110 protein-coding genes, 2 tRNA genes and 1 riboswitch (1 of these 113 only partly in view) are annotated in these 114060 nt (G+C 67.6%); of the genes, 44 read left to right on the top strand and 68 right to left on the bottom strand.

The window, feature by feature from the left end; genetic code table 11:
- Both WKF39_RS09850 and WKF39_RS09845 read right to left on the bottom strand, forming a co-directional pair.
- A protein-coding gene (locus tag WKF39_RS09850; protein WP_340387852.1) for an antibiotic biosynthesis monooxygenase crosses the window boundary here: on the bottom strand, nt 1-555 show its 5' portion. It extends 12 nt beyond the left edge of the window; the window shows 555 of its 567 coding nt (coding positions 1-555); its start codon is at nt 553-555; its stop codon lies beyond the left edge, outside the window.
- 58 nt (nt 556-613) lie between these two features.
- Nucleotides 614-1927, bottom strand: coding sequence for a DUF222 domain-containing protein (locus tag WKF39_RS09845; RefSeq protein WP_340387850.1), 1314 nt, complete (start codon nt 1925-1927; stop codon nt 614-616).
- Nucleotides 1928-2119: 192 nt separating this feature from the next.
- Here WKF39_RS09845 and WKF39_RS09840 point away from each other — a divergent pair, with 192 nt between their 5' ends.
- Nucleotides 2120-4027: an acyl-CoA dehydrogenase gene (locus WKF39_RS09840; protein WP_340387848.1), complete on the top strand. Its 1908-nt coding sequence runs from the start codon at nt 2120-2122 to the stop codon at nt 4025-4027.
- A gap of 90 nt (nt 4028-4117) precedes the next feature.
- On the top strand, nt 4118-4975 hold the full coding sequence (locus WKF39_RS09835) for a hypothetical protein (RefSeq protein ID WP_340387846.1): 858 nt from the start codon (nt 4118-4120) through the stop codon (nt 4973-4975).
- 44 nt (nt 4976-5019) lie between these two features.
- Here the strand turns inward: WKF39_RS09835 and WKF39_RS09830 are convergent, their stop codons facing one another.
- Nucleotides 5020-5523, bottom strand: a complete 504-nt coding sequence (locus WKF39_RS09830) for a MarR family transcriptional regulator (protein WP_340387844.1) — start codon at nt 5521-5523, stop codon at nt 5020-5022.
- Nucleotides 5524-5579: 56 nt separating this feature from the next.
- On the opposite strand from WKF39_RS09830, the gene icmF reads away from it, so the two are divergent.
- Nucleotides 5580-8843, top strand: coding sequence for a fused isobutyryl-CoA mutase/GTPase IcmF (icmF, locus tag WKF39_RS09825; protein WP_340387842.1), 3264 nt, complete (start codon nt 5580-5582; stop codon nt 8841-8843).
- Nucleotides 8844-8963: 120 nt separating this feature from the next.
- Here the strand turns inward: icmF and WKF39_RS09820 are convergent, their stop codons facing one another.
- Complete coding sequence (locus tag WKF39_RS09820) at nt 8964-9572, bottom strand: TetR family transcriptional regulator (protein ID WP_340387840.1); 609 nt, start codon at nt 9570-9572, stop codon at nt 8964-8966.
- Nucleotides 9573-9641: 69 nt separating this feature from the next.
- On the opposite strand from WKF39_RS09820, the gene WKF39_RS09815 reads away from it, so the two are divergent.
- Entirely contained in the window at nt 9642-10661 is a 1020-nt protein-coding gene (locus WKF39_RS09815; RefSeq protein ID WP_340387838.1) for a homocysteine S-methyltransferase family protein, read from the top strand.
- Here WKF39_RS09815 and WKF39_RS09810 read toward each other — a convergent pair.
- A complete protein-coding gene (locus WKF39_RS09810) occupies nt 10640-11512 on the bottom strand; it encodes an alpha/beta fold hydrolase (RefSeq protein ID WP_340387836.1) in 873 nt (290 codons plus the stop codon). The genes WKF39_RS09815 and WKF39_RS09810 overlap by 22 nt on opposite strands.
- A gap of 131 nt (nt 11513-11643) precedes the next feature.
- Here WKF39_RS09810 and WKF39_RS09805 point away from each other — a divergent pair, with 131 nt between their 5' ends.
- Both WKF39_RS09805 and WKF39_RS09800 read left to right on the top strand, forming a co-directional pair.
- The gene (locus WKF39_RS09805; RefSeq protein WP_340387833.1) at nt 11644-12327 is read left to right on the top strand and encodes a TetR family transcriptional regulator; all 684 of its coding nucleotides are present in this window, start codon (nt 11644-11646) and stop codon (nt 12325-12327) included.
- On the top strand, nt 12324-13943 hold the full coding sequence (locus tag WKF39_RS09800; RefSeq protein ID WP_340387831.1) for an AMP-binding protein: 1620 nt from the start codon (nt 12324-12326) through the stop codon (nt 13941-13943). Before WKF39_RS09805 ends, WKF39_RS09800 begins: the two co-directional genes overlap by 4 nt.
- Nucleotides 13944-13950: 7 nt before the next feature.
- On the opposite strand, the gene WKF39_RS09795 is transcribed toward WKF39_RS09800, so the two are convergent.
- Nucleotides 13951-15093, bottom strand: coding sequence for an acyl-CoA dehydrogenase family protein (locus WKF39_RS09795; protein WP_340387829.1), 1143 nt, complete (start codon nt 15091-15093; stop codon nt 13951-13953).
- A gap of 77 nt (nt 15094-15170) precedes the next feature.
- Here WKF39_RS09795 and WKF39_RS09790 point away from each other — a divergent pair, with 77 nt between their 5' ends.
- The 3 genes from WKF39_RS09790 to WKF39_RS09780 all read left to right on the top strand — a co-directional run bounded on the left by WKF39_RS09790 (nt 15171) and on the right by WKF39_RS09780 (nt 17108).
- Nucleotides 15171-15683: a thioesterase family protein gene (locus tag WKF39_RS09790; RefSeq protein ID WP_340387827.1), complete on the top strand. Its 513-nt coding sequence runs from the start codon at nt 15171-15173 to the stop codon at nt 15681-15683.
- Between the two features lie 86 nt (nt 15684-15769).
- Nucleotides 15770-16327: a hypothetical protein gene (locus WKF39_RS09785; protein ID WP_340387826.1), complete on the top strand. Its 558-nt coding sequence runs from the start codon at nt 15770-15772 to the stop codon at nt 16325-16327.
- 19 nt (nt 16328-16346) lie between these two features.
- Nucleotides 16347-17108, top strand: a complete 762-nt coding sequence (locus WKF39_RS09780) for a helical backbone metal receptor (RefSeq protein ID WP_340387824.1) — start codon at nt 16347-16349, stop codon at nt 17106-17108.
- On the opposite strand, the gene WKF39_RS09775 is transcribed toward WKF39_RS09780, so the two are convergent.
- The 19 genes from WKF39_RS09775 to WKF39_RS09685 all read right to left on the bottom strand — a co-directional run bounded on the left by WKF39_RS09775 (nt 17105) and on the right by WKF39_RS09685 (nt 35453).
- Nucleotides 17105-18505, bottom strand: coding sequence for an NAD(P)/FAD-dependent oxidoreductase (locus WKF39_RS09775; protein ID WP_340387822.1), 1401 nt, complete (start codon nt 18503-18505; stop codon nt 17105-17107). The genes WKF39_RS09780 and WKF39_RS09775 overlap by 4 nt on opposite strands.
- A gap of 94 nt (nt 18506-18599) precedes the next feature.
- The gene (locus WKF39_RS09770; RefSeq protein WP_340387820.1) at nt 18600-19445 is read right to left on the bottom strand and encodes a hypothetical protein; all 846 of its coding nucleotides are present in this window, start codon (nt 19443-19445) and stop codon (nt 18600-18602) included.
- 33 nt (nt 19446-19478) lie between these two features.
- Entirely contained in the window at nt 19479-22067 is a 2589-nt protein-coding gene (gene clpB, locus WKF39_RS09765) for an ATP-dependent chaperone ClpB (RefSeq protein WP_340387818.1), read from the bottom strand.
- Between the two features lie 235 nt (nt 22068-22302).
- Complete coding sequence (locus WKF39_RS09760) at nt 22303-23058, bottom strand: ABC transporter ATP-binding protein (protein ID WP_340387816.1); 756 nt, start codon at nt 23056-23058, stop codon at nt 22303-22305.
- Complete coding sequence (locus WKF39_RS09755) at nt 23051-24130, bottom strand: iron ABC transporter permease (RefSeq protein WP_340387814.1); 1080 nt, start codon at nt 24128-24130, stop codon at nt 23051-23053. The genes WKF39_RS09760 and WKF39_RS09755 overlap by 8 nt, the downstream gene beginning before the upstream one ends.
- The gene (locus WKF39_RS09750; RefSeq protein WP_340387812.1) at nt 24096-25211 is read right to left on the bottom strand and encodes an ABC transporter substrate-binding protein; all 1116 of its coding nucleotides are present in this window, start codon (nt 25209-25211) and stop codon (nt 24096-24098) included. Before WKF39_RS09750 ends, WKF39_RS09755 begins: the two co-directional genes overlap by 35 nt.
- 15 nt (nt 25212-25226) lie before the next feature.
- On the bottom strand, nt 25227-26012 hold the full coding sequence (locus tag WKF39_RS09745) for a DUF6390 family protein (protein ID WP_340387810.1): 786 nt from the start codon (nt 26010-26012) through the stop codon (nt 25227-25229).
- A 7-nt stretch (nt 26013-26019) separates the two neighbouring features.
- Entirely contained in the window at nt 26020-26295 is a 276-nt protein-coding gene (locus WKF39_RS09740; RefSeq protein ID WP_340387807.1) for a HypC/HybG/HupF family hydrogenase formation chaperone, read from the bottom strand.
- 2 nt (nt 26296-26297) lie between these two features.
- Nucleotides 26298-26765, bottom strand: coding sequence for a hydrogenase maturation protease (locus WKF39_RS09735; protein WP_340387892.1), 468 nt, complete (start codon nt 26763-26765; stop codon nt 26298-26300).
- A gap of 23 nt (nt 26766-26788) precedes the next feature.
- Entirely contained in the window at nt 26789-27103 is a 315-nt protein-coding gene (locus WKF39_RS09730; RefSeq protein ID WP_340387806.1) for a hypothetical protein, read from the bottom strand.
- 1 nt (nt 27104) lies between these two features.
- Nucleotides 27105-27311, bottom strand: coding sequence for a hypothetical protein (locus tag WKF39_RS09725; RefSeq protein ID WP_340387804.1), 207 nt, complete (start codon nt 27309-27311; stop codon nt 27105-27107).
- A gap of 142 nt (nt 27312-27453) precedes the next feature.
- Nucleotides 27454-28875, bottom strand: coding sequence for a hypothetical protein (locus WKF39_RS09720; RefSeq protein WP_340387802.1), 1422 nt, complete (start codon nt 28873-28875; stop codon nt 27454-27456).
- Nucleotides 28872-29513, bottom strand: coding sequence for a DUF6084 family protein (locus WKF39_RS09715; RefSeq protein ID WP_340387800.1), 642 nt, complete (start codon nt 29511-29513; stop codon nt 28872-28874). The genes WKF39_RS09720 and WKF39_RS09715 overlap by 4 nt, the downstream gene beginning before the upstream one ends.
- Nucleotides 29510-30175 (bottom strand): DUF5947 family protein, encoded by a 666-nt coding sequence (locus WKF39_RS09710; protein WP_340387799.1) that lies wholly within the window; start codon nt 30173-30175, stop codon nt 29510-29512. Before WKF39_RS09710 ends, WKF39_RS09715 begins: the two co-directional genes overlap by 4 nt.
- 67 nt (nt 30176-30242) lie before the next feature.
- Nucleotides 30243-31175 carry a NifU family protein gene (locus WKF39_RS09705; RefSeq protein WP_340387797.1) on the bottom strand — a complete coding sequence of 311 codons (933 nt, stop codon included), beginning with the start codon at nt 31173-31175 and terminating at the stop codon, nt 30243-30245.
- 8 nt (nt 31176-31183) lie between these two features.
- Entirely contained in the window at nt 31184-32980 is a 1797-nt protein-coding gene (locus WKF39_RS09700) for a nickel-dependent hydrogenase large subunit (protein WP_340387795.1), read from the bottom strand.
- A gap of 27 nt (nt 32981-33007) precedes the next feature.
- A complete protein-coding gene (locus WKF39_RS09695; protein ID WP_340387793.1) occupies nt 33008-34063 on the bottom strand; it encodes a hypothetical protein in 1056 nt (351 codons plus the stop codon).
- A gap of 189 nt (nt 34064-34252) precedes the next feature.
- On the bottom strand, nt 34253-35083 hold the full coding sequence (hypB, locus tag WKF39_RS09690) for a hydrogenase nickel incorporation protein HypB (protein ID WP_340387791.1): 831 nt from the start codon (nt 35081-35083) through the stop codon (nt 34253-34255).
- 40 nt (nt 35084-35123) lie between these two features.
- Complete coding sequence (locus tag WKF39_RS09685; RefSeq protein WP_340387789.1) at nt 35124-35453, bottom strand: hydrogenase maturation nickel metallochaperone HypA; 330 nt, start codon at nt 35451-35453, stop codon at nt 35124-35126.
- Nucleotides 35454-35537: 84 nt separating this feature from the next.
- Here WKF39_RS09685 and WKF39_RS09680 point away from each other — a divergent pair, with 84 nt between their 5' ends.
- Nucleotides 35538-36011, top strand: a complete 474-nt coding sequence (locus WKF39_RS09680; protein WP_340387787.1) for a Fur family transcriptional regulator — start codon at nt 35538-35540, stop codon at nt 36009-36011.
- A gap of 75 nt (nt 36012-36086) precedes the next feature.
- Nucleotides 36087-37208, top strand: coding sequence for a HoxN/HupN/NixA family nickel/cobalt transporter (locus tag WKF39_RS09675; RefSeq protein WP_340387785.1), 1122 nt, complete (start codon nt 36087-36089; stop codon nt 37206-37208).
- A 69-nt stretch (nt 37209-37277) separates the two neighbouring features.
- On the opposite strand, the gene WKF39_RS09670 is transcribed toward WKF39_RS09675, so the two are convergent.
- The 5 genes from WKF39_RS09670 to WKF39_RS09650 form a co-directional block, all read right to left on the bottom strand.
- Nucleotides 37278-38822 carry an FAD-dependent oxidoreductase gene (locus WKF39_RS09670; protein ID WP_340387783.1) on the bottom strand — a complete coding sequence of 515 codons (1545 nt, stop codon included), beginning with the start codon at nt 38820-38822 and terminating at the stop codon, nt 37278-37280.
- A complete protein-coding gene (locus WKF39_RS09665; protein WP_340387781.1) occupies nt 38819-39676 on the bottom strand; it encodes an FAD:protein FMN transferase in 858 nt (285 codons plus the stop codon). The genes WKF39_RS09670 and WKF39_RS09665 overlap by 4 nt, the downstream gene beginning before the upstream one ends.
- A gap of 1 nt (nt 39677) precedes the next feature.
- Nucleotides 39678-40136: a hypothetical protein gene (locus WKF39_RS09660; protein WP_340387779.1), complete on the bottom strand. Its 459-nt coding sequence runs from the start codon at nt 40134-40136 to the stop codon at nt 39678-39680.
- Between the two features lie 86 nt (nt 40137-40222).
- Complete coding sequence (locus tag WKF39_RS09655) at nt 40223-41623, bottom strand: NAD(P)/FAD-dependent oxidoreductase (protein ID WP_340387777.1); 1401 nt, start codon at nt 41621-41623, stop codon at nt 40223-40225.
- 19 nt (nt 41624-41642) lie between these two features.
- On the bottom strand, nt 41643-43349 hold the full coding sequence (locus tag WKF39_RS09650) for a DUF3556 domain-containing protein (RefSeq protein WP_340387775.1): 1707 nt from the start codon (nt 43347-43349) through the stop codon (nt 41643-41645).
- Nucleotides 43350-43508: 159 nt separating this feature from the next.
- Between WKF39_RS09650 and WKF39_RS09645 the strand changes: the two genes are divergently transcribed.
- On the top strand, nt 43509-44861 hold the full coding sequence (locus WKF39_RS09645; protein ID WP_340387773.1) for an FAD-dependent oxidoreductase: 1353 nt from the start codon (nt 43509-43511) through the stop codon (nt 44859-44861).
- 8 nt (nt 44862-44869) lie between these two features.
- Here WKF39_RS09645 and WKF39_RS09640 read toward each other — a convergent pair whose 3' ends face one another.
- On the bottom strand, nt 44870-45283 hold the full coding sequence (locus tag WKF39_RS09640; RefSeq protein WP_340387771.1) for a hypothetical protein: 414 nt from the start codon (nt 45281-45283) through the stop codon (nt 44870-44872).
- A 104-nt stretch (nt 45284-45387) separates the two neighbouring features.
- Between WKF39_RS09640 and WKF39_RS09635 the strand changes: the two genes are divergently transcribed.
- Nucleotides 45388-46248 carry a 3-hydroxybutyryl-CoA dehydrogenase gene (locus WKF39_RS09635; protein ID WP_340387769.1) on the top strand — a complete coding sequence of 287 codons (861 nt, stop codon included), beginning with the start codon at nt 45388-45390 and terminating at the stop codon, nt 46246-46248.
- Here the strand turns inward: WKF39_RS09635 and WKF39_RS09630 are convergent, their stop codons facing one another.
- Entirely contained in the window at nt 46249-46845 is a 597-nt protein-coding gene (locus tag WKF39_RS09630) for a gamma carbonic anhydrase family protein (protein ID WP_340387767.1), read from the bottom strand.
- 72 nt (nt 46846-46917) lie between these two features.
- Here WKF39_RS09630 and WKF39_RS09625 point away from each other — a divergent pair, with 72 nt between their 5' ends.
- Both WKF39_RS09625 and WKF39_RS09620 read left to right on the top strand, forming a co-directional pair.
- A complete protein-coding gene (locus tag WKF39_RS09625; RefSeq protein WP_340387765.1) occupies nt 46918-48492 on the top strand; it encodes an AMP-binding protein in 1575 nt (524 codons plus the stop codon).
- Between the two features lie 43 nt (nt 48493-48535).
- Nucleotides 48536-49774 (top strand): NADH:flavin oxidoreductase/NADH oxidase family protein, encoded by a 1239-nt coding sequence (locus WKF39_RS09620; protein WP_340387763.1) that lies wholly within the window; start codon nt 48536-48538, stop codon nt 49772-49774.
- A 15-nt stretch (nt 49775-49789) separates the two neighbouring features.
- Here WKF39_RS09620 and WKF39_RS09615 read toward each other — a convergent pair whose 3' ends face one another.
- Entirely contained in the window at nt 49790-50890 is a 1101-nt protein-coding gene (locus tag WKF39_RS09615; protein ID WP_340387761.1) for an acyl-CoA desaturase, read from the bottom strand.
- 208 nt (nt 50891-51098) lie between these two features.
- Here WKF39_RS09615 and WKF39_RS09610 point away from each other — a divergent pair, with 208 nt between their 5' ends.
- A complete protein-coding gene (locus WKF39_RS09610; protein ID WP_340387759.1) occupies nt 51099-51605 on the top strand; it encodes a SigE family RNA polymerase sigma factor in 507 nt (168 codons plus the stop codon).
- Nucleotides 51602-53596 carry a beta-propeller domain-containing protein gene (locus tag WKF39_RS09605; RefSeq protein WP_340387757.1) on the top strand — a complete coding sequence of 665 codons (1995 nt, stop codon included), beginning with the start codon at nt 51602-51604 and terminating at the stop codon, nt 53594-53596. The genes WKF39_RS09610 and WKF39_RS09605 overlap by 4 nt, the downstream gene beginning before the upstream one ends.
- A gap of 13 nt (nt 53597-53609) precedes the next feature.
- Here the strand turns inward: WKF39_RS09605 and WKF39_RS09600 are convergent, their stop codons facing one another.
- The 8 genes from WKF39_RS09600 to dnaK all read right to left on the bottom strand — a co-directional run bounded on the left by WKF39_RS09600 (nt 53610) and on the right by dnaK (nt 63539).
- The gene (locus tag WKF39_RS09600) at nt 53610-56990 is read right to left on the bottom strand and encodes a pyruvate carboxylase (RefSeq protein WP_340387755.1); all 3381 of its coding nucleotides are present in this window, start codon (nt 56988-56990) and stop codon (nt 53610-53612) included.
- Between the two features lie 95 nt (nt 56991-57085).
- Complete coding sequence (locus WKF39_RS09595) at nt 57086-57976, bottom strand: hypothetical protein (RefSeq protein ID WP_340387753.1); 891 nt, start codon at nt 57974-57976, stop codon at nt 57086-57088.
- A complete protein-coding gene (locus tag WKF39_RS09590; protein WP_340387751.1) occupies nt 57973-58995 on the bottom strand; it encodes an SPFH domain-containing protein in 1023 nt (340 codons plus the stop codon). Before WKF39_RS09590 ends, WKF39_RS09595 begins: the two co-directional genes overlap by 4 nt.
- A 24-nt stretch (nt 58996-59019) precedes the next feature.
- Nucleotides 59020-59487 (bottom strand): RDD family protein, encoded by a 468-nt coding sequence (locus WKF39_RS09585; RefSeq protein ID WP_340387749.1) that lies wholly within the window; start codon nt 59485-59487, stop codon nt 59020-59022.
- A gap of 74 nt (nt 59488-59561) precedes the next feature.
- Complete coding sequence (locus WKF39_RS09580) at nt 59562-59963, bottom strand: MerR family transcriptional regulator (RefSeq protein WP_340387747.1); 402 nt, start codon at nt 59961-59963, stop codon at nt 59562-59564.
- A complete protein-coding gene (gene dnaJ, locus WKF39_RS09575) occupies nt 59960-61093 on the bottom strand; it encodes a molecular chaperone DnaJ (protein WP_340387746.1) in 1134 nt (377 codons plus the stop codon). Before dnaJ ends, WKF39_RS09580 begins: the two co-directional genes overlap by 4 nt.
- A complete protein-coding gene (grpE, locus tag WKF39_RS09570; RefSeq protein WP_340387744.1) occupies nt 61090-61668 on the bottom strand; it encodes a nucleotide exchange factor GrpE in 579 nt (192 codons plus the stop codon). The genes dnaJ and grpE overlap by 4 nt, the downstream gene beginning before the upstream one ends.
- Nucleotides 61665-63539: a molecular chaperone DnaK gene (dnaK, locus tag WKF39_RS09565; RefSeq protein ID WP_340387742.1), complete on the bottom strand. Its 1875-nt coding sequence runs from the start codon at nt 63537-63539 to the stop codon at nt 61665-61667. Before dnaK ends, grpE begins: the two co-directional genes overlap by 4 nt.
- Before the next feature lie 138 nt (nt 63540-63677).
- On the opposite strand from dnaK, the gene WKF39_RS09560 reads away from it, so the two are divergent.
- Together WKF39_RS09560 and WKF39_RS09555 are read left to right on the top strand one after the other, a co-directional pair.
- A complete protein-coding gene (locus WKF39_RS09560; RefSeq protein WP_340387740.1) occupies nt 63678-64265 on the top strand; it encodes a hypothetical protein in 588 nt (195 codons plus the stop codon).
- Between the two features lie 45 nt (nt 64266-64310).
- Nucleotides 64311-64802 carry a hypothetical protein gene (locus WKF39_RS09555; protein WP_340387738.1) on the top strand — a complete coding sequence of 164 codons (492 nt, stop codon included), beginning with the start codon at nt 64311-64313 and terminating at the stop codon, nt 64800-64802.
- Nucleotides 64803-64819: 17 nt separating this feature from the next.
- Here WKF39_RS09555 and WKF39_RS09550 read toward each other — a convergent pair whose 3' ends face one another.
- From WKF39_RS09550 to WKF39_RS09540, 3 genes are all read right to left on the bottom strand, one after another.
- Nucleotides 64820-66067 carry an RNA polymerase sigma factor gene (locus tag WKF39_RS09550; protein WP_340387736.1) on the bottom strand — a complete coding sequence of 416 codons (1248 nt, stop codon included), beginning with the start codon at nt 66065-66067 and terminating at the stop codon, nt 64820-64822.
- 61 nt (nt 66068-66128) lie between these two features.
- Nucleotides 66129-66494 carry a YciI family protein gene (locus tag WKF39_RS09545; protein ID WP_340387734.1) on the bottom strand — a complete coding sequence of 122 codons (366 nt, stop codon included), beginning with the start codon at nt 66492-66494 and terminating at the stop codon, nt 66129-66131.
- 1 nt (nt 66495) lies between these two features.
- Nucleotides 66496-66825 (bottom strand): YciI family protein, encoded by a 330-nt coding sequence (locus WKF39_RS09540; protein WP_340387732.1) that lies wholly within the window; start codon nt 66823-66825, stop codon nt 66496-66498.
- 222 nt (nt 66826-67047) lie between these two features.
- Here WKF39_RS09540 and WKF39_RS09535 point away from each other — a divergent pair, with 222 nt between their 5' ends.
- Together WKF39_RS09535 and WKF39_RS09530 are read left to right on the top strand one after the other, a co-directional pair.
- The gene (locus WKF39_RS09535) at nt 67048-67473 is read left to right on the top strand and encodes a hypothetical protein (protein ID WP_340387730.1); all 426 of its coding nucleotides are present in this window, start codon (nt 67048-67050) and stop codon (nt 67471-67473) included.
- A gap of 28 nt (nt 67474-67501) precedes the next feature.
- Nucleotides 67502-68179 carry a TetR family transcriptional regulator gene (locus tag WKF39_RS09530; RefSeq protein WP_340387728.1) on the top strand — a complete coding sequence of 226 codons (678 nt, stop codon included), beginning with the start codon at nt 67502-67504 and terminating at the stop codon, nt 68177-68179.
- A 3-nt stretch (nt 68180-68182) separates the two neighbouring features.
- On the opposite strand, the gene WKF39_RS09525 is transcribed toward WKF39_RS09530, so the two are convergent.
- A complete protein-coding gene (locus WKF39_RS09525; RefSeq protein WP_340387727.1) occupies nt 68183-69076 on the bottom strand; it encodes a rhodanese-related sulfurtransferase in 894 nt (297 codons plus the stop codon).
- A gap of 32 nt (nt 69077-69108) precedes the next feature.
- Here WKF39_RS09525 and WKF39_RS09520 point away from each other — a divergent pair, with 32 nt between their 5' ends.
- Entirely contained in the window at nt 69109-70521 is a 1413-nt protein-coding gene (locus WKF39_RS09520) for an amidase (RefSeq protein ID WP_340387725.1), read from the top strand.
- 5 nt (nt 70522-70526) lie between these two features.
- Here the strand turns inward: WKF39_RS09520 and map are convergent, their stop codons facing one another.
- Together map and WKF39_RS09510 are read right to left on the bottom strand one after the other, a co-directional pair.
- Nucleotides 70527-71294 (bottom strand): type I methionyl aminopeptidase, encoded by a 768-nt coding sequence (gene map / locus WKF39_RS09515; RefSeq protein ID WP_340387723.1) that lies wholly within the window; start codon nt 71292-71294, stop codon nt 70527-70529.
- Complete coding sequence (locus tag WKF39_RS09510; RefSeq protein ID WP_340387721.1) at nt 71294-71674, bottom strand: hypothetical protein; 381 nt, start codon at nt 71672-71674, stop codon at nt 71294-71296. The genes map and WKF39_RS09510 overlap by 1 nt, the downstream gene beginning before the upstream one ends.
- Nucleotides 71675-71749: 75 nt before the next feature.
- Between WKF39_RS09510 and WKF39_RS09505 the strand changes: the two genes are divergently transcribed.
- Together WKF39_RS09505 and WKF39_RS09500 are read left to right on the top strand one after the other, a co-directional pair.
- Nucleotides 71750-72433 (top strand): SGNH/GDSL hydrolase family protein, encoded by a 684-nt coding sequence (locus tag WKF39_RS09505; protein WP_340387719.1) that lies wholly within the window; start codon nt 71750-71752, stop codon nt 72431-72433.
- A gap of 19 nt (nt 72434-72452) precedes the next feature.
- Nucleotides 72453-72617: a hypothetical protein gene (locus tag WKF39_RS09500; protein ID WP_340387717.1), complete on the top strand. Its 165-nt coding sequence runs from the start codon at nt 72453-72455 to the stop codon at nt 72615-72617.
- Here the strand turns inward: WKF39_RS09500 and WKF39_RS09495 are convergent.
- A complete protein-coding gene (locus tag WKF39_RS09495; RefSeq protein ID WP_340387715.1) occupies nt 72610-73089 on the bottom strand; it encodes a hypothetical protein in 480 nt (159 codons plus the stop codon). The two genes, WKF39_RS09500 and WKF39_RS09495, sit on opposite strands and share 8 nt — an antisense overlap.
- Nucleotides 73090-73142: 53 nt before the next feature.
- Nucleotides 73143-74420 (bottom strand): HNH endonuclease, encoded by a 1278-nt coding sequence (locus WKF39_RS09490; protein ID WP_340387713.1) that lies wholly within the window; start codon nt 74418-74420, stop codon nt 73143-73145.
- Nucleotides 74421-74560: 140 nt separating this feature from the next.
- On the opposite strand from WKF39_RS09490, the gene WKF39_RS09485 reads away from it, so the two are divergent.
- Nucleotides 74561-76033: a cryptochrome/photolyase family protein gene (locus WKF39_RS09485; protein ID WP_340387711.1), complete on the top strand. Its 1473-nt coding sequence runs from the start codon at nt 74561-74563 to the stop codon at nt 76031-76033.
- Between the two features lie 4 nt (nt 76034-76037).
- On the opposite strand, the gene WKF39_RS09480 is transcribed toward WKF39_RS09485, so the two are convergent.
- The 9 genes from WKF39_RS09480 to WKF39_RS09440 all read right to left on the bottom strand — a co-directional run bounded on the left by WKF39_RS09480 (nt 76038) and on the right by WKF39_RS09440 (nt 82886).
- On the bottom strand, nt 76038-76850 hold the full coding sequence (locus WKF39_RS09480) for an SDR family oxidoreductase (RefSeq protein WP_340387709.1): 813 nt from the start codon (nt 76848-76850) through the stop codon (nt 76038-76040).
- Nucleotides 76851-76852: 2 nt separating this feature from the next.
- Complete coding sequence (locus WKF39_RS09475) at nt 76853-78067, bottom strand: acyl-CoA dehydrogenase family protein (RefSeq protein ID WP_340387707.1); 1215 nt, start codon at nt 78065-78067, stop codon at nt 76853-76855.
- Between the two features lies 1 nt (nt 78068).
- Nucleotides 78069-78527, bottom strand: coding sequence for a MaoC family dehydratase (locus WKF39_RS09470; protein ID WP_340387706.1), 459 nt, complete (start codon nt 78525-78527; stop codon nt 78069-78071).
- Between the two features lie 73 nt (nt 78528-78600).
- Nucleotides 78601-78969, bottom strand: a complete 369-nt coding sequence (locus WKF39_RS09465) for a hypothetical protein (protein WP_340387704.1) — start codon at nt 78967-78969, stop codon at nt 78601-78603.
- Nucleotides 78970-79015: 46 nt separating this feature from the next.
- Entirely contained in the window at nt 79016-79702 is a 687-nt protein-coding gene (locus tag WKF39_RS09460; RefSeq protein ID WP_340387702.1) for an energy-coupling factor transporter transmembrane component T, read from the bottom strand.
- An 8-nt stretch (nt 79703-79710) separates the two neighbouring features.
- The gene (locus WKF39_RS09455; protein WP_340387700.1) at nt 79711-81108 is read right to left on the bottom strand and encodes an ATP-binding cassette domain-containing protein; all 1398 of its coding nucleotides are present in this window, start codon (nt 81106-81108) and stop codon (nt 79711-79713) included.
- A complete protein-coding gene (locus WKF39_RS09450) occupies nt 81109-81735 on the bottom strand; it encodes an ECF transporter S component (protein ID WP_340387698.1) in 627 nt (208 codons plus the stop codon).
- Nucleotides 81725-81834, bottom strand: a riboswitch (TPP riboswitch). It overlaps the preceding gene by 11 nt.
- 13 nt (nt 81835-81847) lie before the next feature.
- Nucleotides 81848-82411, bottom strand: coding sequence for a cysteine hydrolase family protein (locus tag WKF39_RS09445; RefSeq protein WP_340387696.1), 564 nt, complete (start codon nt 82409-82411; stop codon nt 81848-81850).
- An 88-nt stretch (nt 82412-82499) separates the two neighbouring features.
- Nucleotides 82500-82886, bottom strand: coding sequence for an ankyrin repeat domain-containing protein (locus WKF39_RS09440; protein ID WP_340387694.1), 387 nt, complete (start codon nt 82884-82886; stop codon nt 82500-82502).
- Nucleotides 82887-83110: 224 nt separating this feature from the next.
- Between WKF39_RS09440 and WKF39_RS09435 the strand changes: the two genes are divergently transcribed.
- A complete protein-coding gene (locus WKF39_RS09435) occupies nt 83111-83779 on the top strand; it encodes a GPP34 family phosphoprotein (RefSeq protein ID WP_340387693.1) in 669 nt (222 codons plus the stop codon).
- Here WKF39_RS09435 and WKF39_RS09430 read toward each other — a convergent pair.
- A complete protein-coding gene (locus tag WKF39_RS09430; protein WP_340387691.1) occupies nt 83776-84078 on the bottom strand; it encodes a zinc ribbon domain-containing protein in 303 nt (100 codons plus the stop codon). The genes WKF39_RS09435 and WKF39_RS09430 overlap by 4 nt on opposite strands.
- Before the next feature lie 74 nt (nt 84079-84152).
- Between WKF39_RS09430 and WKF39_RS09425 the strand changes: the two genes are divergently transcribed.
- The 6 genes from WKF39_RS09425 (at nt 84153) to WKF39_RS09400 (ending at nt 90737) form a co-directional block, all read left to right on the top strand.
- Complete coding sequence (locus WKF39_RS09425; RefSeq protein WP_340387689.1) at nt 84153-84698, top strand: NUDIX hydrolase family protein; 546 nt, start codon at nt 84153-84155, stop codon at nt 84696-84698.
- A complete protein-coding gene (locus WKF39_RS09420) occupies nt 84695-85147 on the top strand; it encodes a GNAT family N-acetyltransferase (RefSeq protein ID WP_340387687.1) in 453 nt (150 codons plus the stop codon). The genes WKF39_RS09425 and WKF39_RS09420 overlap by 4 nt, the downstream gene beginning before the upstream one ends.
- Nucleotides 85148-85203: 56 nt before the next feature.
- On the top strand, nt 85204-86394 hold the full coding sequence (locus WKF39_RS09415; RefSeq protein ID WP_340387686.1) for an MFS transporter: 1191 nt from the start codon (nt 85204-85206) through the stop codon (nt 86392-86394).
- A 110-nt stretch (nt 86395-86504) separates the two neighbouring features.
- Nucleotides 86505-90218, top strand: coding sequence for a heterodisulfide reductase-related iron-sulfur binding cluster (locus WKF39_RS09410; RefSeq protein WP_340387684.1), 3714 nt, complete (start codon nt 86505-86507; stop codon nt 90216-90218).
- 18 nt (nt 90219-90236) lie between these two features.
- On the top strand, nt 90237-90611 hold the full coding sequence (locus tag WKF39_RS09405) for a YchJ family protein (RefSeq protein ID WP_340387682.1): 375 nt from the start codon (nt 90237-90239) through the stop codon (nt 90609-90611).
- A 55-nt stretch (nt 90612-90666) separates the two neighbouring features.
- Nucleotides 90667-90737: transfer RNA gene (locus tag WKF39_RS09400), tRNA-Gly, on the top strand.
- 29 nt (nt 90738-90766) lie between these two features.
- Here WKF39_RS09400 and WKF39_RS09395 read toward each other — a convergent pair.
- From WKF39_RS09395 to hutH, 6 genes are all read right to left on the bottom strand, one after another.
- The gene (locus WKF39_RS09395; protein WP_340387680.1) at nt 90767-92068 is read right to left on the bottom strand and encodes a DUF222 domain-containing protein; all 1302 of its coding nucleotides are present in this window, start codon (nt 92066-92068) and stop codon (nt 90767-90769) included.
- A gap of 124 nt (nt 92069-92192) precedes the next feature.
- On the bottom strand, nt 92193-93320 hold the full coding sequence (hutI, locus tag WKF39_RS09390; protein ID WP_340387678.1) for an imidazolonepropionase: 1128 nt from the start codon (nt 93318-93320) through the stop codon (nt 92193-92195).
- Nucleotides 93317-94426 carry a formimidoylglutamate deiminase gene (locus WKF39_RS09385; protein WP_340387676.1) on the bottom strand — a complete coding sequence of 370 codons (1110 nt, stop codon included), beginning with the start codon at nt 94424-94426 and terminating at the stop codon, nt 93317-93319. The genes hutI and WKF39_RS09385 overlap by 4 nt, the downstream gene beginning before the upstream one ends.
- Complete coding sequence (locus WKF39_RS09380; RefSeq protein ID WP_340387674.1) at nt 94423-95607, bottom strand: allantoate amidohydrolase; 1185 nt, start codon at nt 95605-95607, stop codon at nt 94423-94425. Before WKF39_RS09380 ends, WKF39_RS09385 begins: the two co-directional genes overlap by 4 nt.
- Nucleotides 95607-97253 carry a urocanate hydratase gene (hutU, locus tag WKF39_RS09375; protein WP_340387672.1) on the bottom strand — a complete coding sequence of 549 codons (1647 nt, stop codon included), beginning with the start codon at nt 97251-97253 and terminating at the stop codon, nt 95607-95609. Before hutU ends, WKF39_RS09380 begins: the two co-directional genes overlap by 1 nt.
- Before the next feature lie 43 nt (nt 97254-97296).
- Nucleotides 97297-98847: a histidine ammonia-lyase gene (gene hutH, locus WKF39_RS09370; RefSeq protein ID WP_340387670.1), complete on the bottom strand. Its 1551-nt coding sequence runs from the start codon at nt 98845-98847 to the stop codon at nt 97297-97299.
- 79 nt (nt 98848-98926) lie between these two features.
- Here hutH and WKF39_RS09365 point away from each other — a divergent pair, with 79 nt between their 5' ends.
- The 3 genes from WKF39_RS09365 (at nt 98927) to WKF39_RS09355 (ending at nt 102878) form a co-directional block, all read left to right on the top strand.
- On the top strand, nt 98927-99667 hold the full coding sequence (locus WKF39_RS09365) for an IclR family transcriptional regulator (protein WP_340387668.1): 741 nt from the start codon (nt 98927-98929) through the stop codon (nt 99665-99667).
- A gap of 52 nt (nt 99668-99719) precedes the next feature.
- On the top strand, nt 99720-100967 hold the full coding sequence (locus tag WKF39_RS09360) for a solute carrier family 23 protein (protein ID WP_340387666.1): 1248 nt from the start codon (nt 99720-99722) through the stop codon (nt 100965-100967).
- Between the two features lie 102 nt (nt 100968-101069).
- Nucleotides 101070-102878 (top strand): alpha/beta fold hydrolase, encoded by a 1809-nt coding sequence (locus WKF39_RS09355; RefSeq protein WP_340387664.1) that lies wholly within the window; start codon nt 101070-101072, stop codon nt 102876-102878.
- Between the two features lie 75 nt (nt 102879-102953).
- On the opposite strand, the gene WKF39_RS09350 is transcribed toward WKF39_RS09355, so the two are convergent.
- Both WKF39_RS09350 and WKF39_RS09345 read right to left on the bottom strand, forming a co-directional pair.
- Nucleotides 102954-103769 (bottom strand): ABC transporter permease, encoded by an 816-nt coding sequence (locus WKF39_RS09350; protein ID WP_340387662.1) that lies wholly within the window; start codon nt 103767-103769, stop codon nt 102954-102956.
- Entirely contained in the window at nt 103766-104698 is a 933-nt protein-coding gene (locus WKF39_RS09345; protein WP_340387660.1) for an ATP-binding cassette domain-containing protein, read from the bottom strand. Before WKF39_RS09345 ends, WKF39_RS09350 begins: the two co-directional genes overlap by 4 nt.
- A gap of 125 nt (nt 104699-104823) precedes the next feature.
- Between WKF39_RS09345 and WKF39_RS09340 the strand changes: the two genes are divergently transcribed.
- Nucleotides 104824-106035 carry an AGE family epimerase/isomerase gene (locus tag WKF39_RS09340; RefSeq protein ID WP_340387657.1) on the top strand — a complete coding sequence of 404 codons (1212 nt, stop codon included), beginning with the start codon at nt 104824-104826 and terminating at the stop codon, nt 106033-106035.
- Entirely contained in the window at nt 106032-106916 is an 885-nt protein-coding gene (locus tag WKF39_RS09335; protein ID WP_340387654.1) for a carbohydrate kinase, read from the top strand. Before WKF39_RS09340 ends, WKF39_RS09335 begins: the two co-directional genes overlap by 4 nt.
- A gap of 45 nt (nt 106917-106961) precedes the next feature.
- Here WKF39_RS09335 and dcd read toward each other — a convergent pair whose 3' ends face one another.
- Nucleotides 106962-107537, bottom strand: a complete 576-nt coding sequence (gene dcd / locus WKF39_RS09330) for a dCTP deaminase (RefSeq protein WP_340387652.1) — start codon at nt 107535-107537, stop codon at nt 106962-106964.
- A gap of 58 nt (nt 107538-107595) precedes the next feature.
- On the opposite strand from dcd, the gene WKF39_RS09325 reads away from it, so the two are divergent.
- The 7 genes from WKF39_RS09325 (at nt 107596) to WKF39_RS09295 (ending at nt 113286) form a co-directional block, all read left to right on the top strand.
- Nucleotides 107596-107666 (top strand) — tRNA-Gly (locus tag WKF39_RS09325).
- 284 nt (nt 107667-107950) lie between these two features.
- Nucleotides 107951-109354 (top strand): site-specific integrase, encoded by a 1404-nt coding sequence (locus WKF39_RS09320; RefSeq protein WP_340387650.1) that lies wholly within the window; start codon nt 107951-107953, stop codon nt 109352-109354.
- A 147-nt stretch (nt 109355-109501) separates the two neighbouring features.
- The gene (locus WKF39_RS09315) at nt 109502-109858 is read left to right on the top strand and encodes a hypothetical protein (RefSeq protein ID WP_340387649.1); all 357 of its coding nucleotides are present in this window, start codon (nt 109502-109504) and stop codon (nt 109856-109858) included.
- A gap of 10 nt (nt 109859-109868) precedes the next feature.
- The gene (locus WKF39_RS09310) at nt 109869-110306 is read left to right on the top strand and encodes a hypothetical protein (protein ID WP_340387647.1); all 438 of its coding nucleotides are present in this window, start codon (nt 109869-109871) and stop codon (nt 110304-110306) included.
- Nucleotides 110307-111662: 1356 nt separating this feature from the next.
- Entirely contained in the window at nt 111663-111851 is a 189-nt protein-coding gene (locus tag WKF39_RS09305) for a helix-turn-helix domain-containing protein (RefSeq protein ID WP_340387645.1), read from the top strand.
- Between the two features lie 35 nt (nt 111852-111886).
- The gene (locus tag WKF39_RS09300; protein WP_340387643.1) at nt 111887-112276 is read left to right on the top strand and encodes a hypothetical protein; all 390 of its coding nucleotides are present in this window, start codon (nt 111887-111889) and stop codon (nt 112274-112276) included.
- A gap of 647 nt (nt 112277-112923) precedes the next feature.
- A complete protein-coding gene (locus WKF39_RS09295; RefSeq protein ID WP_340387642.1) occupies nt 112924-113286 on the top strand; it encodes a hypothetical protein in 363 nt (120 codons plus the stop codon).
- The last annotated feature ends 774 nt before the right edge of the window (nt 113287-114060 follow it).

Raw genomic sequence — 114060 nt, 5'->3', positions numbered from 1 at the left:
CGCCGAGTTGAGCCACGGAGCCAGGAGCCTCGTGATCCACGGGAGTGCGAGATAGGTCATGACCGGAGTCATCACACCGACTGTCAGGAGCACCCGCAGCGGCAGCCACCACCCATTCGCGAAGTCCTTGGCGAGGTAGTTGGCGAGCACGCTGAGGGGGAAGAACACCAGGAAGATCGCGCACATCTGCTTCCAGCGTGGGGGCGCGGGTGCAGCGGTGCGCAGGTCCTGGACGTCGACGCTGGACGGCTCGTCGAACCATCCCTCGATGCCGGTCCGGTGCTCGCGCGACGCCTCGTCGACGAAGCCCCGCGCCGAGTCGAGCCACCAGCGGCGCTGGGCCGAGAGCTCCCATGCCTGCAGGGCCTCCTGGGAGGCAAATCGATAGAGCATGTGCCATTCGCTGGAGCCGGGAGTCGGTCGGACCCACCCCGAGCCGAGGAACCCCTCGAACCGCTCGGCCAGCTCGAATCCCGCCCGCAGCCACGCGAGCATCTGATCCTCCTGAGCGGGATCGACCCGGCGGGTGATCGAGACGGTCACGGGGATGCTCATGTAACCAGCGTAGAGCCGGCCGGGACGGTCTCCACGAGCCGTGCCTGCCGCCACTCGCTCAGGGCCGCCATCGCTCATTTCGTCGCCACGTGTCGGATCCGGGTGACCGGAACTCAGCATGACCGTCGGCCGGCGACATCCGGACGGCCCAGTCGTCCTGGTGGATCGTGCGGTGATGAAAGGGACAGATCAGGACGGCGTCGGTGAGTCTGGTCTCGCCACCATTGGCCCACGGGACGTTCCAGTGGTGGGCCTCGCACCACTCGGGCGGTCTGTCGCACCCCGGGAAGGTGCATCCCCCATCCCGGTTGTCCATCGCCCGACGTTGCTCGCGAGTGAACACGCGTTGCTCATGGCCGTGATCCAAGGGAAGGGACTTGCCGTTGAAGACCTGAGGGATCAGACCAAGATTGCAGGCCATCTGACGGGCCTGCCCTGCTGAGATGCGGGTGCCGGTGGACAGCGTCGCGGGCTTGATGCCGCGAATGAGCGTCTCGTGGTCGAAGCGCACCATCAATGTGGCGCCGAGACCCCCGCGGCCCGGGAGCTTGTCAGTCGGCAGATGACCGGCGAGCTCGGCGAACCCCATGCCGAGGCGAGTGCGGTGCTGCAGGTCGCGGTCGTAGACCGAGTCATCGGCAGCGGGGTGGTCGCGCAGGTGGTCACGGCGTGGTGCGGAGATCTTCTGGATCGCGGCGAGCAGCATGTCGCCCTGGGCCTCGGGCATGCGGAATCCACCGCGTACGGTCCCGTCGCCGTCGTTGACGAGCCAGAACTCCGACCGCTTCCACGCGGTCTTCTCCCGTTCACGGAGTGTCTGATTCTCGATCTGGTCGACATCGGGGGTGGGCTTGAACTGATCGGTGATCCGCATGGCCCGGTTGCGCAGATCCTTCAGCGTGAACCGCCCGGCGTCGCCGATCAGCGTGTCCTCGCAGTCCTGCTTTTGCTGCGCAGTGGTGTCGGCGGGCAGATCGTTGACGGCGCCGGCAATGATGCCGGCCTGCGCAGCACCGATGTCGCCCCGCGCCAGCGCATCACCCGTCCGCGTGGCGGACTGCAGTGTGTTGCCCATCCGGACCATCTGATCACCGGCTCTGCGGTCACCACCGAACGCACCCGCGAGCATCGCGCCGGTCGAGGTCGCGCCCTGGCTCCTGGCAAGACCCGACTCATCCAGCACCCGCGCGCCGGCCAGCTGATGTGCCTTGACCCTCGCCTCGACTCGCATCAGCCGCTCGACCAGGTCGCGCACCTGCGCCGGGATCAGGTCGTCCCACCCGGACAGCGGCATCCGGTCCAGCGCAGCCTCGATCTGCTCGACCGCAACACCCAAGGGATGCGGGAGCGGAACCAATCGGGTAACCGACACAACGAGTCCTCAAAACCATGATCGTGCTGGCGCTGAAAGGTTTGAGGACGCGGGTGCGGATTGAAACCCAACCACCGTGGTTGGCGCTGATCTCAGCATAAGCCACATTCTCCGGAGAGTCGAACATGTGTTCGAATGGTGAGACGACGAACTTCCCGTGCTGAGCCCCTGCAGGGCGAGTACCTTTTGACCATGCCCCTCAGCGACGACGTCCGCATCGCCCTCGACGGCAAATGGCGCCACGTGCGCGAGCAGTCCCGCAAGGAGCTGGCCGAGCTCGACCTGGCGTACGACCATGACCTGACGCTCGACCAGGCCCGCGCCCGGGTGCTCGAGCAGATGAAGAAGCTCGTCCCGACCGGCATCCCGGCAGCCGGGTTCCGCGTCGAGAGCGGCGGCACCGGCGACCCTGGAATGGCAGTGACCGGCATCGAGATGCTCGCGCAGTTCGACCTCTCGTTGATGGTCAAGGCCGGCGTCCAATGGGGTCTGTTCGGCGGAGCGATCGAGAACCTCGGCACCGAGCGGCACCACAAGGCGTACATCCCCGGCCTCATCAACCTCGACATCCTCGGCTGCTTCGCCATGAGCGAGACCGGGCACGGCAGCGATGTGCAGAGCCTCGAGACCACCGCGACGTTCGATCCCGCGACCGAGGAGTTCGTGATCCACTCACCGACGCCGTCGTCGCGCAAGGACTACATCGGCGGGGCCGCGACACATGCCCAGGTGGCGGCGGTGTTCGCGCAGCTCATCACCAAGGGTGAGAGCCACGGTGTGCACTGCTTCGTGGTGCCGCTGCGAGACGACGAAGGCAACGACCTGCCCGGCATCACGACGTCGGACGACTTCCACAAGGGCGGTCTTGGCGCCGTCGACAACGGCCGCATCGAGTTCGACCAGGTGCGCATCCCGCGCGAGAACCTGCTCAACAAGTACGGGCAGGTCGACCACGGCGGGACCTACTCCTCCCCGATCGAGAGCACCAACGCGCGATTCTTCACGATGCTCGGCACCTTGATCCGCGGGCGAATCAGTGTCGGCGGAGCGGCCAGCGCTGCGACCGAGGTCGCGCTCAGCATCGCCGGCCGCTACGTACTCAAGCGGCGCCAGTTCGGCCCCGAACCGGGCGATGAGATCCTCCTGATGGACTACCGGATGCACCAGCGTCGGTTGCTGCCGCTGATCGCCCGCTCGTATGCCTATCGATTCGCGCAGAACCAGCTCGTCGCCCGGATGGACCGCATCCAGGCCGCCGATGAACCGCCCCCGCCGCACCAGCAACGCGAGCTCGAGGGCCGCGCGGCCGGACTCAAGGCCGCGCAGACCTGGCACGCGACCAAGGCCATCCAGGAGGCCCGCGAGGCATGCGGCGGAGCGGGCTATCTCGCCGAGAACCGGCTCACCACTCTCAAGGGAGACACCGACGTCTTCACGACGTTCGAGGGTGACAACCATGTGCTGTTCCAGCTCGTCGCCAAGGAGCTGCTGACGTCCTACGCCCAGGAGGTCGGCGGGCTCGACCCGGTCGGGCTCGTACGCTTCGCAGCTGGCACGGTCGCCGACGTGGTCAAGGAGCGCACCGCGGCCTCGCAGCTCATCCAGCGCCTGATCGACTCGCGGCCGGGCCGGAGCGACGACGATCACGACCTGCTGGACCGCGGCACCCAGCTCAACCTCTTCGAGGACCGTGAGGAGCACGTGCTGGAGACAGCCGCACGACGCCTGCGCCGGGCGGGCGGCGCAGACCAGGCCGAGGCGTTCGCGGTCTTCAACGCGGCGCAGGACCACGTGATCCGCGCCGGGCGGGTCCACATCGAGCGCGTCGTGCTGGAGGCCTTCACGGCCGGTATCGCCCGTTGCGAAAGCCCGGAGGCCCAGGAGCTTCTGCGCGATGTGTGCTCGCTCTATGCCCTGACCTCGATCGAGGAGGACCTCGCCTGGTTCATGGGTCACAACAGGTTGGCCGACACCCGCGCCAAGACCGTCACGGCGCTGGTCAACGAGCTGCTCGAGAAGCTCCGGCCCCACACCCTGACCCTGATCGAGGGCTTCGGTGTCCCCGAGGAGTCCCTCGGCGCGGAGATGCTGGATAGTTGAGGGCCCAACTTTCATAAAACGCCCCACAGTCGCGTCTTGCCCGTGCAAGACTTCCCCGGTCGAGCAGCACCAATCGGGGGAGAATCCCACATGCGTTCCACCATCGTCAGGCGCTTCGGCGCGGCCATTTCCGTATCAGCGCTCGCTCTGAGCCTGGGGACCGTACCGTCGTCGGCCGCCGAGTCACCGCAACCATTCGGCGCAGCGTCCAAGGCCACTGAAGGCCCCCGCGACGGACGCCTCGCCACCGGCGCCGACCTGCAGGGAGCGACCAGCACGACGTCCCGCTCGAGCTCGTCCGCTGAAATCATGGCAACCGCAGCCAATGTGGTCGAGATCCCCGCGCACTCCGCCGTGGTCAACAATCCTCTATACAACTACATCGACATCGACGAGATCTGGGTGAGCGCGTCCACCAACACAGAAGTCATCGACGGATTCGAATTGAAGCTCTCGGTCGACGGCGTGAGCAGGGGGTACTTCCCGGTCTACTACGACGACATTGAGGATGTCTTGTTCGTCGAGATCCCCGACACCATCGGCCTGGGCAAGTCCCTGTTCACCGCAACCCGCGTTAACTACACCGAGGAGTCGGGACAGACACCGACCATCGATGGGACGAACAGCAACTACTTCTACGTCCGTCGCGACATCGACGAGCGTGCGACCGCCGAGTACAGCCTGTCGCCCTCTGGCTACACCAAGACGTTCAACATCAGCTCGATGGGGATCTACTCACCGTCAATCGACAGCTTCCGGGCGCTGTCCTCAATCAAGCTGCAGTACAAGACCAGCGACGGGTGGAAGACCAAGAAGACGCTCTACCCCGACGCAGATACCGGCAGCGCGTCCTACTCGTTCGGGAGGACGACCAAGTTCTACTACCGGATCATCTCGAGTCGGACCTCCACGTGGGTTGGTTTCACGAAGACGTTCCCGAAGATCTAGCACCTCAGTTCGCGATGACCCCGTCTCCTCTTGGAGGCGGGGTCTCAGGCAAAGTCGCCGGCTGACGAGCGGAGCGTGCGCAGCAGCGCGTACGTCTTGTCCTGGTCCTTGTCGCTGAGCCCGTCGATCGCGAAGTCGATAGCCATCAAGGCCTTGGTGGCCTGCTCCAACACGTCCTTGCCCTTGGCGGTCAGCTCGGCGAGCGTACGGCGACGATCGGCCGCGTCCGGCAGGCGTTTGACCAGGCCCTGAGCCTCGAGGCGATCAATCGCGTTGGTGACCGAAGTCGGGTGCACCATGAGCCGCTCGCCGATCTTGCTGAGCGGGAGCGACCCCTCGGCACTGAACGAGATCAGCACCAGCACCTCGTAGCGAGCAAACGTGATGCCGTACGGCTTCAGGGCGCCATCGAGCTCCGCCAGAACCAGTTGCTGGACCCGCATGATGGAGGTTGCGAGCTTCATCGACCTGGAGTCGCCGATGCGGTCGGACCAGATGTCACCAGCCCGCTCGATCGGGTCGAAAGGCAGCTTCGGATCCGTGCTCACGAATTCATTCTAGGCCAGGTTCGCATTTAGTAGGACGACCGACTATTTTAATACCTATGGTTTTGCACCAGCCGAAGCATCCCGTACGTTTCGTCACCGCCTCCGCACTGTTCGACGGCCACGACGCATCGATCAACATCATGCGCCGCATCCTGCAGTCGCAGGGCGCCGAGGTCATCCATCTCGGACACAACCGGTCCGTGCAGGAAGTCGTCGACGCGGCGATCGAGGAGGACGTCCAAGGTGTCGCGGTGAGCTCCTACCAGGGCGGCCACGTCGAGTACTTCGAATATCTCGTCGAGTCACTGCGTGAGCGGGGGGCGGCGCACGTCAAGGTCTACGGCGGCGGCGGCGGCGTCATCGTCCCTGAGGAGATCGAACGGCTCCGCAACGCAGGGGTCACGATCTTCTCCCCCGAGGACGGCCAGCGCCTCGGCCTCGCCGGCATGATCAACACGATGATCGAGGCCTGCGACGTCGACCTCTGGGAAAACGGGCCGTCCGCCGCCGATGCTGTCAGGTCCGGCGAGCGTGGCGCCCTGGCCCGCGCCATCACCGGCGCCGAGCTGGGCCGGCTCGACCCCGAGTTCGTCGACTCGATCCGTACAGCGTCCGAGGCTTCCGGCACCCCGGTGCTCGGCATCACCGGCACGGGCGGCTCCGGCAAGTCCTCGCTGACCGATGAGATCGTGCGGCGGTTCCGGCTCGACCAGCAGGACAAGCTGCGCATCGGTGTCATCGCGGTCGACCCCACCCGCCGTCGCGGCGGCGGGGCGTTGCTCGGCGATCGCATCCGGATGAACTCCCTCGACGGGGACCGGATCTACTTCCGCTCGCTCGCGACCCGCGGAAGCCATGAGCTGCCGGACTGCCTGCCCGACGTTGTCGACCTGTTCAAGGCAGCCGGCTACGACCTGCTGATCGTCGAGACCCCCGGCATCGGTCAGGGCGGCGCGCCGTTCATCATGCCCGGCGAGGCGCCCCTGTCCGGAGGGAGGCAACGGATCGTCGACACCGCGATGTATGTCATGACGCCGGAGTTCGGCGCGGCCTCGCAGCTCGAGAAGATCGACATGCTCGACTTCGCGGACGTCGTCGCGATCAACAAGTTCGAGCGGCGCGGAGCCAAGGACGCCCTGCGGGACGTGGGCCGCCAGCTCGTGCGCAACCGTGAGGCGTTCGGCAAGAAGCCCGAAGACATGCCTGTCTTCGGCACCTCCGCAGCGACGTTCAACGATGACGGCGTGACATCGCTGTTCCACCACCTGATCTCCATCCTCGAACCCCAGGGCCTGGCGGTCTCGGAGGGGATCCTGCCTTCGACCGGCGTCAAGTTTTCCAGCGGCATCGATCAGGTCGTCCCGCCCGAGCGCACCCGCTATCTCACCGAGATCACCGAGACGGTGCGGGCTCACCACGCCACCACCGCCGAGCTGGTCGACAAGGCCCGCCGGCTCCAGCGCCTCGAAGCGGTCGCCGCCGAGCTCCGTTCGGCCGGCTCGACCGGCGAGGAGGTCGGCGCGCTCCTCGAGGACGCTCGACAGCAGCTTCCGGCGGAGGTCGCGGCCCAGATCGAGGGCTGGCCGGCCATCGTCCAGACCTATGCCGGCGACGAGCTCATCGTGCGGGTCCGCGACACCGAGATCCATACGGCGCTGACCCGCGAGTCATTGTCTGGCACCAAGGTCCGCCGCGTCAGCCTGCCGCGGCACACCGACCACGGCGATCTCGTGGCCTACTGGCGCGGAGAGAACCTGCCAGGGCACTTCCCGTTCACTGCAGGCGTGTTCCCGTTCAAGCGTGACGGGGAGGACCCCGCGAGGATGTTCGCCGGCGAGGGTGACCCGTTCCGCACCAACCGGCGCTTCAAGCTGCTCTCGGCCGACGGAGACGCGACTCGCCTGTCGACGGCCTTCGACTCGGTCACGCTCTATGGCCGCGACCCAGATCTCCGCCCAGACATCTATGGCAAGGTCGGCACCTCAGGCGTATCGGTCGCGACGCTGGACGACATGAAGGCGCTCTACGACGGCTTCGACCTGGTCTCGCCCTCGACGTCAGTGTCGATGACGATCAACGGACCCGCGCCGACCGTGCTCGCGTTCTTCCTCAACACCGTGATCGACCAGCAGGTCGACACGTTCCGCGATGAGCATGATCGCGAGCCCGACGCCGAGGAATTCGCGGTGCTGCGGTCATACGCACTGACGAACGTCCGGGGCACGGTCCAGGCCGACATCCTCAAGGAAGACCAGGGGCAGAACACCTGCCTGTTCTCCACCGAGTTCAGCCTGCGGATGATGGCCGACATCCAGGAGTGGTTCATCGCCGAGCAGGTGCGCAACTTCTACTCGGTCAGCATCTCGGGGTATCACATCGCCGAGGCCGGGGCGAACCCCATCAGTCAGCTGGCCTTCACGCTCGCCAACGGCTTCACCTACGTCGAGGCCTATCTCGCCCGCGGGATGGACATCGACGACTTCGCACCCAATCTGTCCTTCTTCTTCTCCAACGGCATGGACGTCGAGTACTCCGTGCTCGGCCGCGTCGCCCGCCGCATCTGGGCCATCACGATGCGGGACAAGTACGGCGCCAACGAGCGCTCGCAGAAGCTCAAGTACCACGTGCAGACGTCTGGTCGCTCCCTGCACGCACAGGAGATGAGCTTCAACGACATCCGCACGACGCTGCAGGCGCTCATCGCGATCTATGACAACGCCAACAGCCTGCACACCAACGCCTATGACGAGGCCGTCACCACGCCGTCGGAGGAGTCGGTCCGCCGCGCGCTCGCGATCCAGCTCGTCATCAACCGCGAGTGGGGTCTGGCGATGAACGAGAACCCGACTCAGGGCGCATACGTCATCGACGAGCTGACCGACCTGCTCGAGGAGGCCGTGCTGGCCGAGTTCGACAGCATCAACGAGCGCGGCGGTGTGCTCGGCGCGATGGAGACCGGCTACCAGCGCGGGCGCATCCAGGACGAGTCGATGATCTACGAGCAGCGCAAGCACGACGGCTCTTTGCCGATCGTCGGCGTCAACACGTTCCGCAATCCCCATGCCGAGGACCTCGAGCCGCCCACCGTCGAGCTGGCCCGGGCCACCGAAGCGGAGAAGTCCTCCCAGCTCGAGCGTGTGCAGGCATTCCACGAGAGCAACCGCGAAGCCGCAGCCGAGGCCATCGACCGGCTCAAGCTCGCCGCGATCAACCATGAGAATGTCTTCGTCGAGCTCATGGCGGCGGCGCGGGTGTGCTCGTTGCAGCAGGTGACCGAGGCATTCTTCGAAGTTGGTGGGCAGTACCGCCGGAATGTCTAGCCCGTTCGGCACATCCGACTCGGTCCGGACGCCTTCTGGCCTGCCCCGCATCCCCCCCCCCCCCCCGTGTTCAGCGTCGTGAGTGGCGAGGTGGGTCACGACGTCGGTGGTCGAGCGCTGCTACGTGTCCAGCAAGGACGTCAGGAGCTGGCGGAAGACCCGGAGCTGGGCGCGCATGGGCTCGGCAGTCCGCAGGGTCCGACACAGCAGGAACGATCCCTCGAAGGTTGCGAAGAGGTGATCGGCCAACTCGTCGGGGTCGGGCGCGTTGGCCACGTCAGCGTGGGCGTACGCGTCTCGCAGCAGCGCGGACACTGCTTGGCGCCAGCCGCGAACCCCCCGCTCCACCTCGTACACCGTCTCGGAATTGAGCAGGTCGCGCTCAGACAGCGCGGCGATGTAGAGGCACGAGGTGTCCTCGGCGACCAGGCTCTCGGCCCATTTCTCGAAGTGGCTGACGAAGGACAGCAATCGGTCGATCGGATTCTCGATGTCGCGGACAGCAGTGAGCCCGGCCTGCATGGTGGCGAGGTCGCTGTCCACCCACCTCTCGACCAGTGCGTGAGCCAGTGCCTGCTTGGAGGCAAAGTGGTGGAAGAACGCTCCCTTGGAGCTGCTCGCGTCCTCCAGGATCTGGTCCACCGAGGTCGCCGAGAAACCCTTGGCCAGCACTAGTCGCTCGGCTGAGTCAAGCAGGCGATCCCGGGTGGCTGCTCCATCGCGAGGCATCTGCCTATTGTTTCAGACCGCTTGGTCTGATACAAACAGACTACTCAGTCTGATACCCGAGGAGACGCCATGATCGACGAGAATCCCCGCAGCAGCGGCCGACGTAGGTTCCCAGCCCAAGAGCCGGGTCGGTTCTTCCTCACTGAGGGCGGGATCGAGACCGAGATCATGTACAAGTGGGGACACGAGCTCCCGGAGTTCGCGATGTACCCGCTGCTCGAGAGGCCCGCTGCCATGGCGGACGTGCGCAGGATGTATCGGGCCTTCCTGGACACCGCAGCCCAGCACGACACAGCGGTCCTCATGGGCGGGCTCGACTACCGTGCCAGCCCAGACTGGGGCAGCCTGCTGGGCTACTCGGCCGCTGGTCTGGCTGAAGCGAACCTGGCCTCGATCCAGTTCTTGCGCGAACTCGCAGCCGAGTACCGCGACGACATCGAGACGATCCTGATCCAGGGGTTCGTCGGTCCTCGCGGTGATGCCTACCAGCGCAACGTGGTGATGGGCCGTGACGAGGCGCAGGAGTACCACTCGGTGCAGCTGGCCACCCTGGCCGAGGCCGACGTCGATCTCGCATGGGCCTTCACATTCAACGACGAGGATGAGGCGATCGGTGTCGCTCGAGCCGCCCGAGCCCTGGATGTCCCCATCGCTGTGTCCTTCACGCTGACCTCCGAGGCGAAGGTGCACTCAGGGTCCACTCTCGAGGCCGCGATCACGACAGTCGATGCAGCAACGGACTCCTCCGTGGAATTCTTCGGCATCAACTGCTCCCACCCCTCGGAGTTCTCACCGGCCCTCACGCCCGGCGACTGGAGCGATCGGATCCGCTCGTTGCGTCCCAACGCCTCGAAGATGGAGAAGATCGCGCTCTGTCAGCTCGGACACCTCGAGGAGGGCGACCCCGTCGAGCTTGCGGAACTGATGGGCGGGCTGGCCCGCCGCTATCCGCTGATCGACATATGGGGCGGGTGTTGCGGAACCGGGGCCGAACATCTGGACCTGATCGCGAGCACAGTTGGCCCTGCCCGCGAGGGTGCCGACCCGTCGGCCAGCATCCTCACGAATCAGCGCAGGTCAGCCCGGTGAGCCGAATGTGCAGATGAACCGGCGCGCGTTGGCCGGGTCCAAAGCGTTGGACACCATGTGCCACACGTTGAGGTCGTATGCCTCACCGATGTGCCCAACCGGGTCGAGCGGGCAGATGTCCTGCACATAGAGATTCTTGACGCCGGGCTCGCGGACGAACGACGTCTCGGTCGGGTCACCAGCTCGTCATAGCGCGACGTGATGATCGTGTAGTCGACACCCGGCTGCGCGATCGGACCGTCGGTCAGCACCTTGACCGCGTCACCGTCAGGGCCGAGATCGGTGCACGCCGGGCAGCCGAACCTCTTGAGGACCGTGTCGACGGTTCCCCGGCCTCCGAACAAGTAGGCGAGGTTGTAGAGCCCGGCGAAGCTCGTCCCGTGCGTCGGCGGAGCGATCGCGACGACCTTGTCGATCCGCGAGGAGATCCCCTGGGTCTTGGTGACGTACAGCGTCTGGAATCCACCCTCGGAGTGACCCACCAGGTCGACCTTGGCCGCACCGGTCTCGGCGAGCACCCGCTGGGTGAACTCCTTGATCTCGACGGACGACTCCGAGATCGCCTTGAGCCCCCCGACGAAGGGGAATCCGTCATAGTCTCCGTACGTCAGGCTGAAGGTGCAATAGCCCTTGCGAGCGAGGTCGGCCTGAAGGAAGTTGAGATCTTCGTAGTAGGTGGCCCCCAGCCCATGCAGGACCACGACCGGCTCGGGGTGGGCTGCGCTGGGCTTGCAGTTCCAGTCGTTGTTACCCCCGGCAGCTGCGGCCTCGGCTGGAGCCGCGACAAACATCGCTGAGGCAACCAGGCCCAGCAATCCGGCTGTGAGGGTATGGACGATCCGTGACCGCATGGGACTCTCCGCTTCTGCGTGAAACTCGATACCGACCGGTATTGAATACCCACGAGTATGCGAATGCCCTATGCTGGTGTCAAGGCCCCGACGTGATCTGGGACACAGACTGCCGACATCAGGAGCAAGCGATGCCCGACTCCCCTACTGCCGTCGCGAACCCGCCCAAGACCCCCGCCTCCCGTGTTCGCCCCACGCGACGAGAGACCCGCCAGAGCGTCCTCGACGCCGCGCTCGAGGTCTTCGGCGAGCACGGGATCGCGGCCAGCTCGCTGACCGATGTCGCGGCTGCGGCCGGCTTGACCAAGGGTGCGGTCTATTCCAGCTTTGCGTCCAAGGACGATCTGGTGCTGGCGCTCATGGAGGACCACGCGATGCAGCGCATCACAGCGAGCCTGGCCGGCGTGGCCGCCGCCGTCGACCCGCACGAAATCGTGAACAATGTCGCGGCGGTGCTCGTTCGGGAGATGCGCACCGATGCCGCGTGGCACCGCCTGCTGGCCGAATACTTCGCCATGGCGCACCGCGACCCCCGGCTCAAGGAGGCACTGCGCGAGCGGCGAGCAGAAGCGAGGGCCGCTGTCGTACGGGCGCTCGACACGCTGACCGAGGTCCACGGGATCGAGTTCCCGCTGCCGATCGAGGAGATGGCTGTCTTGCTGTTCGCACTCAGCAACGGTTTGGCGGTCGAGTCGGGAATCGACCCCGACGCGGTGCCGGACGATCTGCTCGGCAAGGTCTTGACCCTGCTCGCGCCCGAAGCCATCACGCTGTTGAACCAAGCGGGCCAGGATCCGACAGGCGGCGCAGCGTGAATCCCGGTCGCGGCGTCACGGTCGTCACCGACACGCTGCACGCCCTCAGCGTCCTGCGGCAGGCCGGCCTCGTCGAGCCGACCCGTCCACTCCTGATGGCCCGGTCCATCATCGCCCCCCGACGGCTGGGCCCGATCGCGGGTGCAGTGGCGATGTCCGCACGGCGCAGCGGCAGCAATGTCGCGGTCATCGACGAGCGGGGCTCATTGACGTACGCCGAGCTGGAGGCCCGCGCCAATGCTCTGGCAAGGGCCTGGACCGATCTGGGGGTCAAGCCCGGCGACGTCGTGGCTGCTCTGTGCCGTGACCACCGCGGACTGATCGACGTCATGGTCGCGGCCGGCAAGTCCGGGGCGCGGCTGGTGCTGCTCAACACGGGGTTCGCCAAACCCCAGCTCGCCGATGTGGCGACCCGCGAAGGCGTACGCCTGCTGGTCGCCGACGAGGAGTTCGTCGACCTCCTGAGCGCCGTGGGTGAGGACGTCATCACCGTGATCGGCTGGTCCGATGGGGGCGACCCCACTCGTCCCACCCTCGACGCGCTGATCGACGCCTACGACTCCGCCCCGGTCCCGGCACCCCCGTCGCAGGGCGGGATGGTCCTGCTGACCGGCGGGACCACGGGCACACCCAAGGGCGCACCCCGGCAGATCAGCAACTCGCTGGTCGCCGCACAGTTCCTCGAGCGCGTGCCTCAACGGCGTGGGGACGTCGTCGTGGTAGCCGCCCCGATCTTCCACGGCACAGGTCTGTCGCAGTTCATCATGGCGCTCGTGCTGGGATCGACGACGGTCCTGCGCAGGCGGTTCGATCCCGAGGCGGTGATCCGCGATGTCGCCGACAACCGCGGCACGGTGCTGGTCGTCGTGCCCACGATGCTCCAGCGCATCCTCGCCCTGGGGGACGAGACCCTGTCGACCCTGGACACCTCGTCGCTGCGGATCATCATGACTGCGGGAGCGGCGCTGCCACCTGACCTCGGCGACCGGGTGACCGAGGCATTCGGGCCCGTGGTGCACAACCTCTACGGCTGCACCGAGGTGGCCCTGGCGACCGTGGCGATGCCTGAGGACTGGGCCATCGCACCGGGGACGGTCGGCCGCGCACCTCGGGGGATCTCGGTCAAGCTGTTCGACGACGAGGACCAGGAGATCACGTCCCCCGGCACCTCTGGTCGCATCTTCGTCAACAACGGGCTCACGTTCGAGGGCTACACAGGTGGCGGCACCAAGCCGGTCATCGGCGCGCACATGGGGACCGGCGACACCGGCCACTGGGACGAGCACGGCTTGCTCTTCGTCGACGGCCGGGACGACGACATGATCGTCTCCGGCGGCGAGAACGTCTTCCCCGCGGAGATCGAGGCACTCGTCGAGGCCATGCCCGGGATCGAGGATGTCGCGACCATGCCGGTCGACGATGCCGACTTCGGCACCAGGCTGCGACTGTTCGTGGTCGCCGGCGACGGTGCCCCGAGTGAGAGCGAGATCAAGGACCACATCCGGGCCAACCTCGCCCGGTTCAAGGTCCCGCGAGATGTGCTCTTCGTCGACGAGATCCCCCACACCGCCGTGGGCAAGGTCGATCGCCGCGGATTGTCCGCACTCGCGACCTAGGACGAGCTCAGCGGGCGAGGTCGCGCGAGATCACGAGGCGCTGGATCTGGTTGGTGCCCTCGAAGATCTGCATGACCTTGGCCTCACGCATATGGCGCTCGACCGGGAAGTCACGGGTGTAGCCGGCTCCACCGAGGACCTGGACGGCATCGGTGGTGACCTTCATGGCGTTGTCGGTGCAGACCAGCTTGGCGATCGAGGCCTGCCGGGAGAATGGCTCGCCGGCATCCTTGCGCCGGGCGGCGGACAGGTAAGTCGCCCGGGCCGACTCCACGGCTGCGGCCATGTCGGCCAGCACGAACCCCAGGCCCTGGTGGTCGATGATCGCCTTGCCGAACGCCTGCCGCTCCTTGGCATACGCCACCGCGGCATCCAGCGCGCCCTGCGCCAAGCCCGTGGCGACCGCGGCGATGCCGAGGCGCCCCGAGTCCAAACCGGCCAGCGCGATCGGAAGCCCCTGACCCTCATCACCGAGGCGACGACCGACCGGGATCCGTACGTCGTTGAAGATCATCGTGGCCGTGGTCGAACCCATCAGCCCCATCTTCTGCTCCGGATTGTCCGCCGACAGCCCGTTCGCATCGGCGGGGACCAGGAAGCAGGAGATCCCGCGTCCACCGTCGTCTGACGTGCGAGCCATGACCTTGTAGAAGTCAGCCTGGCCGCCATGCGTGGTCCACGCCTTCGCGCCGTTGATGACATAGGAGTCGCCCTCCCGCACGGCCTTGGTGCGCATCGCTGCCGGATCGGAGCCCGCGTGCGCCTCAGACAGGCAATAGGCCCCCAGCTGCTCCCCGGACAACATCTCCGGCAGCCACTGCTCGCGCTGCTCGTCGGTGCCCGCGGTGAACAAGCCGAAGCACGACAGCGCGTGGACGCTGACCCCCACGCCGACCGAAGCCGACACCGACGCGATCTCCTCGAGCACCTGGAGATAGACCTCGTACGACTGACCGCCCCCGCCGAGCTCCTCGGGATAGGGCAGCGACAACAACCCCGCCCGTCCCAACGTGCGGAACACCTCGCGAGGGAACTCCCCCGACGCCTCGAACCCGGCGACCTTCGGCGCCAGCTCCCTGGCCACGATGTCGCGGGTCAACCCGATCAGGTCCGAGGACTCCTCGGTCGGCATCAGGCGGGAGGCAGGCATGACCACAGCCTACGGCGACGCGTGGCGACCAGGACTCCCTCGGGTGGGTGCGCGAGGGGGCACGTATCGTCGCGGGAGTGACCACCCTCCCCACGTACGCCCAAGTCCTCGAGCTGCCCGAGACCATCCGCAGGACCGTCCCGGTCGAATATCTCGACGAGAACGACCACATGAACATCGGTCGCTATCTCGAGGTCGCGGCCGAGGCCGTCTGGTTCCGCTACACCGCGATCGGCATGGGCCAGGCCTACATCGACGAGCGACGGTTGACGACGTTCACGGTCGAGCACCACCTGCGCTATCTGTCCGAGCTCCGCCTCGGCGATGACTTCTCGGTGCACGTTCGTCCGATCGAGCGCTCGGCCAAGGCGCTCCACAGCATGGCGTTCGTGCTGGACCGTACGCGTGAGCGGCTCGCATTCACCTTCGAGGACATGCTCGTCCATGTCGGCATGGACACCCGCCGCACGCAGGACTTCCCCGACGACATCGCCACGGCTCTCGACGGCACCATCGCAGCAGCCGCCGGGCTCGACTGGCATGCACCGGTCTGCGGCGTGATGGGCATACGCCGGCGCGAACGGGTGTGACGGGCCGACATGTGGGTATCCCTCGTGGTGGACAGCTAGATCGCCCCCATCCGGGGTCGCACTGTCCCGAGAAGAGGTAGATCGACATGGACGACAACAAGTGGTGGATCTGGCTGATCATCGCCATAGCCCTCCTTGCCCTCATCGCCTTCCTGGCGACCGCCGCCAAGCGCAAGGCCGCGGCCCAAAAGGCCGAGCGCGATCGGCACCGGGCAGGTGAGCTCCGCGAGGAAGCTCAGGCGACCGGCATCGAGGTCAGCCGTCGCGAGGCTGACGCAGCGACCGCCCGCGCGGACGCCGAGCAGGCGAGGGTGGCTGCCGAGCAGCTCGAGCGCGAAGCGCATCAGCACGAGAACCAGGCCGCGCACGTACGCAGCGATGTCGACGAACGTCTGGCCGAGGCCGACCGGATCGACCCGGACGCAGGCCGCGACACGGTCGGCCACGAAGGCGATCGGGAGCATACGCTCAACGATCCTGATCGGGGCCAGACACTCAACGACCCGGACCGGGATCGAACGCTCAACGATCCTGATCGGGGCCAGACACTCAACGACCCGGACCGGGTCACCGACGACCGGGGACCCGCTGACGGCACCCGCCACGTCGAACGGCCGCGCGACGACCGCCGGGACACGCTCTAACGGTCTCTAGGGTGAGGGCATGAGCGCCTCGACAACGGACGACCTCGGCCACCCGGTCGATCTCGGCCGTCCCGCCTGCCGGGTCGTGTCGCTCGTGCCCTCACTCACCGAGGCGGTCGCCGCGACCCGCCCAGATGCCTTGGTCGGCGCGACCGAGTGGTGCTCCCACCCCGCCGGCCTCGAGGTCCCGCGCGTGCGCGGCACCAAGAATCCGGACCGCTCGGCCATCGCGGCACTACGGCCCGACCTCGTGCTGGCCAACCGCGAGGAAAATCGCGAGCTCGACATCCGCCGGCTCCGTGACGACGGGATCGCCGTGTGGGTCACGGTGATCGAGACCGTCGATGAGGCATTCACGTCGATGGCCCGGATGTTCACCGCCGGACTCGGCTGGGATGAGCCGGCGTGGCTCGGTCAAGCCCGCAACGTGTGGGCCGCCCCCGCCCCGCACTCGGGGCGGCGCGTCGCCATCGCGATATGGCGCGATCCTTGGATGGTCGTCGGATCCCAGACGTTCACAGGCGACATGATCGACCGGCTCGGCCTGGTCAACGCATTCGGCGCCAGCCATGACCGCTACCCGCGCGTCGAGCTGACCGACATCGACGCCGCGGGCGTGGATCTCGTGCTGCTGCCAGACGAGCCCTACGTCTTCACGCCGGACGACGGGCCCGAGGCCTTCGCCCGTACGCCCACGACACTCGTGTCGGGACGATCTCTCACCTGGTATGGCCCCTCGATGCTCACCGCTCGCGCCGAGCTGGAGGCCGCGCTGCGCTAGCTCCGGGGGTCCTGCCTGATCGTCTCGAGGCCTTCGGCCGCGTCTGCCTCGGCGGCCTTGCGAGCAGCCGCGCGCGACACCGCCTTGCGCGGCGAACGCGCCTCGACCGTGACCGGCTTGAGCGCGACGACCGGCGGGGTCTCCCCGACGATCGCGTTGTGGCTGCCCCACACGAGGTACTTGGCGGTCAGGTTGATCATCGTCGCGAACCGGTTGCGGTTGCCCAACAGCGTCGCGACGTGCAGGCCGACCCAGATGACCCATGCCGGGAAGCCGGTCAGGCGCGGGAGGAACTTGATCTCTGCGACCGCCGACGAGCGGCCGATGGTCGCCATCGTGCCCTTGTCCTTGTAGCTGAACGGCTTGACGGTCTTCTTGCCATCGAGCTCGGCCCGGATGACCTTGGCCACGTGCTTGCCACCCTGGATCGCCGGCTGCGCAAGCTGAGGCAGCGGCTCATCGGGACTGACCGAGACGTCGCCGATCGCGTAGACATTGTCGACACCCTTGACCCGCAGGTGCTCGTCGGTCTCGATGCGCCCTCCGCGCCCCTGGGGCACCGCCCAGTCCTGGACCGTGGGGTGGGCCGTGATGCCGCTGGCCCACACGACGATGCCGGCCAGAAGGAACTCCTCGACGCCGTCGTGCTCGACGAGCACGCCGTCCTCCCGGACCTCCTTGACCGCAGTGCCGAGCCGCAGGTCGACGTCGCGCTTCTCGAGTGACTTGCGCGCATAGTCGCGCAGCTTGGGATGGAACGGGCCGAGTACGTGCGGCAGCATCTCGATCAGCGTGATGTGCACGCGGTTGCGGTCGAGCTCGGGATAGGTGACGGGCATGTCGTTGTTGCGCAGCTCGGCGAACGCGCCAGCGGTCTCCACACCGGTGGCTCCGCCGCCCACGACGATGATCCGCAGGTCGCGGTCCTGGCCGTTGACCGCGGCATCCTCCAGGCTCGCGAACATCCGGTCGCGCACGGCCAGCGCCTGCGAGCGGCGATAGAGCGGCATCGCGAACTGCTCAGCGCCGGGAATGCCGAAGTAGTTGGCCGTCACGCCCACGGCGATCACGAGGTGGTCGTACTTGACCTCGACACCGCCGTCGAGCTTGAGCGTCTGTGCCTCGTGATCCATCGACACGACCAGGCCCTTGAGGAAGCGCACGTTGCTCTGCTTGGCACGGATCGCGCGAAGGAACCAGGTGATGTCGCCGGGGTTGAGGCTCGCGGTCGCAACCTGGTAGAGGAGCGGCTGGAACGTGTTGTAGGTGTGCCGGTCGATCAGCGTCACATCGACGTCGGCGCGCTTGAGCTTGCGGACGGCGGCAATGCCTCCGAATCCGCCGCCAACGACGACGACATGGGGGCGTTTTTGACCGGAGACGGCGCTTTCAGGCATGCCCTCAGTCTATCGACCGTCGCGGGTGCGATGCACACCGCGGGCGACCGCTGTGACCACTCTTACGTACGACTCGCGCGCATGACCCGATCGGCTACCTGCCGTCGTGACGACGCCGACGCAGGAGCAGGATCGACGAGACGCCCACCGCAACGAGGCTGAGGGGCAGGACGACCCACGAGAGGATCGCGAGCTGGTCGTAGCTGTCACGGATCTCAGCCTCGGTGAGATCCATCCAGTTCATCTCCGAGTCCAGCTGCTGTTGCACCAGCCGGTCGAGCGCGAGCTCGTACATCATGAGGTAGATGCCGCAACCGAGCGCGACCATCGACGAGATGCTCAGCGTGACGATCGCGAGGATCTTGGGGACATCCGTCGTCCTCGGGGCGGGGGGCTGGCCGACCATGTGGTGCGCAACCGGGGGCTGGCCGACCGGGCCGACCTGGCCGACCGGTGTTGAGGGCGCCGGAGGAGCGGTCACCACGGGTGCCGGCAGCGGCTTGCCACTGAGCAGCGCGAACCATTGACGCACGTCCGCGGTCCAGAGCTGGATGACGCACGAGACCGTCACGACACTGAGGACGACCGCGAGGAAAGAACCCAGGCCCCAGCCCACGAGCGCCATCAGCGGGGCCGTGATCGTGAGCAGGATGCGGCTCGCCACGTGCCCGAGCGCCGTGTAGATCGCGAAGACCGCGACTCCCCCGCCGAGGATCGCGAGGATCGCGAGATAGATCCGGAAGGTCGTCTCCGCATCGCCGCGGTTGAGACCCCCTTCGACGAGCGGGTCGGTGAATTGCTTGACCTGCTTCTCAGCGCTCTCGGAGTACCAGTTGGTCAGGATGACGACGGCCTGGATGACCTGGAAGGCGCCGATCAGCGCGAGGTATGCGCACGTCATCACCAATCTCGGCGGACGTTCGGAGCGCTTCTCGACCATGCCCCAATCTCACCACGAAGCCCCTGGGACGGGTCAGGCCGCCTTGACCGTCAGCTCGTCGGCGCCAGCTTCCCGGTCCACGACAACCGTGTCGCCATCTCGGATCTCGCCACCCAGCAGGGACCGCGCGAGCCGGTCGCCGATCGCTTGCTGCACGAGTCGGCGCAGCGGACGTGCGCCATAGGCCGGGTCCCAGCCCGTGAGCGCGAGCCACTCACGCGCGGCGGGGGTGACGTCGAGCGCGATGCGGCGGGCCGCCAACCGCTTGGCGAGCGCCGCCACCTGCAGATCCACGATGTGCGCCAGCTCGTCGGTGCCAAGAGCATCGAACATCACGATCTCGTCGAGGCGATTGAGGAACTCGGGCTTGAACGAGGCCTTCACGACCTCCAGGACGGCCTCCCGCTTGGCTGAGTCGTCGAGCGTCGGATCGCTGAGATAGACCGAGCCGAGATTCGACGTGAGGATCAAGATGGCGTTGCGGAAGTCGACCGTACGCCCCTGGCCGTCGGTGAGTCGCCCGTCGTCGAGCACCTGCAGGAGGATGTCGAAGACCTCCGGATGCGCCTTTTCGACCTCGTCGAGCAGGACCACCGAGTAGGGGCGCCGTCGGACGGCCTCGGTGAGCTGACCGCCCTCGTCATAGCCGACATATCCCGGAGGCGCTCCGACGAGCCGACTGACCGAGTGCTTCTCGGAGTACTCACTCATGTCGATGCGGACGATGGCCCGTTCGTCGTCGAACAAGAACTCAGCCAGCGTCTTGGCGAGCTCGGTCTTGCCGACGCCGGTCGGGCCGAGGAACAGGAACGAGCCGGTCGGCCGGTCCGGGTCTGCGATGCCGGCCCGCGAGCGGCGTACGGCATCGGAGACGGCCGTGACCGCGGTCCGTTGTCCGATCAGCCGTTTGCCGAGCTCATCCTCCATGCGCAGGAGCTTGCCGGTCTCCCCCTCGAGCAGCCGGCCCGTGGGGATGCCGGTCCAGGCCGCGACGACCTCGGCGACATCGTCGGCACCGACCTCCTCGTGGACCATCGAGTCACCCTCTTGGGCCGCCTCGGCGGCCTGGGCCTGCTCGAGCTGGGTCTCCAGCGTGGGGATCTCGGCATACAGCAGCCGGCTCGCGGTCTCCATGTCGCCATCACGCTGTGCCCGTTCGGCGGTGCTCCGCACCTCGTCGATCCGCTCCTTGATCTCGCCGACTGCGTTGAGAGCCTGCTTCTCACGCTCCCACCGGGACTCGAGGGCACGCAGGGCCTCCTGCTTGTCGGCGAGCTCGATGCGGAGCTTGGCGAGACGATCGCGACTGGCAGCGTCGGCCTCCTTTGCGAGGTGCAGCTCCTCCATGTGGAGCCGGTCGACGGCGCGGCGGAGCTCGTCGATCTCGATGGGGCTGGAGTCGATCTCCATGCGGAGGCGGCTGCTGGCCTCATCGATCAGGTCGATCGCCTTGTCAGGCAGCTGACGACCGGGGATGTAGCGGTCCGAGAGGGTGGCCGCTGCCACCAGCGCGGCATCCGAGATCGACACCTTGTGGTGGGCCTCGTAGCGCTCCTTGAGCCCGCGCAGGATCGCGATGGTGTCCTCCGGGGTCGGTTCACCGACGAACACCTGCTGGAACCGGCGCTCCAAGGCCGGATCCTTCTCGATCCGCTCCCGGTACTCATCCAGAGTCGTCGCACCGATCATCCGCAGCTCGCCACGCGCCAGCATGGGCTTGAGCATGTTGCCGGCGTCCATGGCGCTGTCGCCTCCGGCGCCTGCCCCCACCACGGTGTGCAGCTCGTCGATGAAGGTGATGACCTGGCCGTCGGACTCCTTGATCTCGGTCAGGACGGCCTTGAGCCGCTCCTCGAACTCGCCGCGATACTTCGCACCCGCGACCATGGCCGCGAGGTCGAGCGAGATGAGCCGGCGACCGCGCAGGGACTCCGGCACGTCGCCCGCGACAATCCGCTGGGCAAGACCCTCGACGACGGCGGTCTTGCCGACGCCGGGCTCACCGATCAGCACGGGATTGTTCTTCGTACGCCGCGAGAGCACCTGGATCACCCGGCGGATCTCGCTGTCGCGACCGATGACGGGATCGAGCTTGCCGTCACGAGCCACCTCGGTGAGATCGACGCCATACTTCTGCAGGGACTGGTAGGTGTCCTCGGAGTCCGGGCTCGTCACGCGAGCGGTCCCACGGACCGCGGCAAAAGCGGCGCGGAGCGACTCGGCGGTCGCGCCTGCATCCGTGAGGAGCTTCTTGGCACTCGACTCCACGGTCGCGATGCCAACGGTCAGGTGCTCGGTCGACACGAAGTCATCACCGCCGGTGTCGGCGAGGTCCTGGGCGCGCTGGAGCACCTCGTGGCTCGAGCGGGACAGTCCCGGGTTCTGCACGCTGGCGCCACTGGCTGACGGCAGGGCCTCGAGCACCGACTTCAGCTCGGTGCGTACCGACCGGGCGTCGACTCCAGCGGCTTCGAGCAGCGGTGCGGCGGTGCCGCCGTCCTGGCCGAGGAGGCTGGCCAGGAGGTGGGCCGGCTCGACGGCAGGGTTGCCCGCAGCGGCGGCGGCCGAGATGGCGCTGCCCAGAGCCTGCTGACTACGCGTCGTGAACTTCGCAAGGTCCATAGGGGTCTCCTGGGGTCGAGAGGATCGTCAGGTATGTCAACAATCCCAAAGTTGAGTCCATTCCTATCAACCTCCCCTCTCAGTGGTTTACCACGGTCCCTAGGCAAACGTCGTCCGCCCGCAGGAAGCCGTTGGGTTCCGCCGTCCGCCCGAGGCAAAGGTCGTCCGCCCGAGGGAGATCTCCCTCGGGCAGACGACTCTTGCCTAGGGACCGTGGTAAACCGCGCCGCTTGGGTCAGTCGAGCTCGTCGCCGTACCGGGTGACGATCGCCCTCCGCGCTCCGCCACCGTTCTGCTCATATGTCACGGTCTGTACGTCGATGCCGTAGAGCCGGGTGAGGGCCTCGTCGGTCAGCATCGCCGCCGTAGGCCCGCTGCGTACGTCGTCCGGGCCATCCATCAACACGACGAAGTCCGCGAGATAGAGCGCATGGTCGGGGTGATGGGTGGTGAGCAGAACCCCCATGCCATCAGCGACCAGCTTGCGCAGGAGCGAAAGGATCTGGGCCTGATTGTGCAGGTCCAGGCCGGTCGTCGGCTCATCGAGCACCAGCACGGGTGACTGCGAGGCGATTGCCCGGGCGATGAGCACCAGTTGCTGCTCCCCGCCGCTCAGCGTGGGGAACTGGCGATTCGCGAGGTGGCCCACGCCGATGCGCTCCATGGCATCCAGAGCAGCGACCCGGTCATCACGCGTCGGTGTGCCGAACAGCCGGACCTGACGGACCCGGCCCATCACAACCATGTCGAGTGCGCGATAGGCGAAGGCCCCGCCGCGCGCCTGCGGCACGAATCCCACCGCGCCGTCGTATGAGACCGCACCCTCCTGCGGCTTCATCAGCCCGGCTGCACATCTCACGAGAGTCGTCTTGCCTCGGCCGTTGGGCCCCAGGACTGCCGTGACCGCCCCGGCCGGCACCTTGAGACTGACGTGTCGGAAGACCCAACCCGACTCCGGATAGCAGAAGCCGATGTCATCGAGCTCAAGCATGGTCCCAGATCCTGTCGCGATTGCGCCGCAGCAGCACGAAGAACACCGGTGCGCCGACAAGTGCCGTGAGCACCCCGAGTGGGATCTCGCCAGCGGTCAGCGTCCGGGCGATCGTGTCGATCACGATGAGGTATGTCGCACCGAGCAGGAAGCTCACCGGGAGCAGCACGCGATGATCAGGGCCCACCCACATTCGCGCGAGATGAGGGATCACCAGTCCGACCCACCCGACCGCGCCGCTCACCGCCACGGCGCCGGCCACGATGAGCGCGCAGGCCAACAGGAACACCCAGCGCAACCTGCTCGGGCGGATGCCGAGCGAGGACGCCTCGTCGTCACCGAGGGAGAGCACGTTGAGGCGCCACCTCAGCAGGAGCACGACGGCCGTGCCCAGCAGGATCGGCACGACGGCCACGGCGACCTTCGCCCAGGTGGCGGTTGCGAGGCTGCCCAGCAGCCAGAAGACGATGGCCGGCAACGAGGAGTACGGGTCGGCAAAGTACTGGGCGAGCCCGACCAGTGCGGCGAAGAACGACCCGAGCACGACGCCGCCGAGCACCACCATCAGCATCGAGGAGGCCCGGCCCGCTGTCAGGGCGAAGAGCAGGACGAGGGCGAGGAGGCCGAATACGAAGGCACCGCCGACCAAGAACACCGTTCCGAGGCCGAAGAGCAAGGCGATGGCGCCGCCGAACGACGCCCCCGATGAGACCCCGATGATGTCCGGGCTCACCAGCGGGTTGCGGAAAGTCGCCTGCAGAGCCGCGCCGGCGACGCCCAGACCACCCCCGACCAGGACGGCGAGCAGCACTCGCGGGAGGCGAACGAGCTCCACGACGGTTCGCTCGGTGCCGCTGACACCGCCCTCGGGGAGCAACCCGGACGCCAAGATCTGCAAGACGTGGGACGGCGGCACGGTGTAGCGACCGAGGGAGACCGCCACCATGATCGTCACCGCGAGCACCACCGCCGCGGCGAGGATCGAGAGCGGTCCACCCACCCGCCCAGGTGCGGCGCCGGATCCCTCGGTGATGTCCTCAAGCTGAGAACTGGTCGTAGTCGGCGGAGGCACCGTTCGCCTCCGTCCACAGCATGGTGTCGATCTCGGACTGTGTGGGTGTGTGGTCGTAGAAGTACCGGTAGTCCGCCACGATCTTGTCGCGCAGCCCCCCGTCGGTACCGTCCGGGAACGCGATCTGCGCGAGCCAGGTCCACATCAGGGGTGACTCGTGGCTCGGCGGATCCCACCGATATCCACCCAGCGGTGCCCGATAGACACGTCGCGCCCTGACCGCGGCGACGTCACGCCACCGGCGGTCTCCGTAGACGTCGTCCGGCATGGCCTCATCGAAATTGCCGAGGACGATGACGTCGGGATCCCAGTCCAGCACCTGCTCGAGGTCCACCTCGACCAGCCCCTTGACCTCGGACGAGACATTCTCGGCGCCGATGAGACGTACGTAGTCCTCGTTGAACGTACCGGCACCCTGCACCGTCAGGCTCTCGGAAAATCGGTTGAAGTACAGCACCCTCGGCGCCCGCCCGGTCCGCTTGGCCGCCACCGCCGCGACGGCCGCGCGGTCCGAGTCGAGACGAGTGGCCATGGCTCGGCCGCGCTCTGGGCGCCCCAGCACGGTGGAGAACATGCGGAACCAGCTGCCGACGTCCTCCAGCTTGCCGTAGTTGACACCCAGAACCGGCAGACCGGCATTCTCAAGCGGCTGGATGATCTCATCACCCTGATTGGCCCACTGGACGACGACATCAGGGTCGAGGGCCAAAATTCCCTCGACGTTCGGGGCGAACTCCTGCGTGCCGATGTCATGGGGGACCTTGAGCACGCGAGGAAACATCGTGCCCAGGATGCTCTGATTCGCTGCAGCCCACGACGCGTCATGCACGCCCGCGAGGCGTGCGGCGCTGCGGTCGACCGCGATCATGATGGAAGCGGCCGGCATCGGCAAGGTCACGATGCGCTTGACCGGCCCATCGAACGTCAGCACAGTCCCACGCTGGTCCTTGAGGGTGATGCTCTTCCCGGCGGACTTCGGCGCGCTGTCTCCGCACGCGGACAGGAGCATGGCACCACCGAGCGCGGCCCCGCCCTTCAGGAGGGTGCGCCGAGGGATGATCAGCGGCGAGTTGTCGACCATAACGTCCTGCTTTCGTCAGGTGCCGAGAAATTCGGCAGGACCGGAGTGCAAGTTGCCTTCGTTGACGATGCGCATGTGCTTGACGGTGAAGTCGCGCAGGTATCTGACCTGGCGTTCGGTGAGCTTGTCGCAGACCCATTCCCAGTGCATCGACACCCAGTCGCCGGGGGCGAGGTCGTCCATCATGCTGACGCCGTTGACCGATCGCACGACGGTCTCGGTGGTCCGCTCCCCGAACCCCAGCACGTGGCCGTCCCAGGACAGTGGGGTCGACTCGACCACGACCTGATCCCCTTGGACCACCAGCACCTTCCCCCAGCGGATCCGGCACTGATCGAGGACGGTCAGTGCGTGCTCGGCCTTGCGGCCGTCGCTCAACAGCCCGGTCCACGGATAGATGCAGAAGACCGCGAAGCTGTGGTGCGGCACCCCGCCGGCGTTGATGCTCTCGCTGAGGGTGAAGAACTTCGAACCGGTCATGGCCCGGAAGCGGGACTCCATCGAGTTGCCGACAGCCTGAGCGCTGACCCGGTCCAGTTCAGGGCTCCCGACCCAGTACGCGTCGACCACCCGGCGATCCAGCGGGTCGTCAAGACCGATTGAGGCAGCGATCAGCTCGAGGTAGGGCCAGGCGCCTGCGAACTGTTGGGACAGGGCCCGCAGACCTCGGTCGTCCTCTCCGGTGGCCCCGTGCTCGAAGAAGGCACCGTGGTCCGACGGGCCGCAGTAGCCGTGGGAGTTCGGCGGGAAGGCGTAGCGCGCAAACAGCACCGGCCCGGTCGCCGGGCGGGCAAGGGTCATCGGAGCTTCAGGCACCTCGCACCGTCGCTTCGGAGTCGGGGGCAGGATCGTCGCGTGCTTGGCCCATCATCTCCAGCCCGGAGATGGCCTCCTCGGCTTTAGCACTGTCGATCAGCTCCAGCGCGAAGCCCATGTGGATGAGGATCCAGTCACCTGGCACTGGCAGCTCCTCCAGCATGCCGATGTTGATCTTGCGCTGGGCTCCTTCGACGTCGACCAGGGCCAGCTGATCGGCGAAGCCGTCCACGATCTCGACAATCCTGCCGGGGATCCCCAGACACATGATCAGGCCTCGCTCATCGGGCTCGAGGTTGCCAGGATGCGTTCATTGATGACTCGGGCCACGGCCTGCGCCGCGACCGGCACAGCGGCCGCGACCGGCGGACTCAGGCCGATGCCCTCGTCGACGCCGGCCGGCCGACAGCCGACGACGTAGGTGGGTGGCAGCGTGCCTCCGAGCGCGCGGAGGCATCCGAGCACCGCCAGCGGGTCCATGCCATGGGCGTCGAGCTCACCCGTGCCGACATCGTCAGGCCCGACGCTCAGGACGACCACGTCCCCCGGCGAACCCTCGCCGGGGATCGCATCGACGATGACGAGTGCGGCGCACCCGTCCAGGAGGTCGTACGCGAGGTGCATGCCCCGGATGCCGTAGTCAACCACCTGGACGGCGCCGGGCAACTCGTCGTCGGACAGCAACAAGCGGGCGACCTCTGGCCCGAAGCCGTCGTCGCTGAGGAAGAGGTTGCCGATTCCGGCGACCAGGATTCGCTCGTTCAGGGCTGGTCCTCTGCTCGGCCCGTGCCGGGTGTGTGCGCGGGACCAGTCGGGTCCGAATCACCGGTGTCGGTGTCGGGTGTTTCTTCGGCCGGTTGCTCATCGGCCGGGGATCCCGTCGCGCCACCGTCGGTCTCGTCCGGGTCGGGCGACTTGAGCTCCGGATCGTCGGTCGGCGCCGAGGCGCCTCCGGTGCCGGCATCAGGTGTCGTGCCGCTCACCTCTGACGGATCCGCGGCCTCCCTGCGCCCATCGTAGGGAGGGAGGGTCTTGCCCTCGGTGTCCGGATTGTCCGGGTCTGGGCTGGTCGTCATGTCAGTTGCCTCCGCTCTGCAGATCCGGTGCTCCCGGATGATCGGACTTGTCGGGATTGATGCCGGTGTCGTCGTCTTCGTCGGCCGTGCCCGCAGGGCGATCGACGGGACCTCCACCGGGCTCGTCAGAACCCTCGTCGCGCGAGCCCTCCGGACCGCGTTCGGCCTGCGGCTCCTCGTCCAGGTGCTCTCCTGGCGTCTCGGTCATGATGTCTTCCTTTCACTCGCTACCGGTTACATCCGGCGCATCTTGAGATAGCGCTGGAAGTCAGGGATCGACATGACGGCGATGATGATCGCCGCGAGCACGATCAGCGCCCCCACGCCTGTGGTGATGATGCCTACCGTTCTCATGGGCGACTCTCCTCTTTGTCGTGGTGGGTGAATTCGATCGGCAGTGGCTCGAGCTCGTCCGGGGCGAAGTAGAAGTAGCGGCCATACCACTCGTGCATGTCTGCGGCCGGGTCGTCCACCAGCACCAGCGCGACGTGGGTTCCACCATCGACATCGGACAGGACCGCTGTGACCCGGGCGACCTGATCGGCGAAGAAGATGTCCTGCGCGTCGGCTCGCCGGTTCGGATGGACCCGCACGAGACTCCCCTTGCCGACACTGACACCGTCGATCACCACGACGTCGGACTCCGGCCTCACGGCCTCATCGGCCGCCGGATCCCACCACGGCGTGTCGCCGGTGTCGAAGGTCGCGGCGTCCAGGTCGCGTACGTCGGTCGCCATCGGCCAGTCCGGCTCGGCCATCGACGGACTGACCATCGGATCGAGCGCGCCAGGATCACGCAGGATGCCGTGCAGCTGCTGCATCGACTCCGGCGACATCTCTTCGCACCGGTCGATGATCTCCCGCGCCCGGGGGTCCGTGGCCCGAGCCTCGGCCTTCTCCTCGTCGGTCATCGTCAGGACGCGAAGGGTGAGGATCTCGTCGATCTCGGTGGAGTCGAACAACGCTCCGGTGCTCTGCTCGGCGATCTCGGGGTAGTCGTAGAGGATGATCGGCAGGCCGAGCAGGAGATCGGTGTCGCCGGGCGCCCCGCCCAGCACCGGCCAGCATCGCCGTTGGACGCACCCGGCCACCGCTCCAGTCGCTGCATCGGGAGGTTCGAGCAGGGACACGAACGTCGGCCCGTGCGCCTCGATGAGGAGGTGGGTGCCGATGAACGAGTGGGCGATCGCGTCGTCCTTGTCGATCGTCGGCCCCACATGCCGGTTCTCGACCTCGACGCTGAGCCGGTGCAGCCCGCCGACGTCCTCGACGCCCAGACGAACCTCGGCCCGGATGTGGCGGCGACGGCGCACCATGGTTCCCGCCGGGGCGCCGTCATCGTCGACGAGCGCCTCGACGTCCTCGCCCGCAGCGATCTCGACCGGATGGGCCACACGGTTCGTGAGGTCCCGACCGGACACCGTGAATGAGACCTCGTGGTCGACCGCCTCGTCCCAGCTCAGCCAGGTCGTGTCACCGACGACGACCCGCGCGACGGGCTCACCAGCGGTGTCAAGCACCTGACGGCGCTGCAGCTGGAGGAATCGCAGGTGCAGCACCAGCGAGGTCCGGTCGCCGAGGCCTCCAGACAACAGGCACTGCATCGCCATCGAGGACGACTCACCGATGCCGGCGGCCTCAGCGTCCGGCGGGCTCAGGACGCCGAACTGCCAGCGCGCCTGGTTCTTGCTGGAGCTGGCGCGGTAGGGATAGAGGAGATAGCCCTCGTAGAGCACCGCGTCGGCCACGGCACGACCCAGGTCGAGGTTCATGAGGCGACCTCCTTGCGAGCGTCCAGCAAGTGGGTGAGTGTCTCGTCCCACGACGTGAGTCCGTGCTCGGCGCGATAGTCGGCAACTGCGGCCACCACATCGTGGTCGACCCGCATCCAGCCCGTGCCCGGGTAGTAGAGATCCATCATCTGTTTCCACACCGAGACCGGCATCTGAAAGCCGGTGTCGCAGTCCCATGGCACCTGCTCGACGGCGAAGCCGTTTGCCCCCTTGGTGAAGACCACTCCGGAGAACATGAAGGACAACGGCACAGCGCCCTCGCCGAGCGCGTGCAGGTAGCGTGATCCGACGACGTCGAAGTCGTACGTCGAGGGCATCGGCAGGTTCACCTCTGTGACGCCGCTGAATCCTTGGACCGTGGTGCTGCACTGCATCCAGAGGAATGGCCGGAGCGTGTCCGACCAGCGCTCGCGTGAACCGAACAGCGACCGCAGGTCAGAGGCCTCGTCGGCATCGTAGCCGCGACGCTGCGGATCGATGCGCACTTGGCATCGCAACGCGATCGCATGCACGACGGTGCCTGTGCTCTCCTCGATCCGCAGGCGCGCAGTGAGCTGAGGCGTCGCCGCGTAGGGCTCGGCGAACACATCGAGGACGTTGAACGTGTAGTGGCTCATGGCTGGTCCTGGCCCACCGCCGGCGCTGGCCGGCTCCGGGACTCGACCATCGTGAAGAACTCATCCATCGCGGACCGGGCCTCCTGGCCGCCGTCGAACCCTCGCCAGGTCATACGCATCGTGCCGACCAGCTCGTAACAGATGTCGATCGGAACCAGGACACAGTGGAACTCACCGCGACCATGGTCGCTGCGATAGATCAACAGTGCCTCGACATCGGGAAGCACCAGGTCCAGCTGAGGATTCGAGGAGATCAACCGGTCCCAGGAGTCCATCGACAGCTCGGACTCCGTCGCACCGGCCGGGCTGGGATAGAACGCCACGACCCGGTCCTCGACCGAGTTGCGGAACAGGAATGTCAGCCCAACCGGGATCTGCAGGTCGTCCCACGCAGCCTGGTCGAAGGCGAAGTCCGGGAAGCTCAGGTAGCGGTCGGGCACGGCCTTGTAGCGCAGGTGCGCTGACTGGTCGCTGAACAGCAGGTAGCAGGGCCGGCACGTGCACATCAGGCTGCGGTTCTCGAGCCCGACGACATGCTGGTGCTGATCGGCGATCGGCCGCGCGCACATCTCGCACCGCTCGCCGGGAACAACCGTGGGACGGGTCGTCGATATGCGCCGCAGAGTCGCGAGGGGGGAAGGACCGCGACCCGGCGCACTCATGGGGTGTCCTCGCGAGCATGCGGATGAGATCCCACGGACGCGCGTATCCGGCCTGGATGGGGGGTCATCATGCGACCTCGGTCGCCGGCACAGCCACTGAGACGGTGCCGCCATCAGCGAGCACAGGCAACGGGTTCAGATGCAGCTCCGGCACGTCAACGCAGGCCCCCGCCTTGCGAACGTCGTAGTGCACCTGGCACGACGGGCAGGTGAGCAGGGCATCGCCGAGTCCTCCGCCGAGTCGGCGGGCCAGAGCAGATCCGGCCAGGCTCGACTCGCACCGGGCGCACCGGTCGACGAACGCATAGAGGTCCTCGCCGATCCGGCACAACAGGAGGGACAGCCCGCCCGCCTCTGCAGATGTCACTTCACCTGCCGCCAGGGCCGAGAGCTCTGCCAGCACGTGCCAGTCAGCTCCGCCCGGCGGCTCGACCTGGAGCCGCGACATGAGTGAGTCAACCGAGATCAATCCGCCGGTGTCCTTGGAGTCCGGCGACGCATCCTCGACCTCGATGCCGATCACCTCAGGCGCGGCCGCCTCGATCGCGCCCTCGACGGCGAGGCTGAGCGTCACTGACGATGACGGGCACCCGTCGCAGCTCCCGAGCAGGCGCAGACGGACGACTCCCTCGTCGGTGATCTCCAGCAGCTCCACATCGCCGCCGTGCGTGCCCAGATAGGGACGCACGCCTTCCAGCGCGTCCTCGACTCGCTGCTCGATCCCGTAGGGATGCAGGCCGTGGACGAGCAGCAGCCCGGAGACAAGCTCGTCTCCGGCCAGGCTCGCGAGCGTACGGTCATCGAGATGGCCCAGCTCGAAAAGGATCTCCATCATGTGCTCGAGCCCCGAGCCGTAGAGATCGGTGACCAGACGGACGAGCTCCTCAGCTCGCTCCTGGGCGATCCTCCCCCCGGTGGCGCTGGCGGTCAGCAGGGCGTCGATCCGCTCACCCGTGAGGCTCAGATCGGGCGAATGGTCGAGCACCTCGGGCTGGGTCATGTCGGGCCCTACTCGGTGCCGGCGGACTGGGTCGGCGAATGCAGCCGCTCCAGGGTCTGTCCATCTCCGAGATACATGTGCACGCCGCAGGGCAGACACGGGTCGAAGCTGCGCACGGTGCGCATGATGTCGATGCCCTTGAAGTGCTCTCGGTCATTCTTCTCGAAGATCGGCTGACCCTGCACCGCGTCCTCATAGGGGCCGGGAGTCCCGTAGGAGTCACGCGGGTTGGCATTCCACGGGGTCGGCGGATAGGGGTGGTAGTTGGCGATCTTGCCGTCCCGGATCACCATGTGGTGGCTGAGCACGCCACGAACTGCCTCGGTGAAGCCGCAACCGATGCCCTCTTGCGGCACCTCGAACTTCTCCCACGTCTTGGTGCGCCCGGCTCGGATCTCAACAAGAGCCTTCTCAGCGAAGTGCAAGGCACAGGCAGCCGCGTATGCCTGGAAGTAGGTGCGGGCCCGGTTGCGCTCGATCGTGTTGCTCCACTGCGGGATCTTCCACTCCAGCTCCATCGGGGGTTTGAGGGACGTCTTGGGCAGGTTGATCTTGACGCTCGAGCCGGTCGACTGCACGTAGCCGATGTCGACGAGTCCCGCGAGCGCGGTGGACCAGAGCCTGGCCAGTGGCCCGCCACCGGTGTCGAGGGCGAGGTAGTCCTTGCCGTCGAACCACCGCGGCGACATGACCCAGGAATACTTTCCACCGTCGAGGTCGCGCTTCTGCGGCCGCGGGTTGGTGTGCTGATTCCACGGGTGGCGACGATCGACCGGGTTGCCCAACGGGTCCTTCTCGACAAATGTTTCCTGGTCTTCCCAGTCGTCGTAGTACGACGATCCGAGCAGGATCCGGATACCGAGGTTGATCTCCACCAGGTCGGTCGTGACGAGCTTGCCGTCGACGACGATCCCCGGAGTCACGTACATCTTGCGGCCCCAGTTGGTCATGTCCTTGTAGTCGAAGTTGCAGTGCTCGGGATCCTGGAAGGAGCCCCAGCAGGCCAGCAGAATTCGACGATTGCCCACCTGCTCGTAGCCGGGCAACGCTTCGTAGAAGAAGTCGAACAGGTCGTCGTGCATCGGCACGACCTTCTTCATGAACTCGACATACCGCATCAGCCGGGTGATGTAGTCGGTCATCAGCTGAATCGTCGCTACTGTGCCGACTCCGCCGGGGTAGAGCGTCGACGGGTGGACGTGACGTCCCTCCATCAGACAGAACATCTCGCGGGTGTAGCGGCTGACGACCAGCGCCTCGCGGTAGAACTCACCCGTGAACGGGTTGAGCGAGCGCATGATGTCGCCAATGGTCTGGTAGCCGTGGTCCCCACCGCGCGGTGCTGGCGTGTTGTTGGCCAGCTCGAGGACCTCCGGGTTGGTCTCGGACACCATCTTTTCGCAGTAGTCCACTCCGACCAGGTTCTCCTGGAAGATGTTGTGGTCGAACATGTACTCCGCGGCCTCACCCAGGTTGACGATCCACTCCGCGATCGCTGGCGGCTTGACGCCGTACGCCATGTTCTGGGCGTAGCAGGAGCAGGTTGCGTGGTTGTCGCCGCAGATGCCGCAGATACGACTCGTGATGAAATGCGCGTCGCGCGGATCTTTGCCCTTCATGAAGATCGAGTAGCCGCGAAAGATCGAGCTCGTGCTGTGGCACTCGGCCACGACCTTGTTCTCAAAGTCGATCTTCGTGTAGATGCCGAGGCTTCCGACGATGCGGGTGATGGGATCCCACGCCATCTCCACCAAGCCGTCTTTGCCTTGACCCATGCTGCTCGGACTCGGGATGGTCGACGTCATGGCGTCGCCTTTCTGCTGGAGGTGGGATTACCAGGTCTTCTTGGCGCCGGTGACGAGCGTCTTGCCCGGCTTGCGCCACTTGGGCTCTTTGTCGAGCGTGCGCGTCGTCTTCGCGCGCAGTGCCCGCATCGTGTTGCCGTAGGGCTTGACCGCGGTGGTCGACAACTTGCCTCCAGGCGGCTCGTCCATGAACGGCATGAACTTGTCCGGGAAGCCGGGCATCGTGCAACCGATGCAGATTCCACCGACGTTCGGGCATCCACCCATGCCATTCATCCAGCCGCGCTTGGGCACGTTGCACTTGACGACCGGTCCCCAGCAGCCAAGCTTCACGATGCATTTGGGCGAGCCATACTCGGTCGCGAAGTCTCCCTGCTCGTAGTAGCCAGCACGGTCGCAGCCCTCGTGCACGGTCTGACCGAAGAGCCAGGTCGGCCGCAGGGCTTCATCCAGTGGGATCATCGGGGCCTGCCCGGTGGCCATGTAGAGCAAGTAGGTCAGCGTCTCGGACAGATTGTCAGGCTGGATCGGACAGCCCGGCACACAGACGATCGGAATGTCGGCCTTGGACTTCCAGTCCCAGCCGAGGTAGTCGGGGACGCCCATCGCTCCGGTCGGGTTGCCGGCCATCGCGTGGATGCCGCCGTAGGTGGCGCAGGTGCCCACCGCGACGACCGCGGTCGCCTTGGGGGTCAGCCGATCGAGCCACTCGCTCGTGGTCCTCGGCTGGCCGGTCTCCGGGTCGTTCCCGAATCCGCACCAATAGCCCTCTTCGTGCAGCGCTTCGTTGGGGATCGACCCCTCGACTACCAGGACAAAGGGCTCGAGCTCACCACGGTCGGCTTTGTGGAACCACTCGAGGAAGTCATCGGCACCCCCGTTGGGGCCGCACTCGAAATCGATCAGTGGCCAGTGCACGGCGATCTGCGGGAGGCCCGGCAAGGCCCCCATCGCGATCTCCTCGATGCTGGGCTGGGTAGCCGCGGTGAGGGACACGGAGTCCCCGTCGCAACTCAGCCCTGCGTTGATCCACAAGACGTGGATCAGGGTGTCTTCCGCTTTGATCGCTTCCGCAGTGGGCATCGTGGCCGACCTCTCCGGAGGCTGGGAGGCCTCCTGCGTTGCCTGGACCAAGACGGGGTGTTCGCAACGCCGTGTTTCCATTACCGCTCCGCAGCCGCGGTGTGTCAAGGATCACATCAGTCGAATTTGCGATTGAACCCGAACTTCTGCTAAAAGCCCGTTCCAGCGTGCGGCGCCTCCACGAAAGGTCTAAAGTGCTCGCAGCCAGCGGTACCAGTGGTCAAGCCCTTCGCCGGTCTTGGCGCTCATCGGCAGCCACACCACCTCGGGGTTGAGGCTGCGGGCGTCCTTCTCGCACCGGGCGACGTCGAAGTCGACGTATGGCAGCAGGTCCGTCTTGTTGACCACCACGAGATCTGCGGCCGCAAACATGTGCGGATACTTCAGGGGCTTGTCGTCACCTTCGGTCACCGAGATGATGACGACCTTCTTGGCCTCGCCCAGGTCGAACAGGGCCGGGCAAACCAGGTTGCCGACGTTCTCGAGCACGACCAGGTCGCCGTCGGCAGGCTCCAGCGAGTCCAGCCCGCGTCGCACCATGCTGGCATCCAGGTGGCATCCCGATCCGGTGTTGATCTGCACCGCCCGGGCTCCCGCCGCGCGGATACGTTCCGCGTCGAAGACCGTCTCCTGGTCCCCTTCGATCACGCATATCTGACGGCCTGGGCCGTCCTCACGGATCGTCCGCTCGAGCAATGTGGTCTTTCCGGCGCCTGGGGAGCTCATCAGGTTGAGTGCGGCGATACTGTGCTCGGCGAGCCAGGCGCGATTGACCCCCGCGAGCTCGTCGTTCTTGGCCAGCACAGCGGTCTCGATCGCTACTGTGTGGGTGCGAGGCTCGTCACTGCCTGGCTCTGCATCACCCGGCACTTCGTGAACGTGGTCGTGCGCGTGGTCGTGCGCGTGGTCGTGCGCGTGGTCGTGCGCGTGGTCGTGGCCGTCCCCATGGTCGTGGGTATGTCCATGGTCGTGGCCGTCCCGATGGTCATGGTCGTGAGCGACGACCGGCTCACCACTCACGCGGACCTCGTCGGTCCCGCATCCACATGTTGCACACATCTCACGCCACCTCCACTGAGGTGACCGAAAGCTCGCGGCCGGCCACCACCTCGACATCGGCACTTCCACAATCACACAGCAGGATCAGGTCGTTCTTCTCAAAGTCCTGATCGCATCCCCGGCAGTGCGCACGTCCGGCCAGCTGGACGATCTCCAGCTCGGCACCCTCCAGAGGCGTACCGGCCGCCGCGAGCTCGAAGCAGAACATCAGTGCGTCGGGCACGACGCCGGCCAGCCTCCCGACAGTCACCCGTACGCAGGTCACCGGGTTGTCCCCGGTGCGCGCCAGCACGACTTCGACGACGGACTCGGCGATGGAGAGCTCGTGCACCCTGCCCGCCTTCCGTCCCCGCCACGATAAGTCGGGCTCTGAGGATCGGCAAGGCAATCTCGTCGCGGAGCGCACAATGGACTCATGGAGTCATCGCGGACCGGGTCGCACGGAGCAGCCGAAGCCGTCGCGGCACTGAGGGCCAAGGGCGAACGTGTCACCTCACCCCGTCGAGCCGTCATCGAGGTCCTCGGCGGCACGATGGAGCACCTCACGGCCGATGAGATCGCGGTGCGTGCAAGTCAGACCGCTCCCGGGGTCCATCGAACGACGGTCTACCGCGCCTTGACGACCCTCGGCGAGCTCGGTCTCGTGTCACACACCCATGTGTCGGGCTCGGCGACGATCTATCACTTGGCCGCGCCCGGCCACGACCACCCGGGAGCCGACCACGCGCACGTGCAGTGCACGACCTGCAACCGGATCATCGACATCAAGGAATCCGCGCTCGCTCCACTTGGTCGTACCCTGCTCGAGGACATCGGGTTTCGCATCGACGTGCACCATGCCGCGTTCGTCGGCACCTGCTCGGAGTGCCTCGAGTCGACAAGAAATTGATTCGCAGCTCTTGCAACACTGTCGCATCTGAGTACGGTGGCAGGTACGCCAAACGCAGGAGCCCCGATGTCGCTGATGAGCATACGGAGGGTAGACCGCGCTGAAGGCCGCGCTCTCGCAGGCATGGCGGTGTTCATCACGCTGCTGCACATCAGCGGCTGGGGCACGCTCGCGCTGATCGCGTCACAGAAGCTCGATCTGGGCGCTTCGGGCGCGTTCGGCGTCGGGATCGGGATCACGGCCTACACCCTGGGCATGCGACATGCGTTCGATGCCGACCACATCGCCGCGATCGACAACACGACCCGCAAGCTGCTCGCCGACGGCCGCGCCGCGACCCGTCCGCTGTCGGTCGGGTTCTGGTTCTCCCTTGGCCACTCGAGCATCGTCTTTGGCCTCTGCGTGCTCCTGGCGCTAGGGGTGCGCGCGCTCGGCGGTCAGGTCAGCGACGAGTCGTCGACTCTTCAGCAGACCACCGGGATCATCGGCACCAGCGTGTCGGGCATCTTCCTCCTCATGATCGGTGTCATCAACGCGGTCGTGTTGCTCGGCATCCTCCGGGTTGCCCGCGGCATGCGCGACGGGCACTTCGACGAGGCAGAGCTCGAGCACCAGCTGCAGAATCGCGGACTGCTCAACCGGCTCCTCGGACGGTTCACCCGATCTGTCTCCAAGCCGCGGCACATGTACCCGGTCGGGCTGTTGTTCGGTCTGGGCTTCGACACCGCCACCGAGGTATCTCTGCTCGTCCTCGCCGCGGGTGCCGCGACCTTTCAACTGCCCTGGTACGCGCTTCTGGTCCTGCCGATCCTCTTCGCCGCAGGCATGACCTTGTTCGACAGCCTCGACGGAGCCTTCATGGGTCTGGCCTACGACTGGGCCTTTCTGCGGCCCGCGCGCAAGCTCTACTACAACATCACCATCACAGGCCTGTCCGTTGCCGTCGCTCTGCTCATTGGCGGCATCGAGATCATCGGCCTGCTGGGCGACAAGCTGGGCGTCAGTTCCGGACCCGTTGCGCGGATCAGCATGATCGACCTCGACCACGTCGGATATGCCGTCGTGGCCCTGTTCGCCGTCACCTGGGCCGTCGCGGTCGCGGTGTGGCACTTCGGGCACATCGAGGAGCGGTGGTCCGCCCCCCTTCCCGGTTTACCACGGTCCCTAGGCAACCCTCGTCCCCCCTCGGGAAATTAGCCGTGGGCGGACGGCATTTGCCTAGGGACCGTGGTAAACCGTGGTCGGGGTGTGCTTCTGGCGGCGGGGTCAGTAGCCGGTGAAGTAGTCGGTCTTGATCCTCTTGCAGCGCTTGGCGAGGCCCGGCCTGACCGCGTTGACCATTGCCGGGGGTCCTGAGATGTATGCCCGACGGTCGGCCAGGTCCGGGACCGAGTCGGCGATCAGCTCGGCGGACAGGATCGACGCCTCGACGTATGTCCAGCTTTGCGGCAGAGCGCTTGGCCGGCCCGGACCGACCAGCACGACCCTGATTCCGGCCAGCTCCTCGACGAAGGGGACCTCATCGGCCGACGAGACCCCGTAGACCACCACCGCGTCACGGAATGATTCGTGTCGCAGCTGACTGAGGAACGGCGTGATGCCGATACCGCCAGCCACGAGCAGGAGCGGGACCGCCCGATCTGCGGGCCAGATGAAGTCACCGCCGATCCCGGTCGCGTGCACCGTGTCGCCCGGCTCGAGCGCGAGGAGCGCCTTCTTGAAGCTCGAGGACTTCTCCGGGACGCGCAGGGCGAACGAGAGCCGCCCGTCGGGACTCGGCGGGGAGCTGATGCTGAACGATCGACGGCTGCCTCGGCCGTCGACGCCTGCGTGCGGAACGGTCAGCTCGGCATACTGCCCCGGCTCGAACGTCAGCGGCCTCTTGGCGCGGAATGTCAGCTCGCGGGTCTCGGGAGTCAATGCGCGACTTTTCTCAAGCACCAACGAGACGCCGCGCCTACGCGCCAGCGCGAATGCCACGAGGTTACCGACGACCAAGGACACTTCCGGCGACACGAAAAGTGGTCCGACAGTGAGCGGCTCGATGCCAAGCACCGGCGCGAACAACGGCCAGGCGACCAGGCTGCCCATGACCGCGCCGACGACGAGCTGCTGCCAGCGGCGCGGCGGCAGGGTCAACGGCTCGGTCACCATGAAGCCCGCCATGAAGACGATGGGCGAGGAATAGGCCGCCGCCTCGACCGCTGCCTTGAAGGTCCCGCCGGAGTCGAGCAGCCCGATCACGGTCAGCAGGCCGGCGATGAGCACGAAGAGCAGCCCGACGGCGAGCCTCCGCGTTCGCCAGAGCACGAGGAACACCCCGAGCGCGACGAACGGCAGGAGCTTTTCCGACCCGATCCACCACGTCGCATTGATCGACAGGTCCCGGCCGAAGAGATCCTGCAGCACCACAGCGAGGACGGCCCCGGCGGCAGCCGGGTTGAGCACATGTCTCCCGCGCCAGGCGAGGACGTATTTCGTGGCATTGGCCAGCACTGCGGTGGTCCCGAGCCAGACCAGGTCGTCGAGCTTGGTCGACGGCCAGAACATGAAGAACAACAACAGCGCCGTGATGACCGACGACTCCGTGTGCGGCCTGATCCGCCAGGCCAGCCCGAGCAGGCGGTTGCTGACGTAGGACGCGACGAGCAGGACAGCGAGGGTCAGGAGCTGCCCCTTGACCGTGAACGGCTCGGTGAACGTGCCGACCGCGGTGTAGGCGATCATCACGACGACCAGCAGGGCGAGCGCGATCGTCACGAGGCGATACATCGTCACGCGGCCGAGCTGGCGGTCCAGGAGGTCTCTCACGCGAAGACCTCTCCGGGGAAGTCGGCCGACCACTCGACGTGGCCGTCGGTATGCATGCGGGCGAACTCGTGATCGAAAAGTGTCATCAACCGGCTCGGCTCGGCCATGAACTGAGCCGTGGCGAGCCCGTCAGCGAGCAGTCCGGACTCGGCGACGACCCAGGTCGCGATGATGTCGTTGGTCGGGAGTCCGGTACGCCCGTCGAGCACGTGGTGCAGGCCATCGCCCCAGGCCCGCCGGTTGGTCGCCGAGGCGCACAGCGCGCGGCCGTCACCGAGCTCGGCGACGCCGATCGCGCGGGTCGGGTCACGAGGGTCCTCCAACGCCACCCGCAGTGGCGCGTCCGCGCAGTGCAGCAGGTCACCGCTCGCGTCGATCGTGAACTCCATGACACCGCTCTCGCTCAGGACCTCGGCCACGAGGTCGACGAGGCAGCCCTTGCCGGCCGCCCCGACGTCGAGCAGCACCGGCTCGTGCGCGACGAGCTCCGGATAGGACCAGTCGATCGTGTCCCAGTCAGGCACGGCCGCCGGATGCTCGGCGGACCTCAGCGAATAGGTGGCGTCGTAGCCGAGGTCCGAGAGCGTACGCCCGACCAGCGGCGTCAGGGCGCCGTCGGTCGCGTCGTACAGCTCGACGTAGAGGTCGAGCAACGCCCGCGACTCCTCGCCCAACAGCCACGCGCCGCCCCGATCGGCGATCTGCGACACCACCGAGTCGGGCCGGAAGCGCGACCACACCGCATCGAACTCGTCGATACGGTCGGTCACGGCCACGGCGATCCCTGGTGCCAGCGGCCGCGCCGTGTCGATCTGCCACGACGTGCCGATCGCCTCGAACTGCCAGGCACTCATCTCAGGCCTGGGCTTCGGCCTTGATGTCGTCGATCGCCTGGTTGAAGCCCTGGCTCGTCAGCGAGGAGCCCGCGATTTTGGAGACATCGAGGTCGTCGATGCTCTTGCCGACGACCTGGTCGGTGATGCCGCCGGCGAACTGGGTCTGATACTGCTTCGACGTGCCGTTGGTGGCCTCGGGGGTGACTGTGAGGTCCGAGATCTCGCCGCCCGCGAGGGTCAGCTCGACGCTCACCGAGGAGTTGCCGCCGGGGTTGTCATAGCTACCCTCACCGCTGTAGTCGCCGTCCTCGTAGCTGCCGGACTCGCTGGAGACTCCGCCGTCGGCCGACGCGCTGTCAGACGAGGTGGGCGCCGCCGAGCCCCCGTCGCTGTCGCCGCCGCCACATGCGGCGGTCAGCAGCAGGACCGAGGCGGCAGCAGCCGCCGAGAGCATCCTTTTGTGGGCGGGGAGTTTCATGGTCGGGCTCCTGGGCTCGCATGATTGGGTGAAGGTTCAACTGGTCAAACGGTGCCAGATTCGGCGTAGTTCCCCCGCAGGACTTCTCACAGGTCACCCACAGCCCGCGTCGCGGCGTGGAAGCCGCCCATGCCGTGGACGCCACCGCCGGGGGGTGTCGACGCCGAGCAGATGTAGAGGCCCTTGGCGCCCAGCGAGTAGGGATTGGGCGACAGCCTCGGCCGCATCACGAGCTGCCACGGGTCGTTGGCGCCGCCGCCGATGTCACCGCCGGCGTAGTTGGCGTTGTGCGCCTCGAGGTCAGCCGGTGTCGACACCGTCATCGCCACGATACGGTCGCGGAAACCCGGAGCGAAGCGTTCGATCTGGCCGATGATCGTCTCGGTCGCGTCGCCGGTGTAGCCCGTCGGCACATGGGCGTACGACCACACGGGGTGGACGTCGCCGACCGAGCGGCCAGGGTCGGCGAGATACTGCTGGCACAGCAAGACGAACGGCCGCTGCGGCATCTGACCGGCACTGACCTGCCGTTCGGCGGCGTTGAGCTGCTCGAACGTGCCGCCGAGGTGGAGCGTGCCGGCCTTGCGTGCCCACTCGTTGGTCCACGGCACGCCGCCATCGACCGCGAAGTCGACCTTGAACACACCCGGCCCCGTGCGCCAGCGTCTGAGCGGTCTCCGGACCCGACCGGGAAGCCGATGGCCGGCGATGCGCAACGCCGCGTCGGGCGCTGTGTCGAAGATGACGATGTCGGCCTGCGGGAGCTCGGTGACCTCGTGGCCGGTCTCGATCGTGCCGCCGTGCTCGATGATCTCGGCGGCGAGTGCACGCGCGATCGCAGCAGAGCCTCCCTTGGCGACCGGCCACCCATACGCGTGGCTCGTCATGCCGAACATCAGGCCGAGCCCGCCGGTCGTCGGCCGGTGCAGCGGATGGATCGCGTGCGCTGCAAGACCTGCGAAGAGGCCGCGCGCCTCCTCGGTCTTCCAGCGGTGCGCGATCCACGACGCCGGCTGAAGCGCCCGCAGGCCGAACTTCGCCATCAGGATCGGATGTCGGGGGACGTGGAGGATCGGGCCGAAGAGCTCGCCGATCAGCTCATCGCTGTGCTCGGCCAGGGGTTCGTAGAGCTTGCGCCAGGCCGGCCCGTCGGAGCCGAGCCCCTCGACTGTGCGGTCGAGGTCGCGGAACATCACACCGGCCCGCCCACCGTCCAGAGGGTGGACCGCGTCCACCTCCGGCCACAGCCACTCGAGACCGTGGCGGCCGAGGTCCAGCGACTGGAAGAACGGTGATGCGACCCCGGTGGGGTGGGTCGCCGAGCAGATGTCGTGGACGACACCCGGGACATTGAGCTCGGCCGAGCGGGTACCCCCGCCGATCTCATCCTGGGCCTCGAGGACCGTCACGGCGATGCCGGCATGCGCCAGGACGACGGCGGCGGCCAGTCCATTGGGTCCCGAGCCCACGACAACGGCACTGGTCATGACCTCAACCTAGTGGCCCTCACGTGGTGGACGGGACCCGCGAGGTGATGCGGAAGGGCAGGTCACCGTCCCACGGCTGACGACTGACCATGTCAGCGACGTCGACCTCACCGGTCTCCACAACTCCGGTGGCGGCATCGACGATGCGATAGCTCTGCACCGGGTGACCGATCGGTTGGGCCTCGAACATGATGACCCGCAGCTCACCGGGGGCGTAGGAGCACCGCACCTGGATCGCCGCGAGAAGGGCCTCGTTGTGGAGGTGCCCGTCGCCGAAGTTCCAGCCGATCGCCGAGCCGGCCACCATCTCACCGTCCACGATGAAGCGCGATTCATGGTCCTCGGCCGCGTGCGGATAGAGCCCGGCCATGGCTCGGCCGTGCGAGTGCAACCCACGCCAGGCGCCGAGCTTGCCGATCATCAGGTCGACCGTGTCGGGCGGATAGAGCTTCGCGAGCTGGCGGTGCGGCAGCTGCGCGGACTTGGTGACCCGATCGGCGTATGTCTGCTCGGCACCTTCGCCGAACAGCCAGACCGACGTCGGCCAGTTGCCGGCGTAGTAACGCATCGCCGGGAGGAACGAGATGTGTTGCGGCTTGAGGTTGCCCCAGGCGACAGTGCCGACGACGAGCGCGAAGATGCCGTAGACCAGCAGCGGATTGCCGGCGTCGGTCACCCCGACCGCGGCGTAGTGACCGAACAGATAGACCGTGCCGAAGGCCATCAGGACGTTCCACTCCAGCGGCACCCCCATGGGGATCGCCGAGAGGATGTTGATGTGGAACAGGACCATGATCGTGACCGCGATCGTGGTGACCGTGCCGCCACTGGAGAACAGCAGCACGAGCGGCATGCCAAGCTCGAAGACCGTGCCACCGTGGGCGAAGCCTGCGGCCAGGCCGGACGGCCGCACGTCATCGACCGGGTCACGCCAGAGGCGCTTCTTGAGCGCGACCGGCATGAGGGGCGCGTTGCTCAGCATCGTCGAGACCACGAACGGAAAGTGCCTGTTGATCTTGGACGTCGCGGCCCCCCACCACAGTGCGATCATGATCAGCTTGGCCGCCAAGATCATGTCGACGAACGGGAACAGCAGCACGATCGTGGTCACCCAGTAGTGCTCGGAGCGGGCGGCCAGGAAGATCGTCTTGTCGCGCAGACCCAGCAGCGGGAGCAGGACGAGCAGGGGCACCAGCCGCCACGGCTCGATCATGCCGGGATCGCGATCGGCCGGGGAGAGCAGGATCATCAGCGCCGAGGCGATCACTGCGACGTACAGGCCGATGTCGAGGATCGTGCGGTGGGAGCCCTTGGTCCCGGGCACCCGATCGGGCCACGGTGGCAGGCGGATCGTGCCCGGACGCAGCCAGTAGAGGAAGGTGCCGATCGGCGGCAGGAAGCGCATCGTCAAAGGCCCGAACCCGCAGCCGAATCCCAGCACCTCGAACAGCAAGGTCCAGACGATGACCTTCTGGAACACCACCGGGGTGGTCCACCAGTCGCTCAGCTCGCCCAGTCCGCCGATGCCCGGCGTGGAAGCCGCGAACAGCAGACCGCCGAGGATGTAGAGGCCGATCTTGAGGACGTACAGCAGATAGACCGCATAGGGCGTGCCGAACCCACTGGTCGCCCAGTGCTGCTGAAGCACCTTCGTACGCTCGGCGCGCGGCTTGGCGCGCCACTGGTCGACGTCGATGTCAGGCAAGGTCGGCGCGATCAGACCCATGGGCTCTCCTTCGGCGTCCCTCCGACTCCGAAGACTACGGCTCCGGCGTGTGACCAGCACCACAGACCTGCCGTTCGCATCGCAAGACGGTTCTCAGCCCTTCGATCGACCTCCCTAGCGTTGCCGGGACATGGTGGTCTTCATACCCAGGAGTTGTGCATGAGCAGGCAGTTGCGTGTCGCCGTGATCGGCGCCGGACCAGCGGGCATCTATGCCGCGGACATCCTCACCAAGTCCGACGTGGACGTCACGATCGACATCCTCGATCGCGATCCCACACCGTTCGGCCTGATCCGCTATGGCGTCGCCCCCGACCACCCGCGCATCAAGGAGATCATCAAGGCGCTCAAGCGGGTGCTGTCGCACGAGGGCATCCGCTTCTTCGGCAACGTCAACTACGGTGCCGACCTCAAGCTCGACCACCTGCAGCAGTTCTACGACGCAGTCATCTTCGCCACCGGAGCGCGAGCGGACCGCGATCTCGAGATCCCCGGCATCGACCTCAAGGGTTCGTTCGGAGCGGCCGAGTTCGTGTCGTGGTATGACGGGCATCCCGACGCGCCCCGCGACTGGCCCTTCGACCCCCAGGCCGAGACCGTCGCGGTTCTCGGCGTCGGCAATGTCGGCCTGGACGTCGCGCGCATGCTCGCCAAGACCGCCGACGAGCAGCTCGTCACCGAGATCCCGCACAACGTCCACGCCGGTCTCACGGCGAACGCGGCCAAGGACATCCACGTGTTCGCCCGCCGCGGACCGGCGCAGGTCAAGTTCACCCCGATGGAGCTGCGCGAGCTGTCGCACTCGCCCAACGTCGATGTCGTCGTCCACCCCGAGGGCTTCGAGCTGGACGAGGGCTCGATGGACGCGATCCGCGCCTCCAAGTCGGTCAAGCTCGTGGTCGACGTCCTGCAGAACTACCTCGCCAAGGAACCGACCGGCGCCGCTCATCGCATCCACATCCACTTCTGCCAGAACCCCGTCGAGGTCCTCGGCGAGGACGGCCGGGTCGTGGGCCTGCGCACGGAGGTCACCGAGCTCGACGGCACGGGCAACGTCCGTGGCACTGGCGAGCTCATCGACTGGCCCGTTCAGGCGGTCTACCGGGCCGTCGGCTACCGGTCAGAAAACCTTGCCGGCATACCGTTCGACGACACCCTTGCCGTGGTCCCCAACGACGGCGGGCGAGTCATCGACATCGACGGCGCACCGCTCCCCGGCGCCTACGTCACAGGGTGGATCAAGCGTGGGCCGGTCGGCCTGATCGGCCACACCAAGTCTGACGCAGCCCAGACCATCGACCTGCTGCTGTCGGACGTCGACCGGCTCGTCGCCCCCGAGCAGCCCGAACGCGAGGCGGTCGACCGCTACCTCGACGGTCGCGGCATCGAGTTCACGACGTGGGACGGGTTCGAGAAGCTCGAGGAGCATGAGCTCGCGCTCGGCGAAGCGGCCGGGCGTACGCGCATCAAGGTCGTCCCCCGTGACGAGATGGTGCAGATCAGCCGGAGCTGATCAGCTGGCTACTTGGTCACCAACACCTGCACGCGACACGGACCACCGTCAGCCGCAGCCGGGACCTTGTCGATCACGAAGCGCACCGACCTGCCGGGCGCGACATCGGCCGTCTTCGTCGTCTTGGCCTGCTCTTGCCCACCGGACGCCTGGCCGATGTAGATCGTGACCTGGAACTTCGCCTTGGTCTTGGCCACGTTGGAGAGCTGGCCGGATGCCCGCCACGGGCCCTTGGCGCTCTTGTCGCAGCGGAACTTCGACAACGCCTCGGGTGCTGGCGTGCCCGACGGGGGGGCGATCGTGGCCTTCGTCGGCGCCGCGACCGGTGACCCAGTGGTCTTGTCCGTGGCCGGCGCCTTGCCGTCAGATCCCCCGCCGCACCCGGTGAGAACCAGGAGCAGGGCGACCGCGAGCATACGCATGACGCCATCCCATCACGCGAGCGCGCGCCTCTTGGGCAGGCGCGCGCCGTCGATGTGCCCAGCACGGCCAGATACTGTGACGTCCTACTAACTGAGGAGCAGCCATGGGGGCAATAGCCAAGGTCGGCGTGATTGGTGGCGGGCTGATGGGCTCGGGCATCACCGAGGTCGCCGCGCGCGCGGGCTCGGATGTCGTGGTCGTCGAGATCAGCCCCGGCGCGGTCAAGGCCGCGGCCGATCGGGTCGAGGGCTCCCTGCGGCGGGCCGAGTCACGCGGGAAGATCGATGCAGCCGAGGTCACCGCGGTGCTCGACCGCATCACGTTCACCGAAAGCCTCGAGGACCTGGGCGACCGGGACCTCGTCGTGGAGGCCGCATCCGAGGACGAGGCCACCAAGCTCGACCTGTTCCGCCGAGTGGGACAGATCCTGGACAAGGATGATGCGATCATCGCGTCCAACACATCCTCGATTCCTATCGTCAAGCTCGGCGCCGTCTCCGGCCGCGCCCACCATGTCATGGGGGTCCACTTCTTCAACCCGGCGCCGGTCATGCAGCTCGTCGAGCTGATCCCATCGCTGACGACCTCGCCCGAGACACTCGACCGGATGCGCGGCTGGGTCACCGACACCCTGGGCAAGCAGCCCATCGACGCGACCGACCGCGCCGGATTCGTCGTCAACTCACTGCTCGTCCCCTACCTGCTGTCCGCGATTCGCATGTACGAAGCCGGCTACGCCTCCGCTGAGGACATCGACCGCGGCATGGTGCTGGGCTGCGGACATCCGATGGGGCCGCTCGCGCTGTCCGACCTGATCGGTCTCGACACCCTCAAGGCCATCGGCAGGTCGATGTACGACGAGTTCAAGGAGCCGCTCTACGCCCCGCCGCCGTTGCTCGACCGGATGGTCGATGCCGGCCTGCTGGGCAAGAAGACCCGTCAGGGCTTCTACGCCTACACCTAGTCACTCCTCGATCACCCGGTCGTCGCGGTGGGGGGCGAAGAAGTCGGCCTGTTGGGTCATGATGTCCCGCATGTCCGAGCCCTTCGGCAAGCCATAGACCGTCCCACCGAAGTCGAGCCCACGCTGGATCGCCCAGATCTCGTCGTGACGATCGGGCGGGAACATCTGCGCCGGGTCGCCGACCGCCACACAGCCGATCGGCAGCGACTCCCCTGACCCAATCCGTGAGTTGACCTGCAGCACGCTGTTGATGCGCATCTCCGAGCCGGTGCCGATCGAGGAGCCAGGGAACAGCGACGCCCCGGTCGCGATGAACACCTCGTGCGCGATCGTCGCGCCGTTGACGTGCGTGTGCGGTCCGATCATGACGTCATCGCCGATCCTGACCGGATGATTCGCCCGCCCGCGTACGAGGGCATGCTCCATCACGACCACCCGTTCACCTATCACGACGCGTCCGTCCTCGGCGGCGATGACCGCGCCATGCAGGATTCGAGCGTCGGGGCCGATGGACACATCGCCGCTCACGACGGCGGTCCGTGCGACATACGCCGAAGGGTCGATGGTTGGGGTGCCGCCGCGATGCTGGATCAACATGCTCCGAAGGTATCGCCCGCCTCGCCGTGCAACCAGATCGCAGCCAGGTGCAGGATAGAACTGACGCGCCACATGCCACGCCACACCTCGGAGGCACCTGTGCTCTATCCGCTCACCGTCATGGACTTCCTCGACCGAGCCCTCACGGTCTATCCCGATCGCATCGCGGTCATCGACGAGCCGGACCAGCCGGCCGAGTCGTGGGGCGAGATCACGTACGCCGAGCTGGGCCGGCGGGCTCGCGCACAGGCTGCATCCCTCGACGAGATGGGGGTTCCCGTCGGTGCCCGGGTGGCGATCGTGTCGCAGAACTCCGCGCGCATGCTCACCTCGTTCTTCGGCGTATCGGGCTGGGGCCGGGTGCTGGTGCCGATCAACTTCCGGCTCGCGGTCGCCGAGATCCGCTACATCGTCGAGCACTCGGGTGCCGAGGTGTTGATGGTTGACCCGGACCTGCGCCACCTGGTCGACGAGGTCGAGTGCGCACGCACCTTCGTCCTCGGCGATGACGACGACAAGATCTGGGGATCCACCAACGACCCCGAGCCGTGGGCAGGCGACGAGGCCGCAACCGCGACCATCAACTACACCTCTGGCACGACTGCCCGGCCCAAGGGCGTACAGCTCACCCATCGCAACAACTGGCTCAACGCGACGGTCTTCGGGTGGCAGGCCTCGGTCTCGGACCGCGATGTCTATCTGCACACGCTGCCGATGTTCCACGCCAACGGCTGGGGGCACCCATTCGCTGCGACCGGGATGGGTGCGACACATGTCGTGCTGCGCCAGGTCGACGGCACCGAGATCCTCAAGCGCATCCACGAGCACGGTGTGACCTATCTGTGCGCTGCCCCCGCCGTCGTCACCGCGGCCCTCGACGGTGCCAAGACATGGGAGGGCGAGATCCCCGGCCGTGACCGCGTGCGCATCATCGTCGCCGGCGCGCCACCGCCCACACGGACGATCGAGCGCGTGCGCGAAGAGCTGGGCTGGGAGTTCATCCAGATCTACGGGCTCACCGAGACTGCGCCCTTGCTGACCATGAGCCGTATGCGTACCGAGTGGGACGACCTTGACGCCGCCGAGCAGGCCCGACTGCTCGGCCGCGCCGGGGCGCCGGTGATCGGCGTACGCATGAAGATCGACGCTCCCGCCGACGACGGGGTGGGTGAGGTGCTGGCGCAGTCCAACCACAACCTCGAGTCGTATTGGGACAACCCGGAGGCGACCGCCGAGGCGCAGGCCGACAACTGGTTCCACACCGGGGATGGCGGGACCTTCGAGGACGGCTACATCGCGATCGCCGACCGCAAGAAGGACGTCATCATCACCGGCGGCGAGAACGTCTCGTCGATCGAGGTCGAGGATGCCCTCAGCTCGCACCCGTCAGTGCGGGAGGTCGCGGTGATCGGCATACCTGATGAGAAATGGGGAGAGCTCGTCACCGCACTCGTGGTGCTGGACCCCGCCGAGGAGCCGGTCGACCAGGCCGGGCTGATCGCGCACTGCCGCGAGCACCTCGCCGGCTACAAGTGCCCCAAGAAGGTCGAGTTCCGTGACGAGCTGGCTCGCACCGCGACCGGCAAGCTGCAGAAGTTCAAGCTCCGCGAGCAGTTCTGGGAGGGCCGGGACCGGCAGGTCAACTGACCGTTCGGATAACCTTGCTATCTCAACTCCCGACAGGACTTCCATGACGACGCTGCACGACGCCCTCACCCTCCCCTGCGGCCAGGTGCTGCCGAACCGGCTCATGAAGTCCGCGATGAGCGAGGTGCTGGGTGACAAGGACTACGCCCCCGACCACCGGCTCGAACGGCTCTACAGCACGTGGGCCGACGGCGGATACGGCCTGCTCGTGACCGGCAATGTCATGGTCGATCGGCGCCAGCTCGGCGAGCCCGGCAACGTCGTCGTCGAGAACGAGCGGCACCTCGATGCACTGACGCGTTGGGCCAAGTCAACGCAGGACAGTGGCACACCGATCTGGATGCAGATCAATCATCCCGGTCGACAGGCCAATCCCATGGCTCTGCGGCAGCAGCCGGTCGGGCCGAGCCCGATCGCCCTCAAGGTGCCGGGTGCCAAGGTCCCGCGCGAGCTCACGGGTGCTGAGATCGAGGACATCATCGACCGGTTCGCGGCGACGTCCGCCGTCGCGGAGACTGCAGGTTTCGATGGCGTGCAGGTCCACGCAGCGCACGGCTATCTCATCGCGCAGTTCCTGTCACCGCTGTCCAACCAGCGTCATGACGAGTGGGGCGGTGACCCCGAGCGTCGTATGCGGTTCGTCCTCGAGGTCGTCCGCCGCATCCGCGCCCGGGTCTCGCCGGGCTTCGCGGTCGGCATGAAGCTCAACTCGGCGGACTTCCAGCGCGGCGGATTCACCGAGGAGGAGTCACGCGACGTCGTCGCCCGGCTCGCCTCGGAGGGCCTCGACCTGATCGAGGTCAGCGGCGGCAGCTATGAGTCGCCGGCCATGATGGGGGCGGCGGCGAGCACGCTCGAGCGTGAGGCGTACTTCCTGGATTACGCGCGTGCGGTCCGAGACGTCGCCGGTGATGTGCCGCTCGCGGTGACCGGCGGGTTCCGCTCGCGCACCGCGATGGAGTCAGCACTGGAGTCCGGTGACTGCGACCTGATCGGCATCGGCCGGCCAGCCTGCACGACACCCGATGCCGGCAACGTCATCCTGGACGCGCGAGCGTCCGCCATCGAGGCGCACCGCGTCGGCTACAGCGGGACCGGGGTGCTCGCCAAGGTGATCGACGTCAAGACGATCAACAGCGCGATCGAGCTCGGCTGGCACGAGGACCAGCTGCACCGCATGGGTGCCGGCCGCGACCCCGATGTCGACCGGTCGAAGCTCAAGACGGCGCTGTCGCTGATGCGTCGCAACGGGTCGGATGCGTTCGCCAAGAGGCGCGGCTGACCTTCCGGCCGTGGCCTAACCGCGTAGCTGCGCGGCCAACGGGCAGTCGAACGGATCGCGGGCGCGCAGGCCGACATTGTTGAGGTAGTCGACCACGATCGCGTACGAGTGGAAGAGCCCGACCTCCATGTAGTCGATGCCCTCGCGCTCGCAGTGAGCGCGGACGTACGGACGGGCCTTCTTGAGGTTGCAGCGCGGCATGTTGGGGAACAGGTGGTGCTCGATCTGGTAGTTGAGTCCGCCCATCGCCCAGTCGACTACCGGATTGCCCCTGACGTTGCGCGACACCATGACCTGACGGCGCAGAAAGTCCAGCTTCATTTCCGGCGGGATGATCGGCATGCCCTTGTGGGCGGGCGCGAACGAGGCACCCAGGCAGAAGCCGAAGACCGCCATCTGGATCGCAAAGAACGCCGCCGCCTTGCCCAACGGGAGGAAGGCCAGGAGGATCGCGACGTAGGCCGTCAGGCGGGTCACGACGAGGAACAGCTCGACCCGGCGCCATGGTTGGGTCGAGGTCTTGTCGCGCGCGGCGCGGATGCTCTCCGCATGCAGGTTGAGGCCCTCCAGCGTCAGCAGCGGGAAGAACAGCCAGCCCTGCCGCTTGACGAACCAACCGGCGAAGCCACTCTGACGTTCGGCCACGATGCCGGGGGTGAAGGCGATCGCACCGGGTCCGATGTCAGGGTCGTAGCCCTCGAGATTGGGGCCCTTGTGATGCATGTTGTGCTTGGCGCGCCACCACGCAAAGCTCAGGCCCGCGAACGCGCCGGCCATGATGCGCGCGGTCCAGGTGTTCCAGGCCGATGAGGTGAACATCTGCCGGTGGGCGGCATCGTGCCCGAGGAACCCGAACTGCGTCACGATGACGCCGAGCGCCGCCGCCAGGATCAACTGGAACCAGGAGTTTCCCAGCCAGAAGAAGCCCACCCAGATCCCGAAGAACGCTGCGACGTGCACACCGATCTGGAGCCAGTAGTAGAGGTGCTTGCGCTCCAAGAGACCCGCTTCGCGGACCTCAGCGACAAGATCGGTGAAATGGCTGACGTACTTGTCCTGGCTCGACGTCTGCGCTGCGGTCTGGCTCGCGGTCGCCGGGGTCACATCTGTCGTCATCGGCCGCCCCTTCCGGGCTGATCGTCACCCGCGGACAGGAGTCAGCCACAGCGGGATGGTGTGCCCTCCGAGTGTGTCATGATCCGACCTCCTACGCGTGAGAGGAGCCTGAGGACGCGGGACCGAGGTGCTCGATCCGCAGCACTTCCGATGGAACCTTCCAGGCCCGGGCCCCGTCGTAAGGTGGCAGGTCACCTCAGGAGGCAATGTGGACGCGACGGCAGAGGCGGGTTTCGCCGACTTCGTTCGTTCGCGTTGGCGCGATCTGGTCCGGGCGGCGATCTTCCTGGGTGCGAGTCCGTATGAGGCCGAAGATCTCGCACAGCAGACATTGGTGCGTTGCTACGCCAGCTGGGAGCGTGTGACCGATGCCACCAACCGTGATGCGTATGTCTACCGGATGCTGCTCAACCAATTGCGCGACGCACGCCGTACGCGATGGTGGCGCGGCCGCGTCGATGCGGAACCCGACGGGCGGATCGACGATGCGAGCAACCAGGTCGTGATCGCAGATGCAGTGCACCAGGCGCTCGCAGGGCTGACCAAGCCAAACCGCGATGTCGTGGTGTTGCGCTACTTCGTCCAGCTGACCGAGGCACAGACCGCCGCGGCACTCGGCATCTCCGTGGGAACAGTCAAGAGTCGGATGTCGCGCTCACTGGACCGCCTGGCCGACTCACACCACCTCATCGAAATGTCCGAGGAGCGACGATGACCGACCTTGACGACCAGTGGAACGAGTTGCCCACCAGCACGCCTCCCGTGGATGCGATCCTGCGCGCGGGCCGGGACCGAGAGGCCAAGCGCCGCGCCGTCCGCGGGCCTGCGCTCGCCGTCGCCGCGTCGGCGGCCCTGATCGGGGCCTACATTGCCGGTTCCATCGACGGCAACGCGCCGGGGCCGGCCGACCTTTCAGCACGACCCGGGCCGAGCCCGGTGGCCTTCCAGGCAGACCTCGACCCGGCACAGAGCTGTGACGATCTCCTCGCCTCATACCGCGACCGTGCGCTCGGGCTGGTGACGGAGTGGGGATGGGGGACCGGGTACGGCTATGGGAAGGCTGGGCTCCCTCTGAGTCCAGTGCAGCTCGGCCCACGACGCGACGCACTGACCAATGCCACCCCCAGCAGGCTCAGCACCCGTGAGGGGCAGACCGCGGGTCCCACCGGGACCAACATCCAGGAGCCCGATGTCGACGAGCCCGACACCGTCAAGAGCAACGGCAAGCTTGTGATCAGGCTCCGCGGGGACGACCTGCTGGTCTATGACGCCTCGGGCGACAAGGTGACCAAGCAGTCCACGATCCGGCTGCCGCGTCTCGAGGACGGCGAGATCCTGCTCTCCGGCACGACCGTCGTCGCGATCGGTGCCGACCAGGTCAGCCCCCGCGACGATGTGACCGGCGAACGCCGTGGGAGTCGGATCATGACCATCTCGATCAAGCAGCCCTCAAAGCCCACGATCGAGTCCACCGTGACGTACTCCTCGCGCGTGCTCTCGACGCGTCAGCACGGAGCGACGGTCCGTTTGGTCCTCGCGGCGGGTCTGCCCGAGCTGGACTTCGTCGAACCCGGAGGCAAGGTCACCCCCACGCAGGCACTCACCGCCAACCGGGCAGCAGTCGAGGACTCGACGATCAAGGACTGGCTGCCGACACACGACTCCGGGGACGGCTCGGAGCAGCTCCTCGACTGCACGGATGTGGCCCTGCCGCCGGCCGCCTCCGGCCTCGACACCGTCAGCATCGTCGGTTTCAAGGCCTCCGCCCCCGCAGCTCCGCAGACGATCGGCCTGGCCGGCGGCGCCACGATCGCCTACGAGTCGGCGGACCATCTCTACCTGGCCGACAGTCCCGAACCGGCCGCCATAGCGAGGCTGGACGACTGCTTCGACTGTTTTCCCGGGCGCGTAGTGCCGATGACCGGATCGGCAGGAGGGACGACACACCTGTACGACTTCGAGCTCGACGGCGTGTTCGCCAGCCACGTCGCCTCGGGCGAGATCGAGGGCAGGATCCAGGACCGCTGGTCGCTCGACGAGGCCGACGACGTGCTGCGGGTCGCCGTCGGACCGTCCAGCGAGACCGGCCCCTTCAACTCCGTCGTCACCCTCAGGCGCGATGGTCAGGAGCTGGTCGAGGCAGGACGCGTCGACAGGCTGGGTAGGAACGAGGAGATCAAGGGAGTGCGCTGGTTCGACGACCTGGCAGTCGTCGTGACCTACCGACAGGTCGACCCCCTCTACACGATCGACCTCGCTGATCCTTCGCGCCCCAAGCTGATCGGCAAGCTCAAGATCCCCGGCTACAGCGACTATCTCCACCCACTCGAGAACGACGAGATGCTGGGCATCGGGTTCAGCGGGGGAAGGGATCGAGGCAGCGCCCAGATCGCGGTGTTCGACACATCCGACCTCACCGACGTCAAGCGCACCGATGTCGAGCAGTATCCAGGCTCCGAACCGATCGCCGCCGGAGAGCCGCGGGCCTTCACCTACCTGCCCGAGCAGGACACGGTCCTGACTGTGCTCCAAAAGAGCTCCACGGTCAGCCTGGCCACGATCGAGATTCGGAACGGACGGTTGACGAGCCGTCTGACCAAGGTCGAGTACGGCGCCGACGCCGCCCAGGTGCGCACGATCGCGATGCCGGACGACCGCGTCGTCCTGATCACGGGAGAGGACGTGCGCTTCTTCGACCTGCCCTGAACGAAGGGGTCACCTACTCCAGCTCGAGCAGCAGGTCGCCGCCCTCGGCCTGCCGGGTGTCGGGGATGACGAGGCGGGCCACGGTGCCAGCGTTGGGAGTCGTGATCGAGGCCTCCATCTTCATGGCCTCGATCGTCGCGACGGTCTGGCCGGCCTCCACGGTGTCACCCTCGGCAACGGTCGCGTGCACGACGCCTGCGAACGGCACTGCAACATGCTGGGGATTGGCGGTGTCGGCCTTCTCGGACGAGGCGACCTTGGAGTCGACCGACTGGTCACGGACCTCGGTCGGTCGGAGCTGGCCGTTGATCGTGCCCAGCACGTTGCGCATGCCACGCTCGTCGGCATCACCGATGGCCTCGACGCCGAACAGCAGGAGGTTGCCCTCCGAGACCTCGACCTCGGTCTCATCACCACCGCGCAGACCGTAGAGGAACGCGGCGGTCGGCACCGACGACAGATCGCCATATTCGACGTACGACTTGTCGAACTCCTCGGTCGGGCCGGGGAACAGCAGCCGGTTGAGCGTGTGGCGGCGGTCTTCGACCAACCCGGACCGGTCGTCGTCGGTCAGCTCGGTGACCTTCGGTGTGGTGTTGCGTCCCTCGAGCGCCTTGGTGCGGAACGGCTCTGGCCAGCCACCGGGCGGATCGCCGAGCTCACCGGACAAGAAGCCGATGACCGATTCGGGGATGTCGAACGACGCAGGGTCGTCCGCGAACTCCGCGGGGTCGGCACCGACGGCCACCAGGTGCAGCGCCAGGTCACCGACGACCTTGGACGACGGCGTCACCTTGACGACGTTGCCGAGGATGTCGTTGGCCGCTGCATACATGTCCTCGATCTGCTCGAACTTCTCGCCGAGGCCGAGCGCGATGGCCTGCTGGCGCAGGTTGGACAGCTGCCCGCCGGGGATCTCATGCCGATAGACGCGACCGGTCGGCGCCGGCAGCCCCGACTCGAACGGGGCATAGAGGCGGCGCGTCGCCTCCCAGTAGGGCTCGAGCGCATTGACGGCTTCGATGTCCAGCCCCGTGACGCGGTCGGAGTGATTGGTCGCGGCGACGAGCGCCGACATCGGCGGCTGGGACGTCGTGCCGGCCAGCGCTGCTGCGGCTGCGTCGACCGCGTCGACCCCGGCCTCGATCGCAGCCACCAGGGTCGCGAGCTGTCCCCCGGGTGTGTCGTGGGTATGGAGGTGCACCGGGAGGTCGAACCGCTCACGCAACGCCAGCACCAGGGTGCGGGCGGCCGGAGCGCGGAGCAGACCGGCCATGTCCTTGATCGCCAGCACATGCGCGCCCGAGTCGACGATCCGGTCGGCGAGCCGGAGGTAGTAGTCGAGGGTGTAAAGGCTCTCGTCGGGGTCGGACAGGTCGCCGGTGTAGCACAGCGCGACCTCGGCGACGGCGGTTCCGGTCGCGCGCACGGCCTCGATCGCCGGGCGCATCTGGTCGACATCGTTGAGGGCGTCGAAGATGCGGAAGATGTCGATGCCGGTCGCTGCCGCCTCGTGCACGAAGGCGTCGGTGACCTCGGTCGGGTAGGGCGTGTATCCGACGGTGTTGCGGCCGCGCAGCAGCATCTGGAGGCAGATGTTGGGCGCCGCCTCCCGCATCGCGGCGAGCCGGTCCCACGGATCCTCCTTGAGGAACCGCAGAGCCACGTCATAGGTCGCGCCGCCCCACGCCTCGATGCTCAACAGCTGCGGAGTCGTCCGCGCGACATAGGGCGCGACCGTCACGAGGTCGCGGGTGCGCACGCGAGTGGCGAGCAGCGACTGGTGGGCATCGCGGAATGTCGTGTCGGTGACCCCCACGGTGTCGCGCTCCCGCAGAGCCGCGGCAAATCCCTCGGGGCCGAGCTCGACCAGCAGCTGCCGCGATCCGTCCGGCGGCGCCACTGAGAGGTCGACGTCCGGCAGCTTGGTGCGGGGGTCGATCAGTGTCGGTGCCGACCCGTGCGGCTTGTTGACTGTCACGTCCGCCAGCCACGACAGGATCTTGCCGGCCGGATCGGAGGCGCCGGACGCCTCGAGCAGGGCCGGGTGCTCCTCGATGAACGTCGTCGTGACCCGGCCGGAGCGGAAGTCGGGGTTGGCGAGCAGGCCCTTGAGAAACGGGATGTTGGTCGACACCCCGCCGACCTGGAACTCCCCCAGGGCGCGCTCTGCGCGGGTCACGGCCGCGTCGAAGTCACGACCGCGGCAGGTCAGCTTGGACAGCATCGAGTCGAAATGGGCCCCGATCTCGGCTCCGGTGTAGGTCGTGCCGCCGTCGAGGCGTACGCCTGGGCCTCCCGGCGACCGGTAGGACGTGATCGTCCCGGTGTCGGGACGGAATCCGTTGGACGGATCCTCTGTCGTGATGCGGCACTGCAGCGCGAAGCCTCGCGCCTTGATGTTCTCCTGCACGTCGAGGTCGAGATCGGCGAGCGTTGCGCCGGCAGCGATCTGCATCTGGGCCTGGACGAGGTCGACGTTGGTGACCTCCTCGGTGACGGTGTGCTCGACCTGGATCCGGGGGTTCATCTCGATGAAGACGTAGCGGCCGTCGGCACCCAGGAGGAACTCGACGGTGCCCGCGCACGAATAGTCGATCGACTCGGCGAACGCGACCGCGTCGGCGCACATGGCCTTGCGGATGTCGCGGTCGAGGTTGGGCGCCGGTGCGATCTCGACAACCTTCTGGTGGCGGCGCTGCACCGAGCAGTCCCGCTCCCGCAGGTGGACGACATTGCCGCGTTGGTCGGCAAGAATCTGCACCTCGATGTGGCGGGCGTCGACGACCGCCTCCTCGATGAAGCAGGTGGGGTCGCCGAAGGCGCCGTCAGCCTCACGCATCGCGGCCTCGATCGACTCGCGCAGCCGGTCCGGGTCGTCCACCCGCCTCATGCCCCGGCCGCCACCGCCGGCGACGGCCTTGACGAACAGCGGATAGGTCAGCACATCGGACGCCCCGACGAGCACGTCGACATCGGCGGAGGGCTCGACGGACTTGAGCGTCGGCACGCCGGCCGCCTTGGCCGCAGCGATCGCGCTGGCCTTGTTGCCGGTCAGCTCGAGGACCTCTTTGGGCGGACCGATGAAGGTGATCCCGACCCGCTCGCACGCCTCGGCAAGGTCTGGATTCTCCGACAGGAACCCATAGCCGGGGTAGATCGCGTCGGCTCCGCACTGCACCGCGGCCTCGACGATCGCCTCAGGGTCCAGGTAGGCGCGGACCGGGTGACCTCGCTCCCCGATCTCGTATGCCTCGTCAGCCCGGACGCGGTGCTCAGACCCACGATCCTCGTAGGGGAACACCGCCACCGTGGCCACCCCGAGCTCGTGGGCGGCGCGAATCGCCCTGATGGCGATCTCACCTCGGTTGGCGACGAGAATCTTCTGGAACAACGGGATCATCCTTGCTCGGCGGAAGCGACGCCTCAACCTATCGCCCGCTGGTTTCGGGGACATTGCGAGGGGTTCCTCATGTTTGTGGCGACAGGTCAGACCAGCAGGCGAAGCCGCCAGGCCGACCGGCGGACGGTCAGCTTCTGCCCCCAGGAAAGCGACAACGCATCCTGCTCGATCCCGTCTCCGAAACAGATCAGCCGGTCGGACTCGACCGAGACGACCAACGACTCACTGTCCGCGATGACCCCCTCGGTGTATGCCGTGCCGGTCGCTGGCGACGGCCACGCCTCCCGCACGAACCACACAAGTTCCGTCGCCGTCGGCACCGGGAGCGGCAGCTCACTCCGCCGTTCCTGCCAGCTCGACCGCAGCCAGCCGGTTGCGCCGGTGCCGGTGCCGGCGAGGATCCCGGATGAGGAGTGCCGCTCCTGCCGGTCCCCCGTCCGCAGGACGTATCGGGATGACTGGTGGGTCGGGTGCCCGATGAAGACCTCGTTGAGGGCGCGCAGCTCCTGGCCATCATCGGTCACCGCCTCCACCATCGTGCGCTCCTCGATGCGCGCAGCACCCGCGACGCAGGCGACCATCGCCCGTCCCGCCCCAGAGGGCGCGTGTGGGACGAGGATCCCGGGATTCCACTGCGGCTCCGGGTTGACCCCGACGACGGGTTGTCCGGCGAGGTACTTCGCCACGTTGGCCACCAGCCCGTCCTGGCCGACGGCGACGATGACGTCCTCGGGGCCGAACACGAACCGGTCGAGCTCGGCCCGCTCGACCTCGGTCCGGCGCCACTGCGCCGGTATGCCTGCCGAGACACCGGCCATCGCGGAGTCGAGGGCGGCATGCCGATCCTGCACCTCGGCGATGTCCCTTCCGCGTTGCGAAAGGTAGAACTCGGCCTGACCGTGCGTGCCGTGGCGGGCGACCAGGTCGTCGTACTCCGAGCGCCGATGAACCACGACGGCGCGAGGCCGAAGGCTCATTCGGTCACCGTATCTGGCGACTCCTGCCCGTCGGCGAAGCGAGTGAGCAGCTGCCCGAGCACCTCGGGCGCCACGCTGAGATGCGTGATTGGGGGGACGTTGGCAGCCAGCTCTCGCACCGCGAGCGCCAGGAGCTTGTCCTGATCGATTCCGGTATACGCCGCGAACTTCGAGATCTCGGCCGCCGCCTCCGCCTCACCGAGCTCTCGGGTCCGATCCGCGTCCGCCTTGGCCAGCAGTCCCTGCCTCTCGGCCTGCGACGTCGTGGCGATCTTGTCCGCCTCGGCCTGCTCACGGGACCGCTTGCGCTCATTCTGACCGCGCTGGACGACGAGCTCCTCCTCACGACGCGCCAGCTCGATCTGGTTCTGCAGCTCGTTCTCGGCGATCGCCCGCTCGCTCTCGACTGCAGCCGCTCGTCGCTCGAACGTTGCCCGATCGGCCTCCCGCTGCACCAGTTCGCGTGTGGGAGTTTGCAAGGCTCGCTCAAGCTCGGCCTCGGCGCGAATCGCGACGACCCGCACGTCGGTGACCGACAGGCCCCGCTCGAAGAGTCGTTGATCATCAGCGAGCTGCTCAGCGACCCGCTGGCGTACGGGACCGATGCCATGGGACAACGCCTCGGCCAACGGAATCCCGGCGAGATACTCCAGCGCGGGCTGCTGGGCCAGCTCTGTCAGGAGCCCACCGAGTCGTTCGAGCGGCCGGGCGTTCCACTGCCCAGTACGGGGGTTGATGCCAAAGTCGATGCGCGTCGACGCCACCGCCGGATCGGACACTCGGTAGGTCACGGTCGCCTGGACCGACACCATCTGGAAATCCGAAGTACGGGCCTGAAACATCAGCGCCTGCTCGCGATCGTCGAGCGGCACCTCGGCGAGCGCCGCCGTGCTCGGTCGAAACCAGAACGAGACTCCGGCTCCGGAACGCTTGACCCGTCCCGACTTGAGCTGCAGCACAAATGAGGTCGGATCCGACCTCAGGTGGCTGGCGAACGGACGCTTCGAGATGTCTGCCATGCGGTCCTCCGATGGGCGACGGGACTAGACCTTGTAGGAGCGCGACGACAGCAGCATGTCGGCGAACGTGCGATTCTCCTTGTCCCACAGCGGCCACAGGAACCCGAGGTAGCAGGGGAGCGCGTCGAGGATGTGGGCGAGCTGGCGGACGAATGTCATGCCCATCCCGAGGGGCTCGCTCGTGCCGACCCGATAGATCCCGATGCCCAGAACTTTCTTACCAATCGTCTGGCCCTTGGTGCCCTGAAGATAGAGGACGTTGAAGACGAACCAACCGATCAGGAAGGCGAAGTAGAGCAGTGCCCCACCCCCTTGCAGCTGGAACGACGCGCCGCCGTCCGAGGTCTCGCTCGTCCCGAAGAGCGTCGCGGCGAGGAAGAACACCACAATCGTCGGGATCGCATCGATCAACAGGGCGGCGAATCGCGCACCCCAGCTGGCGAATGCGCCACCGGTGCTCTGCGGTGCTGCGGCGGCGTACGGATCAGTCATGCAATCTCCTTGGTTGGGTGTTCGGGAGACAACGTATCTGCTCCCCGCACTCAGACAGGGGAATCGCCGAAACGTCAGCGCCGTTTCTTGTGCCAGATCACGACATGCTGGTCTGCGATCAGCGCCGGGAGGTTCTGCGGCAACCTGGCCTGGGCCAGCTCGGCCTGCAGCTCGGCGACCCGCTCACGCAGGGCGAGCACCTGATTCTCCAGGTCGATGACCCGCTTGACGCCCTCCAGGCCGAGCCCCTCGGCAGTCAGCCGAGCGACCGTGCGCAGCAGCTCGACGTCACGCAACGAGTAGCGGCGCCCGCCGCCACCAGTACGCCCGGGGGCCACCAGGCCCAGCCGGTCATAGGTGCGCAGGGTCTGCGGGTGCAGCCCGGAGAGCTCGGCCGCCACACTGATCACGAAGACCTTGGCTTCCGGCCCAGGGGGGACGAATCCTCCTCCGGCACCCGGGAGGTTCGGTGTCATTTGGTCACCACCTCGAAGAGTCCATCACGTGGCGACGCCGTGCCGCGGAGGTCGCGCAAGGTCTCGAGTGCGGCCCTGGCCTCGTCGGTGAGCTCGACCGGCACCTGCACGTCGACCGTGACCAGGAGGTCACCCCGGCCGCCTGACCTCCGAGCCGCCCCCTTGCCGCTCGCCCGGAATGTTCGTCCGTTGGGCGTGCCGGCAGGGAGCTTGATGCGTACGGGCGGTCCCTCGAGCGTCGGAACCTGGATCTGCGTGCCGAGCGCGACCTCGTCAAACGTCACCGGCACTGTGATCGTGAGATGGTCGCCCCGGCGCCCGAACAGCTGGTGCGGCTCGACGTGCACGACGAGGAACAAGTCACCGGCAGGGCCTCCGGCGTCACCCTTGGCGCCCTTGCCCTTGAGTCGGATGCGTTGCCCGTCCTTGACCCCGGCAGGCACCCCGACGTTGAGCGTACGGCTGGACGGGGCACGACCGGACCCGCGGCAGATGTCGCACGGATGCTCGACCATGAGCCCGCGCCCCCGGCACTGGTCACATGGCTCGGTCATGGCAAACACGCCACCGGCGGCACCGGTCTGCATGCCGCTGCCCTGGCACTTGCCACACACCTTGGGCACGGTGCCGGGCCTGGCGCCGGTGCCATGGCAATGGGTGCAGGCCTCATCGCTGGTCATCCGCAGCGGCAGGGTTGCGCCCTCGACGGCCTGCTCGAAGGTGATCGTCGCCTCGGTCTCGAGGTCGTCGCCCTTGCGGGCCTGCGGCTGACGCTGACGTCCTCGCGCTCGGCCGCCGAACAGTCCACCGAAGAGATCGCTGACATCGAAGTCGGGCTGGCCCGGGCCGCCGGGTGGGCGGTAGCCGGGCCCACCACCACGGAACTGGCCGAACAGCGTGCGCTGCTCGTCATATTCCTTGCGTTTGTCCTTGGACGACAAGACCGCGTAGGCCTCGGAGATCTCCTTGAAGCGCTCCTCGGCCGCGTTGTTGCCCGGGTTGGAGTCGGGGTGGTTGTCGCGAGCGAGCTTGCGATAGGACTTCTTGATCTCGTCCTGGGACGCGTCCTTCTTGACTCCGAGGACCTTGTAGAAGTCCTTCGTCGCCCAGTCACTGGCCCCGGGACTCATTCGTCGCTCGACTGGTCCGAAGGCTCGGTTGCCGGCTCAGTGCCGCTCGGAACCGCTGCTGCGGGATCCACCACGCCGACGGTCGCGGGCCGAAGCACCCGATCGCCGACCCGGTAACCGGTACGCATGACGCTGTCGACCGATGTCGTGTCGACCTCGGCGGACTCACCGGCGTGGAACACCGCCTCATGCAGCGACGGGTCGAATGCCTCGCCCTTGATGCCGAACGCCTCGAGCCGGTGCTTGGCCACGGCCTGCTGCAGGGCATCGGCCACGGCCTTGAATCCGCCCTCGAGCTCGCCGTGATCGGCGGCCCGGGAGATGTCGTCGAGCACCGTCAGCAGCGACTGGAGCACGGCGACCTCGCCCTGAGCGCGTACGAGCTCGCGGTCGCGGTCGACGCGTCGCTTGTAGTTGACGTATTCGGCCTGGAGGCGCTGCAGGTCGAGCGTGCGCTCGGCCAGCTGCTCCTCGAGGGTCGGTGGCTCGGGTGCGGCCGGGGCGTCGGCCGGCGGAGTGTCCTCCGCCGGCTCGACCACCTCGTCCTCGGGGACCGACCCGTCAGGGTCGGTCACTTCCCGCCCTCCTTCTTGTCTGCGTCGTCCGCGATGTCCTCGTCGACGATCTCGGCCTCGACGACGTCATCGTCATCGTCCGCCGTGTCCGTCGGCGCTCCCGCCTCACCACCGGCGGCCTGGGCCTCGGCGGCAGCGGCGGCATACATCGCCTCGCCCATCTTGGAGCTGGACTCACCGAGCTTGGTGACCGCAGCCTGCACGGCGTCCGGCGCATCGCCCTTGAGCGCCTCGTTGAGGGCGTCGAGGTCGGCCTGCACCTCGGTCTTGACCTCGTCACCGACCTTGTCGCCGTTCTCCGCGAGGAACTTCTCGGTGGAGTGGGCCAGCGACTCGGCCTGGTTGCGGGTCTCGACCTCTTCGCGGCGCTTGCGGTCATCCTCGGCGTACTGCTCGGCGTCCTTGACCATCTTGTCGATGTCGTCCTTGGACAGCGCCGAGCCGCCGGTGATCGTCATCGACTGCTCCTTGCCGGTGCCACGATCCTTGGCCGAGACGTTGACGATGCCGTTGGCGTCGATGTCGAAGGTGACCTCGATCTGCGGTACCCCGCGCGGGGCGGGGGGCAGCCCGGTGAGCTCGAACGTTGCCAGCAGCTGGTTGCCCGCCGCCATCTCGCGCTCACCCTGGTAGACCTGGATCGCCACGGAGGGCTGGTTGTCGTCGGCCGTCGTGAAGACCTCGGACCGCTTGGTCGGGATCGTCGTGTTGCGCTCGATGAGCTTGGTCATGACGCCGCCCTTGGTCTCGATGCCGAGGCTCAGCGGAGTGACGTCGAGCAGCAGGACATCCTTGACCTCGCCCTTCAGGACGCCGGCCTGGAGGCTGGCGCCGATCGCGACGACCTCGTCGGGGTTGACGCCCTTGTTGGGCTCCTTGCCTCCGGTCAGCTCCTTGACGAGGGCGCTGACGGCGGGCATACGGGTCGAGCCGCCGACCATGACGACATGGTCGATCGCGGTGAGCGGGAGGCCGGCATCCTTGATCACGCTGTTGAACGGCGCTTTGGTGCGCGCCAGCAGGTCCGCGGTGATCTTCTCGAACTCCGAGCGGCTCAGCGTCTCGTCGAGGAACACGGGGTTCTTGTCGGAGTCGACGGTGATGTAGGGCAGGTTGATCGACGTCGAGGACGAGCTGGAGAGCTCGATCTTGGCGCGCTCGGCCGCCTCACGGACACGCGGCATGGCCATCTTGTCCTTCGTCAGGTCAAGACCCGTGGTGCTCTTGAACTTCGTGACGATCCACTCGACGATCTTCTCGTCCCAGTCGTCACCACCGAGGTGGTTGTCGCCGCTGGTCGCCTTGACCTCGATGACGCCGTCACCGATCTCGAGCAGGGACACGTCGAACGTGCCGCCGCCGAGGTCGAACACGAGGATCGTCTGGTCGTCGCCCTTGTCGAGGCCGTATGCGAGTGCGGCCGCAGTGGGCTCGTTGATGATGCGGCTGACGTTGAGGCCGGCGATCTCACCGGCTTCCTTGGTCGCCTGTCGCTGGTGGTCGTTGAAGTAGGCCGGCACGGTGATGACCGCGTCGGTGACCGGCTCACCGAGGTAGGCCTCGGCGTCCCGCTTGAGCTTCTGCAGGATGAAGGCCGAGATCTGCTGGGGGTTGAACGACTTGCCGTCGATGTCGACGGACCAGTCAGTGCCCATGTGACGCTTGACCGAACGGACCGTGCGGTCAACGTTCGTCACGCCCTGACGCTTGGCGACCTCGCCAGCAAGCACCTCGCCGTCCTTGGCGAATGCGACGACCGATGGGGTCGTCCGTGCGCCCTCGGCGTTGGCGATGACGGTGGGCTCGCCACCTTCGAGCACGGCGACAACCGAGTTGGTCGTACCGAGGTCAATTCCGACCGCTCTGGCCATGGTGTTTCCTCCTGCTTGTTGAGTACGTGTGGAGACTTCAAGAATGTGTGTCAACTGACTTGAGCCTAACCCTATCAACTTTGTCCAGCCGCGAAACATTCCGGTCTTCTGTCTTCGATTCGCGATACGTTCGGCGGCATGGATTCGCTCGTACGTCTCACCGTGATCGTCATCGCCCTCGCGGCGGCGACCGCAGCCTGCAAGGGCGGATCCGACGAGCCGGGTGCGTCCCCGACCGATGACACGGTCACGGCGGCCGGCCCGACGACGACGGGGCCGGTGGAGGGCAAGACGATCACCAATGACGAGTTCACCTTCACCGCGCCGCCGGGGTGGGAGGCATCCGAGCAGACGAGGGCCCTGTCGCTTGCCATCGACCTGGGAGATCTCGACGGCTTCAGCGACAACGTCAACGTCGTGCGCGACGACAGCATGGCGGGCCTGGACAGCGATGCGCGAGAAGACGCGATGCTGGCAGTCCTCGATCAGGATGCCGACGCGAGTGATGTCCTGATCGAGGAACGGTTCGACATCGACGGCGAGGAGGCGGTGCACGCCGAGGCGACGTTCGACCTCACCGATTCGCAATATCGCACCGAGCAATATGCCGTCGGGCACGGCGAGGCCGGCTATATCGTGACGGTGTCCTTCAGCGACACGGTGCCGGAGGCGCAGCGCGACTCGGTGAGCGAGGCGATCCTCGCGAGCTGGAAGTGGGCCTCCTGATCGACCTACGGCGCGCACGAGCCGCGATGGGCCTAGTCTGACGGGATGACCGAGAGTCCCGAAGACCGCACTGACGCCCTCGCGCGCACCGCGCACGAGCTCGTCACTGTGACGGCTTCGCGGCAGATCTCCCGTGAGATCGCACACCTGGCCGAGATCGAGGTCGACAGCCACGGCGTCCATGCCGTGTCACCGCCCGAGGGCTATTGCGCGCCGACATCGGGGGTCATCACGACTCACGTGCTCGCACGCTCCCGCGACGTCCCCGAGGCGACCGTGGAGACCCGCGTCGCCGTATGGGTGTCGGACCCCGGGACGGACCCGTCGACGATCCTGCTCACCCGGGCCGACAGTGAGCGTTCCTTGGCACTTGCTGTGGACGACCTCGAGCCCGAGCCGACATCCCATGCGCGCGGTCAGGTCAACGACTTCGTCGCGGTCATCATCGCGCACATGGTCTCGTCCCTCAACGTTGCGATGCAGCGGACATACGGCCGCGAGTCCGACACCGATGTCGCGGAGTACGACCGCAACTAGCCCGCGCGATCTACCGCTCAGTCAGTCAGATCGGCAGCCCGCTGCAGCAGGAGCGACCGCTCCCGCTCGTTGCGGGTCAACGACGCGGCACGGTCGAGCTCCGCGCGCGCCTCATCAGCTCGCCCGAGCTTCGCGAGCAGGTCTCCTCGCACGCTCGGCAGCAGGTGATAGCCCTTCAGCGCGGGTGCGTCCAGGAGCTGGTCCACCAGCGCGAGCCCGGCCGCGGGACCCTCGGACATCGACAGGGCCACGGCCCGGTTGAGCTCCACGACCGCGGATCCGGAGAGGATCGCGAGGGATTGATAGAGCGCAGCGATACGGGCCCAGTCGGTCTCCTCGGCGGTGCGCGCCCGCGCGTGGCAGGCCGCGATGCCGGCCTGCAGAACGTACGGACCCGGGGCTCGGCCGAGCGCCTGGGCGCGCTCGAGGGCAGCAAGTCCGCGATGCACCGAAAGGGCGTCCCAGCGTGAGCGATCCTGATCCAGCAGCAGGACCGGTCTTCCGCCGGCGTCGGTGCGGGCCGCCGCCCGCGATGACTGGATCTCCATCAGGGCGACGAGGCCGTGGACCTCGGGGTCATGTGGCGACAGCGTGGCGAGAATCCGCCCCAGCCGGACGGCCTCGTCGCACAGCGCGGGGCGCAGCCAGTCGTCACCTTCTGTGGCCGAGTAGCCCTCGTTGAACAGCAGGTAGAGGACTCCGAGCACGGCTGACGTGCGCTCGACGCGTTCGTCCTCTGCCGGCTCCTCCATGGGAGCGCCGACCTCGGCCAAGGTCTTCTTGGCGCGGGTGATCCGGGCACCGATCGCAGGCTCCGCCGCCAGGAACGCTCGGGCGATCTCCTTGGTCGTCAGCCCGGCGAGCAGCCGCAAGGTCAGAGTGATCTGGGCATCCGAGGACAGTGCCGGGTGGCAACAGATGAACATCAGCCGCAGCACGTCGTCCTCGACGTGGTCGATCGATGACTCGATGCCGGCCACGATGTCCTCCTTCCGCTGCTCGAGCTCGCCATAGGCCCGGTCCTGACGCTCGCGCCGCCGGAATCCGTCAATGGCACGACGCTTGGCCACGGCCATGAGCCAGGCACCCGGGTTGGTCGGCAGTCCGGTCTCGGGCCACTGCGCGAGAGCCGCCTCAAGGGCGTCCTGGGCAAGATCCTCCGCCAGTGCGACATCGTGGGTGATCCGGACCAGCGCCGCGATGAGGCGGGCAGACTCCAGTCGCCAGATCGCCTCGACCGAGCGGTGGAGGTCGGGATCGGTCATGACACTGATCCAACCACCACCGCCGCACGGCGGCAGGTACTCCTCCGACAAAGGATCCTGGTCAATTGTTTGTGAGACTGCCGGCCACCTGCCGCAGCTCGGTGACCACCTCGAGCCCCGGCCAGTGCTCGGCATGCAGGTCCACGAAACCGCGTGTCCACGCCACGGCATCCTCGGCCGTCGCCGCCTGGATCAGCATGAATCCGCCGACAACCTCCTTGGCCTCCGCGAACGGGCCGTCGGTCATCATGACCTTGCCGCCCCGTGACGCGACCCGGATCGCGGCCGATGTCGGCTTCAAGCCGGCATCGGTGACGACCTTCGCGTGACGCTGGTCGGCCACATGGGCGAACATGGCGTCGATCAGCCCGGCCGGAGGCTCCTCACTGACGTTCTCGTCGACATGGATCAGCACGACGTATCGCATCTCAGGCCTCAGAATCGTCGGGGCCGAAGACCTGCCGGACAACACTCGTGCCCTCGAAGCCGGGCCACGTGTCGAGGTGGATCTGCATGAAGCGGCGGGACCACTCGACCGCCTCCTCGACGGAACGGACCTGGTACATGCCGTAGCCGCCGATGACCTCCTTGGCCTCCGCGAACGGGCCGTCGGTGATCGTCATCGTTCCGCCCGAGACGCGGATGTGCGGGCTGCTCTCGATCGCGGCGAGGCCGCCTTGATCGACGGCCACACCAGCGGCGAAGGCTTCGGCGCCGAAAGCGCCGATGGCCTCGAACAGTTCCGGCGGGGGCCCCACGGCTGGGAGGGATCGGACTCGATGTAGCTGAGGAATCGCATGATGTCTCCTGGTGTCGGTGGCGGCCGGTCCGGGCCAGCCTTTCACCCCTACGTCGACCGGGACAGGCCGATTTCGACACGGCTCATACTTTCTCGCTCCGGAAGCGAAGTTGAACACGTTCAGAACTTCGACTAGGGTCTGGATAGTCAGAGTTGAACACGTTCAAATATCGGAGTCACCATGAGCTGGACCGTCGCCACCTACGTCGCCTACCTTCTCTTCGCCGTGCCGATCACGGTGTGGGTGGCCTCGACGCTGTCCCACAACGGCCGGGTCTTCCTCGCCGATGTCTTTGACAGCAATCGCGAGCTTGCCGATGCGGTCAACACGTTGCTGGTCGTCGACTTCTACCTGCTCAACCTCGGTTTCGTGATCCTCTACCTCCGCGGCGGAGGTGAGGTCGTCGACCTCACGGGGATGTTCGAGACGTTGAGCGTCAAGGTCGGCGTCGTGATGCTGGTCCTCGGCGTCGTCCACTTCGTCAACGTCATGGTGTTCTCCTCGATGCGCCGCCGCGGACGCAACGACGCGCTGCGCAGCCAGCTCGTGCAGCAGGCTCCTGCGCAGCCGCCGTACGCCCAGTACCCGCCGGCGCCCCGGCGCTGAGCGGCCGGTGGCGGCTAGATTGGCGACCGTGACCGAGACACCCTCCCGCTCGACCAAGGCCGAGCAGACCAGGCAGTCGATCATCGATGCGGCGATGCGGCTGTTCCGGTCTGGCGGTTATGACCAGGCCACGATGCGCGCGATTGCCGACGAGGCTGGCGTCTCGGTAGGCAATGCCTACTACTACTTCTCGTCCAAGGAACACCTGATCCAGGCGTACTACGACCAGATCCAGCATGCCCACGCCGACGCCGCTGAGATCCCGCTCGCAGGTGAGACCGACTTCACCGGCCGACTGCGCGGCGTGCTCCTGGCGTGGGTCGACGTCGCCGAGCCCTATCACGAGTTCGCCGGGAAGTTCTTCAAGAATGCCGCCGAGCCGAGCAGCCCGCTCTCCCCGTTCAGCGAGGAGTCCGCGGCGGCCCGGGAGGCGGCGATCCAGCTGCACAGGCGGGTCGTCGACGGGTCCGACCTCAAGCTCGCGAAGGACCTGCGGGCCGAGCTGCCCGAGCTGCTCTGGCTCCTGCAGATGGGGATCGTGCTGTTCTGGGTGCATGACACCAGCCCGGGTCAGCGGCAGACCCGGGATCTGGTCGACCAGTCCGTCCCGATCATCGACCGGATGCTGCGCCTGGCCCGACTGCCGGGCGTGCGCGGAGTCGTCGACGACGTCGTCGGGTTGATCCGGCTGATCAGTCCCTCGTAGGGCTCACGCACGAACCGAGTGCTCGTCACAACCCGGAGCCCCGACGGAGCACCCCTGGCACCTCACCATCTGGCGTACGCACGAGACGTCTCCGCAGTCGACGACGCGATTGGTCGGCTCCTCGCACGAGTCGCAGCTCCCGACGAGCTCGGCGTGATTGGAGAAGTCCATCGTGATGCGGTCGTCGAAGACGTAGAGCGAACCCTCCCAGAGTCCGTCGTCGCCGAATGCCTCACCGTAGGTCGCGATGCCGCCATCGAGCTGATAGACCTCCTGGAAACCACGACTCTTCATCAACGGCGTGAGCACCTCGCAGCGGATCCCGCCGGTGCAATAGGTGACCACAGGCTGGTCCTTGAGGTGGTCATAGGCCCCACTGTCCAAGGCGGCGACGAACTCGCGGGTGGTCTCCACCGGCGGCCGGACCGCTCCGGCGAAATGCCCGATCGTCGACTCGATCTGGTTGCGCCCGTCGAAGAACACGACATCCTTGGCCTCGACCAGGGCGTGCAGGTCGGCGGGGCTCAGATGCGTACCGCCATTGACGACACCACCGGCGTCGACCTCGAGCTCACCTGGGGCGCCGAAGGTCACGAGCTCATCGCGCACCTTGACGCTGAGGCGCGGGAAGTCGGCGGTGCTGCCGTCCTCGAGCGCGCGACCCTCGCTCCACTTGAAGTCGATCTCCTTGAACGCGGCGTAGGCGCGTGTGCCACGGACATACTTCTTGAGGTCGATGACATCGCCACCGAGCGTCGCGTTGATGCCGTCCTTGGAGATGATGATGCGACCGCGCACACCGAGTGAGTCGCAGAGCGTGTGCTGCCAGAGCCGGATCGCCTCGGGGTCGGCCAATGGGGTGAAGACATAGAAGAGCAGGACTTTGGGCGTGGCCACACCCCGATTCTACGGAGGCCTACGCTCATGCAATGACGCAACTCCACGAGCTCGACGCGACCGCGCAGGCAGCGGCCCTTCGTGCGCGGGAGGTGTCGTCGGTCGAGCTCGTGCGGCACCACCTCGATCGCATCGCCGCCCACGACGGGACCCTCGGCGCATTCGTGACGGTGACCGCCGATCAGGCGCTCATGCGCGCGGCGGAGGCTGACGAGCGCATCGCTGGTGGCGCCGCGCCCCCGTATGCCGGGGTGCCGACCGCGTTCAAGGACCTGACATTCACCAAGGACACCCGCACCTCGATGGGTTCTGCCGCGATGCGCGACTTCGTGCCACCCGTCAACGCCTACGTCGTCGACCTCGTGGAACAGGCAGGCTTCATCAGCCTCGGCAAGACCAACGCTCCCGAGTTCGGCCTCTCCTCCTACACCGACAACGACCTGGTCGGCCCGGCCCGCACGCCCTGGGACACGACTCGCAACGCCGGCGGATCGAGCGGTGGCGCGGCTGCGGCCGTGGCGGCGGGCCTGGTCCCCCTCGCACCGGGCAGCGACGGTGGCGGCTCGATCCGCATACCCGCGAGCGCCTGCGGGATCTTTGGCTTCAAACCGAGTCGGGGTCGCGTCAGCGCGGGGCCGCTCGGATCGGACTGGAGCGGTCTCGCTGGAGACGGGCCGCTCACGCGTACGGTTCGCGACGCCGCAGCCCTGCTCGACGCGATGGCCCACCCCGAACCCGGGGACGTACGCCCGCTGCCCGAGCCACCGGTGCCCTACGCCACCTGGGTCGGCCGTGAGCCGCGCCGGCTGAGGATCGCGCGCTGGTCCCGGACCCATCTCGAGGGCATCTCGCCGAGCGGCGAGTCAATCGCCGCGTGGGAGCAGGCAAGCCTCGTCCTCGAGTCCCTGGGTCATGACGTCGTCGATGTCGACAATCCCTTTCCGCAGGAGCTTGAGCCGCAGTTCAACGTCATCTGGTCCAGCGGGATCGCCTCGGCGCCCATCCCTGCCGAGGCTGATGCTGCCCTGCGGCCCAACACCCGATACTGGCGCGATCGCGGACGGCGTGCCACCGCCGTCGACCTCTCCCGGGCGATGCAGTTCCTGGAGCTGACGACGCGCCAGGTCATCACGGACCTACAGCCATACGACGCCTTCCTGACCCCGACCCTGGCCATGCCGCCGCAACCCGTGGAGTGGTTCAACGAGTCGGGGGATCCTGCAGAGGATCATCATCGCGAGCTTCAGTTCACGCCCTACACGGCGCTCTACAACATGAGTGGGCAACCGGCTGCCAGCCTGCCGCTGCACTGGACGGCTGAGGGCCTGCCGGTCGGCGTCATGCTCGCAGGGCTGCCGGGCGAGGACGGGCCGCTGTTCAGCCTGTGCGCCCAGGTCGAGGCGGCCGCTCCCTGGCGTGACCGTCGCCCGCCCGGCTTCGCCTGAACGGATCAGTCGCGCGCGGTCATGACGATCGGGTCGCCCTCGGTGATCGCGATGGTGTGCTCGACGTGGGCGCCGCGCGATCCGTCCGCGCTGCGAATCGTCCAGCCGTCCTCATCCATCCGGATCCCGTCGGTCGTGTGCAGGAACCACGGCTCGATCGCGATGACGAGTCCCGGCTTGAGCGGGAACCCGCGGCCGGCCTTGCCGTCGTTGGGGATGTGCGGATCGCCGTGCATCGTCCGGCCGACGCCGTGGCCGCCGAACTGGGTGTTGACCCTGAGTCCGTGCGAGCGTCCGACCGCACCGATCGCGGCGGAGATGTCGCCGACCTTGTTGCCGGGCCTCGCGATCGCTATCGCGGCGTCCAGCGCCTCCTGGGCATGGGCGATCAGGCGTACGTCCTCCTCGCGCGGAGTACCCACCGCGACAGTCACCGCCGAGTCGCAGACCCAGCCATCGACGGAGACTGCGAAGTCGAGGCTCAGCAGGTCGCCATCGCGCAGCTTGTAGGGATGCGGCAGGCCGTGCAGCACCGCGTCGTTGACCGATGTGCACAGGACCTTGCCGAACGGGCTCGCACCGAACGAGGGGTGGTAGTCGATGTAGCAGGACTCGGCCCCGCGGTCGCGGATCATCCGGTGCGCCAGTGCGTCGAGATCCAGCAGGTCGACGCCGACTTCGGCCGCGTCGGCCAGGGCCGTGAGGACCGAGCCGACGAACTGGCCCGCGGGTCGCATCTCGTCGATCTGGGTGCGTGTCAGGAGCTCGATCATCAGTGCTGACCTTCCGTGCTGATCGGGGCCGGCCGCGAGCCGTAGAGGCCCAGTGCCAGCCCGGCGACGCCGCCGGCGGCGGTGAGTGAGTTGCCGAAGATCTGTCCTGCGGGAGCGCTGAAGGACGATGACGCGGCGAACGCCCCGCCGAGCAGAGCGGCGACGACTGCGGCGTGGTCACGGCCCGTGTGCTGCTTGCGGACGCTCCAGAGCTGGTAGAGAACGCCGGCGCAGACCACCGCACCCACCACGACGACCACGCGACCTGCGCTCGCGACAGATCGTGCGAGCCCGTCACCGATCACGCGGTCGATGCCATAGGCGATCAGCACGATCAGTCCGGCGATCGCCGCTGCCGCGAAGGCGCGACTGCCCCTCATGTGCCCTGCCTGATCTGTCGACTCATCGGCGCCAAGCGTACGCCCGGCGTGGCACACCCTGATTGACTGGTTGCCGTGACGCAGACGTCCTTCGACTACTCCAACCTGAGCGGGCGCCCGACCGGCCCGGTGATCGCCCTCGCCGGGCGATTCCTGCGGGGTGTGCGAGAGGTGCAGTCGCAGGTCGAGCCGTACGCCCACGAGTGGGAGCGTCACAACCGCCTGGCGGTTGCCGCGGCAGGCCCGATGTGGGTCGTGCTCGGGGACTCGATGGCGCAGGGCATCGGTGCCGGTGCGTATGACCGCGGGTGGGCCGGCCAGCTCGCGGGGTCCCTTCCGAATCATCGCCTCGTCAACCTCTCGGTCTCGGGTGGCCGCGTCTCGGACCTGCTCGAGCGACAAATCCCGGCGATGGACTCGCTGGGCGCCCAGCCCGACCTGGTGACCGTCATCGTCGGCAGCAACGACCTCATCAGCCGCCGGATGCGGGTCGGCCTGTCCCAGCGGGTCGAGGAGCTGCTGCGGCGACTGCCTCGTGGCTCGGTCATCGCGACGTTGCCCGAGGGCCGCCCCGGTGCTGACGAGTTCAACCGCCTGCTCGACGAGGCCGCCGGTGCGGGCGACATCGTGGTGGCGGACTTCCGCAACCGCAGCATCGGGAGCTGGAAGGGCAAGCTGGCGCAGGATCGCTTCCACCCCAATGACGCCGGCTATGCAGGCATGGCCGAGACCATGCGCGAGGCGATCACAGGACGGTGAGCAGGGCTACGATCGTGGAATGGCACTACGAATCGCCGTGAACTGGACCGTCCTGTTCGTCATCTTCATGATTCTCGTTGTTGCGCTCGGCGCCCAGCTCGGCCCCGTGGGGATATACGTTGCGTTGATCGTGTTGGTAGCGATCGGCGTTTGGCGGACCCGCAGCATCCACCGCGCTAGATGAGACCAGCGCTCTCAACCGGCGCGACCGGCTGCCTCAAGATCGTGCGGAGCCTCTCGGGGGAGCCCCGGCGGGAGTCGCTGAGGTAGACCTCGTGGTGCTTGCCAGTCATGCGCATACCGTTGTCGGGGATAAGTTGTCGTGCATCCGGGCCAGGACCTCTGCTTCCTCGTCGAATGCCCCGATGTGCAGCGTCTGCACGCATGGACCCTCGGACAGGCCACCACGGGCCCTCCAGCGGCACAACGACATGATCGCGCCCGAGCTCGCGCTTGCTGGCGAACTTCAGCGCGTATGCGACGGGGAAGAGGGTAGCGATGGCGTCAGCGAACTTCCGTGACGTGTTGGGGTCGCCCTGCCCGTCGATCATCAGGTACTGCATCGCAGGCACGTTGAGGATGCGGAACTCGCCACGTCTGGCCTGATACGCGTCGAGACTCTTCTTGAGATCGACCGTGTCGGCGGACTTGCTCATCGCTGGACGCTACCAACCACACGTGGGGCAAGGGGCTCCACGACTCCATTCATTCAGCCGAGCGACCGCCGCCGCGGCCAGTGATCCCCGCTATTGGCGGAGGTGCCCGGCCCGTCGCGCGGAAGGACCGCCGGCGGGTCAGACCGATAGTTGTGTCCGGTGGGGGTCTGCCACACGTTGGCCTTGCCCTCGGTGGTGACAACCCACCCTGGTTGGGACTTGATGGTGTGTGAGCGCTTGCACAGCCCCTGGCCGTTCGCGGCCGTGGTGAGACCTCCGTCGGCAAAGGCGTGGATGTGGTCGTCGTCGCGGATCTGCAGATCGCAACCAGGCTGGCGACACACCCGGTCACGGGCACGGATGTGGCTACGGGACGGAGCAGTGAATCGGCGGCGCCTGAGGTCGCGAACCACCAGAGTGCCGTCGACGGGATCGACCAGCAACCGTCGGATCGTGGGGTCGGGCGCCCGCGCGATGAGGTCATCGGCGATGTCAGGACTGATCGGACCGTAGCCCACCAGGTGGACCGGCTCGCCGTCCTCGCCCAAGAGGGTCTTGGCGTCCATCACGAGTTGCACCTCGACGTCGATGTCATCGGGGCGAACCAGACCCGTGACCCGCTGGACCAGCGTCTGCACCATGATCTGACCCAAGGTGCGCTCGTCTCCGGCGGCCTTGAGGGCACGGGCCCGTGCATCCAGAGCCTGATGGGTCGCGAGGATCTGCTCGGCCGGGCCCCGGACCTGAAGGATCGCCACGCCATCGGTGTCGGGAAACATCGATACCCGCTGATCGGCACGGTTGCGCTCAGCCCGCTCGCGCGCCGCTTCGGCGTCGAGGCGGATGACCATCCGGGCCGTCGCGTGCGAGGCCTGCCTGGCCGTGAGTCCCGGCAGCATCTCCGAGATCTCTCCGTCGAGGACGATCTTGTCATCGCCATGCAGCGACGCCGACTCCGTGACCACCGCGCGGACCACCGCCTCCGGCACGAGTCCGGCGCCGAACAGCGCCGCCACGGCCTGCAGCCGCTCCAGGCTCAACGCCACACCGACTTGCGTGCCAGCAGCACCGGGACCGACGTTGCGGGCCATCGCGACCTCGCCGATCACCGAGACCGTCGGATCGCCACGACCCAGACCCATCACCTCGACCCGCTCCGCATGCAACGCTGAGATCTGCGCCGCCTGCTCAGCTCGAGCCGAGGCAACGACCCGCTCCAGAGCCGTGATCGCATCGATCCGGTTGGCGCCACACTCCTGCGCCGGATCGGCCCCGAAGTCGTGTGCGCGGACGTCGCGCAGCGCGTCCTCGGTGGCGACTTCGGTGAACATACTTCCAACCTAGACGGCACCACTGACACGTCTTTTCGACTGTAATCCCGGCTGTGGACGAGCCGTCCAGACGCAGACCGGTGCATCACCCGACGACTGGTTGAGGTCGCGCTCAGGCTCACCATCAGTACGGTCGAAGGGTGAGCCGGGAGCAACGCGTCAGACTGATTTACCCGCATCAACTGTTCGTGGATCACCTGGACGCGCCGGCCGGCACGGTGTTCGTGCTCGTCGAGGACGACCTGTTCTTTCGGCAGTACCGGTTCCACACGCACAAGCTCGTGCTGCACCGCGCGTCGATGCGCCGCTTCGCCGACCGGCTCCGCGAGGCGTCATTCGACGTCGAGGTGATCGAGACCGACAGCGACTCCACCACCGGTGAGCGACTCGTCGCCCTGCTCCAGCGGCTGCGCCCGACCGAGGTCACGGTCTTCGACGTCGTCGACGACTGGCTCTCGCGCGACATCGACAGGACGGTCAATGACGCCAGCCTGACGTTGCGGCCCGCCGACGTCCTCGAGTCACCCAACTTCCTGACGAGCCGGGCCCAGATCACCGACTGGTTCGGCAGCCACTCCGCGCGGATGCATCACTTCTACTCGTGGCAGCGGCAGCGCCTCGACATCCTCGTCGACGGCGACCAGCCAGTCGGCGGGCGCTGGTCGTACGACACCGAGAACCGCAAGAAGCTGCCGCGCAACCACCCCGTTCCCACCGTGCCCTGGCCCGATCGCGACGCCGCCGTCGAAGACGCCATCAGCTGGGTCGCCGAGAAGTTCCCCGACAACCCCGGGTCTGGCGCGACGTTCCATTGGCCCACGAGCCACGACGAGGCCGACGCAGCATACGCCGCCTTCCTGTCAGAGAGGTTCACCCAGTTCGGCCCCTACGAGGACGCCGTCAGCGCCGAGCACCCGTTCCTGTTCCACTCCGTCATCACGCCGGGTCTCAACATCGGGCTGCTGTCGCCTCACGATGTCGTGGCCCGCGCGCTGGAGGCCGCAGGCGGCGTGGACCTGCAGTCGCTCGAGGGGTTCGTGCGGCAGGTCATCGGGTGGCGGGAGTACATGCGGGCGACCTACGTGCTGTTCGGCCGGCGTATGCGATCGGACAACCGCCTTCGCCACACCCGGCCGCTCGACCCGGGGTGGTGGACCGCCAAGACGGGGCTGCCGCCGGTGGACCTGGTGATCGGGCGCGTGCTCGAGCGCGGTTGGAGCCACCACATCGAGCGGCTCATGGTCGTCGGCAACGCGATGTGCCTCCTCCGCACCGATCCGGAGGAGGTCTACGAGTGGTTCATGGAGATGTACGTCGACGCCTACGACTGGGTCATGGTGCCCAACGTCTACGCCATGAGCCAGTTCGCGGCAGGCGAGGCGATCACGACCAAGCCGTACGTCTCGGGCAGCAACTATCTGCGCAAGATGTCGGACCTGCCGGGCGGTGACTGGACCGACGACTGGGACGGGCTCTACTGGACGTTCGTCCGCGACCACCGGGAGGTGTTCGAGGGCAACCACCGGTCCAGGATGATGACGCGGATGTACGACGGGCTGACGCCCGACAAGAAGGCCGCCCACACCCGAGCCGCGTCGCGCTGGCTGACCTGACGCGTCACTCCAGGCTGGAACGGAAGCGCTGCATGCCGGTGATCCAATGATCGGTGTCGGCGGCCTTGTGGGCATACATCGCGCCGACCTCGGGGTGCGGCAGGGCGAGAAATGAACCCGACTCGACCGCTGCCAGCAGCACATCGGCGACGTCGAGCGGATCGAGCGTCTGACCCGCGCTGACGACCGACTTCATGCCGAGCCTGGCATCGCCGTCCGCGCTCGTCTCGCCCGCGACCAGCATGTCGGTGCGCACACCCATGGGGCACAGGCAACAGACCTGCAGGCCACGGTCGCCATATGTCGCGGCCAGCCACTCGGCGAAGCCGACCACGGCGTGCTTGGTCGTCGAGTATGTCGGAGAGCCCAGCTGGGTCAACAGGCCCGCGGCCGAGGCGGTGCTCACAAAGCACCCACCGCGACCACCGGAACCGGCACGCTCGATCCAACCCGGCACCAGTGCACGGGCGGCGACCACATGAGCCTTGACGTTGACATCCCAGGAGAGGGCCCAGTCGTCGTCCGTCGCCTCGAGCCCGAATCCCCTGAAGACGCCCGCATTGGCGACGAACATGTCCACCTCGCCGGCCGCCGTGATCAGCGCCCCGACATGCTCGGCATCCGACGCGTCGCCGGCGACATGCGAGATCCGACCGGGGTGATCGCCGTCCAACCGCGCGGCCGTCGCGGCCAATCGATCGGCATCGAGGTCACCGATGACGACCGATGCGCCCCGCTCGAGCAGTCGTTGCGCGATGGCCTCACCGATGCCGCTGGCCGCGCCGGTGACGATGGCGGTGGCGCCGGAGACATCCATCGTCAGCGGTGCTTCTTGAGCTCGGCCCGGGCCAGCGAGTTCTTGTGCACCTCATCCGGCCCGTCCGCGAACCGCAGCGTGCGAATCCCCGCGAACCACTCGGCAAGCGGGAAGTCCTGGCTCAGGCCGCCGGCGCCGTGCACCTGGATCGCCTTGTCGAGGATCCACTCGACGGTCTGCGGGGTCGCGATCTTGATCGCCTGGATCTCGGTGTGGGCGCCCCGGTTGCCGGCGGTGTCCATCAGCCACGCGGTCTTGAGGACCAGCAGGCGAAGCTGCTCGATCCGAACGCGGGACTCGGCGATCCAGTCACGCACGACGCCCTGGTCGGCGATCGGCTTGCCGAACGCGACCCGGTCGAGGGCGCGTCGACTCATCATCTCGACGGCTCGCTCGGCGATGCCCAGCGAGCGCATGCAGTGATGTATGCGTCCCGGTCCGAGCCGGGCCTGCGCGATCGCGAATCCCTCTCCCTCGGCGCCGATCAGGTTGCCGGCCGGCACGCGTGCGTCGTTGAACGAGATCTCGGCATGGCCGCCGTGGTCGCGGTCGTTGTAGCCGAATACGTGCATGCCGCGCTCGATGTCGAAACCCGGGGTGTCGCGCTCGACCAGGATCATCGACTGCTGGCGATGCCGCTCAGCGGCCGGGTCGGTCTTGCCCATCACGATGAAGATCTTCGCGTTGGGGTTCATCGCGCCGGTGATCCACCACTTGCGACCGTTGATGACATAGTCGTCGCCGTCCTTGACGATCGACGTCTCGATGTTGGTGGCGTCCGACGATGCGACCCTGGGCTCGGTCATCGCGAACGACGACCGGATCTCTCCCGCGAGCAACGGTTCGAGCCACTGTGCCTTCTGCTCCGGGGTGCCGAACATGTGCAGCACCTCCATGTTCCCGGTGTCAGGTGCCGCGCAGTTGACCGCAGCCGGAGCGAGCTGGATGCTGCGACCCGTGATCTCCGCGAGCGGGGCGTACTGCAGGTTGGTGAGCCCTGCACCCTCGTCACCGGGGAGGAAGAAGTTCCAGAGGCCACGCTTCCTGGCCTCGGCCTTGAGCTCCTCGAGGACCGCCGGCGGCGCCCAGGTGTCCTCCTTGATCGCGGCCTGCATCTGCTGGTGCGCAGTGGACTCGGCCGGATAGACGACCTCGTCCATGAAGGACTCCATCTGTCCGATCAGGTCCTGGGTCTTGGAGTCGTAGGCGAAATCCATCTCATGCACCTGCCATGACGAAGACGACCTCGGCCACACAGGCGGGCTTCTCCGAGCCGTCGAGCTCGATCACGAACGTGACGACGCACTGGGTGCCGATCGCGATGTCGGACGTCTCCTTGAGCGTGGCAGTGGCGCGCAGCCGCGAGTCGACCGGCACGGGACTCGGGAAGCGCACCTTGTTGGCGCCGTAGTTCATGCCGAAGGCCAAGCCGTTGACCGTGTAGATCTGCTCGCCGAACGCGGGCAGCAGCGCCAGCGTGAGGTAGCCGTGGGCGATCGTGCCGCCGAAGGGCCCGGTCGCAGCACGCTCGGGATCGACGTGGATCCATTGGTGATCGCCGGTCGCATCGGCGAAGGTGTTGATCTGGTCTTGCGTCACCGTCACCCAGTCGCTCGTCCCGAGCTCCTCACCGGCGGCTGCCTTGAACTCATCGAGACTGTCGAACACGCGTGCCATGTGGAACCTCCGGTTAACTAAGCGCTTGCTTAGTCGGCACCTTAGTACGCCCGACGGCCGCCGCGCCAGAGCGTCACCCGACCCGACTCGTTGCCGCTGCCACCACCAGCAGCACGATCGAGACGATGTCGGCCCTCACCACACGTCTCATGGACGGGTTGATCCCCCCGATGACACCCACCACCACGAGAAACGCGACGTCGCTGGCGAGGGTGGCCCCGACGGCGTACGGCAGCAGGTCGTCGGACCACACGGCGGCGACGAGCAGACCCGCGAGCACCCCGAACATCACGGCACGGTGGACCAGCAGGACCGAGAGGTCCGGGCCGTCGACGCGCACGTCGTACCCCGCTGCGACCCGTGACGGCCCCAGCACGCCGGCCACAGGCAGGGCATGGATCAGCGCCGAGAACACCAGCGCGACGTCGGTGACAAGGTCCATGCGCGACGGTGGCACGGGCCGCCGATGTGGTCAATGACCTCGCGGGTCATGTCGAGAGCAGGACGACGAGCGGCACGGCTCCCAGGACCGCTGCGCCGACGGTGGCGGCGATGTCCAGACGGGTCCAGCGCGCAGCCTCAGCCCAGGATCGGTCGTGTGCCGTCGCGAACCCCCGGGCATCCATCGCGATCGAGGATCGACTCGCTCCGCGCATCGCGTGCACCAGGAGCGCGAACGACATGCCGCGGATCCAACGCAGGTTGGCGAGCGGGTTGCGGGTGGTGCCGAGGCCGCGGACCCGACGCACCCGCTCGAGCTGTGTCCACGCGTGGCCGAAGGATGCGAACCGCTGCAGGGAGGCCGAGAATGCCGCGACCGGTCGGGCCGGCAGCCTCAACGACTGGGCGAGATGGTCCCCCAGGCGCGCAGGATCGAGGTAGCCGATCGCCACCGACCCGGGCCACGCGAGCACGATCAGCCGCAGTCCCTGCGTGATCGCCGGCTCCAGTCCTCCGCTGCCCAGCCGCCACGTCGAATAGACGACCGTCACCGATCCGAGGAGTGAGAAGGCCAGGCAGACGAGTGGAAACCGCCAGCCCGGCAGCAGCAGCAGCCCGGCAACGGCGTATGCCGCAAGTGCAATCACCGCCGTGCGGATGTCGCGCACGAAGAATGACCCGAAGAACGAGAATCCGCCGACGGACAACAGGACCAGCGGGTTGACCCGCGTCATGACCGACCTCATGCGAGCGAACCCGCCGCCATCGGGATGCGTACGTCCACAGGCAGCTCACGGTCGTGGGTCGAGACCGCAAGCGCAGCCCCCTCCCGGGCGGAGGCGACGATCCAGCCCGCCACCGCTGCCCACGTGTTCCGGTCCTGGCCGACGGTGGGCTCGTCCAGCAGCACCAGGCCGGGGCGGTGCGCCAGCGCAGCGGCGAGCGCCAACCGGCGTTGCTCTCCGCCAGAGAGCCGGTAGGGGTTGGCTCCCGCCAGGTGCTCGAGGCCCAGCGCCGCGAGCACCTCCTCCACCACGACGCCTCGGCCCACCAGGCCGGAGGTCAGCGCAACCTCGCGGCGTACCTCGTGCGTGACGAATCCGTGCTCGGAGACCTGCGGGACCCAACCGACATCCGGGGCCAGGTCCCGGCTGCGTCGCCGGTGGAGCTCCGGGCGCATCGAACCGTCGCTCGGGCCGAGCAGACCGCCGAGGACAGCGAGCGCCGTCGACTTGCCCGCTCCGCTCGGACCCACCAACGCCGTGCTGCGCCCTGCGCTGAGCTCGAGATCCAGACCGTCGAGGGCGTGGGTGCGCTGGCTCCCTCGGAGCGTCCGGGTCACGAGCTCGACCCCGACGGCCTCGAGTCGCGGGGCGACGACGTCTCCCTCAGGCCGAACCAGACCAGGGTCGACGGCCATGGGCGCCGGCGCCGGGAGGCCCGGCATCCAGAGCCCGTCGTGGACCGGACCGGACAGGAACTCGGCGACCGATCCGTCGTACGCGACGTTGCCCCCCGCAAGCACCACGACGCGATCGACATGCTCGAGCCACGGCTCGAAGCGGTGCTCGACGATGACGAGTGTCCGCCCTTCGCGGACGTTCAGGACCGCGTCACGAACGGCGGCAGCAGCCTCGCCGTCGAGCATCGACGTCGGCTCATCGAGCAGCATGACGTCAGGCGCCAGGGCCAGGATCCCCGCGAGGGCCAATCGCTGAGCCTCGCCACCGGACAGCGCGGCAGCAAGGTGCTCCCGCCCGTACGGCAATCGAACGGCCTCGAGCGCGGCATCGACCCGGCGCCAGATCTCCTCGCGGGGAACGCCGAGATTTTCCGGGCCGAATGCCACGTCCCTGCCGATGCGGTCGGCGACGACAGAGTCTGCCGAATCCTGCGGGAGCAGACCGACACGGCCGCCGACCTCCGCGAGGCCGGCGACCTCCCCTGCGATCGTCGTGCCCAGTGCACCGGTCAGGGCGTGAAGCAGCGATGACTTGCCGGCGCCGCTCGTGCCCAGCAGCAGTACCCGCTCGCCGGGCGCCACCTGCAGGTCGAGGTCGCGGACCACCGGATCCCGTCGCCCGAGCGGACGCCAGGTGAATCCGGTGAACCGCACCTCTCCCCGTGGGGGGGGAGCCACCTAGCGTTCGCCGGCGGCGTCTCGTCCGGCGCCGAACGCGTCCAGCACTCCCGTCTCAGCCAGCGCGCGGACCAGCAGCCAACCGCCGGCACCGGCCACGACGACACCGGCCGTGGTCAGGAAGCCCAGGTGAGCGAGCTTGTAACCCAGGTCCCACTCCGCCGTGAAGGGCTGGGTCCATTCGTAGAACGCCTCCACGATCGCGGCGCCGGCACCGGCGAGCATCGCGACCACGATGCCGAACTTCTTGTAGAAGAACAGGAGAAAGATCAGCTCGGCGCCGAGACCCTGGAAGAAGCCCGAGGCGAACACCGTCCAGCCCCACTCCGTGCCGCCGAGCACGACGCTCGAGACGGCCGCGGCCAGGAACTCCGTCCCGAAGGCGGCCCCCGGCTTTCGGATGATCAGCCCGCCGACGATCCCGGCCGCCAACCAGGGGCCGGCGATCAGGGCAGCTGACGGTGGGAAGGAGAAGACCGCAAGGCCGCTCAGCGGCGCATACAGCTTGCCCCACCCCCAGAAGATGACGCCGAAGGCGACCGCAAGGGTCGTCATCGTGACGAGGTCGATGGTGCGGTAGCGACCGCCGAACCTCTTGTTGGACGTGGACGTGGTTGCAGAACTCATCGTGACTCCCTTCGCCGGTATTAACCGGAGCAGGTTCAAGGGTCTGCGGCTGATCCGCACTCTCAGCGCCCTCTGCGTGGCGCTCCCCTGTCTTGGTAGCTCGAGTGTACCCCTAGCCGGCCCCGACCTCGGCGAGCGCTTCGGCGGTCGAGACGATTCGGGCGAAACCACCGCCGTGCAGGTTGGTCGCTGTCGCCCGAGTCAGCTCGTCGGCGCTCAACGTCGCTCCGTCGGGCCCGGTCAGCGCGAAGGTCCGAGTCGCGTCGAGCGCGACGGCGACCCGGTGCCCCAGGTTGCCGCCGACCCGTGCCGTCGTCTCCACACACATGTTGGTCTGGATGCCCGCCAGCACGATCCCGTCGACCTCCCGACCCAGCAGCCACGCGTGCAGGTCCTCGTCGCCGTGGAAGGCCGAGTTGACCGTCTTGGTGATGAACAAGGCCGGGTCGACCGCAGCCACGACGGGCTCGAGCGCATGGCCCGGGCCGCCGGGCCGAAGCGGCGATGCGGCCTCGACCGAGTCATGCCTCACGACGACGATCGGCTGTCCCGCGTGTTGCCAGGCTGCCGCGAGCCGGGCGATGTTGTCGAGCGCGGCCGGGTTGTTGGGCTCGCCCCACACGGGATCGTCGAACCCCTGCTGGACGTCGATCAGGATGAGCGCGGTGGTCGTCATGCCACGAGCATGGGCCGAAAAGACCTACGCGTGCCAGTGGAGGACGTGCCCCGTTGCGATGCATTCCTGCCAGATGCGTTGGACGCAGCTATCCCGCGGGGTCGAGCAGGTGACCGCGCTCGAACATCTCGGCCGTCGCTCGGGCCGAGGGCGTCCCGGCATCGAGATCGGCGCCACCGTCGAGCAGCAGGCGCACAACCTGGTCCTCACCCTTGAAGATCGCGCCGGCCAGCGGGCTCTGCCCGCGATCGTTGAGCCGATCGACATCAGCGCCGCGGGCGATCAGCGCAGCCACGGTCTCGCCGTGTCCGTGATAGGCCGCCAGCATCAACAAGGTGTTGCCCGACGAATCGGTCATGTCGACCGGGACACCCTTGTCGACATGCGCCACGAGCTGCTCTGCGCCGCCCTCGCGGGCGAGGTCGAACATCCGATGAGCGAGCTCGACGAGCCTGGGATCGAGTTCGTCGGTCATGCTCCACAGCCTACGGTCAACGGCCGGTGAACCGGTCGCCGATCCTTGCGAGCCGGCTCGGCCGGTTCAGGCCCGATCGAGCTCCGCGAGATAGTAGGCCTTCCACAGGCCCTTGAGCCCTCCGCCGACGATGCAGACATCGCAGTCGAGGTCACCGTCGAGGGCCGGGCGTGGTCCGGGGATGCCAACCTGCTGCCACCGGCGATCGTGGTTAGGTTGAGGACATGACCACCGCCGAGGACCTCCTGCTGATCGTCACCGATCCGGTGAGCGGCAAGCCGCAGCTCGACTCGATGAAGGCCGATCCGGTGGTGGGGGGTGCACACCTGCTGGACCTCGTCGCGTCCGGACGTCTCGACCTCGACGGCGAGGGGCGCAAAGCCAGGGTTGTCGTGAGCGATCACGCACCGCTCAGCGACCCCGTCCTGGAGGGTGCCATGGCCCGCATACGCAACCGCGGTCGCCAGAGTCCCCAGAACGCCGTCACGAAGCTCGGCAAGCAGGGCCGCAAGACCGTCTACGCCGCCCTCGTGACGAAGGGGCTGATGAAGACCCGGCCCAAGAAGCTGATGGGGTTGTTCCCCCTGACCCGGCACGAGGTCGTGGACACCGCGCGGCGTGACGACCTGGTCAACCGCATCCGGGCGAGCCTCATGCACGACCAGCCGGCCGACTCCGAGACCGGGCCATTGATCGGACTGCTGGCCGCCGCTGACCTGACCAAGCTGCTCGTCGAGAAGCCGGATCGCAAACGCGCCAAGGCGCGGGCCAAGGTCATCGCCGAGGGCGACTGGGCCAGCGAAGGAGTCCGCACGGCAATTCAGGCCGCCCAGGCGGCCGTCACGGCAGGGGTCATGGTGGCGACCGTCGCCGGCACGGCCGGGTCAAACTAGCTGAGCGGCTGGCCGCCGGCGGGTTCCTCCGGCGACGGCTGGACCTCGGCAGGAGCTGGCGATGTCACCTGTCGCGCCAGCGCCTCGTCGACCTCCTGCTTGGTGAGCTCGGCCGCCGCGCCACAAAAGGTGCACTGCACCGAGTACTTCGTGCTCACCGGGAACAACGGGATGAAGAAGAGGGTGAACTTGCGAACGACCTTGCGCAACGCGTGAGCGGCGGGATTGCCGCATCGGCTGCACAGGTAGGTCATCATCGCGATCTGGATGACCGACGAACGAAAACCAAAAATGATCATGCCCAGACCCCCGGTTCAAACGTGATGGGAGCACGATGTCACACCCCTGATCGAGCGTGGGACACAATGGGCCAATGTCCGTGCGCACTCCTGATCCCAATCCGGGTTGGCTCCCGGACTTCGCCCTCGACGAGACCCGCTCCCGGGTCCCGATCCTCTACGTCGAGGCCGTGCCGGTCCGCGTCGACGCCCTCGGGCAGGTCGAGTCGATCGGCATCCTGCTCCGTGGCTCCTCCACCACCGGCGTGATGACCCGCACCCTCGTCTCGGGCCGGGTCATGCACGGCGAGTCGGTACGTGAGGCGCTGCTGCGGAACCTCGAGAAGGATCTCGGCCCCACGGCATTTCCTCAGCTGCCCATCACGACCGTGCCGTTCTCGGTGGCGGAGTACTTCCCGTTTCCCGGAGTCTCGCCCTTGCACGACTCGCGCCAGCACGCGGTCTCCCTGGCCTACGTCGTGCCGGTCAACGGCGAGTGCAAGCCTCGGCAGGATGCCCTCGAGCTGACCTGGCTGACACCGGCAGAAGCCGCAGACACCGAGGTGCTCGAGGACATGGAGGGTGGCCGCGGGTGGCTGCTCAAGCAGGCTCTGGCATCGGTCGGCGCTCTGCCGCAGTGAGCGGCCTGCAGATCCGGCCAGCCACCCCTGAGGACCTCGCGGCCATCCTGGTGCTGGTCCGCGAGGACTCGAAGCACTACTTCGAGGAGCCCGACACCGTCTCGGACAACCAGCGGGCGGCGATCGAGGAGATCGGCTCCGACGCGCACCAGGACCTGCTCGTCGGCGAGATCGATGGGACCGTCGTGTGCACCGCGCAGGTCACCTGGATGCGGATGCTGGCAGGAGACGGCGGGCTCTACTGCCAGGTCGAGGCCGTCCGAACGTCGGCGGCCAGACGCGGGCAGGGCATCGGCGCGACCCTGATGGCTCACATCGAGAACGAGGCCCGGCGGCGTGGCGCCGCGCGGATGCAGCTGACGACCAACCGTGAGCGCGTGCGGGCTCACGGGTTCTATGAGCGCCTCGGGTTCGTCGACAGCCACATCGGCATGAAGAAGTACTTCTGACCCGCCCCTCACCGATGTAGTCTGTATGCTGAGACGATTCGTATCAGGATGTGGACATGGCTGAGCAGAAGGTGGCCCCCAACCGTTGGCTCCTGCTCGCGATCTCGATGTTCGCGCAGATCGCCGGCACGGTCTTCGTCAACGGCGCCCCGTTCCTGATCCCGTACTTCCATCTCGTACGCGGCCTGAGTCTCGTCGAGGCCGGCACGATCGCCGCGGCTCCACTCGCCGGCACGATGGTGTCGCTCGTGATCTGGGGCTTCGTCGTCGACCGGGTCGGCGAACGTACGTCCATGGCCTCGGGTCTCGCGATCGTCACGTTCGCCGCGGTCGGTGCGGCCCTCGCCGACTCGCTCGTGGGCCTCGGCGCATGGTTCTTTGTCGGCGGTGTCGGCGCCGCCAGCGCCAACTCCGCGAGCGGACGCGTCGTGGTCGGCTGGTTCCCCGCCAACCGGCGCGGCACCGCGATGGGCATCAGGCAGACCGCTCTGCCCCTCGGGGTCGGGGTGGCTGCGCTCCTGGTCCCCAACCTGGTCGACGCGCGCGGCCTCATGACGACTCTGCTCGTGGTCGCCGGCATCTGCGCCGTCGCGACGCTGCTGGCAGTCGCGCTGATCGTCGATCCCCCGCGTCCTGACCGCAACGAAGCCGCCCAGCTCGGCCAGCTCGACAATCCCTACAGGCGTGACGACCGACTGTGGCGCATCCACCTCGCCTCGGCACTTCTGGTCGTACCGCAGTTCACGGTGTGGACCTACATGCTGGTCTGGCTCATCGACGACAAGGGCTGGTCGACGTTTGCCGCCAGCGCCCTGGTCGCCTCGACCCAGCTGGTCGGTGCCGCGGGCCGGATCGGCGCCGGTTGGTGGTCCGACCAGGTCGGCAGCCGGCTTGGTCCCATGCGCACGGTCGCGGTGGTCGCAGCGGCGACGATGCTCACGCTCGGCCTGCTCTCCGGCACGCCACTGGCGGTCGCATTGATCGTCATCGCGACCGCCGTGACCGTCGCCGACAACGGCCTGGCCTTCACCGCCGTCGCCGAGATCGGCGGACCGTACTGGTCAGGCCGCGCGATGGGACTGCAGAACACCGGGCAGTACGTCGCCTCGGCCCTGGTCCCTCCGGTCGTCGGCGCCCTCGTCGCGGGCCGGGGGTATGGGTTCGCATTCGCGGCCGTCGCGTTGTTCCCCGTGCTGGCCGTCCCGCTCGTCCCGGTTCGAGGCGAGCGCCGCGCCGACAGCGTGTGACCTGCACCGCACTACATGCCGCTTTGGCTTGCCTAACCCAGCATCCTGACTTCTGACGGGTTAATGTCAGCCCTACTGTCACGGTCAGCTGTTCGGTCGAAAGGGCTCTCATGCGTGTCGTCGCCATAGTCGTGTCACTGGCCATCACCGCGGTCGCGGTGGCGCTGGCGGTGAAGGCCGTACGAGACATGGTCGCCGTGATCCGGGCCGGTCAGCCGGCGATCGGACGCACCGACAACAAGGGCTCGCGCTGGGCCAACATGTTCAAGGAGACGCTGGGCCACACCCGGATGCTCCAGTGGACCGCCATCGGCATCATGCACTGGTTCGTGTTCGCCGGCTTCATCTTCTTGTCCTCGATGGTCGCCGGGGCCTACCTGCAGATCTTCGACGCCCACCAGGCACTCCCGATCATTGGCCACTGGGTCGTCTATGAGTGGCCCGCCGAGATCCTGTCGTGGCTGACCCTGATCGGCATCGTCTATCTCATCGCGGTCCGTCAGAAGAACCACCCGCGGCGTCTCGACCGCAAATCCCGCTTCTTCGGCTCGACGTTCTGGCAGGCCTACTTCGTCGAGGCGATCATCTTCGCCGTCGTCCTGTGCGGCTTCATCCTCCGCACGCTCGAGTACGCCCTGGAGAAGGCGCACGGCGAGGAGAACCTCGCCTTCCACTACCCGCTGACATTCTTCCTCGGCGACCTGTGGGACGGGCTCAGCGTCGACACGATGGAGACGCTCGTCTACACCATCGCGATGATCAAGATCGTCATCTCGATGACCTGGCTCATCACGATCGCGCGCAACATCACGATGGGTGTCGCGTGGCACCGCTTCACGGCCTGGTTCAACATCTGGTTCAAGCGCGAGTCCGACGGCTCGACCGCGCTGGGCGGTCTCCAGCCGATCTACATCAAGGGCAAGGCGCTCGACCTCGAGGACATGGACGATCTCGAGGAGGAGGACTTCGCCAAGCTCGGGGTCGGCAAGGTCGAGGACTTCACCTGGAAGGGCATCCTCGACTTCACGACCTGCACCGAGTGCGGCCGCTGCCAGAGCCAGTGCCCCGCGTGGAACACCGAGAAGCCGTTGTCACCCAAGCTGCTCATGATGGGCCTGCGCGATCACGCGTACGCCAAGCTGCCCCTGCTCGGCCAGGACGAGGAGTCCCTCACCGACGAGCAGAAGGCTGAGCTCGAGCGACCGCTGATCGGCAACGCCGAGGCGTACGGCGTCATCGACCCCGATGTGCTGTGGTCCTGCACCAACTGCGGAGCCTGCGTGCAGCAGTGCCCCGTCGACATCGAGCACGTCGACCACATCGAGGACATGCGCCGGTTCCAGGTGCTCGTGGAGTCGAACTTCCCGGCCGAGCTCAACAACATCTTCAAGGGGCTCGAACGCAAGGGCAATCCATGGGGCATGGACCCCAAGGGCCGGATGGACTGGGCCAAGAAGCTCGACTTCGAGGTCAAGCAGGTCGGCGTCGACATCGAGGACCTCGACGAGGTCGAGTGGCTGTTCTGGGTCGGCTGCGCCGGCGCCTACGAAGACCGCGCCAAGAAGACGACTCAAGCCGTGGCCGAGCTGCTCAACACGGCCGGTGTGACCTTCGCGGTCCTCGGCGACGGCGAGACCTGCACGGGTGACCCCGCGAGGCGCGCCGGCAACGAGATCGTGTTCCAGCAGCTCGCGATGCAGAACGCCGAGGTGCTCAAGGAGGCCAAGGTCAAGAAGGTCGTCTCGACCTGCGCACACTGCTTCAACACGCTGAAGAACGAGTACGCCGGGTTCGGCGTCGAGCTCGAGGTCGTGCACCACACGCAGCTGCTCAACCGGCTCGTGCGCGAGGGCAAGCTGACGCCGGTCGCGCCCGACGCGGAGACCAAGAAGAAGAAGATCACCTACCACGATCCGTGCTTCCTTGGCCGTCACAACCAGGTCTATGAAGCACCTCGTGAGCTCCTCTCAGTCATCCCTGGCGCGGAGTTCAGCGAGATGCCGCGCAACTCCGAGAAGTCGTTCTGCTGCGGCGCCGGTGGTGCCCGTATGTGGATGGAGGAGACCCTCGGATCGCGGATCAACGTCAACCGCACCGAAGAGGCCATCGCCACCGGTGCCGACCAGATCGCCGTCGGCTGCCCGTTCTGCCGCGTCATGCTGTCAGACGGCCTGACCCTCAAGCAGTCCGAAGGTGCAGCCCGCGAAGAGGTCGAGGTCCTCGACATCGCGCAGATGCTGCTCGCCGGCGTCAAGCGTGGGCCTTCGGCCGGTGATGCAGACGACGTCGTCGCCGAAGCCGAAGCGACCACCGCGGCCGCGGCCAGTGGCGGCGATGGTGTCAGCGACTCGGCCAAGGCCGCCGCCGCTGCGCACAACATCTCTGTCGACGACAAGGGATCGCGTACGGGCGACAGCACCGAGGACCGCCCGGCCGACACGGCGCCCGAAGCTCCGGAGCCCGAGAAGGTGGAGCCGGAGAAGCCCGAGGCCCCTGCACCCGAGACCGAGCCGGCCGAAGAGGCCGAGCCCAACGCCGCTGACGAAGCCGATCCCGACTCGATCAGCAAGACCGAGGACGTCGGAGCGGCTGCAGAGGCTTCCGAGAGCTCCGATGAGGCAACGGAGCAGCCCGGCGCCTTGCCCGACGAGGACAAAGATGGCTCCGATGAGGAGTCGAAGGCCGAGGAGGCCGCCGAGCCCGCGGTCAAGGATGAGGGTGACCTCGAGGCGGAGTCAGAGGTCAAGGACGAGCCCGAGCCGGAGGCAAAGGACGAAGCCGACCAGCACGTGACATCGGCCGACGACGACGGCGAACCCACCGATGACCGTGAGGCCAGCGAGAAGGGGAAGGCCGCCTGGGCCAATGTCGGACCCGTCAACACCGACCTGACCCCCAGCGATGACGCCCCCGCGCCCGAGGCCGAGCCCAAGGCCGAGGAGCCCAAGGTCGAAGCCGAGCCCGAGGTCAAAGAGCCCGAAGCCGAGCCCGAACCCGACACTGCGGGCGCCAAGGCCGAGCCGGAGCCGGCGGAGAAGGCCGAGGAGCCTGAGACCAGCGACGAGACCGACGAGGTCGACGACCGCGAGGCCAGCGAGAAGGAGAAGGCCGCCTGGGCCAACGTCGGACCCGTCAACACCGACCTGACCCCCAGCGACGACACCCCCGCGCCCAAGGCCGAAGCCGAGACCGAGGACTCAGCGCCCACCGAGGAGTCCGAGCCGGGGGACACCACGGACCCTGAGACAGAGTCGGTGCCCGAGGAGTCTGACGACGAGCCGGAGGTCTCCGCGACCAAGACTCCAGACGAGTCGCCAGCCGAGGAGGTCACCGACCCACCGGACGAGACCGAGCCGGTCGAGGAGGACGCCCGCGAAGAGGAAGCCGAGACGGTCGGGGCAACTGACAAGGCCGACAGCCCGGCCCCTTCGACGAATCCCGACGAGGACACCGAGGCCATGGCGTGGGTCGATGCGGCTGCTGACTCCGGCACCGCAGCACCCGAGCCCGAGCCCGAGTCCGCCTCACCTGCTGAGGAAGTCACCGACGTACCGGACGAGACTGAGCCCGACGAGACCGAGCCGGTCGAGGAGGACGCCCGCGAGGAAGAGGCTGAGACAGTCGACACGGCGGACAAGGCCGGCGGGATCACCGCTGTCGAGGACGCAGAGTCGACCGCAGACCCGGTCTCCGAGGACGCCGCTTCGCTCAGTGACGCCAACCCCAGCGGCGCCGACCTGAGCCGTGCCGCCACAGGCGGCGATGCGGAGCCCGCCGCAGAGAAGCCCCAGCCTGAGGACGAGGACGACGAGACCAAGTCCTGACCGATCGGTCCTGTTGTCGTGAAGCGCTGTCCGTGCCTGAGCGGGCTGACGTACGAGGAGTGCTGCGGCCCGCTCCACGCAGGCTCGGCCGTGGCGCAGACCGCTGAGCAGCTGATGCGATCGCGCTACAGCGCGTTCGCGGAGGGGAACGCCGACTACCTCGTCGCGACGTGGGACCCGACGACCCGTCCCGATGCAGCCGAGCTCGACGACGGCCGTCATTGGTACCGCCTCGACATCCTCAGGACCGAGCGCGGCGGCCCGTTCGACGACACCGGCATCGTCGAGTTCAGGGCCTACCATCGCTCGGCCGGCGGCAACGGCAGCCAGCACGAGACCAGCAGCTTCCGGCGCCAGGCCGGACGCTGGCTCTACGTTGACGGGATCGGCTGAGACCCCCTCCTGCGCCGCCGGTACGCTGGTGTGGACGGAGCACCGCCTCCGTCACGCGGACGTAGTTCAATTGCAGAACATCGGGCTTCCTGTTCGAAGACGTTGGTTCAAATCCAGCCGTCCGCTCTCATCTGCCGCACCGGCCGCCATTGGTGTCAGGCAGCGCGGGGTTTGAGCCGGGTGTTGCGGGCGTGGCGTAGGGGTCGGCGCTGGGCGTCGATGCGTTCGGGTGGGATGACCTCGATGACGCCGTCGGAGGCGAGCCGGGCGTGCCAGTCGGCGTCGTGGAGCAGGTGGTGGTGGATGAAGCAAAACAGGGCGCCGTTGTCGACCGTGGTCGGGCCGCCGCCGGCGTAGGGCTCGGGATGGTGGACCTCGCACCAAGCGGGTGGTCGTTCGCAGCCTTTCCAGCAGCAGCCGCCGTCGCGTTTGACGATGGCGTGCCGTTCGTAGCGGTCGTGGAGACGTTTGGCTGGGGTCATGTCGAGGATCTTGGAATCGCCGTCCATGACGATGGGGATGATGCGGGCGTTGCACGCGAGGCGGCGGGCCTGGCTGGCGGAGATCTCGGTACCGCACGAGACGCCGGCCTTGCCGAGCTCGGTGCGCAGCGCCTCGAGGGTGGTCTCGATCGTCACGGACGCGGGCAGGCCTCCGGCCTGGGGGAGCTTGTCCTGGGGAAGATGCTCCACGAGCTCGACGAAGGCCCAGCCAAGTCGTTGGGCATGGTCGGGGTGACCGAGCGCAGCGTCGCCGTGGCCGCCGTACTGCTCACGGTCAAGCAACGTGCGGCGACGTGGAGACGCCAGAGCCTCCAGCGCGGTGCGAAGCATGCCGGCCTGAGCGGTGGGGATCTGACCCTTGATGCGGGTGACGCCTTCACCGCCATCGGTCAGCTGGAGGCGGGTGCCCAGAAAGGCGCGCTTCTCCTGATCGGCGAGCTGCTTGCCGATGATCTCGTCGGCTCCGTCGGGGTCGAGGACCTCGATGATGTGGTTGCCCAACCGCTTCAGCTCCTCCAACGTCAGGTCGGGCGAGTGGCTGAGCATCACCGCCTCGGCATCGGACCTCTCCTCGGACCCGAACCACTCGGGCAGCGTCGTGATGGCCACGGCGATGACCTTGGCCTGCTCAGTCGTGATCTCACCGCGCGACCATGCCCGCCGAGTGCGCTCAACCTCGGGGCCCAACGTCCGCGAGAGCGAGACAAACCTCGACGCCTCGAGCTTGGAGACGCCCGCGACCTTGGACAACCACGCCGTGGTCGAGATGCAACCGTCCTCACGAGCCAGGCCACGCTCCTCGGCCGCATCGGCCAGGCGCACCGCCAGCTCCTCGAGTCCGGCACGAGCGCGAAACACAGCTACGGTCAGCTCACGGACCTCCGGATCGGTCAGCGACCACGCCGAGAGCGCGCTCGTGTCATCCGGTAACGACGACAGCTGATCGATGATCATCGATCCCCCGATCGACTAGAACGTATGTTCGATACTATCCGAGACGCGCTTGTCAGTCAAGGATCAGAACCACCAAATCTCCTGCAACGGCAGTCCATGTCACGAGTCACTGACAGGGAACCGATCAGCCGACGGCCGCCACGAGCGGGACGCCGGGGCGGTAGGCCAGGTGCACGAAGGACGGGGCTCTGAGCACCACATAATCGGCCTTCGCCCCCACTGCCAGGTGGCCCACATCGTCACGTCGCAGCGATCGGGCCCCGCCCTTGGTCGCCGACCAGAGGGCCTCGCGCGGGCTCATCCCCATGTCGCGGACCGCAAGGGCCAGGCAGAACGCCATCGACGAGGTGTAGGAGCTGCCGGGGTTGCAGTCGGTGGCCAACGAGACCGTAACGCCGGCATCGATCAGTCGCCGCGCATCCGGATAGGGCTGACGGGTGGAGAACTCGACTCCGGGCAGCAGCCCCGCCACGGTGTCGGACCCCGCCAGGGCATCGACGTCGGCATCGCTGAGATAGGTGCAGTGATCCGCGGCGGCAACGCCGAGCTCGACCGCGAGCCGCACGCCCGGTCCCTCGCCGAGCTGATTGGCGTGGATGCGTGGCAGGAGTCCCGCAGAGATGCCCGCCTGGAGCACGGTCCGCGCCTCGTCCTCGCCGAACGCCCCGTCCTCACAGAACACATCGATCCATCGCGCATACGGTGCACACTTCTCGAGCATCGGACCGGTGACCAGATCGACGTACGAGGCGACGTCGGCTCCCGACGGCACCACGTGGGCGCCCAGGAACGTCGTCTCGTCGGTGAAGTCCTTCGCAATCGCCAGTGACCGCGCCTCGTCAAGGACCGTCAGACCATAGCCACTCTTGATCTCGACCGTCGTCGTGCCCTGCGCACGCATCTCCGCCACATGCCGGGCCACCCCCGCGGCGAGCTGCTCATCGGGTGCGGCTCGGGTCGCGGCGACGGTCGTGCGGATGCCTCCTGCCGCATACGGCTCGCCTGTCATGCGTGCCTCGAACTCGGCAGAGCGGTCGCCGCCGAACACCAGATGCGTGTGCGAGTCGACGAAGCCTGGGATGACCGCCGCGCCGCCCACATCCCGCACGACGTCAGCGGCCGGCGCGTCGGCACGCCGCCCGAACCAGGCCACGCGTCCGGCCTCGACAACGAAGGCCGCATCGTGGACGATCGGCCGCTCGGGATCCCACGTCACGAGCTCGCCGACAGTGGTCACGAGCAGCGAGGTCATGCGCGGCTCCAGCATGCCTCGATCGCGGCATCGAGCTGCTCGGCGACATCGCTGCGGTCACCCACGACATCCTCGGCGCTGGCCGCCCAGAGCAGCTCGACGCAACCGGCCGTGCGCACCGACCCGCCGACCTCGATCACCCCTCCCGACGCGAAGCCCAGGGACTCGTGACCGGCCGCGGTGGCGGCGTGCCACAGCTGCTCGGCGGTCCACGCGCCTCTCACCCCAGAGGTGAGGCGCTGATGCATCTCGACGGCTCTGGCCTCGGCGAACATGTCTATGACCGTATTGCTGTCGGAGCCGAGTGTCAGCCTCGCTCCCGCGTCGCGCAGGGCGACGCTCGGCCCGATGCCGTCGGCGAGCTCGGCCTCGGTCGTGGGGCAGAAACAGGTATGCGCCTGCGCGTCGCCGAGGATCGCGATGTCGGCGGCACTCAGATGCGTGGCATGGACTGCGGTCGTGCGCGGAGTCCAGGCTCCGGCCTCGGCCAGCAGGGTGACGGGACTCAGTCCGGTGGCGGCGACACAGTCGGCATTCTCCGCCGGCTGCTCCGAGACGTGGACGTGCAGCGGTGCCTCCGGAAAGGCGTGCGCGACGACCGCGAGCTGGTCGCGCGGGACCGCACGCACGGAGTGGATCGCGGCTCCGACCACGACATCGTCCGCACCGGCATGCGTGTCCGCGAGCGCCTCGACGCGGTTCGCCCACGCCTCGGAGTCCCCATCACTGAACCGGCACTGCACACCCTCGACGGGTCGATCGAAGCCTGCCGAGAGATAGCAGGTGTCGAGCAGCGCGATCTGGATGCAGGCCTCGCGGGCCGCCGCGATCAGCGCCTCGCCCATCGCGTTGGGATCGTCGTACGGCGTGCCGCCGGGCTGGTGGTGCAGGTAGTGGAACTCGCCGACGCTGCGGATTCCGGCCAGGTGCATCTCGGCATATGTCGCGCGAGCCAGGTCGAAGAGCAGGTCAGGATCCAGGACCGCCGCAAGGGCATACATCTGCTCACGCCAGGTCCAGAACGAGTCGGCACCGGTGACACGGCCGCGCAACGCTCGATGGAATGCGTGGCTGTGGCAGTTCGCGAACCCGGGGACGGTCGTCATGACAGGTCCCGCACCACGGCTGCCAGGGCGATGACGCCGGCCCGGCAGTCCGCGTCCTCGGCGAACTCCTCAGGCGAGTGCGAGACTCCCGTCGGATTGCGCACGAACAGCATCGCGGTCGGCACGTGGGCGCTCAGCACGCCAGCATCGTGGCCGGCACCCGTGGGCAGCACGGGCGCATCGAGCAGGGTCGCGAGCCGATCACGCAGCGGCACGTCGAATGCCACGGCCGGGCTCACCGACTCAGCGGTCAGCGTGACCGCTGTGGCGTCCGCGTCGGCGGCGTCCTGCGCCTCCGCGACCAGGGCGTCGACGAGGCGCTCCAGCTGCCCCTCATCGGCGGCGCGGGCGTCGAGCCACGCGCGTATGCGCGACGGAATCGCGTTGGTGCCGCCGGGCTCGACCTCGAGTCGGCCGAATGTCGCTCGGGCACCGGCCTCGGTGGCGAGCCGGCGGGCCACGAGGACCGTTGCGGCATACGCCTGCATCGGATCGTGGCGGTCCTCCATAGGTGTCGCGCCGGCGTGATTGGCTTCACCACAGAAGTCGAACCGCCAACGACCATGCGGCCAGATCGCCGTCGCGACGCCGACCGCCGCTCCGGAGTGGACGAGCGACCTGCCCTGCTCGACATGCAGCTCGACGAAGGTGCCGATCCGGTCGAGCAGGTCCGTACGTCCGACCGTGCGGGGGTCACGTCCGCGACCCGTCATCACCTCGGCCAGGGTCTGGCCGTCCCGATCCTTCAGACCGAGCGCCTCGTCCGCGTCGAGGGCACCCGTCACGAGCTGCGATCCGGCGCAGGCGATGCCGAACCTGGCACCCTCCTCGTCCGCGAAGTTCGCGATCACGACCGGGCGGGACGGGACGAATCCCTCGGCACGCAGCTGGTCGACCGCGGCGAACGACGAGACCACGCCGAGCGGTCCGTCGTACGCCCCGCCGTCCGGCACCGAGTCCAGGTGCGACCCGATGAGAAGTGCATCGCGGTCACCCTCGGATCCAGCGCCTCCCCACGACGCAAACTGGTTGCCATTGCCGTCCTCGTCGACCTCCATGCCGCGGACGGCGGCTTCGCCCGTGAACCACTCCCGAAGGAGCATGTCCGCGTCGCTCCAGGCGAAACGGCGGTAGCCACCCGTACGAGGGTCGCGGCCGATGGCGTGGATGTCCGAGAGCATCAGCCCTCCGCCATGGGGACGCGCAGGCCACGATCCTGCGCGACCTCGGCAGCGCGGTCATAACCCGCATCCACGTGCCGCATGACGCCGGTGCCCGGGTCGTTGACGAGCACTCGCTCGATCTTCTGCGCGGCCAGCTCCGATCCGTCGGCGACGAGGACCTGACCGGAGTGGATCGATCGGCCGATGCCGACGCCGCCGCCGTGATGGATCGACACCCAGGTGGCGCCCGATGCGGTGTTGAGCAGCGCATTGAGCAGCGGCCAGTCCGCGATCGCATCGGACCCGTCAGCCATCGACTCGGTCTCCCGGTAGGGCGACGCGACGGAGCCCGAATCGAGGTGGTCGCGGCCGATCACGACAGGCGCGCTGAGCTCACCCGACGCCACCATCTCGTTGAATCGCAGGCCGGCGAGGTGTCGCTCCTGATAGCCCAGCCAGCAGATGCGGGCCGGCAGGCCCTCGAACTGCACCTTTTCCTGCGCCTTGGTGATCCAGCGGGCCAGGTGCTCGTCCTCGGGGAACAGCTCGAGGATCGCGCGATCGGTCGCGGCGATGTCGGCCGGGTCGCCCGACAATGCGGCCCAGCGGAACGGGCCCTTGCCCTCGCAGAAGAGCGGGCGGATGTAGGCCGGGACGAAGCCGGGGAACGCGAAGGCCCGCTCGAACCCTCCCAGCCGAGCCTCCTCGCGGATCGAGTTGCCATAGTCGAAGACCTCGGCGCCGGCATCCATGAATCCGACCATCGCGCGTACGTGCTTGGCCATCGACGTGCGGGCGCGGTCGGTGAATCCGGCCGGGTCCCGCTCGGCCTCGGCGTGCCAGTCGGCGACCGCGACACCTTCGGGGAGATAGCTCAGCGGGTCGTGGGCACTGGTCTGGTCGGTGACGATGTCGATCGGGACGCCGCGCTCGAGCAGCTCACTGAACACCGTCGCAGCGTTGCCGAGGACCCCGACCGAGAGTGCGCGGCCTTCATCCTTGGCCGTGACGGCGCGATCGACAGCCTCGTCGAGATCGGTCCAGTACTCGTCGAGATATCCGTGCTTGACCCGTCGCTCCAGCCGCGTCTCGTCGACATCGACCACGAGCGCGACGCCGTCATTCATCGTGACGGCGAGCGGCTGCGCGCCACCCATGCCGCCCGCGCCGGCGGTGAGGGTCAGCGTGCCGGCGAGGGTCCCGCCGAATCTCTTGCTGGCCACCGCGCCGAATGTCTCGTAGGTCCCCTGCAGGATGCCCTGCGTGCCGATGTAGATCCACGATCCCGCGGTCATCTGGCCATACATCGTCAGACCCTCGGCCTCGAGCTTGCGGAACTCCGGCCACGTCGCCCAGTCGCCGACCAGGTTGGAGTTGGCGATCAGCACGCGTGGGGCCCACTCATGCGTACGGAACACGCCGACCGGCTTGCCCGACTGCACCAGCAGCGTCTCATCGTCCTCGAGCGTCTCCAGGGTGCGGACGATCGCGTCGTACGCCTCCCAGCTCCGCGCCGCCTTGCCGGTGCCGCCGTAGACCACGAGGTCTTCCGGGCGCTCCGCCACCTCGGGGTCGAGGTTGTTCATCAGCATGCGCATCGGCGCCTCGGTCTGCCACGACTTCGCGGTGAGGGAGTTCCCACGTGCCGCTCGAATGTTCCTCATGAATCTCCTTCTGCTCTCGCTGGGAGTGACACTTTTGTGGTTCTCACCGGCGTGTCACCTCCATTCCGTAACTCCCAGCGCGGTGGTGGGCAGCGTCCAGAAGTGACCCGTCACGTACGAGGTCGGTGGCGGCCTCGAGGTCGGGCGACAGGTGGCGGTCGGGGCCGGGGCCGGCAACCCGGGTGCGCAACAGCGCGATCGCGGCACCCGTCGCGTCCGCCGGCTGCAGGGGAGCTCGCAGATCGATGCCGCGCGCGGCAGTCAGGATCTCGATCGCCAGCACCCGGGTCAGCAGATCGACTGACGTACGCAGCTTGCGCGCCGCTGACCAGCCGAGCGACACATGATCCTCCTGCATCGCGCTCGACGGGATCGAGTCGACGCTGGCCGGCGCGGCTAGCCGCTTGAGCTCGGCGACCATCGCGGCCTGGGTGTACTGCGCGATCATGTGCCCTGAGTCGACGCCCGGGTCGTCGGCGAGGAACGGCGGCAGTCCCTGGCTTCGCGCCGCGTCGAGGAACCGATCCGTACGTCGCTCGCTCATGCTCGCCACATCGGCGACCGGGATCGCGAGGAAGTCCAGCACGTATGCCAGCGGAGCCCCGTGGAAGTTGCCATGCGACTCGATCCGCCCGTCATCGAGCACGGACGGGTTGTCGATCGCCGAGGCGAGCTCCCGGCCGGCGACAAGGGCCGCGTGCTCGAGCGTGTCGCGAGCCGCGCCGTGCACCTGGGGAGCGCACCGCAGTGAATAGGCATCCTGCACCCGACCATCACCGAGCCGGTGGCTCGCCACGATCGGCGATCCTGCGAGCAGGGCCGCCATGTGAGCGGCGGACGCAGCCTGGCCGGGATGCGGGCGCAACGCCTGCAGGTCGGCGGCCAACACCCGATCAGTCGCCATGAGACCCTCGATGCTCATCGCGGCCGCGAGGTCCGCAGTGTCGAGCAGCCGGCGCAGGTCGTGCAACGCAAGGACCAACATGCCGAGCATCCCGTCGGTGCCGTTGATCAGGGCGAGCCCTTCCTTCTCGACGAGCTCGACAGGCGCGAGCCCGTGGTCCGCGAGCGCCTCGGCCGCCGGGCGCACGACGCCATGGTCGTCGACCTCGCCCTCCCCCATCACCGCGAGCGCACAGTGCGCCAAGGGAGCCAGGTCGCCCGAGCAGCCGAGGCTGCCGTACTCCCGGACGATCGGCGTCAGACCGGCATTCAGCATCGATGCGTATGCCTCGGCGGTCTCGATCCGTACGCCCGTGTGCCCGCTCGCGAGGGTCGACAGCCGCAGCAGCATCAGCGCGCGCACGGTCTCGTCCTCGACGCGCGGACCGACACCGGCCGCGTGCGAACGGATCAGGCTCTTCTGCAGCTGGGTCCGCAGCTCGGGCTCGATGTGCCGAGTCGCGAGGGCCCCGAAGCCCGTCGAGATGCCGTAGACCGGCACGTCTGACGCGGCCAGGTCGTCGACGCACTGGCGGGCCCACTTGATCGCGTCGCGGGCGTCCGGACTCAGCTCAACCGCGAGGCCGTGGCGCGCAACGCGAACGACGTCCTCCGGCGCGATCGCGCCCACTCCGACAACCACAGGTTCCATGTGTCCATGACACTCCCGCAGACACGTCCGCGGCTACGGCCGATTCGCCAAACCCGTCTCGTATGCGAGACAGTGGGCCATGGCCAGACCTGTGCCCGCGGCGACCGCGGCACTGCAAGTCCTCCGCTTCCTGTCCGGACAGCCCGTCCCGGTCTCCGCCGCCCGGATCGCCGGGGCCGTTGAGCTGCCGCGCTCCTCGGCCTACCACCTGCTCTCCGCGATGGCCGACGAAGACTTCGTGATCCACTATCCCGACGATCGGACCTGGGGCATCGGCATCGCAGCATGGGAGGTCGGGCACGGCTTTGCCCGCCAAGAACCGCTCGCACGGCTCGCGCGGATCCCGCTGGCGCGACTCGTCGACCGGCTCGGTCACTCCGCCCATCTCGTGGTGCTCCACGGCGCCGACGTCCTCTATGTCATCGAGGAGCGCGCGCCGGGCCGACCCCCGCTGGTCACGGATGTCGGCGTACGCCTGCCCGCCCACCTCACCGCGTCCGGTCGCGCGATCCTGGCCTCACTCCCCGCCGCCCAGGTCACGGCGCTCTATCCCGGCAAGTCGGCATTCACCTCCCGCACCGGCGCCGGGCCGCGGTCACCGACCGAGCTGCGGCGGCTCCTCTCCGCGACCCGCCAGCGCGGGTTCGCCACCGAGGACGGCGAGGTGACGACGGGGTTCGCGTCGATCGCCGCACCCATCGACGCCGGCACGATCCACGCCGCCGTCGCGGTCACCTGGGAGACCCGTCAGGCGGTCGGCGAGCTCGTCGACGACGTCCGCGCGACGGCCGCAGAGATCGCGCGCCGGCTCCGCCACTGATCGACTCGCCCTACGATGTGACCGGCACGGACACCGATCGAGGGGACACGACGTGAGCTGGACACTGCACGGGGACGGAAAGACGATCGCAGAGGGAGACCTCGTACGTCCGGGTGAGCGGCTCTCGTGGCCCCGGACGATCGGTTTTGGCGGACAACACGTCGTGGCGATGTTCGGCGCGACATTCCTCGTCCCGTTGCTGACCGGATTCCCGCCCACCACGACGCTGTTCTTCTCCGGGGTCGGGACGATCCTCTTCCTCGTCCTGACCGGCAACCGGCTGCCGAGCTATCTCGGTTCGTCATTCGCATTCATCGCGCCGATCCAGGCGTCGATGAAGTCCGATGACATGGCTGCGGCGCTGTTCGGCGTCGTCGTCACCGGCGTGCTGCTCGCTGTCGTCGGGCTCATCGTCACGGTCACCGGCACAGGATGGATCGAGGCGCTCATGCCGCCGGTCGTGACCGGCGCGATCGTCGCTCTCATCGGCCTCAACCTGGCCGGGGTCGCCACCACCAACTACGCGGCCTCGCCATGGATCGCGACAATCACCCTCACCACGATCATCGTGGTCGCCGTCGCGTTCCGCGGTCTGGCCGCCCGGCTGTCGATCCTGATCGGCGTAGCGGTCGGTTATGCCGCCGCGGCCATCGGCGGGCTGCTGGACTTCGACAAGGTCGGCGCCGCGTCGTGGGTCGGCTGGCCGGAGTTCACGACCCCCAGCGCCACCTGGTCGGTTGTCCCGATCTTCTTGCCAGTCGTCCTCGTGCTCGTCGCAGAGAATGTCGGCCATGTCCGCAGCGTCGCCCACCTGACGGACGACCCGTCGCTCAACCAGAAGACCGGACCTGCGCTGCTCGCCGACGGTCTCGCGACAACGATCGCCGGGATCGGCGGTGGCTCGGCGACCACGACGTACGGCGAGAACATCGGCGTCATGACCGCCACCCGAGTGTTCTCCACCGCGGCCTACTGGGTCGCCGCAATCGTTGCGATCATGCTGGGCCTTTCGCCCAAGTTCGGTGCCGTTCTCAACACGATCCCTTCGGGCGTGCTGGGCGGTGTCACCGTTGCTCTCTACGGCCTGATCGGGCTGATCGGTGTCAAGATCTGGATGGACAACCACGTCGACTTCTCGCAGCCGGTCAACCAGTATCCTGCGGCCATCGCGCTGGTCATCGGGATCGGCAACCTCACGCTGACTGCCGGCGACATGACCTTCACGGGCATCGCACTGGGCACGATCGCGGCGATCGTCGTCTATCACGCGATGCGGACCTTGCAGCGATTCCGGGCCTGACGGCCCCGGCCGCGCCGTGCGGCCAGGCGTGACTTGAGACACACTGGAATCGTTGTGTTACTCACCGGTAAGAATCTGCCGGGAAGATACCCAGGGAGCCCCATGCGTACCAGCCGCACCGTCCTCGCACTTGTTGCCGCGGGACTCACCTCCGGCGCGCTGGTCGCCGCACCCACCAGCGCCAGCGCGGAGGTGACGGTCAACGTCACGCCGCTGCACTTCAAGGTCAAGGTCGGTCCTAACAGCTCAGAGACGTGCGACATCGTCGGCGACCTCTACACCCCATCGACCGCGACCTCCGCCAGCCGCGTGCCCGCGATCCTCACGACGCACGGTTTCGGCGGGTCCAAGGACGACCAGGCCGGCATCGGGGAGAAGTTCGCCTCCCGCGGCTATGCCGTGCTGGCCTATTCGGGACTCGGCTTCGGTGGCTCGGACTGCAAGATCACGCTCGACGACCCCGACTGGGACGGCAAGGCAGCCAGCCAGCTCGTGAGCTACCTCGGTGGCAAGACCGGCATCGCGTTCACCGATGCCGAGCACACCACCCCTGCCCCGGCGCTCGACGTCGTCCAGCTCGACGCAACGGACCACGCGGGCCGCGCCGACGCCAACGATCCTCGGGTCGGCATGGTCGGTGGATCGTACGGCGGACAGGTGCAGTTCGCGGCCGCAGCCGTCGACAAGCGCGTCGACACGATCATCCCGGTCATCACCTGGAGCGACCTGTCCTATTCGCTGGCGCCCAACAACACCTCCCAGACCACCGGCGTCCAGACCTCGACCCCCGGCGCGGCCAAGCTCATCTGGGCCCTCGGCTTCTCCGGGCTCGGGGTCGCGGACGGCGTGGAGAACACAGGGTCGGACCCGTCGCGGCTCATCGGCTGCCCCAACTTCGCCCTCTTCGTATGCCCTGCCCTCGTCACCGCGGCCGCGACCGGAACGGTCGACCCGCCCACCACCGCAGCGCTGCGGCACGCCTCGGTCAGCAGCTATACCTCGGAGGTCACGATCCCGACGCTGCTCATCCAGGGCCAGAACGACACGCTGTTCAACCTCAACGAGGGTGTCGCCAACTATCGCGCCCTCAAGAAGCAGGGCACCCCGACCAAGATGATCTGGTTCAGTGGCGGACACTCCGGGCCCAACGCGCCTGGCGAGCTCAACTTCGGGTCCCCTGATCCCGCGACCCAGCACGTCACCGGTCGTGTGTCGAACTGGCTGGACCACTACCTCAAGGGCTCCTCGGTCAGCACAGGCCCGGAGTTTGCCTACTTCCGAGACTGGGTGCCCTACACCAGCATTGCGACCCCCGCGTATGCCTCGTCGTCGACCTTTCCGGTCGGCACGGCGAGGAAGTACTACCTCTCGGGCACGGCCCTGACCACGAAGTCGACAGGCCTGTCAGCCGGGACGCAGAGCTTCGTCACTCCGGTTGCCGGCATACCGACGTCGACCGACCCGCTCGACGTCGTCGGGAGCTCAGCCCCACTGCCCGAGACTGACCTCCCCGGCACCACGGCGTCATGGACCACCGGTCCGCTCACCACCAACGCAGACGTCGTGGGGTCCCCGACCCTCAAGGTCCAGGTCAGCTCACCGACTGCCGCGCTGACCCAGGGGAGCGGGCCGACCGGCAAGCTCGTGCTGTTCGTCAAGCTCCTCGACGTCGACGCGACCGGCAAGGCCAGCCTCATCAAGAACCTCGTGGCGCCCGTACGCGTACCGGACGTCACCCAGCCCTTCACCGTCACCTTGCCGGGCATCGCGCACCGCTTCGCCAAGGGCCACAGCGTGCGGCTGGTCGTCGCGGGCGGTTCGACCAACTACCGCGGCGGGCTCACGGCCAACGCCGTCAGCATCACGACGGGCACCGCGGGCCAGGTCCTGTCGCTTCCGGTCGTCAACTAGCCGGCCGAACAGCCGCGACCCCGCCGCCCTCTCGGGTGGTGGGGTCGCGTCGGTGAGTCGCGATGCCGTGCCGCGTCAGGCGTCCCTGCGCCGAAGGAGTACCCAGGCCAGGCCGAGCAGCACGGCTGTCTCGAGAGCGAAGACCCCGAAGCCGGACCACGGACCCATCAGATCGGGGTTGAAGGAAACCGGCGTCGCGATCTCCCCGCCCGCGTTGCCCGGCATGACCTTGGTGATCCAGTCGCCGAACCCACCGGGGATCAGCATCACCATGTTGCCGACCACGAACACCAGTGCCAGCACGATCGACACCGCGGCGGCGGTGTGACGCACCAGGAATCCGACCGCCATGGAGAACAGTGCGAGGCCTGCCATGAAGAGCCCGCTGCCATACATTGCACGAGCGACATCACCCTCGAGAGCCAGGCCGATGCCCTCACGATCCAGGAAGAAGTTGCCTCCGACATAGCCGAGCAACGCCGTCAGAGTGCCGGTCACGAACATCACGCCGGAGACCACGAGGGCCTTGGCCGCCATGACCTTGCCGCGGGAGGGCGTCGCGGCGAAGGTCGTGCGGATCATCCCGGTGCCGTATTCGGAGGTCACCGCAAGCACACCGACGATGACGGCGCAGACCTGGGCGATCATCATGCCCCACGTGATGAAGGAGCCCGCGGATTCGTCAGCGGTGTCACTGGCAAGCCAGTCGGCATTGCCCCAGCAGAGCAGCGTCGTGAGGCCGGCGCCGAGGATGACCAAGCTGGCGACGGTCCACCACGTCGAGCGGACGCTCCACAGCTTGATCCACTCGGACCGGACGACCTTGCCGAACCCGACTGGCGAGGCCACCGGGGTCTCGACCCTGGATTCTTGGAGGATGTTGGAACTCATCGCCGGCCACCTGCCTTGATCTCGTCGGCGGCCTTCGCGTGGTATTCCACACTGTCGGCCGTCAGGGTCATGAAGGCGTCCTCGAGCGAGGACCGCACCAGGGTCAGCTCGTGCAGGAGCAGCCCGTTGCTGCCGATCAGCTCGCCGAGAGCGGGGGCGTCGAGCCCCTGGACCCGGAGCTCGCCATCAGTACGCGTGACATCGAGGCCCCGGCCGACGATGAGTGCTTCGACGTCGGTCAGCAGGGGCGCCTTGACCCTGACGTATGAGGCTGCGTGATCGGACATGAACTGCGGCATCGAGCAGTCAGCCAGGATCGTGCCCCGGCCGATGACGATGAGATGGTCCGCCATGAGCGCCATCTCCGACATCAGGTGGCTCGAGATGAAGACCGTACGCCCCTCGTCAGCGAGCTCACGAGCCAAGGAACGCACCCAGCGGATGCCCTCCGGATCGAGTCCGTTGACGGGCTCGTCGAGGACGATGACCGGAGGATCACCGATCAGCGCGGAGGCGATGCCGAGACGTTGACCCATGCCGAGCGAGAATCGTCCGGCACGCTGGCCCGCCACGGAGTCGAGGCCGACCTGCTCCAGCACCTCACCGACTCGGGTTGTCGGGATGCCATTGCTGGCCGCCATCCACCGGAGGTGGTCGCGTGCGGAGCGGCCCGGATGGATCGCGTGCGCCTCGAGCAGGGCACCGATCTCTCGCAGGGGGGCGGGCGACGAGGTGTATCGATGGCCGTTGACGGACACCGTGCCCTTCGTCGGGGAGTCCAGGCCGAGGATCATGCGCATGGTCGTGGACTTGCCGGCGCCGTTGGGGCCGAGGAAGCCGGTGACACGGCCGGGCTCGACGGTGAAGTCGATCCCGTTGACCGCGACTTTGTCATCGAATGTCTTGGTGAGTCCCTGGGCGCGGATCATGGGGATCGCTGCCCGGTCAGTGGTGAGGTCATGTCCCCAGCGTCGCGGTCTCCAAGCCCTCGGCACATCGGGGAGCGACCCCCAGCGGCCCCTGAGCGCACCCTGACGGTGGGTAGGTTGGGCCCATGAGCCACCTCGATCTTGAAAGCGCCGAGTGGCGGGACACCGCACGCACGAGCCTGCTGACGTTCGCCAGGAGCTCCCTGCGCGACGAGGGCGGATTCGTCTGGCTGGACGACTCCGGACAACCCGATCGTGACAAGGTGCTCGAGCTCTGGATCAACGCCCGGATGACATACGTCTTCTCGCTGGCACATCTCGCCGGCGAAGAGGATGCGCTACGGCTGGCCACCCACGGCGTACGGGCGCTGTCGACCCTCTTCCACGATGACACCAACGGCGGCTGGTTCACCGAGGTCGACTTCGACGGCGAAGCCCGGGACACCACGAAAGGCTGCTACGGCCACGCCTTCGTGTTGCTCGCGGCGTCGAGCGCCAAGGCCGCCGGGGTCGAGGGCGCCGAGGAGCTGCTGGCCGAGGCGACCCGGATCCACGGCCAGAAGTTCTGGGACAGCACGGCCGGCCGCTGCGTCGAGGAGATCAGCGAGGACTGGACCGACATCGATGACTATCGCGGCGCCAACAGCAACATGCACGCCGTCGAGGCCTACCTCTTCGCCGCCGACGTGACGGGGGACGCGGTGTGGCGCGAACGGGCGCTGTCGATCTGCGAGCGCATCATCGGTATCCACGCTCGCGCCCACGACTGGCGCATACCCGAGCACTACGACCATGACTGGACGCCGATCCCGACCTACAACGAAGATCAGCGGGCCGACCCGTTCCGCCCCTTCGGCGCCACGCCCGGGCATGCCTTCGAGTGGTCCAGGCTCCTGATCCAGCTCGCCGCGAGTCTCGACTCGCCGAGACCATGGATCGAGGAGGCTGCCGAGGCGCTTTTCGCGCAGGCCGTCGGGGACACCGTCAGCGACGACGTCCCCGGCTTGGCCTACACGACCGACTGGCACGGCGAGCCGATCGTCGCGGAGCGCTTCCACTGGGTCATCGCCGAGGCTGTCCTGGCCGGCCACGCCCTGCACGCCTGGACCGGCAAGTCGCTCTACGAAGGGCTGACCTCGCGCTGGTGGTCGGAGATCGACACCTACTACGTCGACCACGAGACGGGCTCGTGGCACCACGAGCTCTCGGAGGCGATGCGTCCCACGACGCGCATCTGGCGCGGTCGGCCCGATGCCTATCACGCCTTCAACGCCCTGACGCTTCCTGACCTGCCACTGGCACCGTCCGCTGCCCTGACCATCGGCCGTCAGGCGTGACCGCCCTGATCGTCGGTGAGGCCCTCGTCGATGTGGTCCAACGGGACGGCGCGGAGCCCGAGCCGCACGCGGGCGGATCGCCGTTCAACGTGGCTGTCGGCCTGGCCCGGCTCGACGTCGCGACCCGACTGGCCACACAGCTCGCGCCCGATGCCTACGGCGGGTTGCTGAAGGCCGGTCTGCGCGAGTCCGAGGTCATCCTCGAGGCCCTCGAGCCCGCCCCAGCCCGTACGTCGACGGCCCGGGCCTCGCTGGCCGCGGACGGTAGCGCGACGTACGTCTTCGACCTGACGTGGGAACCAGCCGCCCTGCCCGATCCCGGCGCATTCGAGGTCGTGCACGTCGGCTCCCTCGGCACCGCGCTCGACCCGGGTGCCCGTCTCGTCGCCGACCTCGTGGTCATGGCCGACGCCCTCGGCGTTCCGGTGTCGTTCGATCCCAATGTCCGCCTCTCGGTCGAGCCAGATCATGCCGTGTGGCGACGGGTCTTCGAGTCGATCGCTCCGCACGCGAGCATCATCAAGCTGAGCGATGAGGACGCCGCGGCCCTGTTCCCCGGCGAGGATCCGTGGGTCCTCGCCCAGCAGCTCGCCTCGGACGGCGCCTTGGTCGCCATCACCCTCGGAGGTGACGGCGCCGTGCTGGCGAGCTCTGGCCTCGCCGTCCGCGTCGAGGCGCCCCCGATCGAGGTCGTCGACACGATCGGGGCCGGCGACTCCTTCATGGCGGCGATGCTCTCGTGGTGTTCGGCCTATTCCTGGCCGGCGGCAGACGAGCTGGATCTCACCGAGCTCACGGATCTGGGCGCATACGCCGCAGGTGCCGCCGCGATCACCTGCTCGCGCCCCGGCGCCGACCCCCCGCGCCTCGCCGAGCTCTGACCCGACCGCTCGGGCTCCGCGGGCAGCGTCACCCTCGTCAGCGGCTCAGATCTCGGTGCGGTGGAAGTTGGCGTGGGAGCGGGAGGCCGTCGGGCCACGCTGACCCTGGTAGCGCGAGCCGTACTTGGCCGAGCCATAGGGATTCTCGGCCGGCGAGGAGAGCCGGAAGTAGCAGACCTGGCCGATCTTCATCCCCGGATAGAGCTTGATCGGCAGCGTTGCGACGTTGGCGAGCTCGAGCGTCACGTGGCCCGAGAAGCCGGGGTCGATGAACCCAGCCGTCGAGTGCGTCATCAGGCCGAGACGGCCAAGCGATGACTTGCCCTCGAGCCGAGCCGCGATGTCATCGGGCAGGGTCACCAGCTCATACGTCGATCCGAGCACGAACTCCCCGGGGTGCAGGATGAACGCCTCGTCATTGCCGACCTCGACCTCGCGGGTGAGATCCGACTGGTCCGAGGCCGGGTCGATGTGCGGGTACTTGTGGTTGTCGAACACCCGGAAGTACTTGTCGAGCCGCACGTCGATGCTGGACGGCTGGATCATCTCGCGGTCGAAGGGATCGAGCGCAACGCGCCCGGCATCGATCTCAGCGAGGATGTCGCGGTCGGAGAGGAGCACGAGATGAAACTAACGCATCGGCGTTCGCTAGGCTGGGCTCGGTCGTCACGGCGACCACGCCGATGTAGCTCAGTGGTAGAGCGCTTGCTTCCCAAGCAAGATATGCGGGTTCGATTCCCGTCATCGGCTCGCAGCATCACCGCAGGTCAGAGTGGGTTTGGTACCCCGCTTTAACAGGGCTCCACGCGGTGCGTGACGGCTGTCGTGCCGGAACGTGCCGGAAACCCCCGGAGAAACAGCCCCATGACCCACCTCACTGCGGCGCGTGAGTGCGCCACCTGCCCTCGCAAATACCACCGCGACGCGCCCGACTCCCGACACTGGATCTCACGCCCGGACGGTCTGGGACTCATGTGCCGCGTCTGCCAAAACCGCAACCGCCGCGGCGTGCCCACCGAGCACGAGGCGAGCCGATGAGCACGCGACGTCGCAAGCCGGCCCGTCGATCGTTCGGCACCGTCCGACAGTTGCCCTCCGGCCGCTGGCAGGCGCGCTGGGAGGACAAGCACGGCCGCACCCACACCGGGCCGCACCCGTTCCCGAGCGAGCGCGAGGCAGACGAGTGGCTGGTGACCGTCCGCGCAGACCTCGTGCGCGGCGTCTGGCGATCGCCCGAGTTGGGCACCGCCACCGTGGCCGACTACATGCGCCGCTGGATCGACCAGCGCACCGACCTGGCCACCTCTACCCGTGTCGGCTACGGGATCACCCTGGCCCGATGGATCGACCGCGACCTGATGCTGCCCGCTCCCCGAGGCGGCCGCCCCGTGCGCGTCAACATCGGTGAGCAGCCTCTCAACACCGTCACGGTCGGCATGGTCCGCGAGTGGTACGCCGCCGCACACGCCACCCAGGTGGCCGAGCGGGCGGAGCGGGCCGCCCGCGGCGTCCGGTCACGCGCGGCGCGCGGCAAGACCGCCCACGTCCGCGCCTGGGGCCGCTCGCAGGGATGGAGCGTGCCCGACACTGGCCGCCTCCGACCCGACCTCATCGCCGCCTGGGAGCGTGCCGGCCGCCCAGGCGATCCGGTCGACGCCACTGCACCCGACCCTGACCCATCCCGACAGCCGGCGGCCGTCATCGTCCAGGCATATCGCGGCCTCCGAGCCTGCCTGAATGCTGCGACCGACGACGGTCTGATTCTGGCCAACCCATGCCGACTCAAGGGGGCCGGCCTGTTCCACACCGCCGAGCGTCCCCACGCCACCCCTGTCGAGGTCGCCACCCTGGCTGCGGCCATGCCGCCGAGATTCGCTGAGGCCGTCGACCTTGCCGCCTGGTCGGCTCTGCGGGCGGGCGAACTGTTCGCCCTGGCACGACGTCACGTCGACCTGGTCGCCGGCACGGTCAGTGTCGAACGTGCGTTGCACGACGTCGCTGGCCACCCCCTCAAGTTCGGGCCACCCAAGACGCCGACCAGCATCCGTACCGTGAGTCTGCCGGCGTCCGTCGTCACGCGTCTGCGGGAGCACCTGGACACCTACACCGGCAACGGACCCGATGCCCTGGTGTTCGCCCACGTCGACGGCTCACCCGTCACCATGGCTCAGCGAACGCGCATGTTCGACCGGGCACGTCAGGTCGCTGGCCGGCCCGATCTGCGGTGGCACGACCTGCGGCACACCGGGGCGACGCTGGCCGCCCACACCGGCGCATCCGTGGCCGAGCTGAAACACCGGCTGGGTCACTCGACCTTCGACGCGGCCATGCGATACCAGCACGCCAGTGCTGCACGAGACCGGGAGTTGGCCGCCGCACTCGACGTCTACGCCGCCGCCGACGACGCCGGCCCTGTCCACGTGCTGCACGCCGTCTGACCAGGCCGAGCGAGCACCGGAGCAACCGGCCATGACGACCCGGACCACCTGGCCACGGGCACCGCCCCTCGAGCACGAGGTAACCCCGGTTACCTGTCGCGATCGCGACCCCGGCACCGCCCAGTCACCACACCGAAAGGAACACCCATGAGCACTCGATACGGACCGTCTGTGACGGTCGCCTGCCCTGCCTGGTGCCGACTCACACCCGGCCACACGTACGACGTCGAGACCGCCGGCGGGAGCCTCCTGCGCGACCACGAACGACGTGTGGCGCAGCACCCGACCCTCACCGGCTTTTACGTCTACATCGGGCAGGCCGAGACCGCTGCCAGCGATGTCGGACCGATCCACCTGGAAGCCCCGTACGTCCACGTCGGCACACCTGAGGGAGGCGGGATCGACCTCTCAGGCGACGAGGCGGCCGACCTCGGTACCTGGCTCGCCCAGGCACTGAGCGCCGCCGTCGACGAACTCAGCATCATCACCTCACACACCCACTGAAAGGCACACCATGACCGAGACCACGACCACCCGTTACGACGCGTTCTTTGACGAACTGTCCGACATGCCCAATCCGCCCACGGCCGACGACCTGACCCAGATCCCGTGCCCCACCTGGTGCGACGAGAGCCGCGTCACGCCTTCGCTCACCTTCCCCACCGAGCACGAGTTGCCCGAGCGCGAGGCCGGAGGGCTCAGCCGACAGCACACCCACACCGTCTCCGACAGTGCGAGCGCAATCCACGTAGCCCTGGTCCAGGACGAACTGGCCGAGACTGTGACCGGGCCGGCCTCGTACTCGCCCCTGCGCATCACCTATACGGTCGAGCACGCCGACAACGCGACACCGGCCGACCAGATCACCGGCCACCAAGCGCGCGAGTTGGCCGCCTACCTGATCGAAGCGGCCGACGAGTGGGACCGCCACCGACGTCAGCCGCTCGCATAGCAGCACCAACCGACACAAACAGGCCGTGCGCCCACCTCCGAACCGGGGTGGGCGCATGGCCTTCATCATGGGTGGACCGATGCCCAGTCGAGCGAGCGTCAAGCGGCCTTCGACACCGTCTCGACCTCCACGGCGGAGCGGCGTCAACCTGTAGGTGACACCGCGACATGAAGTGCCAGATAACGGCGTGTCCGGCCCGGAAATGTCGGCAACGGGTGGAAGTGTCTGGCACGTGACGGCGCAGGTGACGAACGAAGCAACCCACGGGGATGCCTTCGACATGTCCTCGACCGGCACACCCGACCCGCTCACCATCCGTGACGTCACCTCGACGCTTGCCGGCGTCAAGCACCTGGCCGAGGTCGACGGCGAACTCTGGCCGGCGGCAGCTCTCGCAGGCGCGCTCCACGACCTCCGGGGCGACCTCACGCGGCAGGGACGCGGCGTACTCGATCACGCGATCACTGAGTGGCACGCCTACTTCGCGAGGATCTGGGGTGACGCTCCGCCCCCGGCCCTAACGCCCAGGATGGTCGCGTGGATCGCAGCCGCGTTCCCGCCCCTCGCCGGCATTGCCCGACGCCTCCTGACCCATCTCACCGCCTACCGGGCACGCCTGAACTGCGGTCCGCAACGGCTACGCGTCTGCAACTATGATGCGACAGGCGAGACCCGGGTGCGACCCACACGACGCTCCCGCTGGGATGGCATGCGCTCGCTCGACGAAGATCACCCCGGCCGCATCGCTGGTGCGGTCGCATGGCGTCGTGCCCGACGCAGAATTCAACGTCGCCTTGACCTAGCCGAGACGCGGGCCGCGCGCGGAGACCAGCCCGTCAGATACCCATCGAGCGGGCCGATGCCCATGCCGGCCCCGTCACGCGCGTTCCGCCGCGCCGAGGCTCAAGCCCGACGCCGTGGCGCAGAACTCGCCTGGTCGACGTGGCAGACGCTCGCAGTAAGCCGCGCGCTCTCCCTCGCAGGATCCGCCCTCAGCCGTGCCGCAACCGACCCGCATCGGCTCCGCGTCGTCGCCGGTCCTCGCGTTGCCCATGGGCCTCCAAGCGCTCCGCCCTTCGCGCAGGCATTGTCCCCGCGCGATCGCGCAGGCCATGTATTTGTGGTCTCTTGCCAGCGCGATTCGGCCGCGTTCGTCGCCTAGCATCCTCCGACGTCGTTCCGCCCTGTTGCGGCGTCACCTGCGCCCACGCACTCCGCGTGGCCTTCACTGAGGGTCGGCATCGGTCAGTCACGTAGACGCGCGCGAGACCCCTCTGCTGAGTTCCCCCATCTAGTCGCGGCCACCAACCGACGACGGGGAAACGTGCCCGGTGCCGCACCCGGAGAAGCATTTCAATGCAGTCAACGCCCGATCGACTTATGTCCGTCCCCCAAGCAGTCACCTACCTAGACGATGCCGTGTCCGCGACGACCCTCCGCCGGCTCATCGCTGGCGGCCACCTGCGATCCGTCCGCGTCGGTGCCCGCGTACTCATCCGAGTCTCAGCCATTGAGGAATACCTCAACCGGGCGGACGAGCAGTGAGCCGCCGCGAACCGACACCCCAACGAGCGGTGAACGTGAGCGGCGCGACCCTCGCAAAGTGGGGCCGCAAGGGCGGCGACCGGGAACGCCTCGACCGTCCCTACGTCCGCGCCTACCTGCGCAGCCCGCACACCGCCGAGCGGGCGACCGATTGCGTGACCATTCTCGTGGATCGGCCGTTGCCGCCCGTGGTCTCTGTCTTCATCGCCGGGTTCGTGAAGGTCCGCCCAGGATCGTCCATCGCGGTATTTCTGGCCGATCGTCTGGCTCGCAAACTCCGCGCGTCGGCCGGCGTGATCGTGTACTACCGGGACACGTCACCCCACCTGGCAGCCTGGCTCGCGGAGTACCTAGAGGCCCGCACGAGCATCACCCAGACCTCCACCGTTCGCGTGCCCGGTCGACGCCGGGACGTGAAGCGATGAGCGACAAACTCGGACGATACCGACAAGGCGTCATCCCGCTCCCGCAGAGCCAGACACGCACCTTCCCCGCCCGGTACGACGGCGAGTGCGCGGCCTGTCATCGGCCGATCCCTGTGAGGTCAGCACGTCCAGTACGTGACCGACGCGCTCGTGCACGTCATCTGCCCCAGCCCCGACGCGCGACGGGCGGGGGACGCCACGTGAGCAGCGCCGAGCACATCGACTGGGACTACCGGCCCCGAGAGCCGGCCCGACGTAATACCGGTGGCATCACCTCGAAGCGAGACGGGGTGGCGAGCCGATGAACACTAGCCCAATTCGGTCAGCGCCGAACAGCACGCCTCCGGTCATCCCGTCAGTGCCGACCTGGACGACCCGTGCAACGTGTCGCCAGTGCCCCGAACTGTTCAGCCCCCGCAACTGGTCGGGCCAAGCCGTGCCCCGAGCCGTAGCCGTGTGCGCCGTCTGCCCCGTGCAGCGAGAGTGCGACGACCTAGCATCCGCCACCCGCCCAGCATGGGGTGTTTGGGCCGGCCGTCAGTGGTACGGCGTGGGCGACGGCCTAGGACAACCGACAGGATCGGGCACCGACCATGACAACGCCCGGTAGACGTGCCGACTCGTGCGCAAGATTGGCGGCCTGACCTGTGGGAGCAAACTACGCCGAAGCCGTCTTCGAGCAGTGGCCGCACCTCACGCACGCCGAGCACCGCGCCCTGGTGCGCATGGCCCTCGTCGCACCCGACAAGGCTCGTGCGCCCGCCTACTGGGCTGGGTGGGAAAACCTGGCCTTCGCGCTCGGCTGCGACATGCCCAGCGCGTACGACGGCACACCCGAAGCGGACCGACTGCGCGCCAACGCCAAACGGTCGGTGGCCCGAGTCGTCGCCGGCCTGGAGGTGGCGGGGGCGATCGTCCGCGTACGGCGGGGCAGGCTCGGTGTGCAGGCTGAGTACCACCTCAACCTGCGACCTGTGGACAAGTCCCGCTACAACGAATCCACTGGGTGACGCTCAGCATCACCCACGCTGTGACGCTCAGCATCACCCAGTGGATGACGTTCACCATCACCCAGTGGATGACGCTCAGCATCACCCCGAGGACTACTCATGACCTACAGATGAAGAAACGTCTATCTTGCTCAACCACTTACGAGGCGACGGCCACCCTGTGGAGAACCTGGCTCCGAGGAACCCGGTCGGTTCGCCGGCCCACCTGCACATGCAGCACAAGTAGGCGCCTTCGGCGGGCCAAGGACGACGGACCCAGCACGGCGTGGGTAGGTCCGTCACGTTGCCGAAGCATCGCCCTCACCCAGCACGACACGACCACGCTCGCCGCCCTCTCGCTCCACCCTCAACCGACAGGCACGGCCCATGACCCAGCGAGTCCCATCCACCCACCTCGTAGCAATGGCCACGTCAAGGCCGATCGCCACTGTGGGCCGGCGTGGTGCTCTACGCGATCACCCATGCTGATGAGCGAGGACATTCCGACCTGTGCGCTGGCCAACTTCGCGCGTCTGTTGCACCTCATAGGTCGGCCCGTTTTTCCCCATCGACCATGCCCCAGGGAACCCCCGCCCCTTCCCGCATCTCTCCCCGAACGACCTAGAAGAACAGATACCAACCGCAACCGCACCAAGCGCGCCCGATCGATCCGAGCCCCGCCGATCTCGGCAAGCTGCGACCTGGTGGCCCGGCCCCCTGGGTGCCGCATGCTCCACCTGGTCGTGCTCGTGGCCGTGCCGTCACGGCTCCTGGTCGCGCTCCCTGGCCGGCCTG

Source organism: Aeromicrobium sp., assembly GCF_037719875.1.
Classification (GTDB): domain Bacteria; phylum Actinomycetota; class Actinomycetes; order Propionibacteriales; family Nocardioidaceae; genus Aeromicrobium.
The sequence above is the reverse complement of the archived record's forward strand: the minus strand, read 5'-3'. Positions and strand labels throughout refer to the sequence as shown.

Bases quoted from the DNA above. Each gene is read 5' to 3' on its own strand.
- WKF39_RS09650 (WP_340387775.1), bottom strand. From the start codon at position 43,349: ATGGGTCTGATCGCGCCGACCTTGCCTGACATCGACGTCGACCAGTGG.
- WKF39_RS09590 (WP_340387751.1), bottom strand. From the start codon at position 58,995: ATGGCAGACATCTCGAAGCGTCCGTTCGCCAGCCACCTGAGGTCGGAT.
- WKF39_RS09365 (WP_340387668.1), top strand. From the start codon at position 98,927: ATGGCCAGACCTGTGCCCGCGGCGACCGCGGCACTGCAAGTCCTCCGC.
- hutU (WP_340387672.1), bottom strand. From the start codon at position 97,253: ATGAGGAACATTCGAGCGGCACGTGGGAACTCCCTCACCGCGAAGTCG.
- WKF39_RS09640 (WP_340387771.1), bottom strand. From the start codon at position 45,283: ATGCGTATGCTCGCGGTCGCCCTGCTCCTGGTTCTCACCGGGTGCGGC.
- WKF39_RS09445 (WP_340387696.1), bottom strand. From the start codon at position 82,411: ATGACGACCACCGCGCTCATCCTGATCGACGTCCAGCAGGGGTTCGAC.
- hutH (WP_340387670.1), bottom strand. From the start codon at position 98,847: ATGGAACCTGTGGTTGTCGGAGTGGGCGCGATCGCGCCGGAGGACGTC.
- WKF39_RS09315 (WP_340387649.1), top strand. From the start codon at position 109,502: ATGAGCACTCGATACGGACCGTCTGTGACGGTCGCCTGCCCTGCCTGG.
- WKF39_RS09340 (WP_340387657.1), top strand. From the start codon at position 104,824: ATGAGCCACCTCGATCTTGAAAGCGCCGAGTGGCGGGACACCGCACGC.
- WKF39_RS09810 (WP_340387836.1), bottom strand. From the start codon at position 11,512: ATGCGGTCACGGATCGTCCATACCCTCACAGCCGGATTGCTGGGCCTG.
- WKF39_RS09410 (WP_340387684.1), top strand. From the start codon at position 86,505: ATGCGTGTCGTCGCCATAGTCGTGTCACTGGCCATCACCGCGGTCGCG.
- WKF39_RS09355 (WP_340387664.1), top strand. From the start codon at position 101,070: ATGCGTACCAGCCGCACCGTCCTCGCACTTGTTGCCGCGGGACTCACC.
- clpB (WP_340387818.1), bottom strand. From the start codon at position 22,067: ATGGACCTTGCGAAGTTCACGACGCGTAGTCAGCAGGCTCTGGGCAGC.
- WKF39_RS09780 (WP_340387824.1), top strand. From the start codon at position 16,347: ATGAGCGCCTCGACAACGGACGACCTCGGCCACCCGGTCGATCTCGGC.
- WKF39_RS09440 (WP_340387694.1), bottom strand. From the start codon at position 82,886: ATGACCGACGAACTCGATCCCAGGCTCGTCGAGCTCGCTCATCGGATG.
- WKF39_RS09820 (WP_340387840.1), bottom strand. From the start codon at position 9,572: ATGCCTCGCGATGGAGCAGCCACCCGGGATCGCCTGCTTGACTCAGCC.
- WKF39_RS09495 (WP_340387715.1), bottom strand. From the start codon at position 73,089: ATGAGCAAGTCCGCCGACACGGTCGATCTCAAGAAGAGTCTCGACGCG.
- icmF (WP_340387842.1), top strand. From the start codon at position 5,580: ATGGTTTTGCACCAGCCGAAGCATCCCGTACGTTTCGTCACCGCCTCC.
- WKF39_RS09310 (WP_340387647.1), top strand. From the start codon at position 109,869: ATGACCGAGACCACGACCACCCGTTACGACGCGTTCTTTGACGAACTG.
- WKF39_RS09705 (WP_340387797.1), bottom strand. From the start codon at position 31,175: ATGACCCAGCCCGAGGTGCTCGACCATTCGCCCGATCTGAGCCTCACG.
- WKF39_RS09795 (WP_340387829.1), bottom strand. From the start codon at position 15,093: ATGCCTGCCTCCCGCCTGATGCCGACCGAGGAGTCCTCGGACCTGATC.
- WKF39_RS09460 (WP_340387702.1), bottom strand. From the start codon at position 79,702: ATGACGCGGGTCAACCCGCTGGTCCTGTTGTCCGTCGGCGGATTCTCG.
- WKF39_RS09775 (WP_340387822.1), bottom strand. From the start codon at position 18,505: ATGCCTGAAAGCGCCGTCTCCGGTCAAAAACGCCCCCATGTCGTCGTC.
- WKF39_RS09535 (WP_340387730.1), top strand. From the start codon at position 67,048: ATGAGCTGGACCGTCGCCACCTACGTCGCCTACCTTCTCTTCGCCGTG.
- WKF39_RS09675 (WP_340387785.1), top strand. From the start codon at position 36,087: ATGAGCATACGGAGGGTAGACCGCGCTGAAGGCCGCGCTCTCGCAGGC.
- WKF39_RS09605 (WP_340387757.1), top strand. From the start codon at position 51,602: ATGACCGACCTTGACGACCAGTGGAACGAGTTGCCCACCAGCACGCCT.
- WKF39_RS09665 (WP_340387781.1), bottom strand. From the start codon at position 39,676: ATGAGTGCCTGGCAGTTCGAGGCGATCGGCACGTCGTGGCAGATCGAC.
- WKF39_RS09835 (WP_340387846.1), top strand. From the start codon at position 4,118: ATGCGTTCCACCATCGTCAGGCGCTTCGGCGCGGCCATTTCCGTATCA.
- hutI (WP_340387678.1), bottom strand. From the start codon at position 93,320: ATGACCTCGCTGCTCGTGACCACTGTCGGCGAGCTCGTGACGTGGGAT.
- WKF39_RS09630 (WP_340387767.1), bottom strand. From the start codon at position 46,845: ATGTTGATCCAGCATCGCGGCGGCACCCCAACCATCGACCCTTCGGCG.
- WKF39_RS09770 (WP_340387820.1), bottom strand. From the start codon at position 19,445: ATGGTCGAGAAGCGCTCCGAACGTCCGCCGAGATTGGTGATGACGTGC.
- WKF39_RS09725 (WP_340387804.1), bottom strand. From the start codon at position 27,311: ATGACCGAGACGCCAGGAGAGCACCTGGACGAGGAGCCGCAGGCCGAA.
- WKF39_RS09710 (WP_340387799.1), bottom strand. From the start codon at position 30,175: ATGAGTGCGCCGGGTCGCGGTCCTTCCCCCCTCGCGACTCTGCGGCGC.
- WKF39_RS09555 (WP_340387738.1), top strand. From the start codon at position 64,311: ATGACCGAGAGTCCCGAAGACCGCACTGACGCCCTCGCGCGCACCGCG.
- WKF39_RS09415 (WP_340387686.1), top strand. From the start codon at position 85,204: ATGGCTGAGCAGAAGGTGGCCCCCAACCGTTGGCTCCTGCTCGCGATC.
- WKF39_RS09560 (WP_340387740.1), top strand. From the start codon at position 63,678: ATGGATTCGCTCGTACGTCTCACCGTGATCGTCATCGCCCTCGCGGCG.
- WKF39_RS09805 (WP_340387833.1), top strand. From the start codon at position 11,644: ATGCCCGACTCCCCTACTGCCGTCGCGAACCCGCCCAAGACCCCCGCC.
- WKF39_RS09345 (WP_340387660.1), bottom strand. From the start codon at position 104,698: ATGATCCGCGCCCAGGGACTCACCAAGACATTCGATGACAAAGTCGCG.
- WKF39_RS09740 (WP_340387807.1), bottom strand. From the start codon at position 26,295: ATGTGTCTGGGGATCCCCGGCAGGATTGTCGAGATCGTGGACGGCTTC.
- WKF39_RS09695 (WP_340387793.1), bottom strand. From the start codon at position 34,063: ATGCCCACTGCGGAAGCGATCAAAGCGGAAGACACCCTGATCCACGTC.
- WKF39_RS09645 (WP_340387773.1), top strand. From the start codon at position 43,509: ATGAGCAGGCAGTTGCGTGTCGCCGTGATCGGCGCCGGACCAGCGGGC.
- WKF39_RS09595 (WP_340387753.1), bottom strand. From the start codon at position 57,976: ATGAGCCTTCGGCCTCGCGCCGTCGTGGTTCATCGGCGCTCGGAGTAC.
- WKF39_RS09520 (WP_340387725.1), top strand. From the start codon at position 69,109: ATGACGCAACTCCACGAGCTCGACGCGACCGCGCAGGCAGCGGCCCTT.
- WKF39_RS09585 (WP_340387749.1), bottom strand. From the start codon at position 59,487: ATGACTGATCCGTACGCCGCCGCAGCACCGCAGAGCACCGGTGGCGCA.
- WKF39_RS09470 (WP_340387706.1), bottom strand. From the start codon at position 78,527: ATGGCACGCGTGTTCGACAGTCTCGATGAGTTCAAGGCAGCCGCCGGT.
- WKF39_RS09750 (WP_340387812.1), bottom strand. From the start codon at position 25,211: ATGGTCGACAACTCGCCGCTGATCATCCCTCGGCGCACCCTCCTGAAG.
- WKF39_RS09680 (WP_340387787.1), top strand. From the start codon at position 35,538: ATGGAGTCATCGCGGACCGGGTCGCACGGAGCAGCCGAAGCCGTCGCG.
- WKF39_RS09430 (WP_340387691.1), bottom strand. From the start codon at position 84,078: ATGATCATTTTTGGTTTTCGTTCGTCGGTCATCCAGATCGCGATGATG.
- WKF39_RS09760 (WP_340387816.1), bottom strand. From the start codon at position 23,058: ATGCTTGAGCTCGATGACATCGGCTTCTGCTATCCGGAGTCGGGTTGG.
- WKF39_RS09720 (WP_340387802.1), bottom strand. From the start codon at position 28,875: ATGAACCTCGACCTGGGTCGTGCCGTGGCCGACGCGGTGCTCTACGAG.
- WKF39_RS09620 (WP_340387763.1), top strand. From the start codon at position 48,536: ATGACGACGCTGCACGACGCCCTCACCCTCCCCTGCGGCCAGGTGCTG.
- WKF39_RS09655 (WP_340387777.1), bottom strand. From the start codon at position 41,623: ATGACCAGTGCCGTTGTCGTGGGCTCGGGACCCAATGGACTGGCCGCC.
- WKF39_RS09815 (WP_340387838.1), top strand. From the start codon at position 9,642: ATGATCGACGAGAATCCCCGCAGCAGCGGCCGACGTAGGTTCCCAGCC.
- WKF39_RS09450 (WP_340387698.1), bottom strand. From the start codon at position 81,735: ATGAGTTCTGCAACCACGTCCACGTCCAACAAGAGGTTCGGCGGTCGC.
- WKF39_RS09385 (WP_340387676.1), bottom strand. From the start codon at position 94,426: ATGACGACCGTCCCCGGGTTCGCGAACTGCCACAGCCACGCATTCCAT.
- WKF39_RS09580 (WP_340387747.1), bottom strand. From the start codon at position 59,963: ATGACACCGAACCTCCCGGGTGCCGGAGGAGGATTCGTCCCCCCTGGG.
- WKF39_RS09715 (WP_340387800.1), bottom strand. From the start codon at position 29,513: ATGAGCCACTACACGTTCAACGTCCTCGATGTGTTCGCCGAGCCCTAC.
- WKF39_RS09700 (WP_340387795.1), bottom strand. From the start codon at position 32,980: ATGACGTCGACCATCCCGAGTCCGAGCAGCATGGGTCAAGGCAAAGAC.
- WKF39_RS09510 (WP_340387721.1), bottom strand. From the start codon at position 71,674: ATGAGGGGCAGTCGCGCCTTCGCGGCAGCGGCGATCGCCGGACTGATC.
- WKF39_RS09425 (WP_340387689.1), top strand. From the start codon at position 84,153: ATGTCCGTGCGCACTCCTGATCCCAATCCGGGTTGGCTCCCGGACTTC.
- dnaK (WP_340387742.1), bottom strand. From the start codon at position 63,539: ATGGCCAGAGCGGTCGGAATTGACCTCGGTACGACCAACTCGGTTGTC.
- WKF39_RS09480 (WP_340387709.1), bottom strand. From the start codon at position 76,850: ATGGATGTCTCCGGCGCCACCGCCATCGTCACCGGCGCGGCCAGCGGC.
- WKF39_RS09350 (WP_340387662.1), bottom strand. From the start codon at position 103,769: ATGAGTTCCAACATCCTCCAAGAATCCAGGGTCGAGACCCCGGTGGCC.
- WKF39_RS09305 (WP_340387645.1), top strand. From the start codon at position 111,663: ATGCAGTCAACGCCCGATCGACTTATGTCCGTCCCCCAAGCAGTCACC.
- WKF39_RS09730 (WP_340387806.1), bottom strand. From the start codon at position 27,103: ATGACGACCAGCCCAGACCCGGACAATCCGGACACCGAGGGCAAGACC.
- dnaJ (WP_340387746.1), bottom strand. From the start codon at position 61,093: ATGAGTCCCGGGGCCAGTGACTGGGCGACGAAGGACTTCTACAAGGTC.
- WKF39_RS09660 (WP_340387779.1), bottom strand. From the start codon at position 40,136: ATGAAACTCCCCGCCCACAAAAGGATGCTCTCGGCGGCTGCTGCCGCC.
- WKF39_RS09545 (WP_340387734.1), bottom strand. From the start codon at position 66,494: ATGCGATACGTCGTGCTGATCCATGTCGACGAGAACGTCAGTGAGGAG.
- WKF39_RS09490 (WP_340387713.1), bottom strand. From the start codon at position 74,420: ATGTTCACCGAAGTCGCCACCGAGGACGCGCTGCGCGACGTCCGCGCA.
- WKF39_RS09625 (WP_340387765.1), top strand. From the start codon at position 46,918: ATGCCACGCCACACCTCGGAGGCACCTGTGCTCTATCCGCTCACCGTC.
- WKF39_RS09395 (WP_340387680.1), bottom strand. From the start codon at position 92,068: ATGATCATCGATCAGCTGTCGTCGTTACCGGATGACACGAGCGCGCTC.
- WKF39_RS09550 (WP_340387736.1), bottom strand. From the start codon at position 66,067: ATGACCGATCCCGACCTCCACCGCTCGGTCGAGGCGATCTGGCGACTG.
- WKF39_RS09500 (WP_340387717.1), top strand. From the start codon at position 72,453: ATGGCACTACGAATCGCCGTGAACTGGACCGTCCTGTTCGTCATCTTC.
- WKF39_RS09465 (WP_340387704.1), bottom strand. From the start codon at position 78,969: ATGGACCTTGTCACCGACGTCGCGCTGGTGTTCTCGGCGCTGATCCAT.
- WKF39_RS09380 (WP_340387674.1), bottom strand. From the start codon at position 95,607: ATGCTCTCGGACATCCACGCCATCGGCCGCGACCCTCGTACGGGTGGC.
- WKF39_RS09435 (WP_340387693.1), top strand. From the start codon at position 83,111: ATGACCACCGCCGAGGACCTCCTGCTGATCGTCACCGATCCGGTGAGC.
- WKF39_RS09475 (WP_340387707.1), bottom strand. From the start codon at position 78,067: ATGGATTTCGCCTACGACTCCAAGACCCAGGACCTGATCGGACAGATG.
- WKF39_RS09745 (WP_340387810.1), bottom strand. From the start codon at position 26,012: ATGACCCTTGCCCGCCCGGCGACCGGGCCGGTGCTGTTTGCGCGCTAC.
- WKF39_RS09840 (WP_340387848.1), top strand. From the start codon at position 2,120: ATGCCCCTCAGCGACGACGTCCGCATCGCCCTCGACGGCAAATGGCGC.
- WKF39_RS09785 (WP_340387826.1), top strand. From the start codon at position 15,770: ATGGACGACAACAAGTGGTGGATCTGGCTGATCATCGCCATAGCCCTC.
- WKF39_RS09635 (WP_340387769.1), top strand. From the start codon at position 45,388: ATGGGGGCAATAGCCAAGGTCGGCGTGATTGGTGGCGGGCTGATGGGC.
- WKF39_RS09615 (WP_340387761.1), bottom strand. From the start codon at position 50,890: ATGACGACAGATGTGACCCCGGCGACCGCGAGCCAGACCGCAGCGCAG.
- map (WP_340387723.1), bottom strand. From the start codon at position 71,294: ATGATCGAGCTCCTGACACGCACCCAGATCGACGAGATGCGACCCGCG.
- WKF39_RS09320 (WP_340387650.1), top strand. From the start codon at position 107,951: ATGAGCACGCGACGTCGCAAGCCGGCCCGTCGATCGTTCGGCACCGTC.